The organism is Geodermatophilus sp. SYSU D00079, assembly GCF_054050635.1.
In genome coordinates, this window is record NZ_JBJGZS010000002.1 from 112,743 (window position 1) to 225,817 (window position 113,075).

Genomic DNA, 113,075 nt, shown 5'->3' on the forward strand with positions numbered 1-113,075 from the left:
CCCGGCGCCGGCACCGTCGTCCGCCCGAACGGCCAGACCACGAAGCCCGCCAGCCGGAACGCGGCGATGCCGAAGGGGATGGTGACGACCAGCAGGCACGCGATGAGCCCGGCCAGCGCATAGGCCAGGGCGAGCACCCAGCCCTGGAACACCAGCCAGACGATGTTGAGCAGGGTCCGCAACGTGTCCACGTCCCTTCCACGGACCGGGTGACCGCAGGGTTCCACGGGGGAGCTCGTGCTCTGCCCACCGTGGTGGGCAGAGCACGAGCTCCCCCGCACGGCCACCGGCCCACGGCGGCGCGAGGACGGGAGGCGGTCAGGCGCCGACGACGCGGGGCACCGGGCGGTCGGCTCCCGTGGGCGCACCCCGCCGGGCGGCCTCGTCGTCCGTCACCGGACGCACCGGCGCGCCCTCGGCGACGGGGGCACCGACGAAGACCGCGGCGTTGATCCCGCCGCGGTGCACCATCGCCTTCACGAGGCGGGCTCCGGTCAGCCGTTCCAGGTGGGTGCACGGCGGGCAGCGCTTCATGCCGAACAGCAGCGCGTCGCCGACGGCGAACCAGCGGCCGACCAGTGACGGCAGGTCGATCCCGGTGGTGACCAGGTTGCGGCGGGTGTCCCCGGGCGTCAGCGGCACGCCCACCTCCGCGGCGACGGCGGCCACGTCCCCGGCGTCGATGAGGGTGAGCTGCTTCTCCAGGTCCGGGTACCGCGCCCACGTGCCCCCGCCGAGGGCGTACCGGTCGCCCTCGAGACCCCGGCCGGCCAGGAGCCGGGCGGTCGGCACCCGCCGCATCGGCGCGGCCGCCGTCTCGGTGAGCCAGATCCCGGTCACCACCCCGCCGGTCGTCACGCGCGCCCCACGGGGACCCGCCGGGCGGGGGCGTCATCGGCCCCGCGCGCGTCGAGGGCCTCGCTGAGGGTGTGCGCCAGCTGCAGCACCGAGATGACCAGCGGCACGAGCAGGCCCAGCCGCACCCGCTCGGCGCCGCGGGCGGCCTGGGCCTCGCGGATCCGGGCCGCGCGCTCGGCCAGCAGCGGGATGAAGCGCAGCGTCATCGCGACCACCAGCCCCACCCGTGCCGGGCGCACGCCGACGACCCGGAGCGGGCCGGCCAGCCACTCCACGACCGCCACCAGCGCCGTCACCCGGGTCGTCGAGGTGACCACGGCCGCGGCCAGCACGAGGGCGAGCAGCCGCAGCACCGCGACCGCCCCGGCCAGCGGCCCGGTCACGAGCAGGTGGACGACGAACAGGGCGGCCAGCCAGATCCACACCGGGCGCACCTGCCCCCACAGCGCGCGGGCCGGCAGCCGTGCCACCAGCAGCCCGACCGCCAGCACCGCGGCGAGCGCCCCGGCCACCACCACCAGCCGCGACGACACGAACAGCCCGACCCCCAGTGCGGCGAGGACGGCCAGCTTCAGGCCGGCGGGGGCGCGGTGCACCGGACTGCTGCCCGGGACGTACAGCGACAGCATCAGCCCATCCTCGCCACGTACCAGGGCACCGTCTCGGCCGGCGCACCGTCGGCGGCGACCCGGCCGTCCTCGAAGACCAGCACCCGGTCGAAGCCGGTCAGGAGGTCCAGGTGGTGGGTCACCACCACGACGTCCTGCTCCAACTCGTCGATGACGCGGGCCACCCGCCGGGTGTTGGCGAGGTCCAGCAGGGTCGTCGGCTCGTCGAACACGATCCGCTCCGGGTGCATCACCAGGACCCCGGCGATGGCCAGCAGCTGCTTCTGGCCGCCCGACAGCAGGTGCGCGGGGTGGTCCCGGTGGTCGGCCAGTCCGTAGCGGGTCAGGACGTCGTCCACCCGCCGCGCGATCTCGGCGGGGGCCACGCCCTGGTTCGTCGGCCCGAAGGCGAGGTCCTCGGCGACGGTGGGGTGCACGATCTGCGCGTCGGGGTCCTGGAAGACGAAGCCGACCCGGCGGCGCACCTCCCGCGCCCGGGTGCGGGTGTCCAGACCGTCGACCAGCACGGTGCCCGCGGTCGGCACGACCAGCCCGTTGAGCAGCCGGGCGAAGGTGCTCTTGCCCGAGCCGTTGGCGCCGATGACGCCGACCCGCGCCTCGGTGAGGCTGAGCGAGACGTCGGCCAGCACGGTCCGCTCGCCGTAGGCGTGGGAGACCCCGCGCAGCTCGACCGCCGTCCGCGGGAGGGTCCCCGTGGGCGCCGCGGTGGCCGCGCGCCGTCCCCACCGCACGAGCGGACTCAGCCGGCGGCGGCGCGCCGGGCGGGCAGCTCGATCACCGGGTAGGCGCGCCGGACGGCGACCGCCACCACCGAGGCGGCCACCGCCTTGACCACGTCACCGGGGATGAACGCCAGCGCGCCGGTGGCGGACGCCGACAGCGGGACGTCGGCGTACAGGCTGGTGAACGGGACGCCGATGGCGTAGATGACGACCACGCCGCCGACCAGGTTGGCCACCAGCGCCCAGGCGAGGTTGAACCGCCGCCAGAACAGCTGGGTCAGCCAGCCGATGACGAACGCGGCGATCGGCCAGCTGTACAGGTAGCCGGCGGTCGGCCCGACGAACACGCCCAGGCCCCCGCGGCCCCCCGACAGCACCGGGGCACCGACGGCGACCACGGCCAGGAACACCAGCAGCGCCAGGCCGCCCCGCCGCGCGCCGAGCACCGAGCCGGCGAGCATCACCCCGAGGGTCTGCGCGGTGATCGGCACCGGGATGCCGGGCACCGGCACCGGCGGCAGCAGCCCCAGCACGGCCACGATCGCCGCGAACAGCGCGACGTAGGCGAGGTCCCTGGTCTTCACGGTGGTCTCCTCTGGCGGCGGCCGGTCCTCGCGGAAGGTACCGGAGGCCGGTGGCCGCTCGCGGTCCGGATCCCCGCCCGTCCCGGGCCCCGCGCGGCGCGCCACCCCCGCGCTCGACGGGTCCCCCGAGGTGTCGCCGAGGGTGGTGGCGCGCTCACCTGCAGATACGTCAGCCGGTTTGCCGAGCCCGCCGGAGGCGTGTTGTCTGGGGTTCCTGAGCCCCCTCGGCGAAGGCGGAACACGGCATGGCAAGCGAGTGGTGGGCGTCGCTGTGGCCGTGGGGACGCCCACCACCGCGCGAGCTCCCCGCGGAGCGACCGCGGCCCCCCGACGCCGGGCCCCGGCCGCCGGAGGCGCCTCCCGCCGTCGACGAGGAGGCCGTGCGCCGCCCTCCGGCCGCTGGGGCGCACGGCGGCGCGGCAGCAGAGCCGCCCCGGCACTCCGCGCGCCGACAGACGTCCGGTCCGTCCGGTCGACCCGGGTCGCCCCCCGACCCGGTCCGCAGCACCCCGCTGCGTCCTCCCCTCGAGACGACAGGAGCCCCATCCGTGGCACAGCTCGACAACATCATCGCCGACCTGCTCGCGATCGACGGCGCCAGCGGCGCCGCGATCGTCGACATCGACAGCGGGATGGCCCTCGCCGCCGGCGGTACCCCGGGGTTCGACCTCAACGTCGCCGCAGCCGGCAACTCGAACGTCGTGCGCGCGAAGCTGCGCACCATCCAGGACCTCGAGCTGAAGGACGAGATCGAGGACGTCCTGATCACGCTGCAGAACCAGTACCACCTGATCAACGTGCTCAAGGGGCAGGGCAACGCGGGCCTGTTCATCTACCTGGTGCTCAACCGCATGACCGCGAACCTGGCCCTGGCCCGGCACAAGCTGCGCGGCGTCGCGAGCTCCGTGAGCGTCTGACCACGTCGCGGCGCCGCCGGTCCCCGCAGGGCACGGCGGCGCCGCTGGTCCGGCGTCGGCCGGGCCCGGCTCAGGCCGCGGAGGTCGCGGCCTCCACGATCCGCTCGCGCACGGCCTCCACGGCGATCTCCCCGGTGTCGATCCAGCGGGCGACGCGGCCGTCGGCCACGATGCCGACGCGGTCGCAGAAGTCGGCCAGCTCGTCGGGGTCGACCGACACCACGACGACCGAGGTGCCGTGCGCGGTGGCCTCGTCGAGCAGCTGGCGCACCTGCTGACGGGCCCGGACGTCCAGCCCGCGGGCGGGCTCGTGCAGCACGACGACGTCCCGGGCCGAGGCCATCCACCGGGCCAGCGCGAGCTTGTGCTGGTCGCCGCCGGACAGCGCCCCGACCGAGGTGCGGATGCTCAACGTCTTGACGTCCAGCCGGTGCACGGTGTCGATCACGCCGCGCAGCGTGGCGATCTCCTTGCGGAGGTCGGTGAGCGACCCCCAGGCCTCCTGGGTGAGGGTGCGGGCGATCGTCTCGCCGGGGTCGATGCCGTAGGCGTCGTCGTCGGGACGGTAGACGGGCAGCCGCAGGGCCGCGCCGGCCGCCGAGGGGTCCAGCGAGCGCGGCTCCCCGTGGAGCACCGCCTCGTCGCTGACCGCCGGCAGCTCCCCGGACAGCGCCCCGGCGATCTCGCGGACGCCGGAGGTCCGGTGCCCCGTCAGCCCGACCACCTCGCCCCGGCGCAGCAGGAGGTCCACCCCCTCGACCCGTCCGGGCACCCGCAGGTTGCGGACCAGCAGGGCCACCTCCTCGGAGGGGGCCGGCCGGGCCGGCAGGGGGACCTCCTCCGGCCGCGCCGGCCGGGATGGAGCGGGGACCGTCGGCTCCCGGCGGACCGGTAGGGCCACCGGCCCGCCCACCGTCTCCGCGGCGAGCCGGACGGGGTCCAGGGCGGCGCTGGGGGAGTCCAGGGCGATCCGGCCCTCCCGCAGCACCAGCACCCGGTCGACCACCTCGAGCATCTCGGGCAGCCGGTGGCTGATGTAGAGCACGCCGCGCCCCTGCCGGCTCAACCGGCCGGCCACCGCGTGCAACCGGGTGACCTCCGAGGGCAGCAGCACCGCCGACACCTCGTCGAGCACCACCAGCCGGGTGTCCTCGGCCAGCACGCGGGCGGTCTCCACCAGGGGGTGCACGAAGTGCGGCAGGTCCCCGACGCGGGTGTCGGGGTCGACGTCGAGGTCGACCTCGGTGAGCAGGGCGCGGGCCTGCGCACGCAGCTCCGCCTGCGGACGCCGGGCGTGCGGCGTGCCGCGGAACACGGCCTGGGCGACGGTGAGCCCGGGGTCGATCCGGACCAGCTGTTCGACGACCCCGACCCCGACGTGGCGGGCGTCCTCCGCCGACAGCGGCGCGTAGGGGTGGCCGTCCAGCGTCATCGCCCCGGCGTCGGCGGCGGTGATCCCGGAGACGATGTCGCCGAGGGTCGACTTGCCCGCGCCGTTGGTGCCGACCAGCCCGACGATCTCGCCCTCGGCGATGCTGAAGGAGACGTCCCGCAGGACCCGCCGACCGCCGAAGGACTTGGTCAGACCCTCGACCTCGAGCAGCGCCATGGGCGGTCGGCCTCCCCCGGAATGGTCCCCGACCACGGGGTCGGTCGATCGTGGTGTCAGCGTCCCCCGCGACGCCCCGTCACGGGTCCGATGCTACCCGCGCACGGTCCTGGCGCCTCCCGAGCGACGACCCCCGGGAGGCCGCCCGCTCACGCCCGCAGCCACACCGCGGTGTCGGCAGGGACGCCGCCGGTCACGTCGTCGCTGGCCAGCAGGACCTCGCCCTCGGGCAGGGGCACCTGACCCCCGGTGAGGTTCAGCAGGCACACCAGCCCGCCGGGACGGCGGAACGCCAGGCAGCCGGCCGGCGCGGGCAGCCACTCCAGGGACTCGCCCCCGAACGCCGGCGACGTCCGCCGCAGGGCGAGCGCGGCGCGGTACAGCGACAGCACCGACCCGGGGTCGGCGGCCTGCGCCTCCGCGGTCAGTGGCCCCCAGCCCTCCGGCATGGGCAGCCAGGTGTCACGGCGGGCGGAGAACCCGTACGAGGGCTCGGTGCCCGACCACGGGACCGGGATGCGGCAGGCGTCCCGGCCGCGCTCGGCGTGGCCGGAGCGCTCCCAGATCGGGTCCTGCAACGCCTCGTCGGGCAGGTCGACGTCGGGCATGCCGAGCTCGTCGCCGTTGTAGACGTACGCCGCGCCCGGCAGGGCCAGCTGCAGCAGCGCCGCCGCCCGGGCCCGGCGGGTGCCGACCTCCCCGCCGCCGTAGCGGGTGACGTGCCGCGGTCGGTCGTGGTTGGACAGCACCCAGCAGGCCGGTGCCGGCGTCCCGGCGACCGTGGCCAGCGAGTGGACGACGGCGTCGCGCAGCTCGGCGGCGTCCCAGTCGGCGGTGAGCAGCTTGAAGTTGAACGCCAGCTGCAGCTCGTCGGGGCGCAGGTACTGCGCCAGCCGGTCGTCGTCGGACACCCACACCTCCCCGACGGCCATGGTGCCCGGGTGCTCGTCGAGCACCGCCCGGATGCGCCGGTGCACCTCGTGCACGCCGTCGTCGTCGAAGCGGTGGTCGCCGGGGCCGTGGTCGTCGAGCAGACCGGTGTCCTCCATCGGCTGCATGTCCGGCAGCCCGGCGGGCTTGGCCATGCCGTGGGCGACGTCGATCCGGAAGCCATCGACGCCGCGGGCCAGCCAGAACCGCATCGTCGCCTCGAGGTCGGCGACGACCTCGGGGTTGGTGAAGTCCAGGTCCGGCTGCTCCGGGGCGAACAGGTGCAGGTACCACTGCCCGTCGGGCACCCGCGTCCACGACGGGCCGCCGAACACCGACGGCCAGTTGTTGGGGGGCTCGGCGCCGTCCGGGCCGCGCCCGTCGCGGAACAGGTACCGCGCCCGCTCGGGCGAGCCGGGGGCCGCGGCCAGCGCCGCCTGGAACCACTCGTGCTGGTGCGAGCTGTGGTTGGGCACCAGGTCGACGGTGACGCGGATGCCGGCGGCGTGGGCCTCGGCCAGCAGGGCGTCGAACTCGGCGAGGTCGCCGAAGACCGGCTCGACGTCGCGGGGGTCGGCCACGTCGTACCCGTGGTCGGCCATGGGGGAGGGGTAGAACGGCGTGATCCACAGCGCGTCGACGCCGAGCTCCACCAGGTGCGGCAGCCGCGCGCGGATGCCGGCGAGGTCACCCACGCCGTCGCCGTTCCCGTCGGCGAAGCTGCGGATGTAGACCTGGTAGAAGACCGCGTCGCGCCACCAGTCGGCGTCGGTGCGGCGGAACGGGCGGGCAGGGGTGTCCGGGCTCACCGGGCTCCTCGTGTACGTGCGGGCAGGTGGCCCCGCCCGGGGGCCCGCCGCGGGTCCGCGAGCGGGGCAGGGCGGGGCTCTGGCTCAGTGGACGGACAGGCCGCCGGGTGCGTCGTCGGGCCAGCGGTTCTGCATGCTGCGGGCGGCCATCTCCAGGTAACCCCACAGCGTGGCGTCGTGCTCGGCGGAGAGCTCCAGGGAGTCGACGGCGTCGCGCATGTGCGCCAGCCAGGCGTCGCGCTCGGCCGGGCCGATCGCGAACGGGGCGTGCCGCATGCGCAGCCGCGGGTGCCCGCGCTGCTCGGAGTACGTCGTCGGCCCGCCCCAGTACTGCTCGAGGAACCCGCGCAGCCGGGTCTCCGCGCCCTCCCAGTCGTCCTGCGGGTAGAGCGGGGCGAGCACCGGGTCGGTCCGGACCCCGGCGTAGAAGCGGGCCACCAGCCGCCGGAAGGTCGGCTCGCCGCCGACCTCGTCGTAGAACGTCCGCGCCGAGGGCAGGGACCGGCTGGACTGGCTCATGCTCCCGATCGTCCCGCAGGCGCGGCACCGGCTGCCACGTGACCCTGCGTACGTCGGTAGGCGACCAGCGGTGGGACGACGGCGACCAGGCCGACCGCGCCGAGCAGGGCCCACACGCCACCGGCCGGCAGCCCCTCGGCCGCGAGGCCGGCGAGCAGCACCCCGAGCCCCTGGACGCCGTACAGCCCGCTGGCCGCGACCCCGAAGGCGCGGCCGCGGTAGGCCTGCGGCACGGCCTGCACGAAGGCGACGTTGAGCGGGATGACCCAGGCCGCGCCCAGGCCGGCCACGAACGCCAGCGCGACCACCACCGCGTAGACCCCGCGCCCCGGGGCCGCCCACACCGCGACCAGCCCGGCGAGCAGCACCGGGACCAGCGACACCACCACGAGGGCCGGGACGAGTCGTTCGCGGCGGTCCTGGGTGAACGCGCGGGCCACGAGGAGCCCGCCGACGGTGACGCCCAGCGGGTTGGCCGCGAGCAGCAGGCCGACCTGGGGGGCGCCCTCCCCGAGCTCGTCGACGAACGGCGTGACGATGCCCTCCGGGGCGTTGGCGAACAGGGTGCCCACCCAGGTGAGGGCGATGATGGCGCGCAGCCGGGGGGTGCGCGCGATCAGCCGCAGCCCCTCCGCGGTGCCCCGCCACACCGACCGGGGGGCGTCGCCCTGGCCGTCGTCGGGGGCCGGCCGGGGCCGCAACCGGGCCTTGAGCCAGCAGGCGGACACGACGAAGGTGGCGGCGTCGAGCAGCAGCACCGCGGAGGGGCTGAGCAGGGCGACCAGGACCCCGCCGAGCAGGAAGCCGGTCATCTGGGCGACCTGGGAGCCGATGTTGGTCAGCGAGGTGGCGACCGCGTACCGGTCGCCGTCGAGCACGTCGGCCATGAGCGCCGAGCGCGCCGACTCGAAGGGGGGCGCGCACAGCGCGACGAGCAGCAGCAGGGCCAGCAGCACCCCGAGCGGCGTGCCGGGGACCGCCATGCCGGCGACCAGCAGGGCCCGGGCGAGGTCGGCGGTGATGAGCACCCGGTGGCGGGGCAGCCGGTCGGCCAGCGTGGACAGCAGCGGCCCGCCGACCAGCCACGGCAGGTAGCTGATGCCGAAGGTGATCGCCGACAGCAGCGGGGAGGAGGTGCGCTGGTAGACCAGGACGGTCAGCGCGACACGGGCGAGCTCGTCGCCGATCGTGGACAGCAGGTAGCTGCCGGCGAGCGGCCGGAACTCCCGCACGGCGAAGACCTCACGGAAGGTCGCCGGGCGGGTGCGCGTCGCGCCGTCCGGGTGCTGGCCCGCCGGCGCCCCCCTGGTCAGCGGGCTCCTGACCCTGCGCCGGACGCCGCGCTGAGCAGCGGGAGCGGGGTGCGGATGCCCTCGGCGACGAAGCGCTCCTTGAGCCGCATGCGCAGCTCGCGCCCGACCCGCCACTGGTCGGCGTTGGTGCTGCGCACCTGCAGCCGCATGAAGACGCCCTCCGAGGTGATCTGCTCGACGCCGAGGGACTCCGGCGCCGCCAGCAGCGAGGGCACCCACTCCTCCTCGGCGTACATCGCGTCGGCCACCTCCTGCATGATCGTCCGGCACCGCTCCAGGTCGGTGTCGTGGGCGACCGGCATGTCGATGACCACCTGTGCGTAACCCTGGCTCTTGTTCCCCACCCGCAGGATCTCGCCGTTGCGGGCGTACCAGACCACACCGTTGACGTCGCGCAGCCGCGTGATGCGCAGGCCGACCGCCTCGACGGTGCCGCTGGCCTCACCCAGGTCGACGACGTCGCCGACCCCGTACTGGTCCTCCAGGATGATGCCGATCCCGGCGATGAAGTCCTTCACCAGGTTCTGCGCGCCGAACCCGAGCGCGACGCCCACCACGCCGGCGCTGGCGAGGATCGGCGCCAGGTTGATGCCGAGCTCGCCGAGCACCAGCACCACGGCGATGCCGAGCACCACGATCGAGGCCGAGGACCGCAGCGCCGAGCCGATGGCCTCGGCCCGCTGCGTGCGGCGGGCGGCGAGCTGGTCGAGGGCGTCGGCGTGCGCCGTGGCGCGGGCGCGGCGTCCCCGCAGGATCGAGGGCACGGCGCCGGTGGCGGTGCGCTCGGTCAGCCGGCGGATGGCGCGGTGGGCCAGGTACCGGACGAGCGTGGCGACCACGACGATCAGCAGGATCTTCGCCGGTTTGGCGATGAGGGCCTGCGCGTTCTCCGCCAGCCAGTCCATGCCGGACCAGTCGTAGACCTGCTGGCACAGCCAGTGGTCGGCGCAGTCGGGGACGGACGCGGGGAGGCCGTCGTCGGCAGCAGCGAGTACGGACGGTGAAGCAGTCATCACGGAAATACTCTCAGGTTCGCCGCCGCGGAGGGGATCACTCCCCGGGCCGTCACGGCGCCGCAGGCGGGCCTCCGGCCACGGTCCGGTACCAGAGCGGGCACGAACCGGTAAAGGCCCCGGTGCGCGTGTTGACGCGGTCTGGACGACGACCTAGCGTCCGCCGCCGACCATGCGCCGGAAACGCGGTTGACACGCGTCCGGCACGAAAGCAGTTCCAGGAGGACCAGTGCGTCGAAGTGTGATCAGCCTCGCCCTGGCGAGCACCGTGGTGCTCGCCGCGTGCGGAGGCGGGGACGAGGGGTCCGGTGGCGGCGGCGGTGGCGGCGGCGAGGGTGGCGGCCTGACCGCGATCCGCGTGGGCGCCATCCCGATCGTGGACGTGGCCCCGCTCTACCTCGGCATCCAGCAGGGCATCTTCGAGGACGCCGGCCTGGAGGTGGAGCCCTTCCTCGCCCAGGGCGGCGCGGCGATCGTGCCGGCCGTCGTGAACGGGGAGGCCCAGTTCGGCTTCTCCAACATCACCAGCCTCCTGCAGGCCACGGGTCGCGGGGTCCCGCTGGCCCTGGTGGCCCCCGGGCCGGGCGCCACCGGCAACGCCGAGGACGACTTCGCCGCCGTCGTCGTCCCCACCGACAGCCCGATCCAGACCTCGGCGGACCTCGCCGGCAAGCGGGTCGCGATCAACTCGATCAACAACATCAGCGACACCGTCGTCCGCGAGAGCGTGCGGCAGGCCGGTGGCGACCCGGCGAGCATCCAGTTCGTCGAGATCCCCTTCCCGGACATGCCGGCCGCCGTCAGCACCGGCCAGGTCGACGCGGCCTTCGCCGTGGAGCCCTCGGCCACCGTCGGCGAGAGCCAGGGCCTGCGCCGGGTCTCGGCCCCCTACACCGAGACCGACGACGACCTGACGGTCGCCGGCTACTTCACCTCCGACCAGTACGCGGCGGAGAACCCCGACGTGGTCGAGGCCTTCGTCGAGGCGATGGTCGAGGCCCAGGAGTACGCCCAGGCCAACCCCGACCAGGTCCGTGAGGTGCTCGGCGAGTACACCCAGATCTCGCCGGAGATCGCCCAGCAGCTGACGCTGCCCACCTTCCAGAGCGAGATCAACCGCGAGTCGGTCGAGCTGCTGCTCCAGCTGGGCAACGAGGACGGGATCATCGAGGGCGACGTCGAGCTGGACCAGCTCTTCCTCGAGAACTGAGCCAGGACCCCCTGCAGGGGGTCGACGCCGGGCCCCGTCCCCCTCCACCGCGGAGGGGGACGGGGCCCGGTGCGTTCAGCCGGTCAGGCCGGTGTGGGCGGCGAGGAACGCCAGCTGGTCGGCCGCCAGCCCGACGGTGCGGCTGACCGCGCGGGCGCCGTGGCCGACCTCGGTCTCCCGGCGCAGCAGCACCGGCGCCGACGCCGTGGTCGCGTGCTGCAGCGCCGCGGCGAGCTTGCGCGCGTGCAGGGGGTCGACCCGGGTGTCGGACTCGAACGTCGTGAACAGCACCGCGGGGTAGGCGGTGCCCTCGACCACCCGGTGGTAGGGCGAGTAGCCCAGCAGCCAGCCCAGCTCGGTCGGGTCCTCGGCGGTGCCGTACTCGTCGTTCCAGGTGCGGCCCAGGCCGAAGCGCTCGTAGCGCACCATGTCCAGCAGGGGTGCGCTGCAGACCACCGCCGCGGCGAGGTCGGGCCGCTGGGTCAGGGTGGCCCCGACCAGCAGGCCGCCGTTGGACCCGCCCATCACCGCCAGCTGCGCGTGCGTCGTCCAGCCCTGTGCCACGAGGTGCTCGCCGGCCGCGGCGAAGTCGTCGAAGACGTTCTGCTTGCGTTCGCGCATGCCGGCCCGGTGCCACTCCTCGCCGTGCTCGGAGCCGCCGCGCAGGTTGGCCACCGCCCACACGCCCCCGGCCGCGACCCACGCCAGCGCCTGCGCCGAGTACCCGGGGGTGAGGGCGACGTTGAAGCCGCCGTAGCCGTAGAGCACGGTCGGCCGCGGCGTGTCCGGCGTCCCGGTCCCGGACACCACGAACAGGTGCACGGGCGTGCCGTCGGCGGAGGTCGCGTGGGTCTCCACCACCCGCACCTGCGGCACCTCCCCGGCCACCGGCGCCTGCTCCCAGCCGGTCAGGGCCGTCGGGTCGGCGGCGTCCCAGCGCAGCACCGACGGCGGCGTGGCGTGGTCGGTGAAACCCACCCACGCGGTGCTGCCGCCCTCGGGGGGCGCGCTCACGCCCGAGACGCTGCCCGGGCGCAGCGCGGTCACCTCGGCCACCCGGCCGGAGCCGTCCCCGGCCCACACCGACAGCCGGTCGGTGGCGTCGACCGAGTGCACCGCGAGGACCTGCAGGCCGCCGTCCGGGCCGTCGACGAGCGCGACGTCGGTGAGGACGCCGTCCTCCTGCTGCGGGACGACGTCCCGCCACGCCTCCGGCGCCCAGGACGACGGGTCGGCCGGGTCGGCGACCGCCAGCCGCCAGCGCGGGGTGCCGCGGTCGCTCATCAGCCACAGCCGGCCGTCGCGGGCCACCCAGGCGGCGGTCTGGGCGTCGACCCCGACCTGCAGCTCGCGCAGGGCGGCGTCCCCGGCCAGGTCCGCCACCCACACGTCGTCGCGCGGGGCGGTGCCCACGGACGCGGAGACGACCAGCCACCGGCCGTCCCGGCTGGTGCGCACGCCGAAGTAGGTCGAGGGGTCGCTGCCCTCGCCGTGCACGAGGACGTCGCCGTCCGGGTCGGTGCCGACGCGGTGGCGCCACACCCGCCGGTGGAACTGCTCCTCCCCGGCGGGCACGAGCCCGGGCGCCAGCCTGCGGACGTAGAACAGCTCCTCGCCACCGGGCAGCCAGGCCACGGGGGAGTAGCGGCAGCGGTCGACGGGCCCGTCGAGCTGCTCGCCGGTGGCGACGTCGAGCACGTACAGCCGCGACTCCTCGTCGCCGCCGGTGGACAGCTGGTAGGCCAGCCGGTCGCCCTCCCAGGACGGTGACCACGCGTCGAGGGTGGTGGTGCCGGAGGGGTCGACGGCCATGGGGTCCACCAGCACCCGCTCGGTGCCGTCGGGTTCGCGCACGCGCAGGACCGCGTGCTCCTGCCCGGGGTCGCGCCGGGTGGAGAACCCCCGGCCCGCGCGCCACACCGGGACGCCGACGGCGCCGGCGTGCACCAGCTGCTCCAGGCGAGCGGCGAACCGGTCGCGCAGGGGCAGGGCGGCCAGGGTCTCGGCGGTCAGGGCGTCCTGCGCCCGGGTCCACTCGACCGTCCGCGGGTCGGCCGGGTCCTCCAGCCAGCGGTACGGATCGGCGACGGGGTGGCCGTGCAGGTGCTCGACGAGGTCGAGCCGGGGGGCTTCGGGATAGCGCACCCGCGCCACGGTAACGAGGCTCCCGTCGCCTCCCGAAGGCGCGCGGGCCCGGGTGCAGGTCAGAATGGGGGTGCCCACGGGTCGCACTGCACCCGGCGCGCGGCCCTGGGCGCCCGGAGGTGCCCCGTGCCGCGTCCTCACCACGGGTCGTCCGCAGGCCATCCAGGTCCGCGGCGCGACCCCCACTCCCCACCGCAGCTGCCTGCACCCGCGCGCGTCACCAGCGCCGCCACGCTGCTGCTCAACGCCACGTACGAGCCGCTGTGCGTCGTCTCCAGCCGCCGCGCCATCGTGCTCGTGCTCGCCGAGAAGGCCGTCTCCGTCGACTGCGCGGCGGAGGAGGTGCACTCGGAGTCGGTGACCCTCCCGGTGCCCGTCGTCGTCCGGCTGACCCGCTACGTGCGGGTGCCCTACCCGGCGCAGGTGCCGCTGTCCCGGCGGGCGGTGTTCACCCGCGACGGCTCCACCTGCGTGTACTGCGGGAGCTCGGCGACGAGCATCGACCACGTCGTCCCCCGCAGCCGCGGCGGCACCCACACCTGGGACAACGTGGTCGCGGCCTGCCGCCGCTGCAACCACACCAAGGCCGACCGGTCGCTGGCGGAGCTGGGGTGGAAGCTGCCCAACCCACCGCGCACGCCCAGCGGCGCGGCCTGGCGGCTGCTCGGCGCCCGCACCGTCGACCCCCGCTGGCGGGAGTGGCTGGGCGTGCCGGAGAGCGTCAGCGCATGAGCTCACCCGCGACCGCCAGACGGTTGTGGGCGCTGGGCGAGCCGTACCACGCGCTCACCTACTTCGCCGACGAGTGCCGGTCGGCCGCCGAGGCGGCCGGCCTGGACGGCTTCTGGTCGACCTACTTCGCGTTGCGCGCCGCCCCGCTGGGCCCGGTCGGCCCCGAGGTGGTGACGGCGACCTTCTACAACTTCGCGCCGTCGTTCGTGGCCCGCCGGGTGCCGGCCGTCTGGCGGTCGGTGACCCCGGAACGGGCGCTGCAGGCCCGGCTGGAGGGGGTGGACGCCGCGGTCCGGCGGGTGCTCGGCGCCGACTGGCCGGGCTCGGCGGAGGCCGCGGAGCTCGCCGGCCTGCTCACCGCCGCCGCCCGCGCGACCGACCTGCCCGGCCGCCCCCTCGCCGCGGCCAACGCCGGCCTGCCGGTGCCCGAGCAGCCGCACCTGGCGGTGTGGCAGGCCCTCACCACCCTGCGGGAGCACCGGGGCGACGGGCACAACGCCGCGCTGCTGCAGCGGGGGATCTCCGGGGTGGCCGCGCACGTCTTGGCGGCCGCGGCGGGCCGCACGGAGAAGGAGTGGCTCATGCGCGCCCGCGGCTGGGACGCCGAGGCGTGGGGCGCCGCCGTCGAGGACCTCACCGGCCGCGGCTGGCTGGCGGGCGAGGAGCTCACCGCCGAGGGCGCCGCGATCGCCGCCGTGGTCGAGGCCGACACCGACCGGCTGGCCCTGGGCCCGTGGCAGGAGCTGGGCGACGCGCGCTGCGACCGGCTGGCCGCCCTGCTCGGTCCCGTGCGGCGCGCCGTCCTGGCCGCCGGGCTGTGGCCGGAGCGCAACCCGATCGGCGTCCCCGACCCGGACTGATCCGCCTTTGTGGCCACTTCGGCCCCGCCACGGACGGCCGAAGTGGCCACGAAGGCCGGATCACGTGACCCGCGCGCGCTCCACCGGGTAGGCCTCGTGGGCGCCGGTCGCCAGCACCTCCCGGAACCGGTCCATCGCGTCCCACACGTCGACGAACCGCGTGTAGAGCGGCGCCGGGCCCAGCCGCACCCGGTCCGGCGTCCGGAAGTCGGGCACCACGCCGCGGTCGACCAGGGCCTGGGTGAGCTGCCAGGCCTGCGGGTGGGCGAGGGTGACGTGGGAGCCGCGCCGGGCCGGGTCCCGCGGTGAGGCCAGCGCCGCCCCCAGCGGGGCCAGCCAGGCGTCGGCCAGCGCCACGGTGAGCTCGCCCAGCGCGCGGCCCTTGGCCGCCAGCCGCTCGACCCCGGCCTCGGCGACCAGCCGGACCCCCACCTCGACCGCGGCCATGGCGACCACCGGCGGCGTTCCCACGCCGAACCGCTCGATGCCGGGCACCGGGTCGTAGGCCGGGCCCATCGCGAACTGGTCCCGCTGGCCGAACCAGCCCCAGATCGGCTGGCGCAGCTGCTCCTGCAGCTCGCGGCGCACGTAGAGGAACGCCGGGGCCCCGGGACCGCCGTTGAGGTACTTGTACGTGCAGCCGACGGCGAGGTCCGCGCCGTTCGCGGCCAGGTCGACCGGCACCGCGCCGGCCGCGTGCGAGAGGTCCCACAGCACCAGCGCGCCCGCCGCCCGGGCGGCCGCGGTGACCGCGGCGACGTCGGCCAGCGCCCCGGAGCGGTAGGCCACGGCGGAGAGGACGACGACGGCGACCCGCTCGTCGAGCGCGGCGGCGAGCACGGCCGGGTCCAGCCCCTCGTCGACGTCGGCCGGCACCTCCCGCACCGTCAGCCCGCGGGCGGCGGCGACCCCGGCCACGACGTAGCGGTCGGTGGGGAAGTCGTCGGCGCAGCAGACGAGCACGTCGCGGCCCGGGCGCGCGTCGGCCGCGGCGACCAGCAGCTTGTAGAGGTCGACCGACGTCGAGTCGCTGACCAGCACCTCACCCGGCCGGGCGCCCAGCACCCCGTCGGCGAGCAGGTCGCCGATGCGCGTGGCGGTGCCGATCCACGACGACCACGAGCCCACCAGGCCGCCCGCCCACTCCTCCTCCACGACGCGGGCCAGGGCGGCGGGGGTCTCCCGGGGCATCCGCCCGAGGGAGTTGCCGTCGAGGTAGAGCACGTCGTCGTGCTCGGTGCCGGCGAACCGGGCGCGGAAGCCGGCCAGCGGGTCCGCGGCGTCCAGGTGCGCGGCTGCGGTGCGGGAGAGGTCCACGCCGTCCTGTCTACCGGGCTAGCGTCCCCGGGCGTGACGCCGGGAACGCAGCTGCACGACCTCACCGCGCTCGAGCAGGCCGCCGCCGTCCGCGGCGGGGAGGTCACCCCCACCGAGCTGGTCGAGCACGCGCTGCGCCGGATCGAGGCCCTCGACCCGGGCCTGGGGGCGTTCCTCACCGTGACCCCCGAGCGGGCGCTGGCCGCGGCCCGCCGGGCCGAGCAGCGGCTCCGGCGCGGCGGGGACCTGCCGCCGCTGCTCGGCGTCCCGACCGCGATCAAGGACCTCAACAACACCGCCGGCGTCCGGACGACGTTCGGCTCGGCGCTGTTCGCCGACAACGTCGCGACCGTGGACGACGCCGTGGTGGCCAAGCTGGCCGATGCCGGCACCATCAGCGTGGGCAAGACGAACACCCCCGAGTTCGGCTTCCCCTGCTACACCGACAACGTCCTGGCCGGTCCGGCGCGCTGCCCCTGGGACCGCACCCGCCTGGCCGGCGGCTCCAGCGGGGGCGCGGCGGTGGCGGTGGCCGCGGGGATGCTGCCGTTCGCGCAGGGCAGCGACGGAGGCGGGTCGATCCGCATCCCGGCCAGCATCAACGGGCTGTACGGCATCAAGCCGAGCCGGGGCCGGGTCAGCAACGCGCCCCTCGGCGCCGACGTCACCGGCCTGGGCACCAACGGGCCGCTGGCCCGCACCGTGCGCGACGCCGCGGCGATGCTCGACGCGATGGCCGGGCCGGTGACCGGGGACGCCACCTGGGCGCCGCCGCCCCCACCGGGGGAGACGTTCCTCGGCTACGCCGAGCGGCCGGTCGGGCGGCTGCGCATCGGCCGGCACCTGACCTCGCCCATGCCCGACGCCACGCTGGAGCCGGAGGTGCAGACGGCCTTCGACGAGGCGTCCCGCCTGCTCGAGGACCTCGGGCACGACGTCGAGGACGTCCCGGGCGGCCTGCTCGGGCCGGACGTGCTGGCGGCCTTCGAGCGGGCCTGGACGCTGTCGGGGACGCTGCTGCCGGTGCCCCCCGAGCGGGCGGGGGAGCTGCGGCCGCTCACCCGGGAGCTGCGCGCCCGCGGGCTGGCGCAGTCGGCGCAGTCGGCGATGGAGGCGCTGACCGCGCTGCGGCTGTTCTCCCGCCGCTTCCTGCAGGCGACCGCGCGGTTCGACGTCCTGCTGGCCCCGGTCACCACGATGACGCCGCGCCCGCTGGGCTGGTTCGACGCCGACGGGGACGGCGCCGCCGACTTCGAGCGGCAGAAGCGCTATGCGGCGTTCACCGCCGTCTTCAACGTCACCGGGCAGCCCGCGGTGAGCGTCCCGCTGCACTGGACCGACGGCGGCCTGCCCGTGGGCACCATGCTCGTGGGCCGGCCCGCCGACGAGGCGACGCTGATCGCGCTCTCGGCCCAGCTGGAGGCGGCCCGGCCGTGGGCGGGACGCCACCCCGCGGGGTGGGACTGACCAGGAGTCGCGGGGCGGCTGACGGTAGGTTGGGGGCCGTGACCGTCGTCGAGACCCTCCTCGTCTACGTGGCCGCCCCGCTGGCCGTCGTGGCCCTCCTGGCGCTGCTGACGTACCTGCCCGGAGCGCGCAACCGGAAGGCCCGGTACAAGCCGGGCCAGCCGTGGGAGCACGAGCCCGTCTGGTTCGAGCCGCACACCGCCTCCGGCGGGCACGGGGCCGGCCACGACGGCGCGCACGCCCTGACGGCCGGGCCGTCGACGGCCGGCCGCCCCTACGGCGGCGCCCGCGGGACCTGGTGACGGCATGAGCACCCGCACCCCCACCGAGACCGCCCCGGGAGGCCGGAGATGACCCGCGCGCTGGAAGCCACGTCGCACGACACGGCGACGTCCGCCGGTACGGCGCCGACGCGCACCGACGAGGCCGAGACGCCGACCTCGATCTTCAGCGACCGGGAGCTGATGCGCCTGGACGAGGCGCTGACGATGTCGTCCCGCGAGACCGGGCTGCGGTTCACGCTCTACCTGGGCGACCTCGGGCCGCAGACCCGGCGCCGTGCCGAGGAGCTGTTCGAGCACTCCGGCGGCAACCTCACCGAGTCCGTGCTGCTGGCGATCTCGCCCGGGCAGCGGGTCGTGGAGGTCGTCGTGGGCGCGGCCGCGTCGCGCCGGCTGCCCGACCGGGCCTGCGCGCTCGCGGTGCTGTCGATGACCAACGCCTTCGCCTCCGGTGACCTGGTCGGCGGCATCGTCAACGGGCTGCGGCAGCTGTCGGACCAGGCCGGTCACCCGCGGTACCTGCGCACGCACTGACGCACCGGACGCACGAGGCCCAGGACCACCCGGTCCTGGGCCTCGTGCGTCCTGCGGTCCGGACGGGGCCGGCTCAGTCGTTCGCGGCGGCGTCCCGCTCGCGGGCCCGCAGCGCCCGGGCGATCCCGTCCCGGCCCTCGGCGACCAGCCGCCGCAGCGGGGCGGGGTGGTCCTCGCCGGCCAGCCAGGCGTCCGCGGCCTGCACCGTGCGCAGCTCGACCACCGGCGGGAACAGGTACTGCACCGCGTTCTTGGCGATCTCGCCGGGACGGCGGTCCCACAGCGGGCGGATGTCGGTGAAGTACCGCTCCACGTAGCCGGCGGTCAGCTGCCGCTGGGCCGGGTGCCAGAACCCCTGCAGCATCGCCTCGTGCACTGCGTTCGGGATGGTGTCGTCGGTGAAGGCCCGCTGCCAGGTCTCCTCCTTGGACTCCGCCGTCGGGCGCAGCGCCCTGGCCGTGGCCGCGCGGCGGGCGCCGGTGGCGGTCGCGTCGCGGATCTCCTCGGCCTCGATCTCGGCGTCCCCGGCCGCGCCGATGGCGACCAGCCCGTGCAGGAACGCCCAGCGGGCGTCGGCGTCCACCGGCAGCCCCTCGACGACGTGCGAGCCGTCCAGCAGCCGCCGCAGGAAGGCGGCGTGCGCCTCGGTGCGGGCCGCACCGGCGAAGGTCCGTGACCACTGAAGCTGGGTGTCGCTGCTCGGCTCGGCCGTCTCCAGCGCGGCCAGCGCCTTGTCGGCGAGGGCCTGCCAGCCGGTCTCGGCCCAGCGCGGGTCGGCGTAGCTGGCCAGCGCGGTCTGCACCCGGGCCAGCAGGGACTGGACGACGCTGATCTCGGTCTCGGCGTCCACCCCGGCCAGCACGAGCCCCACCCAGTCGCGGGCCGGCAGCTCGGCGTCCCGGGTCATGTCCCAGGCCGCCGACCAGCACAGCGCCCGGGCCAGGGAGTCGGGGACGGTGCCGATGCCGGCCCGCAGCGTGGCCAGTGACCGGTCGTCGAGGCGCAGCTTGGCGTAGGTCAGGTCGTCGTCGTTGACCAGCACGAGGTCCGCGGCCGGGTGCCCGACCAGCTCCGGCACCTCGGTGCGCTCCCCGTCGACGTCGAGCTCCACCCGCGTGGTGCGGGTCAGCCCGTCGGGGCCGGTGTCGTAGAGACCCACGGCCAGCCGGTGCCGGCGCAGCACCGGGTGCTCGGGCACCGCGGTCTGCTCGATGGCGAAGGAGGCGTACCGGCCGTCGTCGGTGAGCTCGAGGACCGGCCGCAGGGTGTTGACCTGGCTGGTCTGCAGCCACTGCTCGGCCCACGCGGTGAGGTCCCGGCCGGTGGCCTCCGACAGCGGGTCGAGCAGGTCGGCGAGGGTGGTGTTGCCGTACTCGTGCGTGCGGAAGTACCGCTGCACGCCGCGGAGGAACTCCTCCCGGCCGACGTAGGCGACCAGCTGCTTGAGCACCGAGGCGCCCTTGGCGTAGGTGATGCCGTCGAAGTTCACCTCGACGGCGGCGACGTCGACCATGTCGGCGGCGATCGGGTGGGTCGAGGGCAGCTGGTCCTGCGCGTAGGCCCACGCCTTCTCGGTGTTGGCGAACGTCGTCCACGCCGTCGTGTACTCGGTCGCCTCGGCCTGGCACAGGGTGGAGATGTAGGTGGCGAAGGACTCGTTGAGCCACAGGTCGTCCCACCAGCGCATGGTGACCAGGTCGCCGAACCACATGTGGGCGAGCTCGTGCAGCACCGTCTCCGCGCGCCGCTCGTAGCGGGCGCGGGTCGCCTTCGACCGGAAGACGTAGTCCTCGAGGATGGTGACCGCGCCGGCGTTCTCCATCGCCCCGGCGTTGAACTCCGGCACGAACAGCTGGTCGTACTTGTCGAACGGGTACGGGTAGTCGAAGACCCGGTGGTAGAAGTCGAAGCCCTGCTTGGTGACCCGGAACAGCTCCTCCGGGTCGAGGTGCTCGGCCAGCGAGGCGCGGCAGTACAGCCCGAGCGGGATGCCGTCGTGGGAGTCGGTGACCCGCGCGTAGGGCCCGGCGACCAGCGCCAGCAGGTAGGTCGACAGCCGCTTGGTCGGCGCGAAGTGCACCAGCTGCGAGCCCGCGGGCCCCGCCTCGACCGTGCGCCCGCCGGTGTTGGACACGACCTGCCAGTCGAACGGCGCGGTGACGTGCACCGTGTAGGTGCCCTTGAGGTCGGGCTGGTCGAAGCAGGCGAACACGCGCTTGGCCTCGGCCGGCTCGAAGTGCGTGTACAGGTAGACCTGACCGTCCTCCGGGTCGACGAAGCGGTGCAGCCCCTCCCCGGAGTTGGAGTACCGGCAGTCGGCCGCGACGACGAGGGTGTTCTCCGGGGCCAGCCCGGGCAGCGGCAGGCCGCCCTCCTCGGTGTAGGTGGCGACGTCCAGCTCCACCCCGTTGAGCGTGGCCGAGCGCACCCGCTCGGCGACCAGGTCGATGAACGTGTCGGCGCCGGGCTCGCGGCAGGTGAACCGCACCGTGGTGGTCGAGCCGAAGGTCTGCTCGCCGGGACGCCCGGCGCCGTCGGTCAGGTCGAACTGGACGTCGTAGCTGTCCACCGCGAGCAGCTGGGCGCGGCGGGCGGCGTCATCGCGGGTCAGGTTGGGTACGGCCACGCACGGCAGCTTCCCACGGAGGGCCGACGCCCCTCCCCGGACGACGGCGGACCGCCGTCCGGTTGAGGGAACAACCACCGCGCCGTCCCACTTGGGGACGGCAGGACAGCCACCCGGCGCACCGTCGCCAGCGAGGAGGACACATGACCGAGGCAGTGCAGAGCGCTCCCGTGAAGGCCCGCGTCGACTTCTGGTTCGACCCCCTGTGCCCGTGGGCCTGGCTCACCAGCCGCTGGGTGCTGGAGGCCGCCAAGGTCCGCGACATCGACCTGCACTGGCACGTCATGTCCCTGGCCGTGCTCAACCGCGGCCGCGACCTGCCGCCGGAGTACCAGGAGATGATGACCAAGGCGATCGGCCCGGTCCGGGTCGCGATCGCCGCCGCGCAGCAGCACGGTGACGAGGTCCTCGGCGACCTCTACACGGCGATGGGCACGCTGCGCCACCACGAGGGCGTCGAGCTCGACGAGCTCATCGCCCCCGCGCTGGAGCGGGTCGGGCTGCCCGCGTCGCTGGCCGAGGCCGCGTCGTCCACCGAGTACGACGAGGCCCTGGAGAAGAGCCACCACGAGGGCATGGACCCCGTCGGTGACGACGTCGGCACGCCGGTCATGCACATCGACGGCGTGGCCTTCTTCGGCCCGGTGATCAGCAGGGTCCCGACCGGGGAGGACGCCGGCAAGGCCTTCGACGGCGCGGTCCTGCTGGCCAACCTGCCCGACTTCTGGGAGCTCAAGCGCACCCGGCTGTCCGGGCCCGACATGGACTCCGTCCCGGCCGACGCCCTCGAGATCACCCGCCGCGGCTGAGGGCCCGCGCTGCAGGGCCCCTGCAGCGGGGCCGGACGGGCGCGGCATGCTGACCGTGTGTCGCGTCCCGTCCGCCAGCGCATCCTCATCACCGGCGCGAGCTCCGGGCTCGGCGAGGGCATGGCCCGCCGGTTCGCGCGGATGGGCCGCGACCTGGCCCTCGCCGCCCGCCGCACCGACCGGCTCGAGGCCCTCCGCGACGAGCTGCTCGCCGCCCACCCCGGCGTCCGCGTGGTCACCGCGGCCCTCGACGTCGACGACGCCGCCATGGTGGAGAAGGTGGTGCCGGAGCTCGCCGCGGAGCTCGGCGGCGTCGACCGGTTCATCGCCAACGCCGGCATCGGCAAGGGCGCCTCGGTCGGCACCGGCACCGCGTGGGCGAACCGGGCCACGCTGTTCACCAACGTGCTGGGCACCCACGCCCAGTGCGAGGCGGCGGTCGAGCTGTTCCGGGCGCAGGGCAGCGGGCACCTCGTGGTGGTGTCCTCGGTCGCCTCGGTCCGCGGCATGCGCGGCACCCGGACGGCGTACGGCGCCAGCAAGGCCGCGCTCAACGCGCTCGCCGAGGGCATCCGCTCCGACCTCCTGGGCAGCGGCATCCGGGTGACCACGGTCCTGCCCGGGTACATCGCCACCGACATCAACGTCGGCCGCCGCGGGCCGTTCACCGTCGACCTCGACACCGGCGTCGACGCGCTCACCGCGGCGATCGAGCGGGAGCCGGTGCGCGCCTACGTCCCGGAGTGGCCGTGGCGCCCGGTCTCGGCGCTGCTGCGGGTGCTGCCGCTGCCCGTCGTCCGCCGGGTCACCTAGGCCGGGTCGCGGCCGTGCGCATCGTGGCCGGGTCGTAGGGGCCGTCGTCCGGCCGGCCGGCCCGGACGGCGGCGAGCACCGCCAGCAGCTCCTCCCGCTGCGCGCCCACGAAGGCCGCGTCGACGACGGCGCCGTGCCCGGGGACCACCGGGCCGCGGGCCAGCGCGTGCAGCCGGCCCAGCGTGGCCGGCCACTCGGCGGGGAAGGCGTCGTCGAAGGCCGGCGGTGCGCCCTCCTCCACGAGGTCGCCGGCGAAGACGGTGTTCCCGTCGCGGCCGTCCTCGACCTCCACGACCAGGTCGTGCGCGGTGTGCCCCCGCCCGAGGAACCGCAGGACCACCTCCCGGCCACCGACGTCGAGGTGCGCCACGTCGTCGACCAGGGCGTCGGGCGGGTCCAGCGGCGCCGCCCGCACCCGCGCCGCGCCCGCCGCGTCGCCGGCGGCCAGCAGCTCGGCCACCCGCGCGGCGCGCTGGTCCTCCCCGGTGGCCCGGACCGCCTCCGCGCACCCGGGGGTCCCCCAGACCGTCGCCGGGCGGAAGGCCGCGTTGCCGAAGCAGTGGTCGTAGTGGGCGTGGGTGTTGACCACCGTCCACGGGGCCGGTGTGACCCGGCGGACCGCCGCGGCCAGGTCGGCGGCCTCGCCCAGGTCCGAGCGGGTGTCCACGACCAGGCAGGCGCCGTCGCCGACGACCAGCCCGCAGTTGAGGTCCAGCGACGCGTGCCGCCGGACGAAGACGCCGTCGGCGACCTCCGTGAACGTCACCAGCTGATCCGCATCGGCCTGCCGCGCGCGTCGACCGAGCCGTCGCCGACGCACTCGGCGGTGCCGGCGGCCAGCCGTGCGGCCGACCACGCGGCGGCGCAGGCGTCGAGGGCGTCGAGGGCCGGTACCCCCGCGGGTGCCCCGGCCAGCGCCTCCTCGATGTCCATCACCGGGCGCAGCGCCCGCAGCCGCTGGACCGTCCCGCGGGCGGTGCCCTTGGCGTCGCGCACGGCGCCGTCGAGGGCGCGGAAGGCCAGCTCGGGGTGGACCTCGGCCACCCGCGGGTCCGGCGGGTCGCCGAGCGCGTCGTCGAGGTCGCGGACGGCGGCGACCAGCTGCCACGTCTGCGCCGACGGCGCCCGCGCCCCGGCGGTGGCGGCCCGGCTCAGCTCGCGGGCGGAGGCGTAGTCGCGGGCGGCGAGGACCGCGCGCACCGGGGCGGGGAAGACCGAGCCGGCCGCACCGCGCCCGCGCAGTGCGTGCCGGGCGGCGACGTCGCACGCCCGCACGCCGTCGTCCGACAGCCCGATCGGCATGTCGATGCCGACCGCCTCGACGCCGGGGACGGCGAGGACGGCGGCGGCGTCCGGCAGCACCGCGAGGGTCACCGTGCGGCCCTCGAGCCGGGCGCCGACCCACTGCCCGCGCCAGCCGTCGACCCCCAGCACCGCCACCCCGGCAGCCTGACAGACTCGCCGCCATGCGCGTCTTCGTCGGCACCGACCACGCCGGGCTGGAGTTCAAGGAGCACCTCAAGCAGGCGCTCACCGAGGCCGGGCACGAGCCCGTCGACTGCGGGGCGTTCGAGTACGACGCCCAGGACGACTACCCACCGTTCTGCTTCGAGGTCGGCGAGCGCACGGTCACCGAGCCCGGCAGCCTCGGCGTGGTCATCGGCGGCTCGGGCAACGGCGAGCAGATCGCGGCCAACAAGGTGCCGGGGGTGCGCGCCGCCCTGGTGTGGAACCGGGCGACCGCCGAGCTCGCCCGCCAGCACAACGACGCCAACGTGGTCTCCATCGGCGCCCGGCAGCACAGCGTCGAGGAGGCCACCGAGCTGGTGCTGACCTTCCTCGCCACGCCGTTCAGCGGCGACGAGCGGCACGCCCGCCGGATCGGCCTGGTCACCGACTACGAGCAGAACCGGCACCGCCCGGCCGGCGGGCTGCCCACGCGGGAGGACCCGGTCTGAGGCGTTCGGCCGCGCCGCGGGGCCCCGCTCAGAAGTCGTCAGGACACCACGGGCTGACCGGCCACCGGAACGCCGTCGCCGCGAGCGTGACCGCCCCCGGGCTGACCTCGCTCACCCGGCCGGCGGCCTGCAGGGTGGCCAGCGAGACGCCGCCCAGGTAGGCGGCCGCCAGCGCCGCCACGTCCACGACCAGGTCGGGGTCGCTGTCGGTCGGCGCGCAGAAGCCCCCGGACGGGCCGGCGGTCAGCGCCCAGCGCCCGTCGTTCCACGGGCAGAAGGGGTCGCGGACCTCGAACACCAGGTTGATCGGCGTCGGGTAGCGGCGGGCGGACAGCGCGCGGCCCACGTCCACCAGCCGCACCCACAGGGCGTCGACCGGCCGGGCGTGCAGCGCCCGGGCGTCGGTGAGCAGCCACCGCAGCGGGTCGTCGTCCGAGGCCGAGGGGACCTTGACCGTGCGGACCAGGTCGATGCCCAGCAGGAACCGCCAGAGCGCGGCGTACGCCGGGGTGCCGGTGGCGCGGACCTCCTCGACGGTGAGCGTGGCGTCGGGTTCGCCGCCGTCGGTCCACGCCTCCTTCACCCGGTAGGCCGCGTAGCCGGTGACCGTGCCGTCGGGGTCGGTGTGCACCAGGTACCGCCGCTCGGTGGCGCCGTGCCGCTGGCCGGGCTCGTCGCGCAGGGCGCGGTCCCACCAGACGTCACCGCGCGCCAGGTTCCCCGGCACGTGGCGCCGCACGCGGTCGTACAGGCCGACGGCGGCGGCGCGGTACTCCTCGACCGTCACCAGGTCCACCCGGCCGTCGCCGGCGTCCACGTCGGGGCGCAGCCCCAGCCGGTGCACCGCGCCGGACAGGTTGCCCTTCCAGGTGGCCGGCGCATACCCGTAGCGGCCGTAGATCGGCGCCTCCGCGGCCCACAGCGCGGCGACCGGCTCGCGGCCCTGCTCGTGCAGCTCGGTCAGCTGGCGCCGCATGATCGCGCTGAGGATGCCCCGCCGGCGGTGCGTCGGGGAGACGGTGACCCAGGTGACCCCGGCACACGGGACGACGGCGCCGGGCACGGTGAGCTCCCGGCTGTAGATGCCGGCCGTGGCCACGACCCGCTCGCCGTCCCACAGCCCCAGGGACCGGTCGAGCTCGGCGGTCGGCGGCACCGACTCGACGAACGAGCCGGTGGCCTCCTCCCCGAAGACGTGCAGCATGGCGCGGCTGAACGCCGGCCACTCCTCGGGCGTGGCGGGGCGCAGGCCGTCAGCGGGATCGGTCACCGGGGTTGTCTACCCGGGGCCACCGACACCGCGCGAACGGGTTCCGGATGATGACGGCATGGCGGGTGCGCGCAGCTGGGCGGAGATGCTGACCGGGATCGAGGAGCGGCTGGTCGCCACCACGGGGGACGACGTCGCCACCTGGGCGCGGCGGGTCCGCGAGACCGGGCTGGACACCGAGCCGGAGGTGCGGGCCTGGCTGGCCGGGCAGGGGATCACCGGGTACGGGCAGATGGTGCTGGTGATGGAGCGGTTCGGGTACCCGGACTTCCTCACCGCGACCGCCGACGAGCTGGTCGACGCCCAGTACGCCGACCGGCCGCAGCTGCGCCCGGTGCTCGACGCGGTCCTCACCGCGGCGTCCGGCGTGGGGGAGGGGCACGTGCAGGCGCGCAAGGGCTACGTCAGCCTGGTGGGCCCGCGCCGCACCTACGCCGTCGTCCAGGCCTCCACGCGCACCCGGGTCGACCTCGGGCTGCGGCTGCCCGGCCGCGAGCCCGCCGGCCGGCTGCTGCCCGCGCGCAGCATCGGCAACGGTGCCTGCACCGTCCGCCTGGCGCTCACCACGGCGTCGGACGTCGACGACGATGTCGTGGCCCTGCTCGCGGAGGCGCACGCCGCCAACCGCTGACCGCGCCGCCCGGCTGCGCCAGGATCGCGCCCATGGCCGCCACCCCGGACGACGTCCGCGCCCTCGCCCTGGCGCTCCCGGAGACCACCGAGCGCCCGGCCTGGGACATGGCCTGCCTGCGCGTGCGGGACAAGGTCTTCGCCTCCATGCCGCCCGACGAGAGCTGGGTGGCGATCCGCCTGGCGGAGGGCGAGAACCGGGCGCTGGCCGGGGAGCGGCCCGGCGTCTTCTCGGTGCCGCACCACTACCGGAACTCCACGATGGTCGTCGTCGACCTGGCCGCGGTGGACGCCGGCGAGCTGGCCGAGCTCCTCACCGAGGCCTGGCGGCTGCGGGCACCGGCCCGGCTGCGCGCCGCCTTCGACGAGGCTCAGCTGCGGAGGTAGGCGAGGGTGGCCATCACCCGGCGGTGCTGGTCCTCGTCCTGGGCGAGGTCGAGCTTGGCGAAGATCCGCTGGGTGTGCTTCTCCACGGCGCCCTCGGTGACCACCAGCCGCCGCGCGATCGCGCTGTTGGAGTGGCCCTCGGCGATCAGCCCGAGCACCTCGCGCTCCCGCGGGGTCAGCCGGCGCACCGGGTCGTCGGCGCGGCGGCGGGCGAACAGCTGCGCGACCACCTGCGGATCGAGCACGGTGCCGCCGCCCACGACGTCGGTGAGCGCGGCGAGGAACGAGTCGAGGTCGGTGACGCGGTCCTTGAGCAGGTAGCCCACGCCGCCGCGGCCGTCGGCGAGCAGCTCGTCGGCGTAGGCGACCTCGACGTACTGGGAGAGCACGAGCACCGCCGTCCCGGGCACGGTGGCGCGAGCCTCGACCGCGGCCCGCAGTCCCTCGTCGGTGTGCGTGGGCGGCATCCGGACGTCGACCACCGCGACGTCCGGACGGTGCTCGGCCACCGCCCGGACCAGCGAGGGGCCGTCGCCCACGGCGGCGACCACCTCGCAGCCCTCCTCCTCCAGCAGGCGGACCAGGCCCTCCCGGAGGAGCACCGAGTCGTCGGCGATCACGACCCGCACGGCAGCTCCGCGACCAGCCGGGTGGGCCCGCCGCGCGGGCTGTCGACGGTCAGGACGCCGTCCACCGCGCGCAGCCGGTCGGCCAGCCCGGCCAGGCCGTGCCCGGGAGCGAGGACGGCGCCGCCGGAGCCGTCGTCCTCGACGGTGACCCGCAGGGCCGGACCGGCCGCCACGACCACCACCTGGACGGTCGTGGCGCCACTGTGCTTGGCCACGTTGGCCAGGGCCTCGCTGACGACGAAGTAGGCGGTGTTCTCCACGGCCGGGGCCAGCCGCTGCCCGGGCAGGTCGACGGCGAGCTCGACCGGCACCGGCGAGCGGGCCGCGACGGCGGCCAGCGCGGCGGCCAGGCCGCGGTCGGCGAGCACCGGAGGCGCGATGCCGCGGGACAGCGCCCGCAGCTCCTCCAGCGCCTCCTTGGCCAGGACGGCGGCCTCGCCGAGCGTCTCGCGGGCCGCCTCCGGGTCGCGGTCGAGCTGCCGCTGGGCGCGGGAGAGGTCCATGCCCAGGCGCACCAGGTGCTGCTGCGGCCCGTCGTGGATGTCGCGCTCCAGCCGGCGCAGCGCCACCGCCTCGGCGGCGACCGCGGCGTCGCGGCCCTCGGCCAGCCGGCCGAGCTCGGCCTGCGTGGCCGCGCGGGAGGTCAGCAGCGCCCGGCCGAGCTGCGCCTGCAGCAGCGCCGCCCCGCGCACGGCGAAGGGCAGCACGACGGCGAAGAGCAGGCCGACGGTGGTGTAGAGCAGGATCCGCCGCCCGGAGGTGCTCTCGAAGCCGAGCAGCTCCAGCAGGTCGGTGTTCCCCGGGTCGCGGGAGGCGTCGGGCAGCGACCAGTCCCACAGGCCGTAGGTGAGGCCGCCCAGCGCGCCGGCCCAGGAGGTCACGGTGACGACGAAGGACAGGATCGCGAACGGGAAGCGGAGCAGGGCGTGCAGCGCGTCCAGCCAGCACTGCGGGTCGCGCAGCGGGGTGGTCAGCCGGCGGACGGCCCGGCCCTCGGCGGTCCGGTAGCCCGGGCGCGGCAGCGGCCGGTCGAGCACCCCGGGCAGCCAGGCCCGCTCGACGGCCGCCAGCCCCCGGGCGGCGACCAGCGTGGCGGCGAGGACGGCGACGCCGACCCAGACGACCAGCAGCCCCGCGCCGGCCGCCAGACCGGTGACCACCAGGACGAACGCGGCGATCGCGACGGGGAAGGCGACCAGCGAGTAGGCGGTGTCCACGCCCAGCTGCCGCAGCACCCCGCGGGTGCGCGCCGCCGGTGAGGGGGACACGGTGGGCCGGACGGCGGTGTCGGTCATGGCGTCGAGCCTGGTCGCGGGCGGGGTCCGGCCCCATCCCGCCAGCCGGTCGATCGGGTGTCGGGCTGGCCCGACAGCGCTGCGGTCCTCATGTCGGGTCGATGCTCTGGCGCGGCGGCGCGGGTGTCCAGCACCCGCCGCTCGTTAGGGTCGGGCCAGCCGGGCCCGCCGACGACGTCGCGCCCCCCGCGCGAGCGGCTGCCCGGCGGGGGAGGGAGCCGTGCGCGCTCCAGCGGTGCCGATCGCCCTGACCGCCGTCCTGCTGGCCACCGGCTGCGGCGCGAGCCCGTCGGGAGAGGCGGAGGCGGAGTCGCCGGTGGGGGCGGCCACCTCGACGCCCGACGCCCGGCTCACCCTCGTCGCCGACGAGGACGCGGTCGCCTCGGCGGCCTCGTCCAGCCGCGCCCTGTTCGACACCGCGGAGGTCGCCGTCGTGGCCCGCGACGGTGACGAGGCCGGGACCCTGCTGGCCGCCTCGGCGGCGGTCGGTCTCGGTGTCCCGCTGCTCGTCGAGCCCGGCGACGGAGCGCCGGCCGACGCCCTCACCGCCGAGCTGGACCGGCTCGGCACCACCACCGTGCTCGCGGTCGGCGACGCCGAGGGCGCCGGCGCCGCGGAGGTGGTCGCCGTCCCCGCCTCGGCGGAGTCGGTCGCCGCGGCCACCGGGCTGGACCTCGGGGAGACCCGCGAGGTGGAGGACGACGGCGCGGCCGCCGCGGTGGCGGCGCTCGACGGCGGGCAGCCGGTCGCGCTGCTCGCCGGGGACGACGCGGCCGCGGCAGGGGACGTCGACCGGCTCCCGCCGGTGGAGCGCGCCGCGCCCCTGGAGGACACGCTGGTCCTCGCCACCGGGGCAGCGTCCACGGTGGCCGGCATCGCCACCGCCCGCGCGGCCGGGGCCACGGTGCACCTCGCCGGCGGGACCGACCCGCGGGGCGACGCCGGCCTGGTCGACCTGCTCGCCGAGCGCCGGCCCGGGGCGGTGGTGGCCCTCGGACCGGACTACGGCGGCGAGGACGGCCTGGACTGGAAGCTCGAGACCGCGGCCACCGGGCGGCAGCTGCCCGGCGGCGGGCAGCTGCTGTTCCCCGGGCACTTCCTCGTCGCGCTCTACGGCTCGCCGGGCACCGGTGCGCTCGGCGTCCTCGGCGAGCAGGACCTGACGGCGGCGATCGAGCGGGCCCGCGCGCACGCGGCGCCCTACGAGCCGCTGGTCACCGACGCCACCGTCGTCCCGGCGTTCGAGATCATCGCCACCGTGGCCTCGTCGGTCGCCGGGCCGGACGGCAACTACTCCACCGAGCTGCCGGTCGAGGAGCTGCGCCCGTGGGTGGAGGCGGCGGGGGAGGCCGGCCTCTACGTCGTCCTGGACCTCCAGCCCGGCCGCACCGACTTCGTCACCCAGGCCGAGCAGTACCGGTCGCTGCTGGAGCTGCCGCACGTGGGCCTGGCCCTGGACCCGGAGTGGCGGCTGGGCCCGGGGCAGGTGCACCTGACCCAGATCGGCACGGTGTCGGTCGACGAGGTCAACCGGGTGGTCACCTGGCTGGCCGACCTCACCCGCGCCGGGGACCTCCCGCAGAAGCTGCTGGTGCTGCACCAGTTCCAGGTGCGGATGATCCCGGAGCGGGAGCGGCTGGACACCTCCCGCGACGAGCTGGCGGTCATGGTCCACGCCGACGGCCAGGGCGGGCAGGGGGACAAGCAGGCGACGTGGGGGACGCTGCGGCAGACCAACCCCGACGCGGTGTCCTGGGGCTGGAAGAACTTCTACGACGAGGACGCGCCGATGCTCACCCCCGAGGAGACGATCGCGCAGGTCAGCCCCCGACCTCAGCTGATCAGCTACCAGTAGGCGCCGACCCCTCCCGTTTCGTCGGTGCCCTGTGGTCTCCTGGCGCGGCCGTCGCAGAGGAGGCCCACGTGACCGTCGTCGACACCGAGCTCGACCCCCGGCTGCTCGAGCACCGCCGGGAGCTGACCGGCTACTGCTACCGCATGCTCGGGTCGGCGTTCGACGCCGACGACGCGGTGCAGGAGACGATGGTCCGGGCCTGGCGGGGCCTGGCCGACTTCGAGGGCCGCTCGGCGCTGCGCTCGTGGCTGTACCGGATCGCCACCAACGTCTGCCTGGACCAGCTCTCCGGCCGGCAGCGCCGCGCGATGCCCATGGACCTCTCCGGGTCGCCGTGGCAGCCGGTGGAGGCCTCGCTGTCCGCGCGCCGGCCGGCCGAGGCGTGGGTGGAGCCGGTGCTCGACCGCCAGGTCGTCGCCGACGACGCCGACCCCGCCGAGCAGGCGGTGCAGCGGGAGTCGATCCGGCTGGCCTTCATCGCCGCGCTGCAGCACCTGCCGCCGCGCCAGCGCGCGGTGCTGCTGCTGCGCGAGGTGCTGCGCTGGAAGGCCGACGAGGTGGCGCAGCTGCTCGACACCACGGTCGCCTCGGTGAACAGCGCGCTGCAGCGGGCGCGGGCCACCCTGGCCGCCGTCGGCGGCGAGGTCGAGCCGCAGCCGCTGGAGGACGACGAGCGCGACCTGCTGGAGCGCTACGTCGACGCCTTCGAGCGCTACGACATCGACGCCTTCGTGGCGCTGCTGCACGAGGACGCCACCCAGCACATGCCGCCGTTCGAGATGTGGCTGCGCGGTGCGCAGGACATCGGCACCTGGATGCTCGGGCCCGGGTCGGGGTGCCGGGGCTCGCGGGTGCTGCCCACCCGCGCCAACGGCTCGCCCGCCTTCGCCCAGTACCGCCCCCGCGAAGGAGGTGGTCACGAGCCGTGGGCGCTGCACGTGCTCGAGCTGCGCGACGGCCGGATCGCGCACGTCTCGAGCTTCCTCGACCTGGACAACGAGCTGTTCCGGCGGCTCGGCCTGCCCGTCGAGCCGGCCTGATCCCGGAGCGCGGCGTGCCCCACACCGAGTTCACCGAGGGCGTCCACGAGGAGCGGCACCGCGACGGCTCGCTGCGGGCCCGCGGTCCCGTCGTCGACGGCCGGCCGCACGGCTACTGGGAGTGGTTCCGGCTCGACGGCACCCGGCTGCGGTCGGGCTCCTTCGACGCGGGCGAGCCCGTGGGCGAGTGGACGACCTACGACGCGAGCGGCGCCCCGTACAAGGTGACCGACCGGGGGTAGTCACGCCGGCTCCACGAGACGGTCTCCGCGGTGTCGGCGGCCCCGGTCAGGTCGCCGTCCCGAGCGCCCTCCCGTCGCCGCCCACGTCTGGTGGACGTCCCGTGGACGGCGTCGTGGTCACTGCCCCAGGGTCATGTCACGCGCCACGTACCGAACCGGTGAGCGTGGACGAGCGCGAGATCCCCTGCCGCACGGCCGGGATGACCTCGTCGCGGAACAACCGCAGGGAGGAGAGCACGGTGTCGACGTCGAGGGAGCCCCAGGCGAAGGCGCCGGCCACGTAGTTCACCTCGCCGACCGTCACCGCCTCGGCCACCTGGCCGGCGACGGTCTCCGGCGAGCCGACGAACAGCTTGCGGTCGGCCATCAGTTGGTCGAAGTCGACCGGCCGGGAGTGCTTTTCGCTGCCGTGCAGGCGCCACAGGTGCGTGAAGCTCGCGTAGTGGTCCGCGAAGGCCCGGCGCGCGATCGCGGTGGCTTCGTCATCGGTCGGCGCCACGAAGACGTGCCGGAGCATGCCGAACCGCGGGATCCGGCCGGGCAGGCTGTAGCGGACACCCCCGTGGGCCGCGGACTCCCTGTAGCGGGAGAAGAAGACCCGGCTCTGCTCGCCGACGACCTCCAGCGGCGGGGAGGCGAAGCCGAATCCGAACAGGACGTTGTAGCCCTCGTCGCCCAGCCGGGGGATCGAGGCGAGGTTGGACGTCGGGTACCACAGCGGCGGGTGCGGTCGCTGGTACACCCGCACGTGCAGCTCGATCGGGTCCTGTGTAGCCGCGCCGGCGGCCGGGCGCCGGAACCGTCCCGTCTCCATCGCCTCGACGATGGCGGGGAGCACGGCCTCGAACCGTTCAGCGGTCTCCGGCGGAGTCAGTCCGTACATGGCCGCCTCGATGGGGGAGGAGCCCTTCCCCACACCGACGTCCAGCCGGCCGTGGCTGAGCTGGTCCAGCATGCAGATCTCCTGGACCAGCCGCAGGGGGTCGTAGAGCGGCACGATGAAGGTGGTGGGCGCCAGCCGGACGCGCTCGGTCGCGCGCGCGGCGGCGGCGAGGAACACCGACGGGGACGGGGCCAGCCCCAGCGGCGTGCCGTGGTGCTCGGCGAGGTGGTAGGTGCTGAAACCGCTCTGGTCGGCCTCCGCGAGGACGCGCAGCCGGGCGTCGTAGAGCTCCGCCGTCGGCACGCCGGGGACGGCATCCAGCCAGTCGAACAGGCCGAACTGCAGGTCGTGCGGGTCGTTCCGGACGGCAGCCTCTGCGGACATCGTCGTCATCGCCCTTCTCGGTGTGGTGGCGCCCGGCGTGGAGGGACCGATCGCCAGGTGTGTCGACCCGCTCGTCCGGTCGTGGGGCGGGGCCGGTGACCGGTCCGTCAGCCGACAGCGTCGGAGACGTCGTCGGACGGCGGCTTCGGCTCACTCAGGTGGGACTCCCAGTCCGCCCCGACCGCGTCCTTCAACTGCTCCACGAGTTCGAGGCCGCGCTGGGCCCACTCGATCTCGGCCTGCGCGCGTCCGATGAGGCCGCTGTACACGTGGGTCTTGTAGGCCACGATGGCGTCGTGGGCGCTCTCGGGTGCTCGCCGCAACCGTTCCCGCATCAGGACCGTGTTCCGCCGCCGCAGGTCCTCGGCGTGGGCTGACCACTGCTGCTCCAGCCGCTGGTAGTGCCGCAGGTGCTCCTCGAACTGCGCGCGTGCCGCCTCGAAGGAGGCGTACTCCAGGTACGTCGCCTTGAGGTAGGCGGCGTTCCGCTCCAGCACCGGGGCCTGGACGTCCTCGAGCCAGCGCTGCAGATCGGCGCAACCGGCCGGCGTGATCGAGTACGTCCGCTTGGTGCCCCGGCTGCCTCGGGGAGTGGACACGGCCTCCACGAGGCCCTCGTCCTCCAAGCGCTTGAGCTCGGGGTAGATCTGCGGGTGCGAGGCGTGCCACACCGAGGAGACCGACGCGTCGAAGTGCTTCGCCAGCTCGTATCCGGTCATGGGGCGTACCTCGACCAGGGCCAGCAGCGCGTGACGGAGCGACAAGACCCGACTCCTCTCCTGCCCAGCGTGACCGATCCGCGTGGAGCCCGGCCCCAGCGACGCTAGCGCAACGCCGGTCCATCTAGAACCACTTAGTAAGAATTTATGTCAGCGTTGACATGCTTGTGTGACCGTCGTTACGTTCCTCGGCGTCGTGCTGCCGGTGCTCGGGACGTCCGCGAGCGACGGTCCTGCGACCCGGCGGAGGCCTCAGGCAGGCGGATCCGGCGGCTGCTCCAGGGCAGTGCTCCGTCTCGCACTGCCCGGGCGCCCGGCACAGGGGCGCCGTGAACGCACCGAACCCCGGCCCGACCGGCCACACATCTTGAGGAGTCGGCAATGCGCAAGGCGCTCACAGTTCTCGGGGCAGCGATGGTCGTCGTGGTGGCCGCGTGTGGCACCGGAGAGGAGTCGACCCCGACTGATGAAGGCGGGTCCGGGCTGCAGGACGTGACCGTGGGCGTCAGCACGGTCGTCGACGTGGCCCCGGTCTACCTCGGGATCAGCGAGGGGATCTTCGAGGAGCACGGGCTCGAGGTGACGCCCCAGACCACCTCCGGTGGCGGTGCCGCGCTCCTGCCGCTCGTGCTCAACGGCGAGGTGCAGTTCGCCTACGGCAACGTGGTCTCGCTGCTGGTGGCACGCGAGGAGGGCCTCGACGTGCGAGCCGTCACCCACGGCAGCTCGTCGCCGGGCCGCCAGGCCGGCACGGGCCTGATCCTGGTGGGCGGGGACAGCCCCATCCAGGACGCTGCCGATCTCGAGGGCAGGACGGTCGCGGTCAACTCGCTCGCCAGCCTGACAGAGGTCATGGTCCACGCGGCCATCGAGCGGGCCGGCGGTGACCCCGCGAAGGTCACCCTCGTCGAGCTCCCCGTGAGTGACATGATCCCTGCGCTCGAACGCGGTGAGGTCGACGCCATCACCGAGTACGAGCCCTTCGGGACGATCGCGAAGCAGGCCGGTGCGCGACCGATCGCCTACACCTTCGACCTGACGGAGACCGACACCCTCATCGCCTCCTACTTCACCAGCGGGACGCTCGCCGAGCAGGACCCCGAACTCGTGGAGACCTTCCGGGCCGCCATGAACGAGGCCCTGGACTTCGCGGAGGACCACCCCGATGCGGTCCGGGAGGCCGTGGACTCCTACATGGAGCTCGACCCCGCGGTCACGGCCGAGCTCACCCTGCCCGGCTTCGGATCGGACTTCGACCAGGACGCCCTCCGGGAGATTGCCGACATCGCGCGGGAGCGAGGGCTGCTCGAGGAGGACCCCCAGGTCGAGCAGCTGCTCGTCGAGGACCAGTGACGGTGACCACCTACCAGGACACCGCGGTCCCGGCGCAGGTCGAGGAGGGGTGGATCGAGGCCGGCGGCATCGCCACGCGCTACCTGGAAGCCGGGTCGCGTGCCGCTGAGCCGGTCGTCCTCCTCCACGACGGGACCTGGGGCGGGGCCAGTTCGGTCACCTGGTCGAACGTCGTCGCCGACCTGGCGGAGGAGTTCCACGTCCTGGCCCCCGACACGCTGGGGTTCGGGGGCACGGACAAGGTCGTCTACGTCGACCGTGCCCAGTACGGCCCCCGCATGCGTCACCTGGCGGCGTTCCTGCGCGCCAAGCAGGTGGAAGGCCCGGTCCACCTCGTGGGCAGCTCCTTCGGTGGGTCGCTCGCGCTGCGCATCTTGGGGGAGCGCTTCCTCGACCTGGCGTCCGTGGTGAGCATCTGCGGCACGGGTGGCCCGTGGCGCACGGTGCTGTCGCGAGCGGAACTGGGCCGGTGGGCCGGCACGGAGGCCGACCTGCGGCGCATCGTCGACCTGCTGATCGATCCGACCGATCGTTACGAGGCGCAGGTCGCCGAGCGGCTGGCATGGGCGTCCGACCCCGGCCACTACCGGGCGCTCGCCGCCGTGTCCGCTCCGGTCCCCGAACCCCTCGTGCGGGACCGGGAGGACGACGGGTGGCCGGGCCGGCTCGTCGGGGCCACGACTCCGGTCCTGCTGGTCCGTGGATCCCGAGACCCCCTGCTGGAGCCGGACTGGCACGAGCGACTGACCGCGGTCCTGCCGCACGCGCAGGTGCGGACGCTGGACTGCAAGCACGCGCCGCACATCGACCACCCCGACCTGCTCATGCCGGTGCTCACCGAGTTCCTGCGCTCGTGCCGCCACCCGGGAGCCGGCGCCGGGAGCTGAGTCCGGGCGGCCCTCGACGTGCACCGCCGGCCGGCTGCTCGTGCGCCACCCACGGAAGAGAGGTGTTCCTCAGATGGCGATCGCCAACAGCACGAGGGGGCTCGACGGTGCGGTCGACGCCGAGACCCTGACCGAGTACCTGAAGGACGCACACCTGCCGAGCCTCATCCCCGCACTGGCGTTCGCCACGGGGGACCTGTCCCTGCTGCGTGAGGAGTTCCGACCGGGTTCTGTCTCGGCGGCCGTGGGTCTGGGGGTCGAGGAGGACCTCTCGTGGGAGATCCAGGTCGCGGCCCGGGAGATGTGCGCGGAGGCCATCCTGCGATCCCGTCAGCAGTCCGGCACCGCGGCGGACGGGCTGAGCGACGCCGACGTCAGCCGGATCATGGAGTACATGGTCGGGCCGGTCCCCGAGGGTTACCTGCCCGTGCTGCTCCACCAACTCGGCCACCCCAAGGACGTGAGTGCGCCGACGTGGACCAAGCAGGAGCTCGCCCCCGAGCGCCCGTTCCGCGTCGCCGTCATCGGGGCGGGGATGTCGGGGCTGGCGACCGCTCACCGGCTCACGCAGGCCGGCATCCCCTTCGTGGTCTTCGAGCGGCAGTCCGAACTCGGCGGCGTGTGGACGGCGAACGACTATCCCGGGTGCCGTCTCGACACGAGCAACTTCGCCTACAGCTACTCCTTCTACCAACAGGGTGACTGGAAGGACAACTACTCCCGGCGAGAGGAGATCTGGGACTACCTCAAGCGCTGTGCCCGGGACCTCGGGCTCCTGGAGGACATCCGGTTCCGCACCGAAGTGGTGTCGGCGCGGTGGGACGACGACACGAGCACGTGGGCGGTCCGGGTCCGCACGGACGGGCAACCGGTGGAGGAGCTCCGGTTCCAGGCCGTCATCAGCGCCGTCGGCCAGCTGAGCGAACCGAACATCCCCACCATCGAGGGGCTCGACCTCTTCGAGGGCGCCACCTGGCACACGGCGGAGTGGGACAAGGACGTCGACCTGAGAGGGAAGCGGGTCGCGGTCGTGGGCACCGGCGCCAGCGCCTTCCAGGTGATCCCGAAGGTCGCCGAGGTGGCCGAGTCGGTCACCGTGTTCCAGCGGACGCCTCCGTGGGTGGTGCCCAGCCCGGGGTACAACAGTCCACTGCCCACGGGTCAGGCGTGGCTGTTCGCGCACGTGCCGCACTACCACCGGTGGTTCCGCGTCTACCAGTTCTTCACCAGCATCGACAGCCGGCGGCCGTACGCCGTCGTCGATCCGGAGTGGGACCACCCGGTGTCGGTGTCGGCGAAGAACGAGGCGCTCCGGCAGGGCCTGCTCGCCCATCTCGAGCGTTCGCTCGGGGATCGTCCGGACGTGCTGGCCAAGGTCACGCCCGCCTACCCGCCGTACGCCAAACGGATGCTGCGGGACGACGGCCTGTGGATGGAGACCCTCAAGCGGGACGACGTCCACATCGTCACCGAGGGCATCGCGCGGGCCACTCCCCACGGACTCCAGACCGTGGACGGCACTGTCCACGAGGTGGACGTCATCGTCTTCGGCACGGGCTTCCGGGCGTCGGACTTCCTCTCCTCGATCAGCGTGACCGGCCGCAACGGCATCGACCTGCACGAGCAGTGGGGCGGTGACGCGCGCGCCTACTACGGGATCAGCGTGCCTGACTTCCCGAACCTCTTCTGCTTGTACGGGCCCAACACGAACCTGATCGCCAACGGCAGTCTGGTCATGTTCTCGGAGGCGGCGATCGACTACGTCCTCGAGTGCATCCGCATGCTCTTCGACGAAGGGCGGGACGCCATCCAGGTGGACCGGCGCGCGTTCGAGGAGTTCAACGAGCGCATCGATGCCGCCTGCCGCTCGATGGCCTATGGACTGTCATCCGTGAACAGCTGGTACAAGAACGCGACCGGCCGCGTCTCGCAGAACTGGCCGCTACACAGTCTCGAGTACTGGAAGGGCACCCACCACCTCGACCGGGAGGACTTCGAGCTCCTGTAGTCGGCCTGCCCCGAGGACCGCAACGGCCGTGGCGGCCCCTACGCACGTGAGGACCCGACGTGAGCATCCTGATCATCATGGCCTGTGAGCGCTAGGGGCCGGCCGCTCGTCGGCCGGAGCTCGTGGTCCGGGAGACCCTCGCGACGACACCCGTCCGAGGAAGCTCTGCTCCGGGGGACTGCGGCGTGATCCCTAGAGACGGTCGACGGGCGGCGATCGCGGTGGGGACGTCGGGGGGAGCGGCCGTCCGGAGGACCCGGGACCTCAGTGCGGGGCTGCTCGTCCCGCTGTGCCTGGGTGCGGTGCTGAACCCGGTCAACTCCACGATGATCGCGACCGCGCTGTCGCCGATCGGGCGGGAGTTCGGCGTCGGCGCGGCGGCGACGTCGTGGCTGATCTCGGTCATGTACCTGGCCAGCGCCATCGGTCAGCCGGTCGCCGGTCGGCTCGCCGACCAGTTCGGCCCGCGGCGGGTGTTCCTCGCCGGCAGCCTGCTCGTCGCGGTCGCCGGAGTCGTCGGTGCCCTGGGGCCGACCTTCGGGTGGGTCGTGGCCGCCCGTGCCGTCGTCGGCCTCGGCACAGGGGCGCTCTACCCCGCCGCCGTCACCATGGTGCGGGAGCAGGCCGACCGGTTGGGGATCCAGGTGCCCGCCAGGGCCCTCGGTCTGCTGAACACCACCGGCCTGGTGACCCTTGCGGTCGGCCCCCCGCTGGGTGGGGTCCTGGTGGACACGGTCGGGTGGCGGGCGGTGTTCGCGATCAACGTCCCCCTGGGCCTCCTCGTGACGGCGCTCGCGCTGCGACACCTGCCGCGGTCGCGCCGACGGGAGAGGCAGGTCGCCGCCTGGCGGTTGCTGGACCTGCCCGGTGTCGCACTGTTCAGCGGGGCGGTGACACTGATGCTCCTCGTGCTCACCGAACTGCCCCGCCCCCGGTGGTACCTCGCCTCAGGGCTCGCGGTCTGTGTCGTGCTGCTCGTGGTCGTCGAACTCCGGTCCCGTGTCCCGTTCCTCGACGTCCGGATGCTGGGCCGCAACCCGGCGCTGGTCGTGACCTATCTGCGGGTGGCCCTGACCTTCGTCGTCGTCTACGGCGTGCTCTTCGGGTTCACGCCGTGGCTGCAGGAGAGCCGAGGGTTGTCAGCGAGCACGGCCGGGTCCGTCCTCCTGGGCATGTCCGCCGTCGGCGCACTCGTGTCCCTCTTCGGGGCACGCGGTCAGCGCCCACTGTGGCCATTGCTCGTCTCCGCCGTGGGACTCCTGGCCGGGAGCCTGGCCATGACGGTCCTCGGCTCGGCCACCCCGATCGCCGTCCTGGCGTGCGTGGCCGCCGTCTTCGGCTTGCCCAACGGGATGGGATTGGTCGCGAACCAGGTCGTCGTCTACCGGGTGGCCCCCGCCGAGCAGGTGGGCGCAGCGACCGGGCTCTTCCGCACCGCGCAGTACACCGGGGCGATGCTGGCCACGAGCATCACCGGCCTCGCCTACGCGCGTGAGGTGGGTGACACCGGACTGCACGCCATGGGGTGGGCCTTCATCGCCGCCGGCTTCGTGCTCCTGGTCGTCACCGTGGCCGACCCCACTCTCCGTTGCCGCAGGTGAGGGCGTCGAATCCGCATGGCCAGCTTGGAAGGCGGAGTCTTGTGACCTTGTCTGTGCTGGTCAGCGGCCTATTTCGACCTCCGGGCGAGGGCTCCTGACCCACATGTGACCCAGCGATCGGGCGTGACCCACGCATGACCCACCGCGCCGGAACCCTGCTAGTCGGTCCGGTCCGGATCGTCATCCGATGACTCGCTGGCTGCACCCAGCATGGCGTCGAGGGCACGGGCGATCTCGACGTCGCGGTCGTCGGCGGCGTGCTGGAGGTAGTCGCCCTACAGGTCGGCGAAGAATTCAGGCACTACGACAGGGCGGGACTCAACTCCGAGACCGTGCTCATAAAGCAGGTCACACAGGGTCTCTCCGTCGATGAGATCGATGGGAGCTCCTCCTCGCCGCGCCTCGTCTCTAGCGCGGGCGGTGAAGACGCTTGTAGTGATGAAGAAGCCCTTGTCGCCACGGTGAGCCATCGCACCACGGAACTCGCGAATCTTGTTGGGTTGGATGGGGTGGTCAATCTTGTAGCGCTTGGCTTGGAAGAACACCGGGAAGCTCAGGAGGGAGACTTGAAGGACCCCGGTGCCGTCAAGGCCTTCATCGTCGGAGAACCGGGTGACCTCGACGTCACGACAACCGAGCGAGCGCAGTAGTCGCGCGCACAAGCGCTCGAAGCCATCTGGCGACATTGATGTCAGTATCGTCAGGAGCTCGGCGCGCCAGGACTCGCTGGCCTGCTCGGCGAGTTCGTCGCCATCGCGATCGTCCCTCTCCGAAGCGATGGTAAGGGACTTGCGGCGGCGCCTCGCCTCATTGTGAGCGGTTCGATTGGCAGTGACGACCGCATCTCGGCCCTGTGCGAGCAACTCGCGGCCGCGTGACGTGATCGACCAGACCCCACGGCTGGAGTTTTCCAAGGCGCCCATCAGCTTCAAGGCACTCAGTCCCCAGCCGATACGGTCCAGGGCGACGCTTCGTCCCGCGCTCCGCCCCGCGGGGTAAGTGACACCCAGCTGGTTGTCGCTGAGCCCCACTCGCTGAGCGACCTTGTCCTTGACCTCGATTCGCCCCAGCGAACCGCCAGCACTCGAGATGACCTCAAGTGTTGGGGTCAATAAGTCCTCCTTCGTCGGCAGGTCATGCTCGGTCATGCGATCTTGCTGGGCTCATCCCGGAGAGAGTCGCGCCCTCCCGCGGCGCGCTCCTGCGACAACGGGTCGTGCTCTCGGTACCTACTCGTCACAATCCCGGAGTGTCGCACCTTCGCCTTGAAGACTTCACGGCCTGTGCGCTCAGACTGACCCGCTGCCGGCCCGGCTGACGATCTCGGCTCTACGCGCAGCTCGGGCAGAACTGCTCCCTGTTGAGGTGTCGAAGCCGAGGGCCTGCGGAAGGAGTCCCTGAGGCCGTGCCAGGACATGTCACGACGATCGAACAAGGAATGCCCAAACGGCCTTCCGTCCGGATGGCTTGGCAGGGTGCTCGCCAGCCCGTATCGAGCCGTGCTGCGTGACCCACTCATGACCCACGCAGCGGAGAACAGGGGTCATGAAAGGGTTCAAACGGCCACTTCGGAGGCTCCGCCAGAGCGTCTCCAGAAGGCCAGCAGGCCGGTTGAACTGCGGAAACGCGTGGAGCGGGTGACCGGGATCGAACCGGCATGGCCAGCTTGGAAGGCTGGGGCTCTACCATTGAGCTACACCCGCGGAACTGCGTGAGAGCACGTGTGGGCGAACCCGTTCTCTCGACGTGGAGAAGCCCGGCGGTGGAGATCCCCCGGGCTTCCAGTCCGGGACGAGGGTAGCGCGCGGCGGATCCGGAGTCGCAGCGGCGTGTCACCGGGCCCGGTGCGCCGTCCGGAGCCGACGTGCTGGTCAGCCCGTTCCGCGCGGTAGCCGCACGGGAGCCCCGAGCCCGGCGACGGCCTCGATCAGCGGAACGGGTAGGTCGGCGTCCGGATCGCCGTTCGGCGGGGGACCGCCCGCGGTGATCCAGTCCGCCAGGGCACCGGCCCGCGGCGCCTCGTGGAGACCGGCGAGCCACACCGTGCGGCTCGACCGGCCTGTCGCCCCGTCACGGTGGGCCACCGCGGCGACGGCGGCGAGCCCGCAGGGCCCGAGGCAGCCGGCGGTCACGAGGACGGCTCCGGGGGTGCACCGCACGGTCTGCTGCAGCTCCCCGACACTGCGCTGCGTCCCCGCGAGTGCCCGCAGTGCCGAGCACCGCTGCCCGACGCACAGGGCCAGCAGCGGGCCGCCGGGGTCGGGAGTCGCTGCGGGGGACGCCGTGCGCGGCGCGGCGGCACGGCGGGTCATCGCACGCGCCTCCGTCCGGCGGCCCCGCGGAGGAGGGTCGGTACGCGTGGGGGCCGCGAGCTGCGTGGTTGGGGGGTCGTCACCGGTCAGCCCCTCCGTCGGGCGCCGTAGCGCTGGTGGAAGCGCTCGACCCGGCTGGCGGTGTCGAGGACCCGCTGGTTGCCGGTCCGGAAGGGGTGCGATGACGCGCTGGTGTCGACCACCACGAGCGGGAGGGTCTCGCCGTCCAGCTCGATGGTCCGGTCGGTGGCCACCGTGGACCGGGTCCGGTAGGGAACGCCGCTGGCGGCGTCGCGGAAGGCGACCGTGCGGTACTGGGGGTGGATGTCCGGGCGCATCAGGAGCGCTCCTCTCGGTCGGTCACGTGCGTGCTGCTGTCGTCGGCGGGGCTGGATGCCTCGCACGGGTCCTCGTGCCAGGTGCCGAAGGGGTCGGGGTACCGGCGCCACGCCTCCGGGCCGGCCGCCCACTCCTCGTCGGTGAGGACGGCGGCGTGCAGGGCCGCGGTGATCGCCAGCGCCGGCTGCCGGTGGGTGAGGACGACGAGCTCGGTGTGCCGGTCGCCGTGGACCGGGTCCCAGCGCAGCGCGGCGGCCACCCGTCGCTGCGGCTCGACGGCGTCCCAGGCGTCGTCGTCCAGCGTGGCCAGCCACGGGCCGGCGTCCCCGACCCGCAGCCCCGGACCGGCGGACTCGAGCCACCCGGTGCGGTCGTGCTGGCTGGCCAGCCACAGCCGGCCGCGGCTGCACACCACGCCGTCGAGGAGGACGGCGAGGGCGTCGTGCAGGCGCGCCGGGTGCAGTGGTCGGTCCGGACTGAAGCGGACCAGCTGGACGCCGCAGTCCTCCCCGAGCGGTGGTCCGCCGGCCAGCAGGGGGTCGTGCGGGGAGGAGACCCGCCCGCGGCGCGCTCCGGGTCCCAGGGCCGCGAGCAGCCGGTCGGGGTGCACGTGGACGTCGGCGCGTGGGGCCACCGGGGCCAGGCGGTCGAGCACGGCGTCGAGCCGGGCACCGGCCCAGGCGTCGGTGGGCGGGCCGGCCAGGACCACGGCGTCGGCGAAGGCGACGTGCCCCAGCGCGACCTGGGCGAGGGTGCGGTCGTCGTCCGCGGTGGCGGCCAGCCCGCGGTCGTCGAGGCCGTCCCCGCTCGTGACGTCGTCCAGCCAGCTCGCGGCCTCGACCGCCGCGAGGACGCCGTCCACGCGCACCCAGTCGCCGGCGGTCTCCGGCAGGCCCTCCGGCTCGTCCAGGAGGACGTTGGCCACTGACCAGCACAGGTGCTCGGGTTCGAGGGCCGGGTCCAGGCGCAGGACGACGCGGGCCACGTCCCCCCGCCGGGCCAGTGTGCGCACCAGCGGCAACAGGTCCGAGCGCAGCGTGCAGGACAGGCAGCCGTGGGCCAGCTCGATCGCGGTGGAGCGCTCGACGAGGGCGTCCCCGCGGCGGTGCCGCTCCGACCGGACGACGACGCCCTGTGCCAGTCGGCTCACGTCGTGGTGCACGACCACGGTGCCGGGCTGGGTGAGGAGTGCCTCGCCGACCCGGGCGTTGATCCGCCGGTGCAGGCCGGTGACGAGCACGAGGGGCGTTCGGGAGTCGGTCATGCCGACACACTAGTCGGTAACGACAATCATTTTCACCATGTGGACGGACGGCGTCGCCGGAACCGGCCGACCGGTGACGACGTGCGCCGCAGACCCGCGCGGTGCGGAAACGGCTGGTGGCTGGTGGCTGCGCTCGTGCCCGACGGTGCGTGCAGACCCGTCGCCGATCTCGCCCCGACGGCCCGCCGGGCATGAGAGGGTGACCGCCGGCTGAAAACGATGTTCAACAACGGGGGAGTGCATGCCCGAGTCCGCGACGTCCGCGCAGGCCCGTGGCCGTGCGGCCTCGCCCGCCGACCGGGCCGCGAAGCTGCCGACCTCCCGGGACTTCCTGATCGGACTGCTGGCCCAGATGCTGCTCATCCGGTGGCTGTGGCCGGACCTGTTCGACATCCCGGAGCTGCAGGCCTGGGCGACCGTCTTCGTCGCGGTGTGCCTCCAGGCGCTGCCGTTCCTGGTGGTCGGGGTGCTGCTGTCCGCAGCCATCAGCGCCTTCGTCCCGCCGTCGTTCTTCGAGCGGGCCCTGCCCCGGCGGCCGGCGCTGGCCGTACCGGTGGCCGGACTGAGCGGTGCGGTCCTGCCCGGCTGCGAGTGTGCCTCCGTGCCGGTCGCCGGGAGCCTGGTGCGCCGCGGGGTCGCGCCGGCGGCGGCGCTGGCGTTCCTGCTGTCGGCTCCGGCGATCAACCCGGTGGTGCTCGTCGCGACCGCGGTGGCCTTCCCCGACGAGCCGCTCATGGCCGCCGCCCGCTTCGCCGCCTCCCTGCTGGTGGCCCTCGTCATGGGCTGGCTGTGGACCGCCTACGGCCGGGGCGAGTGGCTGCGGCTGCCTCGCCGCTCCGCCGGTCGTCCGGGTGCCGGCCGGCTCGAGGTCTTCCGCGAGGCCGCACAGCACGACCTCCTGCACGCCGGCGGTTTCCTGGTCGTCGGCGGACTCACCGCCGCGACCCTCAACGTCGCCGTCCCCCGGTCGTGGCTGGAGTCGATCGGGGACTCCCCGGTGCTGTCGGTCCTCGTGCTGGCGGTCCTCGCGGTCGTCCTGGCGATCTGCTCGGAGGCCGACGCCTTCGTGGCCGCGAGCCTGACCTCCTTCAGCCTCACCTCGCGGCTGGTCTTCCTCGTCGTGGGGCCGGTCGTGGACGTGAAGCTGATCGCGCTCCAGTCGGGGACCTTCGGGCGCCGGTTCGCGCTGCGGTTCGCGCCGGTGACCTTCGCGGTCGCCGTCCTCTCGGCGCTCGCCGTCGCCTGGGTCGTGTGGTGAGGAGCGGGCCGTGGACCGGATGACCCAGTTCGCGGTGCTCCTCCTCCTGGGAGGCGTCACCCTCAGCGTCGCGCTCGGCGACGCCCACCTCGCCTACGTCCAGCCGGGCTTCCGGCCGCTGCTCCTGCTCGCCGCCGGTGTCCTGCTCCTCCTCGGCCTCGTCGGCGTCGTCCGCGCGCGCTCGCACCGCGACGCGGCGGCCGGTGGAACGGCAGGGCACGACCACGGCCACGCCGCCCCCCGCGTGGCATGGCTGCTGCTCTTGCCCGTGGCGGTGGTGCTGCTGGTCGCCCCGCCCGCACTCGGCTCCTTCACCGCGGCGCGCCAGGCCCAGCAGATCGAGGCGCCGACCCGACCGCCCGCGGGCGGGATCGGTCAGGACGACCCCGGCGAGGACCACCGCACGATGACCCTGCTCGACTACTCGCACCACGCGCTCGCCGTCGACACCAGCGCCCTCGAGGGCCGGCTCGTCCGGCTCACCGGCTTCGTCACGCCGCGCGACGGCGGTGGCTGGTACGTCTCCCGCATCGCGATCAGCTGCTGCGCGGCCGACGCCGTCGCGTTCACCGTCGTGGTCGACGCCCCGCAGGGCGACCTGGCCGCCGACCAGTGGGTCGAGGTCATCGGCTCGTGGGCGCCGCCGCAGCCCCACCCCGGCGGCGGCTACCCCGAGGCGGCGATCTCCCCGCGCTCGGTGACCACCATCGACGCTCCGTCGAACACCTACCAGGGCTGAGTCGACGGAGGGGGCGTGATCCTCCGCGCGGTCGGCGCGCGATCATGGGGGAGTGGCCAGGGCGACCCGTCAACGAGATGCCGTGCGCACCATCTTCTCCACGCTCGACGGCTTCCACAGCATCCAGGACGTGCACGCCCGGCTCCGGGACGCCGGTGACGCCATCGGGCTGACGACGGTCTACCGGGCGGTGCAGTCCCTCGCCGGGGACGGGGAGCTGGACTCCATCCGGACCGACTCCGGGGAGGCCCTCTACCGCCGGTGCAGCACCGGTCACCACCACCACCTCGTCTGCCGGGTGTGCGGGCGCACCGTCGAGGTGGCCGGGCCGGCGGTGGAGCGGTGGGCGAGCCGGGTCGCCGGCGAGCACGGCTTCGTCGACCTCAGCCACACCCTGGAGATCTTCGGCACCTGCGCCGAGTGCCACCGGGCCTCCCGGAGGAGCGGCGAGGGGGAGGCCCAGGCCGCGGACGGCGGCTGAACCCGGGGGCCTGTGCCGTCCCGGCTCCCGCCCAGGCGCCCGCACCGGGCGTGCGGCCACCTAGACTCGGTCCGCCACGGGGTGTGGCGCAGCTTGGTAGCGCACCCGCTTTGGGAGCGGGGGGCCGTGGGTTCAAATCCCGCCACCCCGACCAGGGGTGCCGTGCGGGTCCCCCGCCCGCCGCCCCGGCCGTTCCCGCGACGTCTCTATGCTCGTGGGTCGACACCCGGCGCCGTCGAACCGGCCCGGCGACCGTCCCTGTCTTTCGATCGAGGAGCACTGCCGCTGTGAAGAGCACCATCGAGGAACTGGGCCCCACGCGGGTCCGGATGGCGATCGAGGTGCCGTGGGGGGACCTGGACCACGCCTTCGGTGAGGTCTACAAGGAGCTCGGCCGCCAGGTGCGCGTGCCCGGCTTCCGCCCCGGCAAGGTGCCCAACCGGGTGCTCGACCAGCGCATCGGCCGGCCGGTCGTCCTGGAGCAGGTCGTCCAGCACGCCATCCCGGAGGTCTACTCCGAGGTCGTCCGCGAGAACCAGGTCCGCGTGCTCGGCCAGCCCGACATCGAGGTCACCCGCCTCGACGACAACGACACCCTGGCCTTCACCGCCGAGGTCGACGTCGCCCCCAAGGTCGAGCTGCCCTCGCTCGACGAGCTGTCCGTGACCGTCGACGACGTCGAGGTCACCGACGAGGAGATCGACCAGCAGATCTCGGTCATGCGTGAGCGGTTCGCCATGCTCACCGCCGTCGACCGCGCGGTCCAGGACGGCGACTTCGTGTCCATCGACCTCGAGGCCAAGCTCAACGGCGAGGTGCTCGAGGACGGCTCGACCACCGGCATGTCCTACGAGGTCGGCACCGGCTCGCTGATGGAGGGCCTCGACGACGCCGTCCGCGGCCTGTCGGCGGACGAGTCGAAGACCTTCCAGACCGCGCTGCTCAACGGCCCCAACTCCGGCGAGCTGGCCGACGTCACCGTCACCGTCCGCTCGGTGAAGACCAAGGAGCTCCCGGAGCTCGACGACGAGTTCGCCTCGACCGCGAGCGAGTTCGACACCCTCGAGGAGCTCCGCGAGGACGTCCGCACCCGCCTGGCCCGCACCAAGGTCCTGCAGCAGGGCGCGCAGGCCCGCGACAAGCTGGTCGAGCACCTGCTCGAGGCCGTCGAGGTCCCGATCCCGGAGAACCTGGTCGAGCGCGAGATCGAGTGGCGCAACCGGACCATGGAGGGCCAGCTGCAGCAGGCCGGCATGGACTGGGACAGCTTCCTGCAGATGTCCGGTGTCGAGGACCGCGAGGCCTACGACGCCGACCAGCGCAAGAACATCGAGGAGGCGGTGCGGACCCAGTTCATCCTGGACGCGATCGCCGACGCCCGGGAGATCACCGTCGACAACGAGGACCTCTCGGCGCAGATCATGGCCCAGGCCCAGCGCAACCGGATGAGCCCCGAGCAGTACGCGCAGCAGCTGCAGCAGGGCGGCAACATCGCCGAGTTCGTGGCCGACGTGCGCCGCACCAAGGCCCTGGCCCAGCTGCTCGAGCAGACGACGATCACCGACGCCTCGGGCAACGTTGTCGACCTCGAGGGCCTGCGCCCCCGCACGGAGCAGGCCCCCGACGCCGACGCCGGGTCCGCGGAGGACGACGCCGCCGACGCCGCCACCGACGAGGCCGGCACCGCGGACGCCGGGGACGCTCCCAAGGCCTGACCCGCACCCGCACCGACGACCGACGCCGTCCCGCCCCGACCCGGGGAGGGGCGGCGTCGCTCGTTCCGGGACCGCCCGGGCGGGTCGCTGCGCCCACGGCGAACACCGCCCGCGCCGGGACTGCTCCCCGCGGCCTGCGCGTTAGGGTCGACGCAGAGCAGGCGCAGCGGGCTCCCCGGGCCCGCACCACCAGCCCCACCCACCGAGACCGACTGCCCGACAGTCCTACGGAGGTCACCACACCCGTGAGCACCAACCCGAACCTGGCGAGCGCGCCGCTGCTGCGTGCCGCCGCCGGGGGGATGAACCTCAACGACTCGGTCTACGAGCGTCTCCTGCGGGAGCGCATCATCTTCCTGGGCAGCCAGGTCGACGACGTCATCGCCAACCAGCTGGCCGCCCAGATGCTCCTGCTGTCCGCCGAGGACCCGAAGCAGGACATCCACCTGTACATCAACTCGCCCGGCGGCTCGGTCACCGCCGGCATGGCGATCTACGACACGATGCAGTTCATCGACTGCGACGTCGCCACCTACGGCATGGGCCTGGCCGCCTCGATGGGCCAGTTCCTGCTGACTGCGGGCACCAAGGGCAAGCGCTACGCCCTGCCGCACGCGCGGATCATGATGCACCAGCCGTCGGCCGGCGTCGGCGGCACCGCGTCGGACATCGCCATCCAGGCCGACCTGTTCCGCCGCACCAAGCGGGAGCTCAACGAGCTGCAGTCGCTGCACACCGGGCAGCCCATCGAGCAGATCGAGAAGGACTCCGACCGCGACCGCTGGTTCACCGCGCAGGAAGCCCTCGAGTACGGCTTCGTCGACCACGTGGTCAGCCGGGCCACCATGACCGACAGCGCCAACCCGGTCACCGACAACTGAGGGTCCGAGGAGAACGAGCATGAGCTTCCAGATGCCCTCCAGCCGGTACGTGCTGCCCTCCTTCGTGGAGCGCACGAGCTACGGCATGAAGGAGTCCAACCCCTACAACAAGCTCTTCGAGGAACGGATCATCTTCCTCGGGGTGCAGATCGACGACGCCTCGGCCAACGACGTGATGGCCCAGCTGATCACGCTCGAGTCGGCCGACCCCGACCGCGACATCACGATCTACATCAACTCGCCCGGTGGCTCGTTCACCTCGCTGATGGCGATCTACGACACGATGATGTTCGTCCGCCCCGACATCCAGACCGTCTGCATGGGCCAGGCCGCCTCCGCCGCCGCCGTCCTGCTGGCCGCCGGGACGCCGGGCAAGCGGCTGGCGCTGCCGTACTCGCGGGTGCTGATCCACCAGCCGTCGGGTGAGTCCGGCGGTCAGGTCTCCGACCTCGAGATCCACGCCGCGGAGATCCAGCGGGTGCGGTCGCAGATGGAGGAGATCCTCGCCCGCCACACCGGGCAGACCGTCGAGCAGGTCCGCACCGACATCGAGCGCGACAAGATCCTGACCGCCGACGAGGCCAAGGCCTACGGCATCGTCGACCAGGTCATCCAGAGCCGGAAGCTCAACGCACTGCCCAGCTGAGCTCGATCGGTACGGGTCGAGGGTGCGCGTGTCGCGCTCCCGACCCGTACCGTCGGGGGACGCGGGACGCATGTGGTCAGCAGCGACCCGGCCGGGCGAGTCATCGCCCGACCGGATCGGTGCAGGCAGGTACCGTCGGCGAGCGCCCGATCCCCGGCAGAGACAGCGCCGGGAGGAGAGCCTCGCGGAGTGCGGGGCCGTGTACGGGACATCAGCACCAGTTCACACGCAGGTACCTGAGACCAGGGCCTGATTCCCCGAGGTGGAGGTCAGCAGGTGGCACGAATCGGTGAGAGCGGTGACCTGCTCAAGTGCTCGTTCTGCGGCAAGAGCCAGAAGCAGGTCAAGAAGCTCATCGCTGGCCCCGGGGTCTACATCTGCGACGAGTGCATCGACCTCTGCAACGAGATCATCGAGGAAGAGCTCTCGGAGTCGTCGGACCTGAAGTTCGACGAGCTGCCGAAGCCCAAGGAGATCCACGACTTCCTCGAGCAGTACGTGATCGGCCAGGACAAGGCCAAGCGGACGCTCTCGGTGGCGGTCTACAACCACTACAAGCGGGTGCAGGCCGGCGGCGTCGGCGGGCGTGACGACTCGGTCGAGCTGGCCAAGTCCAACATCCTGCTCATGGGCCCCACCGGCTGCGGCAAGACGCACCTCGCCCAGACGCTGGCGCGGATGCTCAACGTCCCGTTCGCCATCGCCGACGCGACCGCCCTCACCGAGGCCGGGTACGTCGGTGAGGACGTCGAGAACATCCTCCTCAAGCTGATCCAGGCCGCCGACTACGACGTCAAGCGCGCCGAGACCGGGATCATCTACATCGACGAGGTCGACAAGATCGCCCGCAAGAGCGAGAACCCGTCGATCACCCGCGACGTCTCCGGTGAGGGCGTGCAGCAGGCGCTGCTGAAGATCCTCGAGGGGACGACGGCGTCGGTGCCGCCGCAGGGTGGCCGCAAGCACCCGCACCAGGAGTTCATCCAGATCGACACGACGAACGTGCTGTTCATCGTGGGCGGCGCCTTCGCCGGGCTGGAGAAGATCATCGAGCAGCGGGCCGGCAAGCAGGGCATCGGCTTCGGCTCGGAGATCCGCGGCAAGAAGGAGATCGAGGAGGCCAACGCCTTCGCCGAGGTCATGCCGGAGGACCTGCTGAAGTTCGGGATGATCCCCGAGTTCATCGGCCGGCTCCCGGTGATCACCAGCGTGCAGAAGCTGGACCGCGAGGCGCTGATCAACATCCTGACCGAGCCGAAGAACGCCCTGGTGCGCCAGTACCGCCGGCTGTTCGAGCTCGACGGGGTGGAGCTGGAGTTTACCGAGGACGCCCTCGAGGCCATCGCCGACCAGGCGATCCTGCGGGGCACCGGCGCCCGTGGCCTCCGGGCGATCATGGAGGAGGTCCTCCAGTCGGTCATGTACGACGTCCCCAGCCGGGACGACGTCGCCTCCGTGGTGATCACCAAGGAGGTCGTGCTGGAGCACGTCAACCCGACGATCGTGCCCCGCAAGCCGACCCGCGCCCCCCGCGAGAAGAGCGCCTGACCCGCCACCGCTCCGCCACGACGGCCCGTCTCCCCCGAGGGAGGCGGGCCGTCGCGCTCTCTCGACCCGGCGATGTGCAGTTGAGGCGCATCCAGGCGTCGAGAGACGCCGTGGGCGCACATCACCCGGCGCCGAGCTGGGCCCGTCGAGCTCGGCAGACCTCCACGATCTCCCGGCGACAGGCGTCGGGCTCGCGGGTGAGCCGGCGATGGCTGAACCGGAGGACGACCCAGCCCCGAGCGGCGAGAGCCGCATCGCGACGGATGTCCCGCTCACGATCGGCGGCGCTGCCGTGGAAGGCCGCACCGTCGAGTTCCACGGCCACCTTCAACTCGGGGACGGCCGCATCCAGGTGGACGGTGCCGAAGGGCAGGTCGACGGCGTGCTGCTGGACGAAGGGCGGTATGCCGGGCCCTCTCAGCACTTCGCGGACGCCCCAGATCTCCAGCTCGCTCTGGCAGCCCTGGGCGATCAGCTTGACCAACGTGTCGAGCTCCCGACGGCCTGGGAGACCCGGCCTGCGCGCAGCGTCGGACCGCAGCTCGCGGAGGCCCACCCGCCGGTCCCGGAGTGCCTCGATGACGGCTGCTCTGGCGCGGTCGACCGAGCGGCGGGTACCGGCCCGGCCGTGCGCCCATCCCCAGCTGTCCACCAGCGACCGGGCGAGGGGTGTGACGGGGAACCAGCCGATCCGGTCGGGAGCGAGGTCCCGCGCCCGGTGGACCACGAGCCCCCGACCGGACAGGGCCCGGCGTCCCGGTGGTACGGAGACGTGCACGGCGTCCTCGTCGGCGCCCGAGCGCACGCGCCACACCGTCAGGGCGGAGCCGTGGCTCAGGGTGCCGCCGGTGGCGAGCACGGCGCCGAGTGCCCGGGTCGGCCACTCGTCCCACGACCCGGGCAGCGCGACGACCCCGCGGTAGGGCCGCAGCAGGCGACCGGCCGCCACCCACCGCCCCACCGTGTGTCGGTCCACGTGGCCGGTGAGGTCCACGGCGCGGACCACGCCGTACGGGGCGAGCAGAGCCGTGAGGTCCCGGGGCACCTCGCCACGGTGCGGTGGAGAGCCCGCCGGCGGACGCCCGTCACCCGGTCTGTGGAACTGCTGCTCAGGTGTGGACGCATCAGTGATGTGCGGTTGTGGTGCGTTCCTGGCTCAGAACGCGCCGCAACCGCACATCACACGCCCAACAGGGAGCGGGGTCAGGCCTCCGGGGTGGGGGCGAGGACGACGTCCACGGTGAGCGGGCCCTCGCCGGCCACGATGTCGAGGGCGGCGATCCGGCCCGCCTCGGCCAGGTCGCGGCGGCCGGCCTCCACCAGCGGCACCTGCTCGGCCGGCGCGGTCACCGTCGCCGACTCGACGTCGGCCCGCATCGACTGCTTGGCGTCGGACTTGGCCTTGCGCACCCCGGCCAGCGCCGCGGCCACGACCGTCACCACCGACGGGTCGCCGCCGGTCGGCAGCTCGGACGCGGCCGGCCACGCGGCCCGGTGCACCGAGCCGGCCTGCCACCAGGACCAGACCTCCTCGGTGACGAACGGCAGCACGGGGGCGAACAGGCGCAGCTGCACCGACAGCGCGATCGCCAGCGTGGCCTGCGCGGAGCGGGCGGCGTCGTCCGACCCGTAGGCCCGGGACTTCACCAGCTCCACGTAGTCGTCGCAGAACGACCAGAAGAACCCCTCGGCGACCTCGAGCGCGCGGGTGTAGTTGTAGGCCTCCATCGCCGCGGTGGCCTCGTCGACCACGGCCGCGAGGCCGGCCAGCAGGCCGAGGTCCATCGGCTCGGTCACGGCCGAGGCCGACAGGTCGGCCGACGCGCCCAGCCCCAGCACGAACTTCCCGACGTTGAGGATCTTGATGGCCAGCCGGCGGCCGACCTTCATCTGCGCCTCGTCGAACGGCGAGTCCGCGCCCGGCCGCGCCCCGGCGGCCCGCCACCGGACGGCGTCGGTGCCGAAGCGCTCCAGCACGTCGATCGGGGTGACGACGTTGCCCTTGGACTTCGACATCTTCTTGCGGTCGGGGTCGACGACGAAGCCGGAGATCGTCGCGTGCGTCCACGGCACCGTGCCGAACTCGAAGTGCGAGCGGACGACGGTGGAGAACAGCCAGGTGCGGATGATGTCGTGCGCCTGCGGCCGCTGGTCCATCGGGAAGACCTTGGCGAACAGCTCCGGGTCGGTGTCCCAGCGCGAGGCCACCTGCGGGGACAGCGACGACGTCGCCCAGGTGTCCATGACGTCGGGGTCGGCCATGAACCCGCCGGGCACGCCGCGCTGCTCCTCGGTGAACCCCTCCGGCACGTCGGACGACGGGTCGACCGGCAGCGCCGACTCGGGGGCGAGGATCGGGTCGGAGTAGTCCGGCTCGCCCTCGGCGTCCAGCCGGTACCAGACCGGGAAGGGGACGCCGAAGAACCGCTGCCGGCTGATCAGCCAGTCGCCGTTGAGGCCCTCGACCCAGTTGTCGTACCGGTGCCGCATGTGCTCGGGCACCCAGGTGATCTCCCGGCCACGGGCGATGAGGGCCTCGCGCAGGTCGGCGTCCCGGCCGCCGTTGCGGATGTACCACTGTCGCGTGGTGACGATCTCCAGCGGCCGGTCGCCCTTCTCGAAGAACTTGACCGGGTGGGTGATCGGCTTCGGGTCGCCGTGCAGGTCGCCGGACTCGCGCAGCAGCTCGACCATGCGCTCGCGGGCGGCGTGCGCGGTCTTGCCGGCCAGCTCGCGGTAGGCCGACGTCGCGCCGTCGGAGGACAGGCCCGCCGGCGGGTCGGCCACCAGCCGGCCGTCCCAGCCGATGACCGCGCGGGTGGGCAGCTGCAGCTCCCGCCACCAGGTGACGTCGTTGAGGTCGCCGAAGGTGCAGATCATCGCGATGCCCGAGCCCTTGTCCGGCTCGGCGAGGCGGTGGGCGACCACCGGCACCTCGACGTCGAACACCGGCGTGCGCACGGTGGAGCCGAACAGCGACCGGTAGCGCTCGTCGTCGGGGTGGGCGACCAGGGCGACGCAGGCGGGCAGCAGCTCGGGGCGGGTGGTCTCGATGAAGACCGGGCCCTCGGGGCCGGAGAAGGAGATGCGGTGGTAGGCGCCGGGCCGCTCGCGGTCCTCAAGCTCGGCCTGGGCGACCGCCGTCCGGAAGGTGACGTCCCAGAGGGTCGGCGCCTCCTGCGCGTAGGCCTCGCCGCGGGCGAGGTTGTGCAGGAACATGCGCTGCGCCGTGGCGCGGGAGGACTCCGAGATCGTCCGGTAGACGTTCGACCAGTCCACCGACAGCCCGACCCGGCGCCACAGCTTCTCGAACTCGGCCTCGTCCTCGGCGGTCAGCCGCTCGCAGAGCTCGACGAAGTTGCGCCGGGAGATCGGCAGCTGGTCCTTGCCCGGCTTGGCCGGGGGCCGGAAGTCGGGGTCGTAGTGCAGCGACGGGTCGCAGCGCACGCCGTAGTAGTTCTGCACCCGGCGCTCGGTGGGCAGGCCGTTGTCGTCCCAGCCCATTGGGTAGAAGACGTGCTTGCCGCGCATCCGCTGGTAGCGGGCGACGATGTCGGTGTGGGTGTAGCTGAACACGTGCCCCACGTGCAGGGAGCCGCTGGCCGTGGGCGGGGGGGTGTCGATCGACCAGATCTGCTCGCGCGGGCCGGCCAGCGCGGCCGCCCGGTCGAAGGCGTAGGTGTCCTCGGTCGCCCAGCGACCGGTCCACTTCTCCTCGAGCCCGTCCAGCGACGGCTTCTCCGGTGCGCCGACGGAGCCGCCCGGGGCGGGGGTGTCCGGGGTGCGGGTGTCGGTGACCATGTACCTCATCCTAGGAAGTGGGCGGCTGGCATCCTGGGGAGGATGAGCAGCAGCAGTTCCGAGGGCCCCCCCGACCTCGCCCGTGTCGAGGAGGAACTGCTGGCCCGCTGGCCGGAGAGCCGCCTCCAGCCGTCACTCGGCCGCATCTCCGCCCTCGTCGACCTGCTGGGCAGTCCCCATCGTGCCTACCCGGTCGTCCAGGTCGCGGGCACCAACGGCAAGACGACGACCGCCCGCATGGTCGACGAGCTGCTGCGCGGCTTCGGGCTGCGGGTGGGCCGGTTCACCAGCCCGCACCTGGAGTCGATGCGCGAGCGGATCGTCCTCGACGGCGAGCCGGTGAGCGCGCAGCGGTTCGTGGAGACCTACGACGACATCGCCCCCTACGTGCAGATGGTCGACACCGCCGGCGAGCACCCGATGAGCTTCTTCGAGGTCATGGTCGGCATGGCGTACGCGACCTTCGCCGACGCCCCGGTCGACGTCGCGGTCATCGAGGTCGGCATGGGCGGCACCTGGGACGCCACCAACGTCGTCGACGCCCGCGTCGCGGTCGTCACCCCCGTCGCGCTCGACCACGCCGAGTACCTCGGGCCCGACGTGACCACGATCGCCGGTGAGAAGGCCGGGATCATCAAGCCCGACGCGATCGCCGTCCTCGCCCGGCAGCAGCCCGGCGCGCTGGACGCGTTGGTCCGCCGCGCGGTCGAGGTGGAGGCCGTCGTCGCCCGCGAGGGCACCGAGTTCGGCGTCCTCGAGCGGAAGGTCGCCGTCGGCGGGCAGCAGCTGCGGCTGCAGGGCCTGGGCGGTGAGTACGAGGACGTCTTCATCCCGCTGTTCGGCGCCCACCAGGCGCAGAACGCCGCCACCGCGCTGGCGGCCGTCGAGGCGTTCCTCGGTGCCGGCGCCACCACCGGCCCCGTGGACGTCGACACGGTGCGCGCCGCGTTCGCCGCCGTCCGCTCGCCCGGCCGGCTGGAGCGCGTGCGCACCAGCCCGACGGTGCTGGTCGACGCCGCGCACAACCCCGCCGGCATGGCCGCGACGGTGGAGGCGATCCGCGAGTCCTTCGACTTCACCCGCCTGGTCGGCGTGGTCGGGGCGGTGCGGGGCAAGGACGTCGCCGGGATGCTGGCGGCGCTCGAGGACGTCTGCGCCGAGCTCGTCGTCACCCAGAACAGCTCGGCGCGCGCGATGCCGGCCGACGAGCTGGGGGCACTGGCGGTCGACGTCTTCGGAGCCGACCGGGTCAGCGTCTCCCCGCGGCTGCCCGAGGCGCTCACGGAGGCGATCGAGCTGGCCGAGGCCGGGCCGGACGACGCCCTCGGCGGCTCCGGTGTGCTGGTCACCGGCAGCGTGATCACGGCGGGGGAGGCCCGCACGCTCATGGGCGGGACGACGCCGTGACGGCTCCCGACCCCGTGCGGGCGGCCCGGGCGCTGCGGGGCGCGGCCGCGGGCGTGCTCGTGCTCGAGGGCATCGCGGTGCTGTTCGTGCCGCGGGGGATCGCGCAGAGCGGCCCCGGCCTGACCGGCGGCCGGCTCACCGCGCTGCTGGTCCTGGCGGTGCTGCTGGTCCTCGCCGCGGGCGTGCAGCGCCGGGCCTGGGGGCTGGTCGCGGCCACCGCGCTGCAGGTGCCGCTGCTGGCGACCGGCCTGCTCAACAGCGCGATGTGGTTCGTCGCCGGTGCGTTCCTGCTCATCTGGCTGTACCTGCTGCAGATCCGCAAGGAGCTGCTGGGCTCCCCGTTCCGGGAACCCGCGCCCAGGAGCGGCGGCGATCCGCCCGCGTAGGCTCCGCGCTCGTGTCTGAAGCCACTCCCCGCACCCTGGTCCTCGTCAAGCCCGACGGCGTCGCCCGTGGCCTGGTCGGCGAGGTGATCTCGCGCCTGGAGGCCAAGGGTCTGCGCCTGGTCGCCGCCGAGCTGCGCACCCTGACCGCCGAGGTCGCCGAGACGCACTACGCCGAGCACCGGGAGCGGCCGTTCTTCCCGTCGCTGGTGGAGTTCATCACCAGCGGCCCGCTCATGGCCCTGGTCGTCGAGGGTCCGCGGGCGATCGAGGCCTTCCGGGCCCTGGCCGGCGCCACCGACCCGGTGCAGGCCGGCCCGGGCACCATCCGCGGCGACTTCGCCCTCGAGGTGCAGAACAACATCGTGCACGGCTCGGACTCGCCGGAGTCCGCCGCCCGCGAGATCGCGCTGTTCTTCCCCGACCTGGGCTGAGGCCCCGTCGAGATCACGCCATCTCGCACCTGCCCGCCCGCGCGGCGGTGCGAGATGGCGCGATCTCGACGCCCACCGGCACGCGTCTACCCTGGACGGGTCATGACTGGTGCCACGCTCTATCCCCGCCTCGAACCGCTCCTCGCGCAGGTGCAGAAGCCGATCCAGTACGTCGGCGGTGAGCTCAACGCGCAGGTGAAGGCCTGGGACGACGTCGCCGTCCACTGGGCCCTGATGTACCCCGACGCCTACGAGGTCGGGCTGCCCAACCAGGGCCTGATGATCCTCTACGAGGTGCTCAACGAGCGCCCCGACGCCCTGGCCGAGCGCACCTACGCCGTCTGGCCCGACCTCGCCGGCCTGATGCGCGAGCACGGCGTGCCGCAGTTCACCGTCGACGCCCACCGCGCCGTGCGCGACTTCGACCTGCTCGGGGTCAGCTTCGCCACCGAGCTGGGCTACACCAACCTGCTCGAGGCCCTCGACCTGGCCGGCGTCCCGCTGCACGCCCTCGACCGCGACGAGAGCCACCCGGTGGTGGTGGCCGGCGGGCACGCGGCGTTCAACCCCGAGCCGATCGCCGACTTCGTCGACTGCGCCGTCCTCGGTGACGGCGAGCAGGCCGTCGGTGACATCACCGATGTCGTCGCGGCGTGGAAGGAGCAGGGCCGGCCCGGCGGCCGGGTCGAGCTGCTGGCCCGCCTCGCCCGGGTGGACGGCGTGTACGTGCCGCGGTTCTACGCGGTGTCCTACGGCCCGGACGGCGCGATCGCGGCCGTCACCCGCACCCGGGACGACGTCCCGGCGCGGGTCGGCAAGCGCACCGTCATGGACCTCGACGAGTGGCCCTACCCGAAGACGCCGCTGGTGCCGCTGGCCGAGAGCGTGCACGAGCGGATGAGCGTGGAGATCTTCCGCGGCTGCACCCGCGGCTGCCGGTTCTGCCAGGCCGGGATGATCACCCGCCCGGTGCGTGAGCGGACCATCACCGGCATCGGCTCCATGGTCGACCAGGGGCTGCGGGCCACCGGCTACGAGGAGGTCGGGCTGCTGTCGCTGTCCAGCGCCGACCACTCCGAGATCGGCCAGCTGGCCAAGGAGCTCGCCGACCGCTACGAGGGCACCAACACCGGCCTGTCGCTGCCGTCGACCCGCGTGGACGCCTTCAACGTGACCCTGGCCAACGAGCTGTCCCGCAACGGGCGGCGCAGCGGTCTGACCTTCGCCCCCGAGGGCGGCAGCGAGCGGATCCGCCGGGTGATCAACAAGACGGTGTCCAAGGAGGACCTCGTCCGCACCGTCACCACCGCCTACGCCAACGGCTGGCGGCAGGTGAAGCTCTACTTCATGTGCGGTCTGCCCACCGAGACCGACGAGGACGTGCTGGAGATCGCCGAGCTGGCGGTCGAGGTGATCCGCGCCGGGCGCGAGGCCAGCGGCTCCAAGGACGTCCGCTGCACCGTCTCCATCGGCGGGTTCGTGCCCAAGCCGCACACGCCGTTCCAGTGGGCCGGGCAGGCCAGCGCCGAGACCATCGACCACCGGCTGCGGGTGCTCCGGCAGGCCATCAACAGCGACCGCCGGATCGGCCGCTCCATCGGCCTGCGCTACCACGACGGCAAGCCCGGCGTGGTCGAGGGCCTGCTCTCCCGCGGGGACCGCCGCGTCGGCCGGGTCATCGAGCGGGTGTGGCGCGAGGGCGGCAGGTTCGACGGCTGGAGCGAGCACTTCTCCTACGAGCGCTGGACGGCGGCCGCGGCCGAGGAGCTGCGCGCCTTCGGCGTGGACCTGGACTGGTTCACCACCCGGGAGCGCACCCAGGAGGAGATCCTGCCCTGGGATCACCTGGACTCCGGGCTGGACAAGGAGTGGCTCTGGGACGACTGGCAGGAGGCCCTGAGCGAGGAGGAGGTCGCCGACTGCCGGTGGACCCCCTGCTACGACTGCGGCGTCTGCCCGACCAACGGCACCGAGATCCAGATCGGCCCGACCGGACGCAGCCTGCTCCCGCTCACGGTCGTCGGCCGCTAGTGGCGCGCCAGCCGGAGGGCCCGCCCCCGCCGCCGACCGTCCAGAAGCTGCGGCTGCGCTACGCCAAGCGCGGCCCGCTGCGCTTCGCCTCCCACCGCGACCTCGCGCGGGCGCTGGAACGCGCGCTGCGCCGGGCCGGGGTGCCGATGGCGTTCTCCGCCGGGTTCAGCCCGCACCCGAAGATCTCCTACGTCGGGGCGGCGCCGACCGGTGCGGCCAGCGAGGCCGAGTACGTCGAGATCGGCCTGGCCGAGGCCCGCGACCCCGAGGCGGTGCGGGCCGCGCTCGACGCGTCCCTGCCCCCGGGGGTCGACGTCCTCGAGTGCGTCGAGGCCGCCGAGGGCGGCGGCTCGCTGGCCGACCGGATCGACGCCGCCCGCTGGCGCGTGGAGCTGCCGGGCGTGGAGCCGGAGGAGCTGGCCGCCGCCGTCGCCGCCTTCCTGGCCAGCGACGTGGTGACCGTCGCCAAGCGCACCAAGAACGGCCTGCGGGACGTCGACGCGCGGGGGCCGGTGGCCTCCGCTGCGGCGGCCGGCACAGCAGGTTGTGCCATACTGACCATGGTCGTCCGGCAGGTGACGCCCGCCGTTCGACCCGACGACGTGTTGGCCGCTCTTGCTGCCGTCGCCGACCTGTGCCCGCCGTCGCCCCCTCGGGCCGTGCGTGAGGCGCAGGGCCGGCTCGACGACAGCGGGATCGTGGCCGACCCGCTCGGTCCGGACCGCGCGGCGCGCACCCGCTGCCAGGGGGAGCACGCGGCGGTCTGACCGGTGGGGCCGGAGCCTCGCGACGTCGAGCGGCACGGCTGCCAGACGTGACGCACCCCGAGATCTCGCAGGACCGAACACCAGCTCCACCCGGCACCGGCCGCGGTACCACCGCGCGGGTGCCGGCCACAGACTTCGCGAGTCGAGCTCGCCGCCGTACCCGCGCGGCGGCCCGACCCGCCCAACCCGTGCTCCTGCGCGGCCGCCAGTCCCCGTGATCGGCGCCCGGGAGCACCACACAGGAGGCGAGCCCTCGTGGCCGACCAGAACGACGACACCACCCCCGTCCCCGCAGAGCCCACGCCGGCCGCCGTCTCGGCGGAGCCGGCCGACGAGGGCCTGGACCCCGCGGTCCTGCCCACCGACGCCGGGGCCACCGACGCGGAGTCCACCGACGCGGGGGCCACCGACACCGGGGCCACCGACACCGAGGCCACCGACGCCGCCGAGACGACGCCGGAGCTCGCGCCCGAGGCGCTGCCCGTCCAGGCCGAGACGACTCCCGTCGTCGAGCCGGGACCGGCCGCCGAGCCGGAGCCGGCCGCCGCCGGGGACGACGCGGCACCCGGCGCCGCGGCGACACCCGGCACCGCGGCGGCGCCCGAGGCCGAGCACGAACCGGAGCCCGAGGAGCACCCGGCCTCCCGGTTCGGTGCCCAGTTCAGCTCCCCGGAGCCCACGGCGGTCATCGCCCGGCCCCGCCGCCGCGCCACCCGCCCGGCCGGTGCCGCCGACCCCGGGGCCTACGCCGCCGTCCCGCCCGCCGCGCCGCCGATGCCGGCCTTCGTCAGCTTCGTCGCCCCGGCCGAGCCCGAGGCGCCGCCCGCACCGCGCCGGCGCAGCCGCCGCCCCGCGGAGTCCCCGGTGGTCGAGGAGGCCGACACCGAGCCGGCGGAGGACCGCGACGAGGAGGCGCCGGCCCCCCGGTCCCGTCGCGGGCGCTCCCGCCGCCGCGGCGCCGGTGACGAGCCGGCCGCTCCCGTCGAGGCGGTCGAGACCGACGAGGACGAGCCCGCCGACACCGAGGCCGACACCGACGCCGAGGTCGACGCCGAGGCGGAGGACCGCGACGACAGCGGCCCGGCCGGCAGCCGTCGTCGCCGCCGCGGTCGCCGTGGTCGCGGCCGGGGCCGCAGCGGGGACGACGCCGGCGACGCCGAGGACTCCGACGCGGACCAGGACGAGGACTCCGGCGACGAGCAGGGCGCCGAGGACTCCGACGAGGACGACACCGAGGGTGACGCCGAGGGCGGCGAGGACACCGCCGAGGGCGACGAGGCCGAGGGCGGCTCCAGCACCCGCCGCCGTCGCCGGCGCCGCCGCCGGGGCAGCAGTGGCGACGGCGAGGCCGCCGCGGAGGCCGAGGACGACCGCCCGGAGCGGGCCGGCCGCAACGGCCGCACCACCAGTGACGACGACGTCAAGGGCGTCACCGGGTCCACTCGGCTGGAGGCCAAGCGCCAGCGTCGCCGCGACGGCCGGGACAGTGGCCGCCGCCGCGCGCCGATCCTCACCGAGGCCGAGTTCCTGGCCCGCCGTGAGGCCGTCGACCGCACGATGGTCATCCGCCAGCGGGGCGAGCGCACCCAGATCGCCGTCCTCGAGGACGACGTGCTGGTCGAGCACTACGTGACCCAGGCGCAGGCGACGTCCTTCGCCGGCAACGTCTACCTCGGCCGGGTGCAGAACGTGCTGCCCAGCATGGAGGCGGCGTTCATCGACATCGGCAAGGGCCGCAACGCCGTCCTCTACGCCGGTGAGGTCAACTGGGACGCCGCGGGCCTGTCGGGCAAGCAGCGCTCCATCGAGCAGGCCATGAAGTCCGGCGACAAGGTGCTGGTGCAGGTCACCAAGGACCCGATCGGCCACAAGGGCGCCCGCCTGACCCAGCAGATCAACCTGCCCGGCCGGTTCCTGGTCTACGTGCCCGGCGGGTCGATGACCGGCATCAGCCGCAAGCTGCCCGACACCGAGCGCCAGCGGCTCAAGGACATCCTCAAGAAGATCGTCCCCGAGGACGCCGGCGTCATCATCCGCACCGCCGCCGAGGGGGCGTCGGAGGAGGAGCTCACCCGCGACGTCGCCCGGCTGCAGGCGCAGTGGGAGGTCATCTCCAAGAAGGCGGAGTCCACCTCCAGCGCGCCGACGCTGCTCTACGGCGAGCCCGACCTCGCCATCCGCGTCATCCGCGACGTGTTCAACGAGGACTTCAAGGAGCTCGTCGTCCAGGGCGACGACGCCTGGGACACCGTCGAGGCCTACGTCGCGCACGTCTCCCCGGAGCTGACCGGCCGGCTGTCCCGGTTCACCGGCGAGGGTGACGTCTTCCGCGACCTGCGCATCGACGAGCAGCTGGCCAAGGCGCTGGACCGCAAGGTGTGGCTGCCCTCCGGCGGTTCGCTGGTCATCGACCGCACCGAGGCGATGACCGTCGTCGACGTCAACACCGGCAAGTTCACCGGCTCCGGCGGCAACCTCGAGCAGACCGTCACGCGCAACAACATGGAGGCGGCCGAGGAGATCGTCCGTCAGCTCCGGCTGCGCGACATCGGCGGCATCATCGTCATCGACTTCATCGACATGGTGCTCGAGAGCAACCGCGACCTCGTGCTGCGCCGGCTGACCGAGTGCCTGGGCCGCGACCGCACCAAGCACCAGGTCGCCGAGGTCACCTCGCTGGGTCTGGTGCAGATGACCCGCAAGCGCGTCGGCCAGGGGCTGCTCGAGGTCTTCTCCGAGCCGTGCGAGCACTGCCGCGGCCGCGGGGTCGTGGTGAACACCGACCCGGTCGACGAGCGCCGCCGCAGCGGCGGCAACGGCTCGGGCGGACCCGGCGGCGGCAACGGCCGCCGTGACCAGGGCCGTCCCGACCGCGGCAAGGACAACGGCCAGCAGGCCAGGGAGGCCACTCCGGCCGAGGCGCCCGAGCCGGCGGCCCGCGAGACCGTCGCCGTCGAGGTGGCGTCGCCGGCGTCCGGCACGCCGGACGGCGAGGGCGACGGTCCGCGTGCCGGTGGCCGCCGCAGCCGGGGCCGCCGCGGTCGCAGCCAGGCCGGCGAGGAGCGGGCCGCCGAGGACGCCGCGGTGCTGACCCCGTCCACGGGCGACGCCGACGCCGACGCCGACGACCAGACCACCCCGGACGACGCCCCCGTCCCGGCCGAGGTGACGGTCGCGGACACCGCCGGTGCGCCGGCCGAGCCGGTCGCGGACGACGCGCCCGTCCCGGCCGAGGTGACGGTCACGGACGCCGCCAGCGGGCCGGCCGAGGTCCCGGTGGCGGTCGAGGCCCCGGCAGCCGAGGCCGGCGCGCCGGCCGACACGGGCACGCCGTTCGAGGCTCCGCTGCCGGTCGCGACCGACGAGGAGGCGGTGCCCGCCGGCGCCGGCCCCGACGACGCCGGCCCGGTGGACGAGCCCGCCGACGAGGCCCCCGTGGCCGACGCCCCGGTCGCCGACGACGGGAGCGCCACCGCGGTGGTCACCCGCCCGCGCCGCCGTCGTGCGGCCAGCCGGCCGGCCGGACCGCCGGCCTCGTAGGCCCACCCGGGGTTCGGGCACCGGTTCGACCCGGTCCCGATCCCTCGGGTACGCTGGTCGGGTTGCACCGCCACGGGCCGGGCACCTCAGGGTGTCGCCTGGCAGGCGTGCGGCCCGTCCAGCACCCGGCGCCCGTCGCCGGGGTGCACGCAGGACACGTAGAAGCGATCGAGGAGTCAGTGGTGTACGCAGTCGTGAAGGCCGGTGGCCGGCAGCACAAGGTGGCCGTGGGCGACCGGTTCACGGTCAACCGTCTCGCGGGTGAGGCGGGCGACACCGTCACCCTCCCGGCCCTCCTGCTGGTCGACGGTGACACCGTCACCAGCGACGCGCAGGCGCTGGCCGGCGTGACCGTGACCGGCGAGATCGTCGGCCACGGCAAGGGTCCGAAGATCCGCATCCACAAGTTCAAGAACAAGACCGGCTACCACAAGCGTCAGGGGCACCGTCAGCCCCTCACCGACGTCGTGGTCCGCGACATCACGAAGGGCTGACGACGACATGGCACACAAGAAGGGCGCCTCGTCCTCCCGCAACGGCCGCGACTCCAACGCGCAGCGCCTCGGCGTCAAGCGCTTCGGTGGTCAGGTCGTGAAGGCCGGCGAGATCATCGTGCGCCAGCGCGGCACCCACTTCCACCCGGGCCTGGGTGTCGGCCGCGGCAGCGACGACACGCTGTTCGCCCTGGAGGCGGGCTCGGTCACCTTCGGCACGCGGCGCGGTCGCCGGACCGTCTCCATCGCCGCCGTCGAGGCCTGAACACCACCGTTCCACTCGCCGGCTCGCAGTGAGCCCGCGGACGGGGCGGACCGACAGCACGCGCACGAGCGCACGGGCCACCGGCCCGTGCGCTCGTGGCGCTTGACACCCGAGAACTGAGAGGCGGCGCGGACATGGCCGCTTTCGTCGACCGCGTGGTCGTGCACGTGGCGGCCGGCAACGGTGGCCACGGGGTGGCGTCCATCCACCGCGAGAAGTTCAAGCCGCTGGGCGGGCCCGACGGGGGCAACGGCGGGGACGGCGGCAACGTCGTCCTCGAGGTCGACCCCAGCGTGCACACGCTGCTGGACTTCCACCACCGCCCGCACCAGAAGGCCGGCAACGGCCGCCCGGGCGAGGGCAGCAACCGCCACGGCGCCCGCGGCGAGGACCGCGTCCTGCGCGTGCCCGCCGGCACCGTGGTGAGCACCCCCGACGGCCGGGTCATCGCCGACCTCGTCGGCGCCGGCACCCGCGTCGTCCTCGCGCACGGCGGCAAGGGCGGCCTCGGCAACGCCGCGCTGGCCAACGCCCGGCGCAAGGCCCCCGGCTTCGCGCTGCTCGGCGAGCCCGGCGAGGCGTTCGACGCCGTCATCGAGCTCAAGAGCATCGCCGACGTCGGTCTGGTGGGCTTCCCCTCGGCCGGCAAGTCCTCGCTGATCGCGGCGATGTCCGCAGCGCGGCCGAAGATCGCCGACTACCCCTTCACCACGCTGGTGCCCAACCTCGGCGTGGTCCGCGCGGGCGACGTCGCCTTCACCATGGCCGACGTGCCCGGGCTGATCCCCGGCGCGTCCACCGGCAAGGGCCTGGGCCTGGAGTTCCTCCGCCACATCGAGCGCTGCGCCGTGCTGGTGCACGTGGTCGACATGGCCACGATGGAGCCCGGCCGCGACCCCGAGAGCGACATCGAGGCCCTGGAGCACGAGCTCGCCGAGTACAGCGGCGAGGAGATCGACCTGGTGGGCCGGCTGCGGATCGCCGTCCTCAACAAGATCGACGTCCCGGACGCCCGCGAGCTGGTCGACCTGGTCCGCGGCACCCTGGAGGAGCGCGGGCTGCAGGTCTTCCCGGTCAGCGCGGCGACGGGGGAGGGGCTGCGCGAGCTCGGCTTCGCCCTCGCGACCGCGGTCGACGAGCACCGGGCCGCGCTGCCCGAGCCCGAGGCGGCCCGGATCACCCTCACCCCGCGCGCGGTCGACGACAGCGGCTTCACCGTCGAGCGCGACCCCGAGGACGACGAGGCGTTCGTGGTCCGCGGGGTCAAGCCGGAGCGCTGGGTGCGCCAGACCGACTTCACCAACGACGAGGCCGTGGGCTTCCTCGCCGACCGGCTCAACCGGCTCGGTGTGGAGGAGGAGCTGGCCAAGGCCGGCGCCCGCGAGGGGGACGCGGTCACCATCGGCGGGGTCACCTTCGACTGGGCGCCCACCCTGCCGGCCGGCACCCTCACCGTGGAGGAGAGCGCCGGTCTGGGCGGGCGCGGCACCGACGCGCGCATCGACGCCCCCCACCGGGTGCGGGCCGAGGAGCGGCTGGCGGCCAAGCGGGCCCGCCGTGTGCCGTTCGAGCTCAGCGACACCTGGAACGAGGAGGACCTCCCGGCCGGAGACGACCAGTGAGCGCCCGGCCGGAGATCGCCGGCGCCCGGCGGGTCGTGGTCAAGGTGGGCTCCTCGTCGCTCACCACCCTGCCCGGCGGGCTCGACGAGGGCCGGCTGTCGGCGCTGGTCGACGTCCTCGGGGCCGTGCGTGCCGCCGGCCGGGAGGTCGTGCTGGTCTCCTCGGGGGCGATCGCCGCCGGCCTGGCGCCCCTGGGCATCGAGGGCCGGCCGCGGGACCTCGCCACCGCGCAGGCCGCGGCCAGCGTCGGGCAGCTGCGGCTGGTGCAGACCTACGCCGACGCGTTCGCCCGCCACGACGTCACCGTCGGCCAGGTGCTGCTCACCGCCGACGACCTCACCCGGCGCAGCCACTACCGCAACGCGCAGCGCACCGTGGAGCGGCTGCTCACCCTCGGGGTGCTGCCGATCGTCAACGAGAACGACACCGTCGCCACCGAGGAGATCCGCTTCGGCGACAACGACCGGCTCGCCGCCCTCGTCGCCCACGTCGCCCACGCCGACGCGCTGTTCCTGTTCTCCGACGTCGACGGCGTCTACGACGGCGACCCGCGCCAGGGGCCGGCCCAGCTGCTGGACACCGTGCGCGACCCCGCCGACCTCGACGTGGTCACCCTGGGCACGGCGCGCCGCAACGGCGTGGGCACCGGTGGCATGGCGACCAAGGTGGAGGCCGCGCTGATCGCCGCGCACGCCGGCGTGCCCGTCGTGGTCACCTCCACCGTGCAGGCCGCCGCGGCGCTGGCCGGGGAGTCGGTGGGCACCCGGTTCGCCGTCATGGGTCCCCGTCCGCGCGCCCGGCAGTTCTGGCTGCGGTTCGCCACCCGTCCCCGGGGGCGGCTGGTGCTCGACGAGGGCGCGGTGCGCGCGGTGCGCGAGCGCAACGCCTCGCTGCTGGCGGCCGGCGTCACCGGCGTGGTCGGCGACTTCCTCGCCGACGACCCCGTGGAGCTGGTCGGCCCGGACGGCGTCGTGGTCGCGCGCGGCCTGGTCGCGTTCGACGCCCGCGAGCTGCCGCCGCTGCTGGGCCGCAAGACCGGCGAGCTGGACCCGGAGTACCAGCGGGAGCTGGTGCACCGCGACGAGATGGTGCTGGTCCGGCGCCCGTCCCTGGGCTGAGAGACTGCCGGCCGTGACGATCCGCCCCATCCGAGAGCTCGGTGACCCGGTCCTGCGCACCCCCGCCGACGAGGTGCGCACGTTCGACAAGGAGCTGGCCGCCCTGGTCCGCGACCTCGAGGACACCGTGGCCGACCCCGGCCGGGCCGGCGTGGCCGCGCCGCAGATCGGGGTCGGGCTGCGGGCGTTCTCCTACAACGTCGACGGCGTGATCGGGCACATGGTCAACCCGCGGATCGTCGAGCTGTCGGAGGAGACGCAGGACGGCGACGAGGGGTGCCTGTCCATCCCCGGCATCTGGGCGCCCACGGTGCGGGCCATGCACGCGGTCGTCGAGGGCTTCGACGTCACCGGGAAGCCGCTGCGGCTCGAGGGCACCGGGCTCATGGCGCGGGCCCTCCAGCACGAGGTCGACCACCTCGACGGCAAGGTCTTCCTCGACCGGCTCACCGGCGAGGCCCGCAAGACCGCGCTGCGCACGCTGCGCGAGCGGGGCTGACCCGGGCGTTCAGACGGCGATGCCGGCCCGCGGCAGGACCAGGCCGCGCACGGCGAACTCCGTGACCGCCTGCCCCTCCGGCGGCGGGTGCCCGCCGAGCGCGGACACCACCGCACCGACGACCTCCCGCTCGTAGCGCTCGGCGTCCTCCCGCGACTCCCAGACCTCCACCACCTGGAACCCCGTGTCGGTGGCCCGGGCCAGGTGCACCAGCAGGCCCTCGGCGGTCCCCCCGGTGCGCTGCAGCAGCTCGGCGTGCACGGCGTCGTAGACCTCGGCCGGTGCGGGCACGTCGACGATCACACCCCACGTCATGTCGGTCTCCTCGTCCGCTCGCGGCGCCGCAGGGTGTCGACGCCGTCCCCGGTGAGCTGGTCGAGCCCGGCGTCGCGGCCGGTGACCAGCAGCAGGAGTGCCGCGACCGGGCCCTCCACGGGAGCGCCGTCGCCGACGGTCCAGGCGGTGTCGGTCGCCGAGAGCCGGAGGCCGGCCAGCCGGGCCCGTGCCCGGAACGGGAACCTCGTGTCCCACACCCGCTGTGCGGCCACCGCCGCGGCCTCAGGCGGCACGGGGCGGGAGCGGCCGAGGGGGAGGGTGATGTCCTGGCCGTGAACCAGGACGTCGATGAGGGGCTCCAGCGGGGTGATGAAGGGGGCGGTTCGTCGGGAACCGGCCATCGCGCGCAGCCGGCGGGCGCACTCCGCGGGGGGCAGGGGCGCCGCGCGCAGGGCGCAGTCGCGGATCATCCGGTCGAAGCTGCCGCGCGCCCGGACGGCCCCGACCAGTGCCGCGCCCAGCCCCATGTGCGCCTGGGTGAGGTGCACCGCCACGTCGCCCACGCGCCACCCCGCACACAGCGACGGGGTCGCCCACTCGGCGGGGGAGAGCTCCTCCAGCAGGTCGGCCAGGCCCAGCCGCTCGGCGTCGATGGTCCGCCACACGTTGTCGAGGTCCATGACGCCTCCGGCCGATTGGTACGATCCTCGAACCAGTTTCGTTCGATGATCTGACCGTCGTCAAGGGGTGACGTGGCCGAGCCAGCGGAGGAGCGGCAGAACCTGGGCCTGCTCTGCTTCTACCCGTACCGGGCCATGGAGGCGCGGGTCCTTGCGGCGCTGGCCGCCGCCGGGTTCGACGACCTCACCGCCGCCCAGGGCCGGATCGCCGCGCGCATCGGCCCCGCCGGGACGCGGCTGACCGACCTCGCGGAGCAGGCGCTGGTCACCAAGCAGACCGCCGGGCACCTCGTGGACCAGCTGGAGGCCGCCGGCTACGTCCGCCGCGTGCCCGACCCGACCGACGGGCGGGCACGGCTGGTGCGCATGGCCGAGCGCGGGGAGCGCGTCGTGGCCCTGGCGCGACAGGTCGAGGCCGAGGTCGAGGCCGAGTGGACCGCCCACCTGGGCGAGGAGGCCACCGCGGCCCTGCGGACGGCGCTCACCCGGCTCCGGGAGGTCACCGACCCGTACCGCTGATCCTCAGCCGGCCGCGGTGCAGGACGAGCACGTGCCGAAGACCTCCAGCTGGTGCTGGACGTCGGCGAACCCGTGCTCGGCGGCCACGCGGGCGGCCCAGCGCTCGACCGGCGGGTCGGCCACCTCCACCGTGCGCCCGCACGAGCGGCACACCAGGTGGTGGTGGTGCACCGGCGAGCACCGGCGGTAGGCGGCCTCGCCGTCGCTCCCGCGCAGCACGTCGACCAGGCCGTCGTCCACCAGGGCCTGCAGCGCCCGGTAGACCGTCGCCAGCCCGACCGCGTCGCCGCGCTGGCGCAGCAGGGCGTGCAGGTCCTGCGCGGTGCGGAAGCCGTCGAGCTCCTCGAGCAGGGTGAGCACGGCGCTGCGCTGCCGGGTCTGCCGGCGGCCGGGCACCTCGGCCGGGTCCGGGGCGGTCACGGGCGGCCTCCCCGGCCGGGGGTCGGCGTCGCGGACCGGCCGTGCTCGTCGTAGTGGGTGCCGGCGCCGGTGCGGTGCGGCGCGTGCAGGTGGCCGTCGTGGTCGTAGTCGACGTGGTCGCCGTGCGGCACCGGCTGGTGTCCGCAGCCCTCGCCGTGCTCGTGCGGGTGCGCCGCGTGCACCTCCGCCCGCCGCTGGTGCCGGCGTCGCGCGGTGGCCTCGCGGAGGGACACCGTGGTGGTGACGACGAGGAACAGCGCGATGGCCAGCAGCACGATCGTGCCGCCCGACGGCGTCCCGGCGTAGTAGGACGCCGTCGTGCCCGAGACGCTGACCACCAGGCCGATGGCGCAGGCCAGGTAGAGCGCCTGCCGGAAGCTGCGGGCCACCAGCTGGGCGACCGCGCTGGGCACGATCATCAGGGCGCTGATGAGCAGCAGCCCGACCACGCGCATCGACAGGACCACCGTGGAGGCGACCAGTGCGGCCAGCACGACGTTGAGCGCGAGCACCGGCAGGCCGACCGCGCGGGCGTACTCCTCGTCGTCGCTGACCGCGTACAGCCGCTGGCCGAGCAGCCACACCGCGCCCAGGACCACGACCGTGATGACGGCGAACACGGCGACGTCCGCCGTGCTCGTCGTGGTGATCGCCCCGAACAGGTAGGACTCCAGGTTGGTCGCCTGACCGCGTGGGGCCAGGCTGAGCAGCACCACGCCGCCGGCGATGCCGCCGTAGAACAGGACGGCGAGGGCGACGTCACCGCTGGTGCGCCCGCGGGCCCGCACCAGCTCGATGACGACCGCACCCAGGACCGCCGCCACCAGCGCCGTCCCGACGGGGGCGGTCGAGGTCAGGACGCCGATCGCGACGCCGGTGAGCGCGACGTGGCCCAGGCCGTCGCCGAGCAGGGACAGCCGGCGCTGCACCAGGAAGACGCCGACGGCCGGGGCGACCAGGCCGACCATCAGCGAGGCCAGCAGCGCCCGTTGCATGAAGCCGTACTCGAGGATCTCCACGTCAGCGGCCTCCGTCGCTGGTCACCCGGGGCTGGTCGAGGCGGTAGCCCTTGGCCGGGGGCTGGCCGGCGTCCTCGGGGTGGTGGTGGCCGCCGCCGGCGTGCGGCTCGGCGCCGGCCAGCGGGCCGTCGTAGCCGATCCGGCCGTGGTCGACGACGACCGCGCGGGTCAGGACGCCGGCCAGCGGCCCGGTCTCGTGCGTGACGACCAGCAGGGTGGTGCCGGTCGCCGACACGTCGGCCAGGACCGCGGCGAGCGCGTCCTGGCTGGCGGCGTCCACGCCGGCGGTCGGCTCGTCCATGATCAGCAGCTCCGGCTGGGCGGCGAGGGCGCGGGCGACCAGCACCCGGCGCTGCTGCCCGCCGGAGAGCGAGGCCACGGGGTCGCCCAGCCGGTCGCCGAGCCCGACGGCGGCCACCGCGTCGGCGACCGCGGCCCGGTCGGCGGGGCGCAGCCGGCGGAACAGCCCGAGCCGGGCCAGCCGGCCGACGCCGACCACCTCGCGCACCGTGGCCGGGACCGCGCCGCTCACGGTGTGCCGCTGCGGCACGTACCCGATGCGCCCGCGCTCGCGCAGCCGCCCGACCGGCGCGCCGAGCACCTCCACCTCACCCCCGAGGACGGCGGCCAGGCCGAGCAGCCCCCGGGACAGCGTCGTCTTCCCCGACCCGTTGGAGCCCAGGACGGCGACCGCCTCGCCGGGCTGCACGGTGAGGTCGACGCCGCAGACCACCGGGACGTCGCCGTAGCCGATGCTGGCGTCCCGGAGCCGGATGGCGGCGGTCACGAGCAGCCTTGCCCCTCCTGCAGCGTGGCCAGGTTGTCCCGCATGACCGACAGGTAGTCCGCCCCGGCGGAGTCGTCGGTCAGGCCCTCGAGCGGGTCCAGGACGGCGGTGCGCACCCCCGCCTCCTCGGCGACGGTCTCGGCGACGGCGGGGTCGACGAGGGTCTCGGTGTAGACGGTGGTCACCCCGCGCTCGCGCACGAGCGTCGCGATCTCGGCGAGCTGGGCGGGGCCGGGTTCCTGCGAGGGGCTCAGGCCGCTGATGCCCACCACCTCGAGGCCGTAGCGGGCGGCGAGGTAGCCGAAGGCGTCGTGGCTGGTGACCAGCGTGTCGACGGCGCAGTCGGCCAGGCCGGCCTGGACCTCCGCGTCGAGCGCCTCCAGGTCGGTCCGCAGCGCGGCGGCGTTCTCCTCGTAGGTGGCCGCGCCGTCGGGGTCCTGCTCGCCCAGCTCCGCGGCCAGGGCGTCGCCGACGGCGGCCAGCCGGGTCGGGTCCAGCCAGAAGTGCGGGTCGACGGGCTCGTCGCCGTGCCCGTGCTCGTCGTCGGCGTGCTCCTCGTCCGCGTGCTCCTCGTCCCCGTCCTCCTCGACGGTCAGCGAGAGGTCGGCGGCCGTGCCGGCGTCCCAGGCGGCGTCGCCGGCCTCGGACGCGGCGGCCTCGTCCAGGGCCGGCTGGAAGCCGGACAGGTAGACCAGCAGGTCGGCCTCGCCGACCGCGGCGACGTCCTGCGGCGTCAGCTCCAGGTCGTGGGCCTCGGCGCCGGGCGGGGTCAGCGAGGAGACGTCGACGCGGTCGCCGCCGACGCGCTCGGCGGCCCACTGCAGCGGGTAGAAGCCGGCGACGACGGTGAGCCCGTCGCCGGTCCCCGCCGCGTCTCCGCCGCCCCCGCAGCCGGTGAGCAGGAGGGCGGCGGCCGTGGCGGCCGCGGCCGTGCGCGACGTCGGGATGTGCATGAGAATCATTCTCGCATGGGTCGGCCGTGGTCGGGACGGCCGGCTCCGGCGTCCGCCCGCGTACCCTCGCGGGCGTGTCCGACGTCTCCGGCCTGCCGCTGATCGGCGCCGCGGCCCAGCGGGCCCGCGCCGCCGCCCGGGTGCTGCGCACCCTGCCCACCGACACCAAGGACGCCGCGCTGCGGGCGATGGCCGACGCGCTGGTCGAGCGCACCGAGGAGGTGCTCGCCGCCAACGCCGCCGACGTCGAGGCCGCCGCGGCCGCCGGCACCCCCGCCGCCATCCTCGACCGGCTCCGGCTGGACGCCGGGCGGGTGGCCGGGGTCGCCGACGCGCTGCGCCACCTGGTGGCCCTGCCCGACCCGGTGGGCGACGTCGTCCGCGGGTCGACGCTGCCCAACGGGCTGCAGCTGCGGCAGGTCCGGGTGCCGCTCGGCGTGGTCGGCATCGTCTACGAGGCCCGCCCGAACGTGACCGTCGACGCGGCCGGCCTGTGCCTCAAGAGCGGCAACGCGGCGCTGCTGCGCGGGTCGGCGTCGGCGTTCGGCACCAACACCGCGCTGGTCGCCGTCCTCACCGAGGCCGCGGAGAAGGCCGGGCTGCCGGCCGGGTCGATCGAGCTGCTGCCGGCCGACCGGGCCTCGGTGGGCGAGCTGCTCAACGCGCGCGGGGTCGTCGACGTCGTCATCCCGCGGGGCGGCGCCTCGCTCATCCAGCGCGTGGTGCGCGAGTCGACCGTGCCGGTCATCGAGACCGGCGAGGGCAACTGCCACGTCTACGTCGACGCCTCCGCCGACCCGGCCATGGCCGAGGCGATCGTGCTCAACGCGAAGACCCACCGGGTGAGCGTCTGCAACTCCGCCGAGACGCTGCTGGTGCACCGCGACGTCCCGTTCCTGCCGCGGCTGCTGTCCGCGCTGACCGACGCCGGCGTCACCCTGCACGGGGACGCCGCCGCGCAGGCCGCCTCCGCCGCGGTGGTCCCCGCGACCGACGAGGACTGGGCGACCGAGTACCTGTCGATGGACATGGCGGTGCGGGTCGTCGACGACCTCCCGCAGGCGCTGGACCACATCGAGCGGTGGGGCAGCGGGCACAGCGAGGCGATCGTGGCCGACTCCGCGTCGGCGATCGCCGCCTTCACCGCCGGGGTGGACGCCGCCGCCGTGCTGGTCAACGCCTCCACCCGGTTCACCGACGGCGGGGAGTTCGGCTTCGGCGCCGAGATCGGCATCTCCACGCAGAAGCTGCACGCCCGCGGCCCGCTCGGCCTGCCGGAGCTGACCTCGACCACCTACGTCGTCACCGGGAACGGCCACACCCGCTGACCCGCCTCCCCCGATCGAGGAGCCGCATGCCCCGCCCGCCGTCCCAGCCCGCGCAGTTCTCCTCGGTCGCGGACGTCAGCAAGCGGCTGGCGACCGCCGGCTACCTGCCCGACGCGCAGATCGCCACGACGGTCTTCCTCGCCGACCGGCTGGGCAAGCCGCTGCTGGTCGAGGGGCCGGCCGGCACCGGCAAGACCGAACTGGCCAAGGCGCTGGCGGTGGCCACCGGCTCGGAGCTGATCCGGCTGCAGTGCTACGAGGGCCTGGACGAGGCCCGGGCGCTGTACGAGTGGAACTACAAGAAGCAGCTGCTGCGCATCCAGGCGGCGCAGGGCACCGGCGGCGCGGACTGGGACACCGTCCACGACGACATCTTCGGCGAGGAGTTCCTGCTCTCGCGGCCCCTGCTCACCGCCATCCGGCGCACCGACCCCACCGTGCTGCTCATCGACGAGACCGACAAGGCCGACGTCGAGGTGGAGGGGCTGCTGCTGGAGGTGCTCAGCGACTTCCAGGTGACGATCCCCGAGCTGGGCACGGTGACCGCGACCCGGCGGCCGATGGTCGTGCTCACCTCCAACGCCACCCGCGAGCTGTCCGAGGCGCTCAAGCGGCGCTGCCTGTACCTGGCGCTGGACTACCCGTCGGCCGAGCGGGAGCGGGAGATCGTGCTCTCCCGCGTGCCCGACCTCGCGCCGGGGCTGGCCGAGCAGCTGGTGCGCACCATCCGGGCCCTGCGGGCGCTGGAGCTGAAGAAGTCGCCGTCGATCTCGGAGACCCTGGACTGGGCGCAGACCCTGCTGGAGCTCGGCCTGGACACCCTCGACGAGACCGCGGTGCGCTCGACGCTGGGCGTGGTGCTCAAGCACGCCAGTGACCAGGAGCGCGCCGCGGCCGAGCTGCGGCTGAACTGATGGCGGCGCCGGTGGTGCCGTCCCCGGCCGGGCCCGGCGGGCTCGCCGGGCACCTCGACGGGTTCGTCCGGGCCGTGCGGGAGGCCGGCATCCCGGTCGGCATCAGCCAGGCCGTGGACGCCGCGGAGATCCTCACCGTGGTCGACCTGCTCGACCGGGAGCAGCTGCGGCACGGGCTGGCCGCGGTGCTGCTGCAGCGGGCCGCGCAGCGCCCGGCCTACGACGTGCTGTTCGACCTGTGGTGGCCGCTGTCGGACCGGCCGGTCCTGGCGCCCGGTGACGCCGACCCCGACGCCGACGGGGAGGCGGGGGAGCCGGGGGAGTCGACCCTGGACGTGCCCGACGGTGTGGACCTGGCCGGCCTGCTGCGCGAGCGGCTGGCCCAGCTGCTGCTGGACGGCGACCCCGAGGCGCTGCGCCGGTTCGCCCGCGAGGCCGTCGACCGGCTGGGCCGCGCGACCCCGTCGCCGTCCGGCCAGTCCTTCTTCAGCTACCGGGTGCTGCGGGCGCTGTCCCCGGACACCCTCGTCGCGCAGCTGCTGGCCGGGTTGCTCGGCGACGGCGAGCGCGGCGGGCTGGCCGAGCAGGTGGCCCGGCAGACGGTGCGCGAGCGCCTGGCGGCGTTCAAGGCGGCGGTGGAGGCCGAGGTCCGGCGACGGGCGGCGGCCGAGCGGGGCCGGGACAAGGTCGCCAAGAACGCGGTCCGGCCGCTGGCCGACCAGGTGGACTTCCTCCGGGCCAACCAGGCCGACCTGGCCGAGCTGCGCCGGACGGTGGCCCCGCTGGCCCGGCGGCTCGCGGTCCGGCTGTCGGCGCGCCGGCGGTTGGGCCGGGAGGGGCGGCTGGACTTCCGCAGGACCGTCCGGGCGTCGCTGGGCACCGGCGGGGTGCCGGTGGTGACCCACCACCGGCCGCGCCGGGTGCACAAGCCGGAGCTGGTCGTGCTGTGTGACGTCAGCGGCTCGGTGGCCGGGTTCAGCCACTTCACCCTGATGCTGACCCAGGCGCTGCGGGAGCACTTCTCCGGCGTGCGGGCGTTCGCGTTCGTCGACTCCACCGACGAGGTGACCCGGTTCTTCCGGCCGGGCGCCGACGTCACCGACGCGGTGGCGCGGATCGGCCGGGAGGCGCACGTCGTCGGTTTCGACGGGCACAGCGACTACGGCACCGCCTTCGAGGTGTTCGCCGAGCGCTGGCCGGCGGCGGTCGGGCCGAAGACCTCGCTGCTCGTGCTCGGCGACGGGCGCACCAACCACCGCCAGCCGGGGCTGCCGGTGCTCGCCGACCTGGTCCGCCGGTCCCGCTCGGCGCACTGGCTCAACCCCGAGCCGCGGCGGCTGTGGGGCAGCGGCGACTCAGCGGCGCTGCGGTACGCCGAGGTCGTCGACATGGTCGAGTGCCGCACCGCCGCCCAGCTCGCCGACTTCGTGACCACGCTCTGAGATCCCGCGCGCCGGGTCCGCGACCGGTCCTCGCGGGCCGGTGTCGGACCGCCCGGATAGGCTCGATCGGTGGCAGGACGGCGAGTCGGGGTGATGGGTGGGACGTTCGACCCCATCCACCACGGGCACCTCGTGGCAGCCAGCGAGGTGGCGGTGCTGTTCGGGCTCGACGAGGTCGTCTTCGTGCCGACCGGGGAGCCGTGGCAGAAGAGCCACCGCGAGGTCAGTCCGGCCGAGGACAGGTACCTCATGACGGTCATCGCCACCGCGTCGAACCCGCGCTTCTCGGTGAGCCGGGTGGACATCGACCGGGGCGGCCAGACCTACACCATCGACACGCTCAACGACCTGCAGCGCCAGCGCCCCGACGACGAGCTGTTCTTCATCACCGGCGCCGACGCGCTCTCCCAGATCCTCAGCTGGCGCGACAGCGACCGGTGCTTCGAGCTGGCGCACTTCATCGGCGTGACCCGCCCCGGCTTCGACCTGGGGGCGTCCCACCTGCCGGAGGGCTCGGTGAGCCTGGTGGAGGTGCCGGCCCTGGCCATCAGCTCCAGCGACTGCCGGGAACGGGTGGGGCGGGGCATGCCGGTCTGGTACCTCGTCCCGGACGGCGTCGTGCAGTACATCGAGAAGCGCGGTCTCTACCGCGTGCCCGGCGGGGGCCGCCCCGCGGCGCGGGAGGGCATCGCGCGCGGCGGCGGTGCCGCCCCGCCGGCGGGCGACCGCCCCACCTACGACCGGCCGCCGGCCACCGGAGACCCCGGTGGACCCGCGACCGAGCCACCGTCCCCCCATCTCCAGGAGGTACCCCGATGACCGCCTCGACCGAGGCGCGGGAGACCGCACTGCTGGCCGCCCAGGCCGCCGCCGACAAGCTCGCCACCAACGTGTCGATCGTCGACGTCAGCGAGCGGCTGGCCATCACCGACGCCTTCGTGCTGGCCTCGGCCCCCAACGAGCGCCAGGTGCAGGCGATCGTCGACGAGGTGGAGGAGCGGCTGCGGCAGCACGGGGTCAAGCCGGTGCGCCGGGAGGGCGTCGCGGAGGCCCGCTGGGTGCTGCTGGACTTCATCGACGTCGTGGTGCACGTGCAGCACGCCGAGGAGCGCGCCTACTACGCCCTCGAGCGGCTGTGGAAGGACTGCCCGACCATCCCCTTCGTCGACCCCGCCGCCCCGCCCGGTGCCGCGGCGTCCGGGGACGACGCGGCCGGCGGTGACGGGGCCGGCGGTGACGGATCCGGCCGGTCGACCCCGGGGACGCTGTCGGCCGACGACGTCGACCCGATGAGCGCCGACCCCACCCCGCTGGCCCCCGAGCCGGCCGAGGACGACGACGTGACGCCCGGCGGGCGCCCCCGGGACGACGGCTCCACCCCGGAGGCGGCCGGCCGGTGAGTGCCGCCGTGCCGCCGCTGCCGGTGTCCCGCCTGCTGGTCTGGCGGCACGGACGGACCGAGTGGAACGCGGCCGGGCGCTTCCAGGGCCAGCTCGACCCCCCGCTGGACGCGGAGGGCCGCTCCCAGGCCGCCCGCGCCGCACCGCAGCTGGCCGCGACCGGCCCCCTGCCGCCGAGCACCGTGGTGGTGTCCAGTGACCTCACCCGGGCCGCGGAGACCGCGGCCACCCTGACCGCGCTGCTGGGGGTGCCCCTGCGGCTGGACCCCCGCCTGCGCGAGGTGGGTCTGGGGTCCTGGGAGGGCCTGACCCGTGACGAGGTGGCAGAGCGGCACCCCGAGCAGTACGCCGACTGGTTGGCCGGCCGCCCGGTCCAGGACCGCGGCGGGGAGGACCCCGCCACCGTTCCCCAGCGGGCCCTTGCCGCGCTGCAGGACCTGCCCGAGGCGCCGGCCGCCGTCGTGGTGACCCACGGTGGCACCGGTGGGCGGCTGATCGAGGCGCTGCTGGGCCTCGGCCCGGAGCACCGGCGGGTCGTCGGCCCCCTCGGCAACTGCGCCTGGAGCGAGCTGGCGGTGCAGGGCGAGCGGTGGCGGCTGTTGCGGCACAACAGCTCCGCGCCGCAGCCGCCGGCCGAGTCCGCGGGGCCGGTCCGGGCGTCCGCGCCGCTGGAGGCCGGGGCGACGCCCGAGGAGGCACCCGCACCGGTCCAGGACGCCGACGCCGTCCTCTGAGGTCACCCGTCCGCGGTGCAGCGCGGTGCACCGCGGCGTGCGGCTCGCCGCCGGGAGCTAGCCTCGCCGGGTGTCCGTCGCCGTGGTCACCGACTCCACGGCATACCTGCCTCCTGAGCTGGTCGACCAGTACGCGGTCGAGGTGGTCCCGCTCTACGTGGTGATGGCCGGGCACTCCGGTCGCGAGGGCGAGGAGATCGGCCCCTCCGACGTCGCCCGCGCCCTGGCCGGCCGTGGGCAGCGGGTCTCCACCTCCCGCCCCACACCGGGGGACTTCGTCGCCGCCTACCGGCGGCGGCTGGCCGCGGGTGCCGACCGGATCGTCTCGGTGCACCTGTCCGCCGAGCTCTCGGGCACCGTCGATGCCGCCCGCCTGGCCGCCGCGCAGGTCGGGGAGCACGTGGTGACCGTCGTGGACTCCCGCTCCGCGGCGATGGGCAGCGGGTTCGCGGTGCTCGCCGCCGCCCGGGCGGCCGCCACCGGAGCCGATGCCGAGGCCGTCGCCGCCGCGGCGCGCGAGACCGCCGCGGCCACGCGGACGCTGTTCGTGGTCGACACCCTGGAGCACCTGCGGCGGGGTGGCCGGATCGGCTCGGCCGCCTCCCTCATCGGCACGGCCCTGGCGGTCAAGCCGGTGCTGCACGTCTCCGAGGGGCGGGTCGTGCCCCTGGAGAAGGTGCGCACCTCGGCGCGCGCGCTGGCCCGCCTGGTGCAGCGCGGCGTCGAGGCCGCCGACGGGGTGCCGGTGTCGGTGGCCGTGCACCACCTGGCCGCTCCCGAGCGCGCCGAGCGGCTGGCAGCCGAGCTCCGGGCGCAGGTGCCCCTCCTGCGGGAGCTGCTGGTGAGCGAGCTCGGCGCCGCGATCGGCGCGCACGTGGGGCCGGGTGCGGTGGGGCTGGTGGTCGCACCGGCGTCCGCGCTGCCACCGCTGGACCCGGCGGAGCACCGGGACGAGGGCGGACAGCCGGACTGAGCAGCGGCGGGGCACGGGCACCGGCGCAGCGTCGCGCACCGAGCCCGGCCCCCGCCCTCCGTCGTCCACAGCCGGGTGCTGCGTCCACAACCGCACCGCAGCCGCCGCGGCGGGGGCCGGGGCTGCCTAGCGTCCGCCCGGTGCGCCTCACACCCCGTCGCAGCGACGACGCCGACCTGATCCGCGCACGGCTGCGTGCGCTGCTCGACGACCGCACGCGCCCGGAGGGCTGGGTCCCCGACGTCGACCCCGCCGGCACCGACCCGGGCCCCGGGTCCGACGACCCCCGCGAGCCCGAGGTGCCCGGCGAGGAGGGGGAGTGGGGGAGGGAGGCCGAGCTCCCGGGCGGCATCGGTCGGCACCGGGCGCCGGGCAGCGCGGTCCGGCTGGACCCGGGGCGGCGCGGGGTGTGGGCGTTGTGGGTGGCCGGGCTGCTCGCCGCGGCGCTGGTCGCGGTGGGCACGTGGGTCGACCGTCCCCGGGTGCAGCCGGCCCCTGCCCGGCCGGCCGGCACCGAGGAGCCGGCCGGGGCGACCCCCGACACACCCTCCCCCGCCGCGGGGCTGACGGCAGCGCCGTCGGCCGACCCCGCGACGTCCTCTGTCGGTGTCGCCGCGGACAGCTCCGCCACCGCCACCGCCGTCGTCGCCGTGGTCGGGCTCGTGGCCCGGCCCGGCCTGGTCGTCCTCCCCGTGGGCGCCCGCGTCGCCGACGCCGTGGCGGCCGCCGGCGGCCTGCTGCCGGAGGCCGACCCCGCCTCGGTCAACCTCGCGGCGGTGGTCGCCGACGGCCAGCAGATCGCGGTCGGGGTGCCCGGCGTGACCTCGACCGGTGCTGCCCTCCCGGAGCCTGCCGCTGGCGGACGGGTCGACCTCAACACGGCGACCGCCGCTGATCTCGACGCGCTGCCCGGCATCGGCCCGGTGCTCGCCCAGCGGATCGTCGACCACCGCGCGCAGCAGGGGCGGTTCACCAGCGTGGAGCAGCTCGACGACGTCCCCGGCATCGGGCCGGCCACGTACGCGGAGCTCGCCGAGCTGGTGACCGTGTGACCGTGCCCGGCGATCGCTGGAGGTGGGTGGACCTGCGCCTGGCGCCCGCCGCCGCGGCCGTGTGGGCCACCACGCTCGTGTCCCCGTTGCTCGCGCCGGCCGCCCTGGCGGCCACCGCACTGGTCGCGGCGGCCGCAGCGGTGCCGGCCGCCCGGCGCCGCCGGTCGGCCGCTCCCGTGGTGCTGCTCGGGGTCCTGGCCGCGGTGGCGGTCACGGCGGGCACCGCGGCGGTGCGGGCCGCGGCCCGGGAGTCCTCGCCACTGGCCGCGGTCGCCGAGGCGCGGCGGACGGTGCAGCTGGAGCTCGAGGTCGACGGTGACCCGCGGCCCGTGGGGGGTGCGGGCCCCGCCCGGGTCGTCGTGGACGCCACGGTCACCGCCCTGGACGACGGCACCACCCGCACCCGGCTGGCCGACGACGTGGTCGTCTTCGCACCCGCCGAGGAGTGGACCGGCCTGCTGCCGGGACAGCCGCTGCGGGTACGGGCCGCCGTCACGCCCGCCGACCCGGGTGACGGACTGGTGGCCCGGGTGTCCGCGCGCGCCCCGCCGATCCTCCTGGGCGGTCCGCCGTGGGGTCAGCGACTGGCCGGCGCGATCCGGGACGGGTTCTCCGCGGCGGCCGTGCGCGTGCTCGGCTCGAAGGCGGGTGGGCTGCTGCCCGGTCTGGTGGTGGGCGACACCCGGGCCATGGACCCCGTGCTCGAGGAGGACTTCCGACGGGCCGGGCTCTCGCACCTCACCGCGGTGAGCGGGGCCAACGCCGCCATCGTGCTCACCGGCGTGCTGGTCCCGCTGCGGCGGCGGGCGGTCGACCGGCGGGTGCAGGCGCTGGTCGCCGCCGTGGCCCTGGTCGGGTTCGTGCTGCTCGCCCGGCCCAGCGCCAGCGTGGTGCGGGCGGCGGCGATGGGCGCGGTCACCCTGCTGGCGCTGGCCACCGGCCGGTCACGGGTCGCCGTGCCCGCGCTCGGTGCCGCCGTGGTGGTGCTGCTCCTGGTGGACCCGCACCTGGCTCGGGACGCCGGCTTCGCGCTGTCCGTGGCGGCCACCGCCGCCATCGTGCTGCTGGCACCGGGGTGGTCGCGGCGCCTGCGGGAGCGGGGCTGGCCGCAGGTCCTCGCCGACGCGGTCGCGGTGGCCGCGGCCGCCGGCGTCGCCACCGCACCGCTGGTGGCCGGGCTGTCAGGCCTGGTCAGTCCCGTGTCGCTGCCGGCGAACCTGCTAGCAGCCCCGGCCGTGCCGGCCGCCACCGTGCTCGGACTGGTCGCGGCGCTGGCCGGGACGGTCCTGCCGGCGCTCGGCGACGCCCTCCTGTGGGTGGCCGGCTGGCCGGTCCGCTGGCTCGTCGTCGTCGCCGAGCGGGCCGCGGCCCTCCCGGACGGCGCCGCTGCCTGGCCGGCCGGCACGCGCGGCGCGCTGCTGCTGACCGTCCTGCTCCTCGCCCTGGGCTGGGTGCTGTGGCGGTTCCCCCGGTCGCGGGCCCTGGCGCTGGCCGCCCTCGTCGGCGTGGTCGTCCTGGGCTGGCCGATCCGCCAGGTGACCCGCGGCTGGCCGCCGGCCGACACGGTGGTGGTCGCCTGCGACGTCGGGCAGGGCGACGCACTCGTCGTGCCGACCGCTCCGGGGGAGGGGGTCCTGGTGGACGCCGGCCCGGACGTCGGCGCGGTCGACCGCTGCCTGGACCGCCTGGGCATCGACCGCCTGCCGCTGGTCCTCCTCACCCACCTCGACGCCGACCACGCCGGAGGGCTCGCGGGAGCGCTGGCCGGGCGGGACGTCGGGACCGTCGCCACCGGCACCCTCTCACCCGCCGAGGACCGGGCCGGTCGGCTGGACCGGCTGACGCGGGGTGCCGGCGCCGGGCGGGCGGTCCTGGTCCCCGGCGACCGCCGGAGGGTCGGGGACGCCGCCGTGGAGGTGCTCGCACCGCCTCCGGACCTGGCCACCCCGGCCACCGAGGCCAACGACCTCTCCCTCGTCGTCCGGGTCACCCGCCACGGTGTCCGGGTGCTGCTGACCGGGGACCTCGGGGGCGAGGCGCAGGCGCGGATCCTCGCCCGCGGCGTGGACCTGCGCGCCGACGCGCTCAAGGTGCCGCACCACGGCAGCGCGGACGCCGACCGCGGCTTCCTCGCCGCCACCGGCGCGCGGGTGGCGCTGGTCTCGGTGGGCGCGGACAACTCGTACGGCCACCCGACGGCGCGGGTGCTCACCTGGCTGGCCCAGGACGGGGTGCGGGTGCACCGCACCGACCGCGAGGGTGACCTCGCCGTGGCCGGGGACGCGAGCCGGTGGGGCGTCGCCGGGCGGGGCGCCGACCCCACCGGCACCGCCGCCGACCGGTCGGGGGCGGACGCGGACCGCGCCCTGCTCGCTGGGCTGTCCCGCGGCGTCGCACGCACCGGCGCGGGCCGGTGGTCCCGTCACCGGCGCGTGGCACCATGCCGGTGTGGCAGCAGCACCCCCCGCCCCGACCTCACGCCTGCGCGCCGTGGTCGGGGAGGAGGAGCTCCTGCGGGCCCGCGCCGTCTCCGCCGTCCGCCGCGCCGTCCTCGAGCGCCACCCCGACGCCGAGCTGCACGAGATGGCCGCCCTCGGCCTGCCGGTCGGCCAGCTCGCCGACGTCCTGGCGCCCTCGCTGTTCGGCGGGCACCGGCTGGTCGTGGTCACCGGCGTCCACGAGGCGGCGAGCGCGCTGGTGGACGCCCTCACCAGCTACGCGAAGGACCCCGACCCCGACCTCACGTTGGTGGTGGTGCACCACGGGGGCAAGCGCAACGAGGCGCTGGTCAAGGCGTTCACCGCGGCGGGTGCGGCGGTCGACGACTGCCCGAAGGTCAGCTCGGTGGGGGACCGCATCGCCTTCGTGCGCAACGAGGTCCGGTCGGCGGGCGGGCGGATCACCCCCGATGCCGCCAGCGCGCTGGTGGAGGCCATCGGAGCGGACCTGCGTCAGCTGTCCTCGGCGGCCGGGCAGCTGGTGTCGGACTTCGGCGGCACCATCGACGCCGACGCCGTCGCCCGGTTCCACCGGGGGCAGGCCGAGGTCACCGGCTTCACCGTCGCCGAGCGGGTGCTGGTCGGGGACCGGCAGGGCTCCCTGGAGATGCTCCGCTGGGCCCTGCAGCGCGGCGTCGCCCACGTCCTCATCGCCGACGCCATCGCCGACGGGGTGCGCACCGCGGCGCGGGTCTCCTCACTGCGCAGCACCAACCCCGGCGAGCTGGCCCGCACGCTGAAGCTGCCGCCGTGGAAGGTGAAGAAGGCGCAGAGCCAGGCACGCGGCTGGAGCATCGAGGGCCTGCAGCAGGCGGTCGGCGTGGCCGCGGAGCTCAACGCCGACGTCAAGGGCGCCGCGGCCAGCGCCGACTACGCGCTGGAGCGGGCGGTGCGCCGCATCGTCGCCATCCGCGCCGCCACCGGTCGCGGCGTCCGCGGCTGACCAGGCCCTCCGCACCCCCGGCGGGCGGGGACAGGGGCCGGGGACGCGAAGAGCCCCCGTCCCGGACGGGAGGGGGGCTCTCTGCGGGGGACGAGCGTCAGGCGCCGATCTTGGCGACCTGCTTGGCCATGCCCGACTTGCGGTTGGCGGCCTGGTTCTTGTGGATGATGCCCTTGCTGGCGGCCTTGTCCAGCGCCTTGCTGGCCACCTGGAGAGCGGCGGTCGCCGCCGCGGCGTCCCCGGCGTCAGCGGCGGTACGGAAACGCCGGACGGCCGTCTTCAGGGCGGACTTGACGGCAACGTTGCGCTGACGCGCCTTCTCGTTGGTCTTGATCCGCTTCATCTGGGACTTGATGTTCGCCACGCGTGAGCCTCGGGTGTCTCTCGGGAGGGAGTACTTCTGACAGTGCGTCCGGACGGCAGGCGTCAGCGGACCGGTCTGCCAAGATACCAGCGTCGCCCGCGGGACCCCAACTCGCGGGTACACCGGCCCAGGTCTGGGCAATGGCTGGACGAGCCGCCGACCCGTGGGACGATGGGAGCACTGTGACGACTCCCGCCTACACCGACCCGGCCCGCATCCGGAACTTCTGCATCATCGCCCACATCGACCACGGCAAGTCGACGTTGGCCGACCGGATGCTCGAGGTCACCGGGATCATCGAGGCGCGGCAGATGCGTGCGCAGTACCTCGACCGCATGGACATCGAGCGCGAGCGCGGCATCACCATCAAGGCCCAGAACGTCCGGCTGCCCTGGACGCCGCGCTCCGGCGAGCACGCCGGCACCGACTTCGTGCTCGACATGATCGACACCCCCGGCCACGTCGACTTCACCTACGAGGTGTCCCGGTCGCTGGCCGCCTGCGAGGGTGCGGTCCTGCTCGTCGACGCCGCGCAGGGCATCGAGGCCCAGACCCTGGCCAACCTCTACCTGGCCATGGAGAACGACCTCACGATCATCCCGGTCCTCAACAAGATCGACCTGCCGGCCGCCCAGCCGGAGCGGTACGCCGCGGAGCTGGCCCACATCATCGGCTGCGACCCGGACGACGTCCTGCGCGTCAGCGGCAAGACCGGTGAGGGCGTGCCCGAGCTGCTCGACGCGATCGTGGCGCAGATCCCCGCCCCTGAGGGCGAGGCCGACGCCCCCGCCCGCGCGATGATCTTCGACTCGGTCTACGACATCTACCGCGGGGTCATCACCTACGTCCGGGTCGTCGACGGCCGGATCGCCGCCCGCGACCGGATCAAGATGATGTCGACCGGCGCGACCCACGAGCTGCTGGAGATCGGCGTCATCTCCCCGGAGCCCAAGCCGGTCGACAGCCTCGGCGTCGGCGAGGTCGGCTACTTCATCACCGGGGTGAAGGACGTCCGCCAGTCCCGGGTCGGCGACACCGTCACCCTGCAGCACAAGCCGGCCACCGAGTCGATCGGCGGCTACCGCGACCCCAAGCCGATGGTCTACTCCGGGCTCTACCCGATCGACGGCAGCGAGTACCCGCTGCTGCGCGAGGCCCTGGACAAACTGCTGCTCAACGACGCCGCGCTGACCTACGAGCCGGAGACCTCCGCGGCCCTGGGCTTCGGCTTCCGCGTCGGCTTCCTCGGCCTGCTGCACCTGGAGATCGTCCGCGAGCGGCTGGAGCGCGAGGCCGGCATCAGCCTCATCTCCACCGCCCCGAACGTCGTCTACCGGGTGGTCATGGAGGACGGCTCGGAGATCACCGTGACCAACCCCAGCGACTGGCCCGAGGGCAAGATCGACAAGGTCTTCGAGCCGGTCGTCAGCGCCACGATCATCGCGCCCAGCGACTACACCGGCGCGATCATGGAGCTGTGCCAGAGCCGGCGCGGGCAGCTCGGTGGCATGGACTACCTGTCGGAGTCCCGGGTCGAGCTGCGCTACACGCTGCCGCTCGGCGAGATCATCTTCGACTTCTTCGACGCGCTGAAGTCGCGCACCCGCGGCTACGCCTCTCTCGACTACGCCGAGGCCGGTGAGCAGGAGTCCTCACTGGTCAAGGTGGACATCCTGCTGCAGGGCGAGGCGGTCGACGCGTTCAGCGCGATCGTGCACAAGGACAAGGCCTACAGCTACGGCGTGATGATGGCCGGCAAGCTGCGCGAGCTCATCCCGCGCCAGCAGTTCGAGGTGCCCATCCAGGCCGCCGTCGGCTCCCGGGTCATCGCCCGCGAGACGGTGCGCGCCATCCGCAAGGACGTCCTCGCCAAGTGCTACGGCGGTGACATCACCCGCAAGCGGAAGCTGCTGGAGAAGCAGAAGGAGGGCAAGAAGCGGATGAAGATGGTGGGCCGCGTCGAGGTCCCCCAGGAGGCGTTCGTCGCCGCGCTGTCCACCAACGAGTCCACCGCCTCCAAGAAGTGAGCGGGCGGGTCGAGGCCGTCTGCGTCTCCGGGACCGAGCTGCTCGCGCTGCCCGACCGGCGGCCGAACCGCAGCGGCATCGACAAGCGCCCGGTCGCCGGCCGGGTCGCCGTCCACGAGCTCGGCCTGGACGGCGACGTCCAGGTCAACCGCCGCTACCACGGCGGCGAGGGGCAGGCGGTCTACGCCTACGCGCAGGAGGACGCCGACTGGTGGTCCGCCGAGCTGGACCGGGAGCTGCCGGCCGGACGGTTCGGGGAGAACCTCCGGACGACGGGCCTGGACCTCACCGGCGCGCTGCTCGGCGAACGCTGGCGGGTCGGGACGGCGCTGCTGGAGGTGACCGACTGCCGCATCCCGTGCGCCAACTTCGAGCGCTTCTGGGGCGTGCCACGGCTGGTCAAGCGGTTCACGGCGCACGGGGCGAGCGGGGCCTACCTGCGGGTCCTCGAGACCGGCGAGATCGGCGCCGGCGACCGCGTCGACGTCGTCCACCGGCCCGACCACGGCGTCACCGTCGGGACGGTGTTCCGCGCCTACACCACCCAGAAGCACCGGCTGCCCGAGATCGCCCCCGCCGTGCAGTACCTGCCGCAGCGCACCCGGGCGAGGGTCGCCGCGCGGATCGCCACCCGGACCGGCGCTCCCGCCTGACCCGCGCTGCGGGCGATGACGCCGCGGCGGGCGGTCGTCTACCTTGCCCGCGGAGGGAGACGCCGGTGGACGACACCCCGCAGCTGCGCATCGGGTTGCTGGGCGCGTTCACGGCCTCCGCAGGCGGGGTCCCGCTGGACCTCGGCGGCCGCCGCCAGCGCGCGGTCCTGGCGGTGCTCGTGCTCGCCCGCGGCGAGGTGGTCCCCGTCGAGACCCTGGTCGAGGCGGTGTGGGGTGACGACGCACCCGAGGACGCCGTCGGTGCGCTGCAGGCCTACGTCTCCCACCTGCGCCGGCGGCTGCAGCCGGGCAGCGCCGCGCGGACCCGTTCGGCGGTGATCGTCCGCGAGGGCCGCGGCTACGCCGTGCGGCTGCCGCCGGACGCCGTGGACGCCTGGCGCTTCGAGGGCCTCGTGCGGCAGGCCGGCGCCACCGACGACCCCGCCGTCACCGTGTCGCTGCTCGACCGGGCCCTCGAGCTGTGGCGCGGGCCGCCGCTGGCCGAGTACGCGGACGAACCGTGGGCGGAGGCCGAGACCGGCCGGCTGACCGAGCTGCGCGCGGTGGCCCGCGAGCGCCGGCTCGACGCCCGGCTGCGGCGTGGTGAGGCCGCGCTGCTCGTCCCCGACCTCGAGGCACTGGTCGCCGAGGAACCGCTGCGCGAGGAGCGCTGGCGGCTGCTCGTGCTCGCCCTCTACCGGGCCAACCGGCAGGCCGACGCGCTGGCCGCGCTGCGCCGCGCACGGACGACGCTCGCCGACGAGCTGGGCGTCGACCCCGGCCCGGCGTTGCGCGAGCTGGAGCAGCAGGTGCTCGCCCACGCGCCGGCGCTGCACGCGCCGCACCCCGCCCCGGTGGCCGCAGGCGCCCCCACCGTCCCGCCCCCGGCCGCCCCGCCGGCCGAGGAGCTGCTGGACCGCGACCGCGAGCTGGCGGCCGTCCGCGCCGCGCTCGACGACGTCACCGCGGGCGAGCCGCGGCTGCTGCTCATCGAGGGCCCGCCCGGCATCGGCAAGTCGCGGCTGCTGGCCGAGGCGCGCCGGCGGGCCGCCCAGCGCGGCCTGCGGGTCCTCAGCGCCCGCGGCAGCCCGCTGGAGGAGAGCTTCGGCTTCGGCGTCGTCCGGCAGCTGTTCGAGCCCGCGATGGCCACGCCGGACCGGCGCGCGGAGTTGCTCGCCGGCCCGGCCGCCGCCGCGCGGGCCGTGTTCGACCTGGCCCCCGGCGAGTGCCCCGACGGCTCGTTCGCGATGTTGCACGGGCTCTACTGGCTGGCGGTCGAGCTGAGCTCCGCCGGGCCGCTCGTGCTCGCGCTGGACGACCTGCAGTGGTGCGACGGCGCCTCACTGCGCTTCCTCGCCTACCTCGTCCGCCGGCTGGACGCCGTCCCGGTGCTCGTCGTCGGCACGGTCCGCAGCGGCGAGGGGCACGACGGCGACGAGCTGCTCGCCGAGCTGGCGCTCGACCCGGCCGCGGTCGTGCTCCGGCCGACGCCCCTGTCGCTGGAGGCGACCCGGCACATGGTCGCCAGCCGGCTGGGGGAGCCGGTCTCCCCGCTGTTCGCACGCGCCTGCCACCGGACGACGTCGGGCACCCCGCTGCTGCTCCGCCAGCTGCTGCGCGGGCTGGAGGCCGACCGCGTCAAGCCCGACGCGGCGCACGCCGACACCGTGATCGCCGTGGGGTCCCGGGCGGTGTCGAGCATGGTGCTGCTGCGGCTGCGCCGGGTGCCCGAAGAGGTCACCGCGGTGGCCCGCGCGGCCGCGGTCCTCGGCGACGGCGCGCCGCTGCCGGTCGTCGCCGCGCTCGCCGGCCTGGACGAGGAGCCGACCGCGGCGGCGCTGGCGGCGCTCAGCCGCGTCGAGGTCGTCAAGGACGAGCAACCCCTGGCGTTCGTCCACCCGCTGGTCCGTGACGCGGTGTACTGCGACCTGCCGGCGGCGCAGCGCGGCCTGTGGCACGAGCAGGCGGCACGACTGCTGCGAGCCGCCGGCGCGAGCGACGAGCAGGTGGCCGCGCACCTGCTGCTCGCCCCGCCCCGCGGGGACGACGGCGTGCCGGAGGTGCTGCGGCGGGCCGCGCGCACCGCCGCCGACCGCGGCGCCTCCGACAGCGCGGTGACCTACCTGCGCCGGGCGCTGGCCGAGCCCCCGGCCCCGGGTGCCCTCCGGGAGGTCCTGGTCGAGCTGGGGGCCGTCGAGTCCCTGGTCGACGGCGCGGCCAGCGCCGAGCACCTGCTGCGGGCCCACGCCCTGCTCGACGACCCGCGGGCGCGCGCCGAGCTGGCCGTCCTCATCGCGCGCGTCCAGGTCTTCGCCGGCCCACCCGGCGCCGCGACCGCCTTCGCCTCCGCAGCGTCCCAGGCGGCTCCGCCCGAGCTGACCGACTGCCGGCAGGCGCTGGCCGCGCTCGAGCGGATCAGCGGTTTCATGCACGGTCTGGACCCGGCGGTGTGGCGCAGCGCCGAGCCCCCGGCGCCGGACGGGGACGGCGACGGCGCCCGGATGCTCGCCGCCACCCTCGCGTTCGAGGCGGCGCTGGAGGGCCGGGACCGGGTCCGGGCCGTCGAGCTGGCGCGCGCCGCCCTCGACCGCGACCGCCTCTGGGAGGTCGACAGCGGGCTGTTCTGGGTGCTCGCGGCCATCGTCCGCATGATCGCCGACGACGAGCTCGGGGACTTCTGGGAGCGGGCGCGGAGGTACGCGCACGCCCACGGCTCGGTCTTCGCCGTCCACGCGGCCAACCTGTGGCAGGGGTTCTGGCACTGGCGGCGCGGCGAGCTGGACGAGGCGCTGGCCTGCCTGCGCGTCGCCTTCGACCAGGGCCGGATCTGGGGCCACGGCGAGGTGGGCGACTCCTACACGCGCGCCTTCCAGATCGGCTGCCAGCTCGACCGTGGCGAGGTCGTCGCCGCGCGCCGGATCGCCGACGAGGGACTGGCCGCTCCCCACCCCGGTGAGGGCGGCCGCTTGCTGCAGCACGCGGTCGCCCGGCTGCTCGTCGCCGAGCGGCGTTGGGAGCAGGCGCTGGCCACGGTCGTGGGGATCCGCGCGCCGGTGCCGGTCCCGAACCCGGTGTGGCACCCCTGGCGCAGCACCGGCGCGCTCGCGCTGGCCGGGCTGGGGCGGCCCGACGAGGCCGTCCGGCTGGCGGAGGAGGAGGTCCGGCTGCTGCGCGCGTGGGGCGCGCCGAGCCCCCTGGGTGCCGCGTTGCGGCTGCTCGGCGAGCTGCGCGGCCCGGCCGGGCTGGCCGACCTGCGGGAGGCCGTCGAGCTGCTGACGCCGACCCCGGCCGCGCTCGATCTCGCCCGCGCCCGCTGCAGCCTCGGCCGCCGTCCCGAGCTGCCGGACGACGAGGCCGAGACGCTGCTGCGGGCCGCGAGCGCGACCGCGCACGCGGTGGGCGCGCCCCGGCTCGCCCGGAGAGCGTGCGCGGCCCTGGAGGCCCGCGGGCTCGCCGACGAGCCGCGGGCCGACGCCGAGCGACTGTCCTCGACCGAGCGGCGGATCCTCGAGCTGGCCGCTGCGGGTCTGGGCGCCCGCGAGGTCGCCGAGCGGCTGTACCTGGATCCGGGCACGGTGCGCGCCGTCCTGCTGGCCGCCGACGGGGACCGCCTCAAGTCCCTCTCAAGTCCGCCGGCGGATGCTGCCGGGCGACGATGACGGCCAGAGGAGTCCCATGACCCGGCAACCGGTCCCGGCCAGCGCCCGGTCGCGGGCAGCGGGCCTCCGGGGCCTGTGCGGGGGCGCCGTGCACCTGCCCGGCGACGCCTCCTACGACATGGCCCGCTCGCCGTGGAACCTGCAGGCCAGCGACCACCCCGCGGCCGTCGTCTACCCCGCCTTCCCCGACGAGGTCGCCGAGGTGCTGCGCGCCGCGGCGGCCGCCGGGCTGACCGTCGCCCCGCAGGGCACCGGGCACGGCGCGCCGCCGCTGGAGGGCCGGCTCGCCGACGCCGTCCTGCTGCGCACCTCGGCGATGCGCGAGCTCTCCGTCGACGCCGAGCGCCGCACTGCCCGGGCGGGGGCCGGCGTCCTGTGGGGGGATCTCGCGGACCTGGCCGGCGGGTCGGGGCTGGCGGCCCTCCACCCGTCGTCCCCCGACGTCGGCGTCGTCGGCTACTCCCTCGGCGGCGGGATCGGCTGGTACGCCCGCCGGCTGGGCCTGCAGTGCAACGCGGTGACGGCGGTCGAACTGGTGCTCGCCGACGGCACGTTCGTCCGCGCGACCGCCGACCACGAACCCGATCTGTTCTGGGCGCTGCGCGGGGGCGCGGTCCCGCTGGGCGTGGTGACCGCGCTGGAGTTCGACCTGTTCCCCCTCGACACGGTCGTCGCCGGCTTCCTGGCCTGGGACTGGACCGCCGTCGAGCAGGTGCTGCCCGCCTGGGTGACCTGGTGCGCCGACGCCCCGGAGGAGGCGACGACGTCGTTCCGGCTGCTCGAGGCGCCGATGACCGAGGACGTGCCCGCCGAGCTGCGCGGCCGCCGGTTCGCCATGGTCGACGGCGCGGTGCTCGGGGACGACGCGACCGCCGCGGAGGTGCTCGCGCCGCTGCGCGCCCTGCACCCGGAGATCGACACCGTCGGCCGCGTCCCGGCGGCCACCCTGGTGCGGCTGCACCTGGACCCCGAGGGACCCACCCCCACGTACGCGAGCAGCACCCTGGTGTCGGACCTGCCCGACGCCGCCATCGCCGCCGTCGTCGAGGCCGCGGGGCCACGGTCGGGGACCCGGCTGGCCGCCGCCGAGCTGCGCCAGCTCGGCGGCGCGCTGGGCCGCCCCGACCCCGACGGCGGCGCGCTGTCGCTGCTCGACGGGCGGTTCCTCGCCCTCGGCCTCGGCCTGGGCCTGCCGGACGGCGGCGACGCGGCGCACTGGGAGCGCCAGCGAGCCGACGCGGCCCGCTTCCTCACCGCGTTGGAGCCCTGGGCGACCGGTCGGCACTACCTGCCGATGCTCGACGAGCGCGTGGACACCCGCAAGGCGTTCCCGCCCGGGGTGCACGCGCGGCTGTCGGCGATCCGCCGCGCGGTCGACCCGGGCGACCTGTTCGTCGCCGCCCACCCGGACGTCGCGCGGACCTGAGCCCGCTCCTCAAGCACGCCGCAACCCGGCTCTCAAGGCCGCCGCAGTCGCCCGCCAAGCACCGGGCGCCACGGTTCCTCCCGTCAGATCGACCCGACCTGGAGGACACCGTGACCCTCACCCTCGACGCCCCCGTCGTCATCGACCCGGACGTCAGCTACGACTCGCTCCGTGACCGGCTGACCGGCGCGGTGTACACCCCCGGCGAGCCCGGCTACGACGCGCTGGTCACCCCGTGGAACCTGGCGGTCCCGATGCGGCCGGCCGCCGTCGTCGACGCCCGCTCCGCCGAGGACGTCGTCGCCGCGGTGCGCTTCGCCGGCGAGCACCGCCTCACCGCGGGCGTGCAGGCCACCGGACACGGTGCCGAGAGCTCCCTGGCCGGACACCTGCTGATCGCCACCAAGGGCCTCGACGAGTGCACCGTCCACCCCGAGGGCTGGGCCCGGGTCGGCGCCGGCGTGAAGTGGGCGCGCCTGGTGCAGGCCGCCGCGCCGTACGGCCTGGCCGGTGTCAACGGCTCCACCACCGACGTCAGCATCGTCGGCTACACCACCGGCGGGGGCGTCGGCCCGATGGCCCGCACCTTCGGCATCAACGCCGACCGGGTGCGCGCCTTCGAGGTGGTCACCGGCGACGGCGTGTTCCGGCGGGTGACCCCGACCGAGCACCCGGACCTGTTCTTCGCGCTGCGCGGCGGCAAGGGCGCGGCCGGCATCGTCACGGCGCTGGAGTTCGATCTCGTCCACCTGCCGACCTTCTACGGCGGGGCGGTCTACTTCGACGGGGCCGACGCCCCGGCCGTCGTCGACCGCTGGCGGGACTGGGCCGACGCGCTGCCCGAGCAGGGGACGACGTCCTTCGCGCTGTTCCAGCTGCCGCCGCTGCCCGACGTCCCGCCGCCGCTGGCCGGCCGGTTGACCCTGGGCGTGCGGTTCCTCTGGACGGGCGACCCGGCCGAGGGGGAGCGGCTGCTGGACCAGATCCGCGCCGTGGCGCCGGTGATCCTGGACGACGCGCTGCTGCGGCCCTACACCGAGATCGACCACGTGCACGCCGACCCGGTCGACCCGATGCCGGTCACCGACCCGGCGATCCTGCTCGACGGCTTCCCGGCCGAGGCGGCCGAGCGGCTGTTCGCCGTCGCCGGGGCGGGCTCGGGATCGCCGCAGCTGATGGTCGAGGTGCGGCACCTGGGCGGGGCGTACGCCCGGGAGGGCGCGCACCCGACGGCGTTCGACCACCGCGCGGCGCGGTACAGCGTGCTCACGGTCGGGATGGCCGCGGACCCGCGCTCCCTGCCGCACGCGGCCGAGGTGTTCGCCGCGCTGGCCGACTGGGACACCGGCGGGGTGTGGCCCAACTTCGGCGTCCCGCACGACGGCCGCTCGGCGCGGCGCTCCTACTCCGCGGCGACGCTGGCCCGGCTGGCCCGAATCGTGGCGACCTACGACCCGATGGGCGTGCTGCAGGCGGGGCACTACACGCGGGCGCTCGACTGAGCCCACGGCGAGCGGCCCGGGAGCTCCGGCTCCCGGGCCGCTCGGCGGTCAGGCGGCCGGTTCGGCGGTGAGGTCGCGGCGCAGGCCGTCGAGGTCGACCCCGCGGTCGTGCAGCACCTTCATCGCCAGGCCCTCGCCCTCGCGGAGCAGACCCAGGGCGATGTGCGCCTCCCCGATGGTCTTCGACCCGGCCGCGAGCGCCTCGCGCAGCGACAGCTCGAGCACCTTCTTGGCCCGCGGGGTGAACGGGATGTGGCCGGGCGACTGCCGGCGGCCGCGCCGGGGGCTCAGCGCCCCCGGGCCGAAGGTGGCCTCGACCGTGCTGCGGACGGCGTCGAGGTCGATGCCCAGCGCGGTGAGCGCCTCGGCGTCGAGGTCGTCGACCCCGATCAGCGTGGTCACCGCGTCGGCGACGGCGTCGTGGGTGACCCCGTGGCGTCCCATCACCCGGGCGGTCGGCGTGCCGGGCTCGGCGACCAGGGCGAGCAGCAGGTGCTCGGTGCCGATCCACGCGTGCCGCAGCTCCCGGGCCTCCACCTGGGCGCGCACGACGACGTCCCGGGCGCTGGAGGTGAACCGTTCGAACATCGTCAGTCCTTCCGCCGCCGGAGCGGCCCGCGGCCGCCTGCGTACTTCTTGTGCACCGCCTGCCGGCTGACGCCGAGGAGCACGGCGATCTGCTCCCACGTCCACCCCTGCTCGCGGGCGTTGTCCACCTGGAGGGCCTCCAGCCGCTCCACCAGCACCCGGAGCGCCCGCACCGCCTTGAGCCCGACGGCGGGGTCGCGGCTGCTGGCGGCCGAGGCCACCTGCGTCGTGTCCGTCATGCCGTCAACTGTGGTTGACACTCTGGGCGTTTGTCAACCTGCTTTGACAGACGGGTGTGCGTCAGGCGCCGTCGTGCACGTCGAAGTGGGTGACGGTGACCTCGCGGTCGACCAGGTAGCGGTCGTCCTCGGGGTAGAAGACGGCGGCGGAGACGTCCTCCCCGGCGAACGCGCGGATGGCGTCGTAGGAGGTCCAGAAGCTGAGCGTGACGACCTCGGTCCGCCCGTCGTCCAGGTCGCGCAGCAGCATGTGCGCCCCCTGGTTGCCGGGCGTCCGGCGGTAGTGCGCGATGCCGGTCGCCTCGATGTAGTCGGCGTAGGCGGCGCGGTCCTCGGTGCGGACCCAGCCGCGCCAGATGCGGGCGATCACGGCGCTCCCTCCCTCAGGCGACCCTTGCCTCCTGGCCGCCGGTCAGCCGCAGCAGGTCGGCGTAGGTCACGGAGAACATCGTGTGGTGGTCGCCGCCGCCGGCCCAGAGCAGCGGGTACGCCGCGAGGTCGACGTCCACCACGGTGGGCAGCGGCGCCGGGTGGCCGGTCGGGGCCACCCCGCCGACCTCCTGACCGGTGGCCGCCGTGACGAACGTGCTGCTCGCCCGGCGCACCCGGCCCGAGCCCACCAGCGCCGCCACCTTGCCGGTGTCGACGCGGTGCGCACCGCTGGCCAGGACCAGCAGCGGGGCGCCGTCGGCGTCGAAGACCAGGCTGTTGGCGATCGCCCCCACCGCGCAGCCGAGCGCCTCCGCCGCCGCGGCCGCCGTCGGCACGGGGACGTCGAGGCGGCGCACGTCGGCCTCGACGCCCGCGGCCTCCAGGGCGGCGACCACCCGGTCCACGGGGCTCACGGCAGCGTGAAGACGATCTTCCCGGCGGTCCGGCCCTGCTCCATCCGCTCGAAGCCCTCGCGCGCGTCGCGCAGCGGCAGCTCGACGTCGATCACCGGGCGGACGCCGGTCACCGCGCACATGCGCACCAGCGACTCCAGCTCGTCGCGGGTGCCCATCGTCGAGCCGATCACCGACAGCTGGGTGAAGAAGACCCGGTTCAGCTCCGCACCCGGGTTGAAGCCGGTGGTCGCGCCGCACGTGACGATGACGCCACCCGGACGCAGCGACTTGACGCTGTGGCTCCAGGTCGCCTCGCCGACGCTCTCCATGACGCCGTCCACCCGCTCGGGCAGCCGCGCGCCGGTCTCGAAGGCCTGCTCCGCACCCAGGGCGAGCGCGGCCTGCCGCTTCTCCTCGCTGCGGGCGGTGACCCACATCCGGTACCCGGCGGCGCGACCCAGCGCGACCAGGGCCGTGGCGACGCCGCCGCTGGCGCCCTGCACCAGCACCGTCGCCCCCGGCCGCAGCCCAGACTTCACGAACAGCATCCGGTAGGCCGTCAGCCAGGCGGTGGGCAGGCACGCGGCCTCGGCGAAGGAGAGCTCGGCCGGCTTGGGCACCAGGTTGCGCCGCGGGACGGCGACCCGCTCGGCCATCGTGCCCTGGTGCAGCTCCGAGAACAGCGAGCGCTTGGGGTCCAGCGTCTCGTCGCCGGTCCAGCCCGGGCTGGCGACGACGCCGTGCACGATCACCTCGTTGCCGTCCTCGTCGAGCCCCGCGGCGTCGGTGCCGAGGACCATCGGCATCCGCTCCTCGGGCAGGCCGACCCCGCGCAGGCTGAACAGGTCGTGGTGGTTCAGCGACGCGGCCCTCACCTGCACCGTCGTCCAGCCGTCGGGCGCCTCCGGCTCGGGGCGCTCACCGATCTCCAGCACGGAGAGCGGGTCCTTCGGGGCGGGCTTCGAGACGAAGGCAGCGAGCATGCCCGGACCGTAACGGAGGTCACCGACCTGCTGCGACGTGGTCCCCGGACGGCCCGGCTCAGCGGACGACCACGACGGCTTCCTGCCGCGGCACGAACTCGCCGATCACCGGCGCGCCCGGGACCTCCCCGCCCAGCAGCAGCCCGCCGGAGGTCTGCGCGTCGGCCAGCAGCAGCGCCTCGTCCTCGGAGACCGCCGACAGGTCGGCGTGCGGGCGCACCCAGTCCAGGTTGCGGCGGGTGCCGCCGGAGACGTGACCGTCGGCCAGCGCCTGGCGGGCACCGGTCAGGTAGGGGACGGCGGCGGCGTCGACCACCGCGGTCACCCCGCTCGCCCGCGCCATCTTGTAGAGGTGCCCGAGCAGGCCGAAACCGGTGACGTCGGTGCCGGCGCGGATGCCGGCGGCGACCGCGGCGCGCCCGGCGTCCCGGTTCAGCGTGGTCATCGCGGCCACCGCCTCCTCCGACACCTCACCGGTCGCCTTCATCCGGCTGTTGAGCACCCCCACGCCCAGCGGCTTGGTCAGGGACAGCGGGGTGCCGGCGACGGCCGCGGAGTTGGTGATGAGCCGGTCGACGTCGACCACCCCGGTCACCGCCATGCCGTACTTGGGCTCGGGGTCGTCGATGGAGTGCCCGCCGCCGACGTGGCAGCCGGCCTCCTGGGCGACCTCCAGCCCGCCGCGCAGCACCTCGGCGGCGAGCTCGGCGGGCAGCACGTCCCGCGGCCAGCCCAGCAGGTTCACCGCGACGACGGGGGTGCCGCCCATCGCGTAGACGTCGGAGAGCGCGTTCGCCGCGGCGATCCGGCCGAAGGTGTACGCGTCGTCGACGACCGGGGTGAAGAAGTCCGTGGTGAGCACCAGCCCCTGCCCGCCCGCGATGCGCACCACGGCGGCGTCGTCGCCGTCGTCCAGCCCGACGACGAGCTCGGCGGCCGGGTCCCGCGGGCCGGCGGCGGTCAGCCCGGCGACGACCTGCTCGAGCTCGCCGGGCGGGATCTTGCAGGCGCAGCCACCGCCGTGCGCGTACTGGGTGAGCCGGATCCGGGTGGGAGTCGTGGTCACGCCCCGAATCTAGGCGCGGCCGCCGGGCAGCACCCGCAGCCGGGGCGGCGGCGCCGGCCGGCCGAGGCGCCGGCCGGCCGGGTGGGTCTCGGCCGGCGGGGCGCCCAGCTCCGGCAGGTCCCGCCGCGGGGCGGTCTCCCCGGTGGGCTCGACGGCCTCGATGCGGTCCTCCCGGAACCAGCGCAGCGCCTGCCGCTCCCGGCACCAGGCCACGAGGAACCAGTGCCGGCCGCTCCGGGCGAGCAGCTGCGGCTCCACCGCACGGCGCGAGACGGCGCCGTCCCCGTCGCGGTAGCGGAGGGCGAGCACCCGGCGCCGGGCCAGTGCCTGCTCGACGGCGGACCGGACGCCGGCGGCGCGGCGGCTGTCCGCGCTCACCCACCGCGCCGAGGCGGCCAGCCCGGCACGGCGCCGCGGATCGGGTTCGAGGACGTCGAGGACCTTCTCCAGCGCCGTCCGGCCCGCGGCGGCGTAGGGGCCGTCGGGCCGGGCGGCGAGCGCGGTCACGACCGCCGCCGCCTCCTCCGGGGTGAGGGACAGCGGCGGCAGCGTGGTGGAGCGGGGCTCGGTGCTCGTCACGGTGCGGATGCTGGCAGGCACCTCCGACAGTCCCGGCCGTCCCGGGACGTAGGCTGCTCCGCGGAGGCGTCAGGGCGCCTGGTGGCCCCCGCGGCCTCTAAAGCCGACGTGGCCGAGCAGCTCGGTCAGGCGGGTTCGATTCCCGTCCGCCTCCGCCATCAACCCGTGCGCGGGTCGGCGCCTACGCTCCGCAGCGATGAGCGCCGACCCGCGGCGGCAGGTGCCCCGCACCGACACGCTGCTCGCCGACCCCGAGCTCGCCCCCGCCCTCGACCGGCTCGGCCGGGACCTGGTGAAGGCCGTCGTCCAGCAGGTGCAGCAGCGGATCCGCGACGGCGCGGTCGCACCCGCGGACGCCGTGGCCGCCGTCCTGGCCGGCCTCCCCGCGACGGCGAGCAGCCTGCAGCCGGTGCTCAACGCCACCGGCGTGCTGGTGCACACCAACCTCGGCCGGTCCCCACTGTCACCGGCGGCGGTCGCGGCCATCGCCGCGGCCGCGGGCACCACCGACGTCGAGCTCGACCTCGGCACCGGGCGCCGCGGTCCCCGGGGCGAGGCGGCGGTCGCCGCGCTGCTGGCCGCGGTGCCCGCGGCGGAGGCGGCGATCGTGGTCAACAACTGCGCCGCGGCCCTCGCCCTCGTCGCCACCGCGCTCGGCGGCGAGCTGGTCATCGCCCGCGGCGAGCTGGTCGAGATCGGCGACGGGTTCCGCATCCCCGAGCTGCTGGTGGCCACCGGGGCCCGGCTGCGCGAGGTCGGGACGACCAACCGGGTGACCCTCGACGACTACCGCGACGCCCTGCACGAGGAGACCGGCGCGGTGCTGAAGGTGCACCCCTCCAACTTCGTCGTCCGCGGGTTCACCCGGGCCGTGCCCGTCGCCGAGCTCGCCGCCGCGCTGTCGGGCAGCGGCATCCCCCTGGTCGCCGACGTCGGCTCCGGGCTGCTGCGCCCGCACCCGGCGCTGCCCGACGAGCCGGACCTGCAGACCACCCTCGCCGACGGCGCCGACCTCGTCCTGGCCAGCGGCGACAAGCTGCTGGGCGGACCGCAGGCCGGGCTGGTGCTGGGCCGGGCGGCCCTGGTGGAGCGCCTGCGGCGGCACCCGCTCTACCGCGCGCTGCGGGTCGACAAGACGACCCTGGCCGCGCTGGAGGCGACGCTGCGCGGCCCGCTCCCGCCCGTGCAGGAGATGCTCGCCGCGGACGTCGCCGCGCTGCGCCGGCGGGCCGAGGCCCTGGCCGCGAGGCTGGCCGCGGCCGGACTCGACGCGCGGGCGGTCGACTCCGAGGCGCGCGTCGGCGGGGGAGGGGCCCCGGAGCACCCGCTGCCGAGCGCCGCGGTCTCCCTGCCCGCCGGCCTCGCCGAGCCGCTGCGTGCCGGGACGCCGCCGGTGGTGGGCCACGTCGCCGGCGAGCGCACCCTGCTCGACCTGCGCAGCCTGCCCCCCGCGGCGGACGACACCCTCGTCGGTGCGGTGCTGGCTGCCGCGGGGTGCCGGCGGTGACCGGCATGGACGTCATCGCCACCGCCGGCCACGTCGACCACGGCAAGTCCACGCTGGTCCGCGCGCTCACCGGCATGGAGCCCGACCGGTGGGAGGAGGAGCGCCGCCGCGGGCTCACCATCGACCTCGGCTTCGCCTGGACGACGCTGTCCTCGGGCCGGCGCCTCGCGGTCGTCGACGTCCCCGGTCACGAGCGGTTCATCGGCAACATGCTGGCCGGCGTCGGCTCGGTGCCCGCGGCCCTCGTCGTGGTCGCCGCCGACGACGGCTGGTCGGCGCAGACCGCCGAGCACGTCGCCGTCCTGGACGCGCTGGGTGTCCGGCACGGGCTGCTCGCCGTCACCAAGGCCGACCTCGCCGACCCCGCGCCGGTGCTGGCCGACGTCCGCGAGCGCCTGGCCGGGACGTCGCTCGGCCGGGTGCCCGGGGTCGCGGTGAGCGCCGCCACCGGTGCCGGCGTGCCGGAGGTCGCCGCCGCGCTGGAGGCCCTGCTGGCGGGCCTGCCCGCACCGGACCGGGGGGCCCCCGTGCGCCTGTGGATCGACCGCGCCTTCCCCATCAGGGGCGCCGGCACCGTGGTCACCGGCACCCTGGCCGCGGGCACCGTCGCGCCGGGCGACCGCCTGCAGCTGGGCGACCGGGAGGTCGGCATCCGCGGCGTGCAGTCCCTGGGGCAGCCGGTGGAGCGGGCCGAGGCCACCGCGCGGGTGGCGCTGAACCTGCGCGGCGTCGCGGTCGAGGACATCGCGCGGGGCGAGGCGCTGCTCACCCCGGGCGCGTTCCGCTCCACGGTCGACGTCGACGTCACCCTCGACGCGGGCGGCTGGGCTGCCGGGGACGAGGCCCGGCTGCCGGCCGAGGTGGTCGTCCACGTGGGTTCCGCGGCCGTCGGCGCCCGGGTGCGCCCGCTGGAGGGGACGGCGGTGCGGCTGCGGCTGGCCACCCCGCTGCCCCTGCGGATCGGCGACCGGCTGCTGCTGCGCGACCCCGGGGCCCGCCGGGTGATGGGCGCCGACGTCCGCGACGTCGACCCGCCGGAGCTGCGCCGCCGCGGTGCGGCCCGGCAGCGCGCCGCGGAGCTGGCCGCCCAGCCCTCGGGCGCGGCCGGCGCCGCGGCCGACCTCGCCCGCCGCCGCATCGTGCGCGCCGCCGACTTCACCGCGATGGGCTGGCCGGTGCCGGAGGGGGCCACCGCGGTCGGGCCCTGGCTGCTCGCGCCCGGTCTGGTCGACGAGCTCGCCGCCGCGCTGCCCGGGGTGGTCGGCCGGTACCGGCAGCTGCGCCCGCTGGAGGCGGGGCCCCCGGTGGCCGTCGTCCGGCGGGCCCTGGAGCTCCCGGACGACGAGCTCGTGCCCGCCCTCGTGCGCCCGCCGCTGGCCCTGCGCGAGGGCCGGGTCGCCGTGGCCACCGCCGGGCTGCCGCCGCGGGTGCAGCAGGCCGTCGACGCCGTCCGGGCGCGGCTGGCCGCCGACCCGTTCGCCGCACCGGAGGCCCCCGACCTCGCCGCCGCGGGGCTGGGACCGCGGGAGCTGGCCGCCGCCGTCCGCGACGGTCAGCTGGTGCGGATCGCCGACGGGGTCTACCTCGCACCCGGCGTGGAGCAGGTGGCCCGGGAGCGGCTGGCCGGGCTGCCGGCGCCGTTCACCCTCAGCCAGGCCCGCTCGGCGTGGGGCACCACCCGGCGGGTCGCCGTCCCGCTGATGGAGTGGCTCGATGCCCGCGGCGTCACCGAGCGGCTACCGGACACCACCCGCCGCCTCCGGTAGGTCAGCCGCCGGCCTCGCGGAGGAACACCTCGCGCTCGTCGCTGGCGTCGGGGGCCGGGACGGGGGAGGTGTCCACGGTCTCCACGGTGTCCGCCGGCTGCACCGACTCCGGCAGCCGCCGGTAGCGCTCCCGGTCGTCGGGCTGGGTCATGGGCGCAGCGTGCCCGCGACCGCGGCCGCCGGGCAAGAGGACGCCCGGTGCGCTCCGCGTGGCAACTCACCGCCGCCTGTCGCCGACCTACCGTGACCGGGTGATCGACTTCGCCAACGGCTCCGTCTTCAAGCTCAACCCAGCGAACCCGCAGGACATCGGCCCGGAGGTGGCTCCGCTGCTGATCCAGGGCGAGCAGATCGTCGCCTGCTTCAAGGCAGTGCGGGATTCCGTCGTCTTCACGAACAAGCGGTTGATCGCCGTCAACGTGCAGGGCATGACCGGTCGCAAGCGCGACTTCACCTCCTTGCCCTACAGCAAGGTCCAGGCCTTCTCGATCGAGACAGCTGGCACCTTCGACCTCGACGCCGAACTCGACCTGTGGTTCAGCGGGCTGGGCAAGGTCCGGCTGGAGTTCAAGGGCAACGCGGACATCCGTGCGCTCGGGCAGATGATCGCCTCCTACGTGCTCTGACGCTCTCCGGAGGCGACACGTCGTGTCCGGGGAGCTCGTGCTCTGCCCACCGCGGTGGGCAGAGCACGAGCTTCCCGGGAACGAGGTGCCGCCCCCCCGCCCGGTCGCCGGCGGGCGCCCACGGCGGCCCGCACCGTGCGGCCGGGGCCGACGTCACGTGCCGCACCCGGCCGGGTGGTGGCGGTCGCGCGGCACACTGGGACCAGATGAACACCGTCCTGCCGCTGCTGGAGTCGCCCCCGCGTTCCTGGCACCTGCCCGACAGCGCCCGCGAGCACCTGGCCACCACGCCGTTCGGGCTCTACGTGCACGTGCCGTTCTGTGCCACCCGGTGCGGCTACTGCGACTTCAACACCTACACCGCCGAGGAGCTGGGCCCGGGCGCGAGCCGCGCGGAGTACGCCGGCACCGCGATCGCCGAGCTGCGCCTGGCCGCCGCGACCCTCGGCCCCGACCTGCCGATGGTCTCCACCGTCTTCGTCGGTGGCGGCACGCCCACGCTGCTGGCCGCCGACGACCTCGCCGCCGTCCTCGCCGCGGTCCGCGAGCTGTTCCCGGTCGCCGACGACGTCGAGGTGACCACCGAGGCCAACCCGGAGACCGTGACCCCGGGGAGCCTGGCCCGGCTGCGCGAGGCCGGTTTCACCCGGGTCAGCCTCGGCATGCAGTCCGCGGCCGAGCACGTGCTCGCCGTCCTCGACCGCCGGCACACCCCGGGCCGGGCCGCCGAGGCGGCGCGCGAGGCGCGGGCCGCGGGCTTCGAGCACGTCAACCTCGACCTCATCTACGGCACGCCCGGCGAGTCCGACGCCGACTGGGCCACCTCGCTCGACGCCGTCCTCGCCGCCCCGGTCGACCACGTCAGCGCCTACGCGCTCATCGTCGAGGAGGGCACCCGGCTGGCCCGCCGGATCAGCCGCGGCGAGCTGCCCATGCCCGACGACGACGTCCTCGCCGACCGCTACGAGCAGGCCGACGCCACCCTGCGCGGTGCCGGGTTCGACTGGTACGAGGTGTCCAACTGGGCGACCGGCGACGCCGCCCGCTGCCGGCACAACGAGCTGTACTGGGCCAACGCCAACTGGTGGGGTGTGGGCCCCGGCGCGCACAGCCACGTCGGCGGGCTGCGCTGGTGGAACGTCAAGCACCCGGCCGCGTACGCCGGGCGGCTGCTGCAGGGCGACAGCCCGGCGCAGGACTCCGAGCTCCTGGACGACGACGACCGAGCGCTCGAGACGATCATGCTCGGCCTGCGGCTGCGGGAGGGGCTGGCGCTGACCGCGCTGTCCGACGCCGGCCGGGCCCGCGCCGCCGACGCCGTCGTCCGGGGCCTGCTCGACCCCGGTGCGCACGCCGGTGGCCGTGCCGTCCTCACCGACCGCGGGCGGCTGCTCGCCGACGCGGTCGTCCGGGAGCTGACGGACTAGTTCCGTTCGACCCCCTCGCGGGCTATGGTGCCCGTTCCGGCAACGGCGCCGGATCGGTCCAGGGGGTGGTCAGCAGTGGTCACACGCACGTCCCCGCACGCCCTCGGACGCCTCCGATCCGCCGTTCCGCCGATGCAGCTCTCCGGCGGCATGCTGCTCGCCCTGGCGATGAACCGCCGCGCCCGCGGGCTCCGCGGCCTCGACGTCCTCCGCCGCAGCCAGGACAGGGCCCCGCCGCACTCCTCCTGACTCCGTCCCGGAGTCACACCGGCCCCGCCCTGACGCGCACCGCTCCGGTGACCGCGTCTCCCCGTGTTGCCCGAGGAGTCCACGCCATGACCAGCACCATCCCCGCCCCCGTCCCCGCCACCGGCGACTCGCAGTGGGAGCACTTCCGGGTGCGTCTGGAGAAGCAGCGCGCCGAGTGCGTCAAGGAGCGCGAGCTCGCGCTCCTCGACACCGTGCAGTCGCTGCCCGACGACGTCGCGGTGACCCGCGCGGCGAGCCTGCAGCGCACCATCGAGGACATCGACGCCGCGCTGGCCCGCATCGCGGCGGGCACCTACGGCACGTGCGTGGGCTGCGGCACCGCCATCCCCGAGGAGCGGCTGGAGCTGCGGCCCTTCGCCACCGGGTGCGTGGCCTGCTCCCAGCGCCGCTGACCCCCGCCGCACCTCCGCACGGGCACCGCCCGGCCGGGCGCCACCGCGCCGGCCGGCCCGGAGGCGTGCCCGGACGGACCGATCTCGTGGCCGGACCCCACGGGAGAGGAGATCCGCATGTCGTCCCACCCCGAGCCGGCGCCCGCCGTCTCCCGCGGCGCGCCGCGGTCGGTGGCCGTCGTGGGCGCCGGGATGGTGGGCCTGGCCACCGCGTGGTTCCTGCAGGAGAGCGGCGCGGAGGTCACCGTCTACGAGCGCGACCGGGTCGCGGCCGGTGCCTCCTGGGGCAACGCCGGGTGGCTGACGCCCAGCCTGGTCGCCCCGCTGCCGGAGCCGGCGGTCCTCCGCTACGGCCTGCGCGCGGTCCTCAGCCCGCGCTCGCCGGTCGCCCTGCCGCTGCGCGCCGACCGGTCGCTGCTGCGCTTCCTCACCGCCTTCGTGCGCCACAGCACCGCCCGGCAGTGGCGGCGCGGGCTCGGCGCCTACGTCCCGCTCAACGAGCGGGCGCTGGACGCGTTCGACGTCCTGGCCGCCGGCGGCGTCCCCGCGCCCACCCACCGGGCCGCGCCCTTCCTCGCCTGCTTCCGCCGGGAGCGCGACGCCGAGGCCCTGGTGGCCGAGCTGCAGGCGATCCGGGACGCCGGCCAGGCCGACGTCGTCTTCGGCCCGCTCCCCGGGCTGCGGGCCCGCGCGGTCGAGCCGGTGCTCAGCGACGCCGTGGGTGCCGCGGTGCAGGTCCACGGGCAGCGGTACCTGCACCCGCCGGAGTTCCTCCGGTCACTGGCGCAGTCGGTGCGGGCCCGCGGCGGCGCGGTGGACGAGGGCGTCCCGGTGACCGCGCTGCGCGAGGAGCCGGGCGGGGTCACCGTGGCCACCCCGGACGGCGGCCGGCGGCACGACGCGGTGGTCGTGGCGACCGGCGCCTGGCTGCCCGAGCTGACCGCGCGGTTCGGCGTCCGGCACCCGGTGCAGGCCGGCCGGGGGTACAGCTTCAGCGTCCCGGTGGAGCGCATGCCGGCCGGCCCGCTGTACTTCCCGAGGCAGCGGGTGGCCTGCACGCCGCTGGGCAGCCGGCTGCGGGTCGCCGGGACGATGGAGTTCCGCCGTCCGGGCGCGCCGCTGGACCCGCGGCGCATCGCCGCCATCGCCGACGCCGTCCGGCCCTTCCTGCAGGGCGTCCACCTCGAGCAGCGGCGCAGCGAGTGGGTCGGCTCCCGGCCGGTCACCGCCGACGGCCTGCCGCTGCTCGGGCGCACCGCCTCGGCGCGGGTGTTCGTCGCCGGCGGCCACGGCATGTGGGGCATCACGCTCGGCCCGCTGACCGGGATGCTCATGGCGCAGACGGTGCTCAAGGGCGAGGCGCCGGTGGAGCTGGCGCCGTTCGACCCGCTGCGCTGAGTCCGCACCGGTCGGGCGCGGTCTGACATCTGTCAGGCCGGGGTCCCGACGTCCCGCACTACTGCGCGGACGCCGGCCGCAGCAGCCTGGTCGGGTGCCTGGAGAGACCGCCCTCGACATCCGCGACCTCACCGTCCGCTACGGCGACACGACCGCCGTCCCGGGCCTGGACCTGCAGCTGCGCGCCGGGGAGACCGTCGCGCTGCTCGGGCCCAACGGCGCCGGGAAGTCCACCGTCGTCAACGCCGTCCTGGGGCTGGTGCCCTCGACCGGCACCGTCCGGGTGCTCGGCCGGCCGCCGGCGGCGGCGATCCGGGCCGGCTGCGTCGGGGCGATGCTGCAGCACGGGGGGCTGCCCGCGGAGAGCCGCGTCGGGGAGGTGCTCGACCTGGTCCGTCGCAGCTTCGAGCGGGCGGGCCGCTCGGAGACGTGGCCGCTGGCCGACCTCACGGTCACCGCGGGCATCGACGGCCTGCTGGACCGGCCCGTCGACGCGCTCTCCGGGGGGCAGCGCCAGCGGGTGCTGCTCGCCCTGGCACTGGCCGGCCGGCCACCCCTGCTGCTGCTGGACGAGCCCACCTCCGCCATGGACGTCGAGGGCCGCCGCGCCTTCTGGACGACGATGCGCGGACTGGCCGACCGCGGCACCACCGTCGTCTTCGCCACCCACCACCTCGAGGAGGCTGACGCCGTCGCCGACCGCGTGGTCGTGGTCGCCGGCGGGCGCGTGGTCGCCGACGGCACCGCCGCCGAGATCAAGGCCGGCACCTCCGGGCGCACGGTCACCTTCACCCCGCCCCCGGGCACCGACCTCGACCGGCTGCCCGGCGTCACCGCCGTGACCCGTCAGGGCGACCGGGTCGGCCTCACCACCGACGACGCCGAGGCCACCCTGCTGGCCCTGCTCGCCGGCGGACGCCGGCTGCCGGACCTGGAGGTCCGCGGCGCGAGCCTCGAGGAGGCCGTCCTCTCCCTCACCGGCGCCCGGCCCGCCGCGACCCCGATCGGAGCAGACCGATGAGCACCCTGTTCGCCTTCCAGTTGCGCCGCGTCGGCCGCAACCGGCAGTTCCTGTTCTTCACCGTGCTGCTGCCGGCGCTGTTCACCGTCTTCTTCACCGAGGTCCTCGGCGGGCAGGCCGGCAGCACGCAGGAGTACCAGGCCCACGCGACCACCTACATGGTCTCGATGATGGCCTACGGGGCGCTGGGCGCCGCCCTGGGCGCGACCATCCGGGTCTCCTTCGACCGGGCGTCGGGGTGGCTGCGCCAGCTGCGTGTCACGCCCGTGCCGACGTCGTCGGTCGTCACCGTCGACGTGGCCGTCGGGATGCTGCTGACCCTGCCCAGCCTGCTCGTCGTCGCGCTGGTCGGCGGGCTGGTCAACGGCGTGCAGCTCGCGCCGCTGACCTGGGTCGGGCTGGTGGCGGTGCTCTGGCTGGGGTCGGGGGCGTTCGTCGCGCTGGGCCTGCTGGTGGGCTACACCCTCGACGAGAAGGCCGCGGGCGGGGCGATCGGCATCCTCGGGGTGGTCCTGGCCGCGCTCGGCGGGCTGTGGGTGCCGGTGCAGGTCTTCCCGGAGTTCCTCCGCGCGCTGGCCACCACGCTGCCCTCGTACTGGTACGCGCAGCTGGGGCGCGACGTCGTCGCCCTCGGCGCCCCGGCCCCGGCGACGGTGCTGGCGGTGGCCGGGTTCACCGTCGGGTTCGCGGCGCTGGCGGGCGCGGTCGCGCGGCGGCGTCCGCTGCACGCCGTGGCCGGCTGAGCGGGTTAGCGTCCCGGTCGTGGACCCCCGCACCCCGTGGCAGCGGATCGGCTGGGCGGTGCCCTGGCTGCTGTTCCAGGTCTTCCCGATCGCCGACCTGGTCTCCACCCCGCGTCCGGTCGCCGTCCGGGTGGTGGCGGTGGCCGGGCTGCTGGCCTTCACCGCCGCCTACCTCGTGGTCTTCAGCCGGCTGTTCGGCCGCCGCGGCAGCCCGTGGCCGTGGCGGGAACTGCTCGTCGTCGCCGTCCTCGGGGTGGCCCTCGCCGTCTGGCTGGGGCCCTCCTGGTCCGGGTTGCTGATCTACGTGTCGGCGGCCTCGGCCGCGGCGCTGCCCGAGCGGTTCGTGTGGCCGGCGATCGGCGGGGCGGCGGCGGTGTGCGCGTCGGTGAACGCCGCCCACGACATGCTGGGCGAGCTGTTCATCCTGCCGGTCATCTGCGTGCTCACCGCCTTCGCGCTGCGGGGCACCCGCTACCTGGTCTCGGTCAACGCCGAGCTGGTCGAGGCCCGCGAGGAGCTGGCCCGCTCCGCCGTCGCCGAGGAGCGACTGCGCTTCGCCCGCGACCTGCACGACCTGCTGGGCCACAGCCTGTCGCTGATCGCGCTCAAGAGCGAGCTGGCCGGCCGGCTGGCCGAGCGGGACCCGGCGCGGGCGCGCGCGGAGATGGCCGACGTCGAGAGCGCGGCCCGGCGGGCCCTGGCCGAGGTGCGGGAGGCGGTCAGCGGCTACCGGCAGGTGGGCCTGTCCCTCGCCCTCGCCGAGGCCCGGGCCGCGCTGTCGGCTGCGGGGGTGACGCTGAGGGCGCCGTCGCCGACGCCGCCGCTGCCCGGGCCCGTGGACGCCGTCCTCGGGTGGGTGGTCCGCGAGGCGACCACCAACGTGCTGCGGCACAGCGGCGCGCGCACGGTCACCGTCGAGGTGGGCATCACCGACGGGGACGTCGCGCTGACGGTGACCGACGACGGTCGCGGACCGGCCGGGGAGGCCGCCGGGGGCGGTGCCGGCCTGGCCGGGCTGGAGGAGCGGCTGGCGCAGCTCGGTGGCCGCCTGGAGGCCGGCCCCGGCCCGGCGGGCGGCTTCCGGCTGTGCGCGCGGGTGTCGGTCGCGGCGCGGGTGGGCGCGGCGTGATCCGGGTGCTCATCGCCGAGGACCAGACGATGGTCCGCGGGGCGCTGCGGGCGCTGCTGGACCTCGAGGACGACATCGAGGTCGTGGCCGAGGTCGGCCGCGGCGACCTGGTGGTCGACGCCGCCCGCGAGCACCGGCCGGACGTCGCGCTGCTCGACATCGAGATGCCGGGGTGCGACGGCATCGAGGCGGCCCGGGCGCTGGCGGACGCGGTGCCTGCGTGCCGGGCCGTCGTGCTGACCACCTTCGGCCGGCCGGGGTTCCTGCGGCGCGCCATGGAGGTCGGCGCCGCGGGGTTCCTCGTCAAGGACGCCCCCGTCGCCGAGCTGGCCCGGGCGATCCGTGCGGTGGTGGCGGGGGAGCGGGTCATCGACCGCGACCTCGCCGCGGCCGCCCTGGCGCTGGGGGCGACCCCGCTGTCGGGTCGGGAGGCCGACGTCCTGCGGGCCGCGGCCGACGGCGCGACCGTCGCCGACATCGCCCGCCGGCTGTTCCTCTCCGAGGGGACGGTGCGCAACTACCTGTCCTCGGCGATCGGCAAGACCGGCGCCCGCACCCGGGTGGAGGCGGCGCGGGTGGCGGAGGAGAAGGGCTGGCTCTAGTCGCGGGGGCGGTCGGGGACCGGCGGCTGGATCTGGATGGCCGCGGTGTCCGGGCCGGTGACCGGCGTCGGCATCAGCGCGTCGAGGTCGAGCACCCGCACGTGGATGACGTTGCGCTGCTGCAGCGCCGCCCGCAGCGCCCGGTGCAGGCCGTCCTCGAGGTAGAGCTCGCCCTGCCACTGGACGGCGTGCGGGAACAGGTCGCCGTAGAACGTGGAGTCGTCGGCCAGCAGCGTGTCCAGCGCCAGCTCGCTCTTGGTGGTCACGAGGGTGTCGAGCCGGATCTGCCGCGGCGGGATCATCGCCCAGTCCCGCGTCGACAGGCCGTGGTCGGGATAGGGCCGGCCGTTCCGGACCGCTTTGAAGATCAGGGCACCGACCTCCGCTCTGCGCGTGCCGGCGCGGGCGCCGGACCGCTGTCCAGCCTATCGGTCCCGGGCCGGCCGCCGCGGGCCGTGCCCCGGAGCCGGCGTCGCCCGTCAGGGCGAGCCACGCGACGGCGCAGGCCGTCCGACGTATGCTGGTCTGGCACTCTGTCCGCGCGAGTGCCAGCCGTCCGAGTGTCAGGTGCCGGCAGCGCCCGAGGTGCCTCCGCGAGGGTGTCGCACGACGCGTCGACCGGTACGGGGAGGTGTCACCGTGGCGCACGACGAACGCCGCCTGCAGGTGCTGCGGGCCATCGTCCAGGACTACGTCTCGACCAACGACCCGGTGGGCAGCAAGGCGCTCGCCGAGCGGCACGACCTCGGCGTCTCACCGGCCACCATCCGCAACGACATGGCCGTGCTCGAGGAGCAGGGCTACATCACCCAGCCGCACACCAGCGCCGGCCGGGTGCCCACCGACAAGGGCTACCGGCTGTTCGTGGACCGGCTCTCGGCGGTCAAGCCGCTGTCGGTCGCCGAGCGCCGGGCGATCGAGCGCTTCCTCGACGGGGCCCTCGACCTGCACGACGTCCTCAGCCGGACGGTGCGGCTGCTCGCGCAGCTGACCCACCAGGTGGCCGTCGTCCAGTACCCCACGCTGTCCCGCAGCGCGGTGCGCCACCTGGAGGTGGTGCAGGTGGCCAGCTCCCGGCTGCTGCTGGTGCTGATCACCGACACCGGCCGGGTCGAGCAGCGGCTCATCGAGTGCCCGGTCGACGTCGACCACGAGGACGTCGCCGAGCTGCGGGCGCTGCTGAACTCCGCCTTCAGCGGGGCGAAGCTCGCCGACGCCGGCGGCAAGGTGCCCGACCTGCTGGACACCGCGCCGCCGCACCTGCGTCCGCTGGTCGCCTCGGTCAGCGCGGCGCTGGTGGAGACGCTGGTCGAGCCGGGGGAGGACCGCCTGGTGATCGGCGGGACGGCGAACCTGGCCCGGGCCGCGGTCGACTTCCCGGGCAGTCTGCGCCCGCTGCTGGAGGCCCTGGAAGAACAGGTGGTCGTCCTGCGGTTGATCAGTGAGGTGGACACCGGCGGCGCGGTGCTGGTGCGCATCGGCGAGGAGAACGCGCACGAGGCCCTCACCGGGGCGTCGGTGGTCTCCGTGGGCTACGGCTCGGCCGACCGCGCGCTCGGCGGCCTGGGCATCGTCGGCCCCACCCGGATGGACTACCCAACGAACATGGCCGCGGTCCGTGCCGTGGCCCGCTACGTCGGCCAGATCCTGGCCGAGAGCTGAGGCTGAGACTTCTCGATGGCAACCGACTACTACGGCGTCCTGGGGCTGTCCCGCGGGGCCTCCGACAGCGAGATCAAGAAGGCGTACCGGCGGCTGGCCCGGGACCTCCACCCCGACGTCAACCCCGACCCGGGCGCCAAGGAGCGCTTCCAGGAGGTCAGCCGCGCCTACCAGGCGCTGACCGACCCGGAGAAGCGCCGGATCGTCGACCTCGGCGGTGACCCCTTCGACAACGGCGCCGGCGCGGGGGCCGGCAACCCCTTCGGCGGAGCCGGCTTCGGTGGCCTCGGCGACATCATGGACGCCTTCTTCGGCGGCGGGGGCGCCGCGCGGGGCCCGCGCAGCCGCGTCCGTGCCGGGGGTGACGCGCTCATCCGCGTCGAGCTGGACCTCGACGAGACGGTGTTCGGCACCACCCGGGACATCACCGTCGACACCGCCGTGCTCTGTGACTCCTGCACCGGGGCCGGCACCGCGCCGGGCACCCACCCGACCACCTGCACCACGTGTTCGGGCCGCGGCGAGGTGCAGAGCGTGCAGCGCTCCTTCCTCGGCCAGGTCGTCTCCACCCGCACCTGCCCGACCTGCGCCGGCACCGGCCAGGTCATCCCCGAGCCGTGCCCCAAGTGCGGCGGGGACGGGCGGGTCCGCGCGCGGCGCACGATCCCGGTCAAGGTGCCGGCCGGCGTCGAGGACGGCATGCGGATCCGGCTCACCGGTCACGGCGAGGTCGGCCCCGGCGGCGGTCCGGCCGGCGACCTGTACGTGGAGATCGTCGAGCGGCCGCACCCGGTGTTCACCCGCGACGGTGAGGACCTGCACTGCCGGGTCACCCTGCCGATGACCGCCGCGGCCCTGGGCACCACGCTCACGCTGGAGACCCTCGACGGCGCGGAGGAGGTCGACATCCGGCCCGGCACGCAGTCCGGCAGCGTCCTCACCATGCGGGCCAAGGGCGCGCCGCGGCTGCGGGCCACCGGGCGCGGCAACCTCCTGGTGCACGTCGAGGTGGAGACCCCGACGCGCCTGGACGCCGAGCAGGAGAAGCTGCTGCGCGAGCTCGCGGCGCTGCGCGGCGAGGACCGGCCGGCGTCGTCCTCCGAGGGGCAGGGCGGGCTGTTCTCCAAGCTCCGGGACGCGCTGAAGTGACCGTCGCGACCGACGACCGCGTGCCCGAGCTGGACGGCAGCCCGCTGTTCCTGCTCGACGAGCTGCCCGACGCCGAGGAGCTGCTGGTCGACGGCGCCGAGGGCCGGCACGCCGTCGACGTCCTGCGGCTGACGCCGGGCGAGTCGGTGCGGGTCGGGGACGGTCGCGGCACCGTGGTCGACGGCGAGGTCGCCGCCGCCGGGCCCCAGGGGCTGCGGGTGCGGGTGTCGGCGCGGCACGAGGTGCCGCCGCCGGCGCTGCAGCTGGTGCTCGTCCAGGCCCTGCCCAAGGGCGAGCGCGGGCCGCTGGCCGTGGAGCTGGCCACCGAGCTCGGCGTCGACCGGATCGTCCCGTGGGCCGCCGCGCGCTGCGTGACCCGCTGGCGGGAGGACCGCGCGGCCAAGGGCGTGGCGAAGTGGCGGGCCGCGGCGCGGGCGGCGAGCAAGCAGTCGCGGCGTCCCCGGGTGCCTGAGGTCACCGACGTCATGACCACCCGGCAGGTGTGCGGCGCCCTGGCCGACGTCGACCTGGCGCTGGTCCTGCACGAGCAGGCCCGCCACCCGCTGTCGCGGGTCGACCTCCCCGCGACCGGCACGATCGCGGTGGTCGTCGGCCCGGAGGGCGGGCTCTCCGACGGCGAGGTGGTCGCGCTCAGCGCCGCCGGTGCCCGGCCCGTGCGGCTGGGCCCCGAGGTGCTGCGCACCTCCACCGCGGGCGCGGCGACCCTCGCGGCGCTGTCGGTCCGCACCCGCTGGGCCTGAGGGGGCCGTGGCACCGCCGTCCTCCCGGACGGCCCCGCGGCGGCCGCCGTCCTCGTCTCACCGCAGGGCGTGCCGGGCGCGGTCGCTGACCAGGTCGACCAGGAAGGTCAGGACGACGACCGCGGCGAGCACCGTGGTCACCGCGCCCCAGTCGAAGGCGGCCACCTCCGAGGCCAGCAGCGCCCCCAGCCCGCCGGCGCCCAGCAGGCCGACCAGCACGGTGTCGCGGATGACGACCTCCCAGCGGTACAGCGCGTAGGCCAGCACCGGCCCCGCCGCGCCGGGCAGCACCCCGTACAGCCACGCACCGACCGGCCGGGCGCCGAGCGCGGCCAGCGCCGCCCGCGGCCGCGGGTCGAGCTCCTCGGTGGCCTCCGCGGCGAGCCGGCCCAGGACGCCGAGGGTGTACACGCCCAGCGCCAGCGCACCCGGCAGCACCCCCGGGAGCAGCACGAACAGCAGCACCAGCGCCCAGACCGGCGGCGGGACGGCGCGCAGGAGCAGCAGCGCGACGCGGACGGCGGCCCCGGCGCCCCACCGCACCGGGGACGTCCGCCCGCGCGGCCGGGCCGCCACCCCGGCCAGCAGCACCGCCCCCAGCGTCGCGACGGCGATGGCGATGACCGACATCTGCACGGTGTCCACGGCGAGCGCCGCGACCGAGTGCAGCAGGGCGCCGTCGGTCGCCGGCGGCCACGCCGCGCCCAGGACGTAGGCCAGCTGCTCGCCGGTGCGCGCGGACACCAGCGTCGCCGGGGACACCGCCAGGTACCCCCACGACCAGGCGACCAGCGCGAGCGCGCCGGCGACCGCCCCGGTGAGCAGCGGGTCCCGCCGCGGGCCGGACGGCGGCGCGGCCAGCCGGCGGCGCACCGCCCGCCCGGCGACGTCGGCGCCCAGGCACAGCAGCGCCAGGGCGTAGACGCACGACCACACCTGCTCCCACCGCAGGGACGCGAACGACAGCGTCAGCTGGTACCCGAGCCCGCCGGCGCCCACCATGCCCAGGACGACGGCGGAGCGGACCGCGCACTCCAGCCGGTAGAACGCGTAGGAGAGCAACCCGCCCGCCGCCGGCGGCAGCAGCCCGTACAGCGCGGCCGGCGCCCGCCCGGCGCCGGCGGCCAGGAGGGCCGAGTACGCCCCGCGCGGCACCTCGTCGACCAGGTCGGCGAAGACCTTGGCGGTGACCGCGCCGTAGGGGATGCCGATCGCCAGCACGCCGACCCACGGGTCCAGACCCAGCACGTTGACCAGCAGCAGCCCCCACACCGCCTCGTGCAGTCCCCGGGGCACCGCGAGGACGCCGCGGGACAGCGCCCACCCCAGCCGCCGTCGTCCCCAGGTGGTGCGGGAGACCAGCACCGCACCGACCGCGCCGAGGACCAG

At 75.1% G+C, this 113,075-nt stretch carries 106 protein-coding genes, 3 tRNA genes and 2 pseudogenes (2 of these 111 cut by a window edge); 68 read left to right on the plus strand and 43 right to left on the minus strand.

Features of this window, described 5'->3' with window-relative positions; translation table 11 throughout:
* From ACI79E_RS02695 to ACI79E_RS02715, 5 genes are all read right to left on the minus strand, one after another.
* Positions 1 to 191: the start of a YccF domain-containing protein gene (locus ACI79E_RS02695; RefSeq protein WP_456931005.1), read on the minus strand. Its footprint begins 250 nt before the window's first position; the window shows 191 of its 441 coding nt (coding positions 1–191); its start codon is at positions 189 to 191; its stop codon lies off the left edge, out of view.
* Between the two features lie 127 nt (positions 192 to 318).
* Complete coding sequence (locus ACI79E_RS02700; protein WP_456931006.1) at positions 319 to 858, minus strand: MOSC domain-containing protein; 540 nt, start codon at positions 856 to 858, stop codon at positions 319 to 321.
* The gene (locus tag ACI79E_RS02705; protein WP_456931007.1) at positions 855 to 1,487 is read right to left on the minus strand and encodes an energy-coupling factor transporter transmembrane component T family protein; all 633 of its coding nucleotides are present in this window, start codon (positions 1,485 to 1,487) and stop codon (positions 855 to 857) included. Before ACI79E_RS02705 ends, ACI79E_RS02700 begins: the two co-directional genes overlap by 4 nt.
* Positions 1,487 to 2,218 (minus strand): energy-coupling factor ABC transporter ATP-binding protein, encoded by a 732-nt coding sequence (locus ACI79E_RS02710; RefSeq protein ID WP_456931008.1) that lies wholly within the window; start codon positions 2,216 to 2,218, stop codon positions 1,487 to 1,489. The genes ACI79E_RS02705 and ACI79E_RS02710 overlap by 1 nt, the downstream gene beginning before the upstream one ends.
* Before the next feature lie 8 nt (positions 2,219 to 2,226).
* The gene (locus ACI79E_RS02715) at positions 2,227 to 2,793 is read right to left on the minus strand and encodes a biotin transporter BioY (RefSeq protein WP_456931009.1); all 567 of its coding nucleotides are present in this window, start codon (positions 2,791 to 2,793) and stop codon (positions 2,227 to 2,229) included.
* Positions 2,794 to 3,341: 548 nt separating this feature from the next.
* Between ACI79E_RS02715 and ACI79E_RS02720 the strand changes: the two genes are divergently transcribed.
* Positions 3,342 to 3,710, plus strand: a complete 369-nt coding sequence (locus tag ACI79E_RS02720; RefSeq protein WP_456931010.1) for a hypothetical protein — start codon at positions 3,342 to 3,344, stop codon at positions 3,708 to 3,710.
* A gap of 70 nt (positions 3,711 to 3,780) precedes the next feature.
* Here the strand turns inward: ACI79E_RS02720 and ACI79E_RS02725 are convergent, their stop codons facing one another.
* The 5 genes from ACI79E_RS02725 to ACI79E_RS02745 all read right to left on the minus strand — a co-directional run bounded on the left by ACI79E_RS02725 (position 3,781) and on the right by ACI79E_RS02745 (position 9,903).
* Positions 3,781 to 5,319 carry an ATP-binding cassette domain-containing protein gene (locus ACI79E_RS02725; RefSeq protein ID WP_456931011.1) on the minus strand — a complete coding sequence of 513 codons (1,539 nt, stop codon included), beginning with the start codon at positions 5,317 to 5,319 and terminating at the stop codon, positions 3,781 to 3,783.
* Positions 5,320 to 5,468: 149 nt separating this feature from the next.
* A complete protein-coding gene (locus tag ACI79E_RS02730) occupies positions 5,469 to 7,058 on the minus strand; it encodes a glycoside hydrolase family 13 protein (protein ID WP_456931012.1) in 1,590 nt (529 codons plus the stop codon).
* 84 nt (positions 7,059 to 7,142) lie between these two features.
* Entirely contained in the window at positions 7,143 to 7,577 is a 435-nt protein-coding gene (locus ACI79E_RS02735; RefSeq protein WP_456931013.1) for a globin, read from the minus strand.
* Positions 7,574 to 8,809, minus strand: coding sequence for an MFS transporter (locus ACI79E_RS02740; protein WP_456931014.1), 1,236 nt, complete (start codon positions 8,807 to 8,809; stop codon positions 7,574 to 7,576). Before ACI79E_RS02740 ends, ACI79E_RS02735 begins: the two co-directional genes overlap by 4 nt.
* Before the next feature lie 77 nt (positions 8,810 to 8,886).
* A complete protein-coding gene (locus tag ACI79E_RS02745; protein ID WP_456931015.1) occupies positions 8,887 to 9,903 on the minus strand; it encodes a mechanosensitive ion channel family protein in 1,017 nt (338 codons plus the stop codon).
* 229 nt (positions 9,904 to 10,132) lie between these two features.
* Between ACI79E_RS02745 and ACI79E_RS02750 the strand changes: the two genes are divergently transcribed.
* Entirely contained in the window at positions 10,133 to 11,113 is a 981-nt protein-coding gene (locus tag ACI79E_RS02750; protein WP_456931016.1) for an ABC transporter substrate-binding protein, read from the plus strand.
* Between the two features lie 75 nt (positions 11,114 to 11,188).
* Here ACI79E_RS02750 and ACI79E_RS02755 read toward each other — a convergent pair whose 3' ends face one another.
* Positions 11,189 to 13,258, minus strand: a complete 2,070-nt coding sequence (locus ACI79E_RS02755; RefSeq protein ID WP_456931017.1) for a prolyl oligopeptidase family serine peptidase — start codon at positions 13,256 to 13,258, stop codon at positions 11,189 to 11,191.
* A gap of 126 nt (positions 13,259 to 13,384) precedes the next feature.
* Between ACI79E_RS02755 and ACI79E_RS02760 the strand changes: the two genes are divergently transcribed.
* Both ACI79E_RS02760 and ACI79E_RS02765 read left to right on the plus strand, forming a co-directional pair.
* Positions 13,385 to 13,990 carry an HNH endonuclease gene (locus ACI79E_RS02760; RefSeq protein ID WP_456931018.1) on the plus strand — a complete coding sequence of 202 codons (606 nt, stop codon included), beginning with the start codon at positions 13,385 to 13,387 and terminating at the stop codon, positions 13,988 to 13,990.
* Positions 13,987 to 14,850 (plus strand): SCO6745 family protein, encoded by an 864-nt coding sequence (locus ACI79E_RS02765; protein ID WP_456931019.1) that lies wholly within the window; start codon positions 13,987 to 13,989, stop codon positions 14,848 to 14,850. The genes ACI79E_RS02760 and ACI79E_RS02765 overlap by 4 nt, the downstream gene beginning before the upstream one ends.
* 60 nt (positions 14,851 to 14,910) lie before the next feature.
* On the opposite strand, the gene kynU is transcribed toward ACI79E_RS02765, so the two are convergent.
* Positions 14,911 to 16,167, minus strand: a complete 1,257-nt coding sequence (gene kynU, locus ACI79E_RS02770) for a kynureninase (RefSeq protein WP_456931020.1) — start codon at positions 16,165 to 16,167, stop codon at positions 14,911 to 14,913.
* Between the two features lie 33 nt (positions 16,168 to 16,200).
* On the opposite strand from kynU, the gene ACI79E_RS02775 reads away from it, so the two are divergent.
* From ACI79E_RS02775 to ACI79E_RS02785, 3 genes are read left to right on the plus strand one after another with little or no spacing between them, the layout of a single operon-like run.
* On the plus strand, positions 16,201 to 17,634 hold the full coding sequence (locus ACI79E_RS02775; protein ID WP_456931021.1) for an amidase: 1,434 nt from the start codon (positions 16,201 to 16,203) through the stop codon (positions 17,632 to 17,634).
* Positions 17,635 to 17,672: 38 nt separating this feature from the next.
* Complete coding sequence (ctaJ, locus tag ACI79E_RS02780; RefSeq protein WP_456931022.1) at positions 17,673 to 17,936, plus strand: aa3-type cytochrome oxidase subunit CtaJ; 264 nt, start codon at positions 17,673 to 17,675, stop codon at positions 17,934 to 17,936.
* A 48-nt stretch (positions 17,937 to 17,984) separates the two neighbouring features.
* Positions 17,985 to 18,449, plus strand: a complete 465-nt coding sequence (locus ACI79E_RS02785) for a DUF5130 family protein (RefSeq protein ID WP_456931023.1) — start codon at positions 17,985 to 17,987, stop codon at positions 18,447 to 18,449.
* A 73-nt stretch (positions 18,450 to 18,522) separates the two neighbouring features.
* Here the strand turns inward: ACI79E_RS02785 and pepN are convergent, their stop codons facing one another.
* Entirely contained in the window at positions 18,523 to 21,075 is a 2,553-nt protein-coding gene (gene pepN / locus ACI79E_RS02790) for an aminopeptidase N (RefSeq protein ID WP_456931024.1), read from the minus strand.
* A gap of 143 nt (positions 21,076 to 21,218) precedes the next feature.
* On the opposite strand from pepN, the gene ACI79E_RS02795 reads away from it, so the two are divergent.
* Entirely contained in the window at positions 21,219 to 21,884 is a 666-nt protein-coding gene (locus ACI79E_RS02795; protein WP_456931025.1) for a mycothiol-dependent nitroreductase Rv2466c family protein, read from the plus strand.
* Positions 21,885 to 21,941: 57 nt separating this feature from the next.
* Positions 21,942 to 22,697 (plus strand): SDR family oxidoreductase, encoded by a 756-nt coding sequence (locus tag ACI79E_RS02800; RefSeq protein WP_456931026.1) that lies wholly within the window; start codon positions 21,942 to 21,944, stop codon positions 22,695 to 22,697.
* Here ACI79E_RS02800 and ACI79E_RS02805 read toward each other — a convergent pair.
* Positions 22,690 to 23,463 carry an MBL fold metallo-hydrolase gene (locus ACI79E_RS02805; RefSeq protein ID WP_456931027.1) on the minus strand — a complete coding sequence of 258 codons (774 nt, stop codon included), beginning with the start codon at positions 23,461 to 23,463 and terminating at the stop codon, positions 22,690 to 22,692. The genes ACI79E_RS02800 and ACI79E_RS02805 overlap by 8 nt on opposite strands.
* Positions 23,460 to 24,137: a DUF429 domain-containing protein gene (locus tag ACI79E_RS02810; RefSeq protein ID WP_456931028.1), complete on the minus strand. Its 678-nt coding sequence runs from the start codon at positions 24,135 to 24,137 to the stop codon at positions 23,460 to 23,462. The genes ACI79E_RS02805 and ACI79E_RS02810 overlap by 4 nt, the downstream gene beginning before the upstream one ends.
* A gap of 26 nt (positions 24,138 to 24,163) precedes the next feature.
* Here ACI79E_RS02810 and ACI79E_RS02815 point away from each other — a divergent pair, with 26 nt between their 5' ends.
* The gene (locus ACI79E_RS02815; RefSeq protein WP_456931029.1) at positions 24,164 to 24,655 is read left to right on the plus strand and encodes a ribose-5-phosphate isomerase; all 492 of its coding nucleotides are present in this window, start codon (positions 24,164 to 24,166) and stop codon (positions 24,653 to 24,655) included.
* 28 nt (positions 24,656 to 24,683) lie between these two features.
* On the opposite strand, the gene ACI79E_RS02820 is transcribed toward ACI79E_RS02815, so the two are convergent.
* Entirely contained in the window at positions 24,684 to 25,925 is a 1,242-nt protein-coding gene (locus tag ACI79E_RS02820) for a GNAT family N-acetyltransferase (protein WP_456931030.1), read from the minus strand.
* Positions 25,926 to 25,983: 58 nt separating this feature from the next.
* On the opposite strand from ACI79E_RS02820, the gene ACI79E_RS02825 reads away from it, so the two are divergent.
* Together ACI79E_RS02825 and ACI79E_RS02830 are read left to right on the plus strand one after the other, a co-directional pair.
* The gene (locus ACI79E_RS02825; protein WP_456931031.1) at positions 25,984 to 26,556 is read left to right on the plus strand and encodes a DUF5655 domain-containing protein; all 573 of its coding nucleotides are present in this window, start codon (positions 25,984 to 25,986) and stop codon (positions 26,554 to 26,556) included.
* 32 nt (positions 26,557 to 26,588) lie between these two features.
* Positions 26,589 to 26,942: an MmcQ/YjbR family DNA-binding protein gene (locus ACI79E_RS02830; protein ID WP_456931032.1), complete on the plus strand. Its 354-nt coding sequence runs from the start codon at positions 26,589 to 26,591 to the stop codon at positions 26,940 to 26,942.
* On the opposite strand, the gene ACI79E_RS02835 is transcribed toward ACI79E_RS02830, so the two are convergent.
* Entirely contained in the window at positions 26,927 to 27,571 is a 645-nt protein-coding gene (locus ACI79E_RS02835) for a response regulator (RefSeq protein WP_456931033.1), read from the minus strand. The genes ACI79E_RS02830 and ACI79E_RS02835 overlap by 16 nt on opposite strands.
* The gene (locus ACI79E_RS02840) at positions 27,559 to 28,866 is read right to left on the minus strand and encodes a sensor histidine kinase (protein ID WP_456931034.1); all 1,308 of its coding nucleotides are present in this window, start codon (positions 28,864 to 28,866) and stop codon (positions 27,559 to 27,561) included. The genes ACI79E_RS02835 and ACI79E_RS02840 overlap by 13 nt, the downstream gene beginning before the upstream one ends.
* Positions 28,867 to 29,086: 220 nt before the next feature.
* Between ACI79E_RS02840 and ACI79E_RS02845 the strand changes: the two genes are divergently transcribed.
* The 3 genes from ACI79E_RS02845 to ACI79E_RS02855 all read left to right on the plus strand — a co-directional run bounded on the left by ACI79E_RS02845 (position 29,087) and on the right by ACI79E_RS02855 (position 32,003).
* Entirely contained in the window at positions 29,087 to 30,721 is a 1,635-nt protein-coding gene (locus ACI79E_RS02845; protein WP_456931035.1) for a hypothetical protein, read from the plus strand.
* Between the two features lie 68 nt (positions 30,722 to 30,789).
* Positions 30,790 to 31,761, plus strand: coding sequence for a sigma-70 family RNA polymerase sigma factor (locus ACI79E_RS02850; protein WP_456931036.1), 972 nt, complete (start codon positions 30,790 to 30,792; stop codon positions 31,759 to 31,761).
* Positions 31,762 to 31,775: 14 nt separating this feature from the next.
* Positions 31,776 to 32,003, plus strand: a complete 228-nt coding sequence (locus ACI79E_RS02855; RefSeq protein WP_456931037.1) for a toxin-antitoxin system YwqK family antitoxin — start codon at positions 31,776 to 31,778, stop codon at positions 32,001 to 32,003.
* Positions 32,004 to 32,139: 136 nt separating this feature from the next.
* Here ACI79E_RS02855 and ACI79E_RS02860 read toward each other — a convergent pair whose 3' ends face one another.
* On the minus strand, positions 32,140 to 33,270 hold the full coding sequence (locus tag ACI79E_RS02860) for an LLM class flavin-dependent oxidoreductase (RefSeq protein ID WP_456931038.1): 1,131 nt from the start codon (positions 33,268 to 33,270) through the stop codon (positions 32,140 to 32,142).
* A gap of 107 nt (positions 33,271 to 33,377) precedes the next feature.
* On the minus strand, positions 33,378 to 34,034 hold the full coding sequence (locus ACI79E_RS02865; protein ID WP_456931039.1) for a PadR family transcriptional regulator: 657 nt from the start codon (positions 34,032 to 34,034) through the stop codon (positions 33,378 to 33,380).
* Between the two features lie 336 nt (positions 34,035 to 34,370).
* Between ACI79E_RS02865 and ACI79E_RS02870 the strand changes: the two genes are divergently transcribed.
* The 4 genes from ACI79E_RS02870 (at position 34,371) to ACI79E_RS02885 (ending at position 39,838) form a co-directional block, all read left to right on the plus strand.
* Entirely contained in the window at positions 34,371 to 35,342 is a 972-nt protein-coding gene (locus ACI79E_RS02870; protein ID WP_456931040.1) for an ABC transporter substrate-binding protein, read from the plus strand.
* A 2-nt stretch (positions 35,343 to 35,344) separates the two neighbouring features.
* Entirely contained in the window at positions 35,345 to 36,229 is an 885-nt protein-coding gene (locus tag ACI79E_RS02875) for an alpha/beta fold hydrolase (protein ID WP_456931041.1), read from the plus strand.
* 73 nt (positions 36,230 to 36,302) lie between these two features.
* Positions 36,303 to 38,237, plus strand: coding sequence for a flavin-containing monooxygenase (locus tag ACI79E_RS02880; protein ID WP_456931042.1), 1,935 nt, complete (start codon positions 36,303 to 36,305; stop codon positions 38,235 to 38,237).
* Positions 38,238 to 38,422: 185 nt separating this feature from the next.
* Entirely contained in the window at positions 38,423 to 39,838 is a 1,416-nt protein-coding gene (locus ACI79E_RS02885; RefSeq protein WP_456931043.1) for an MFS transporter, read from the plus strand.
* 275 nt (positions 39,839 to 40,113) lie between these two features.
* Here the strand turns inward: ACI79E_RS02885 and ACI79E_RS02890 are convergent, their stop codons facing one another.
* The 4 genes from ACI79E_RS02890 to mrf all read right to left on the minus strand — a co-directional run bounded on the left by ACI79E_RS02890 (position 40,114) and on the right by mrf (position 43,753).
* Positions 40,114 to 40,986 carry a restriction endonuclease gene (locus tag ACI79E_RS02890; RefSeq protein ID WP_456931044.1) on the minus strand — a complete coding sequence of 291 codons (873 nt, stop codon included), beginning with the start codon at positions 40,984 to 40,986 and terminating at the stop codon, positions 40,114 to 40,116.
* A gap of 481 nt (positions 40,987 to 41,467) precedes the next feature.
* Positions 41,468 to 41,541 (minus strand) — tRNA-Gly (locus tag ACI79E_RS02895).
* Between the two features lie 695 nt (positions 41,542 to 42,236).
* A complete protein-coding gene (locus tag ACI79E_RS02900; protein ID WP_456931045.1) occupies positions 42,237 to 42,488 on the minus strand; it encodes a type B 50S ribosomal protein L31 in 252 nt (83 codons plus the stop codon).
* Positions 42,488 to 43,753, minus strand: a complete 1,266-nt coding sequence (mrf, locus tag ACI79E_RS02905; RefSeq protein WP_456931046.1) for a ribosome hibernation factor-recruiting GTPase MRF — start codon at positions 43,751 to 43,753, stop codon at positions 42,488 to 42,490. The genes ACI79E_RS02900 and mrf overlap by 1 nt, the downstream gene beginning before the upstream one ends.
* A gap of 241 nt (positions 43,754 to 43,994) precedes the next feature.
* Between mrf and ACI79E_RS02910 the strand changes: the two genes are divergently transcribed.
* The 8 genes from ACI79E_RS02910 to clpX all read left to right on the plus strand — a co-directional run bounded on the left by ACI79E_RS02910 (position 43,995) and on the right by clpX (position 51,021).
* Positions 43,995 to 45,011, plus strand: coding sequence for a permease (locus ACI79E_RS02910; protein ID WP_456931047.1), 1,017 nt, complete (start codon positions 43,995 to 43,997; stop codon positions 45,009 to 45,011).
* 19 nt (positions 45,012 to 45,030) lie between these two features.
* Positions 45,031 to 45,750 carry a TIGR03943 family putative permease subunit gene (locus ACI79E_RS02915; RefSeq protein WP_456931185.1) on the plus strand — a complete coding sequence of 240 codons (720 nt, stop codon included), beginning with the start codon at positions 45,031 to 45,033 and terminating at the stop codon, positions 45,748 to 45,750.
* A gap of 52 nt (positions 45,751 to 45,802) precedes the next feature.
* Positions 45,803 to 46,231 carry a Fur family transcriptional regulator gene (locus tag ACI79E_RS02920; protein ID WP_456931048.1) on the plus strand — a complete coding sequence of 143 codons (429 nt, stop codon included), beginning with the start codon at positions 45,803 to 45,805 and terminating at the stop codon, positions 46,229 to 46,231.
* A 77-nt stretch (positions 46,232 to 46,308) separates the two neighbouring features.
* Positions 46,309 to 46,385: transfer RNA gene (locus tag ACI79E_RS02925), tRNA-Pro, on the plus strand.
* A gap of 133 nt (positions 46,386 to 46,518) precedes the next feature.
* Positions 46,519 to 47,946, plus strand: a complete 1,428-nt coding sequence (gene tig, locus ACI79E_RS02930; protein WP_456931049.1) for a trigger factor — start codon at positions 46,519 to 46,521, stop codon at positions 47,944 to 47,946.
* A 245-nt stretch (positions 47,947 to 48,191) separates the two neighbouring features.
* Positions 48,192 to 48,827 carry an ATP-dependent Clp protease proteolytic subunit gene (locus ACI79E_RS02935; protein ID WP_456922653.1) on the plus strand — a complete coding sequence of 212 codons (636 nt, stop codon included), beginning with the start codon at positions 48,192 to 48,194 and terminating at the stop codon, positions 48,825 to 48,827.
* 19 nt (positions 48,828 to 48,846) lie between these two features.
* Complete coding sequence (locus tag ACI79E_RS02940; RefSeq protein ID WP_456931050.1) at positions 48,847 to 49,473, plus strand: ATP-dependent Clp protease proteolytic subunit; 627 nt, start codon at positions 48,847 to 48,849, stop codon at positions 49,471 to 49,473.
* A 276-nt stretch (positions 49,474 to 49,749) separates the two neighbouring features.
* Positions 49,750 to 51,021 carry an ATP-dependent Clp protease ATP-binding subunit ClpX gene (clpX, locus tag ACI79E_RS02945; protein WP_456922651.1) on the plus strand — a complete coding sequence of 424 codons (1,272 nt, stop codon included), beginning with the start codon at positions 49,750 to 49,752 and terminating at the stop codon, positions 51,019 to 51,021.
* Between the two features lie 121 nt (positions 51,022 to 51,142).
* Here the strand turns inward: clpX and ACI79E_RS02950 are convergent, their stop codons facing one another.
* Positions 51,143 to 52,066, minus strand: coding sequence for a DUF559 domain-containing protein (locus tag ACI79E_RS02950; protein WP_456931051.1), 924 nt, complete (start codon positions 52,064 to 52,066; stop codon positions 51,143 to 51,145).
* A 158-nt stretch (positions 52,067 to 52,224) separates the two neighbouring features.
* Positions 52,225 to 54,822 (minus strand): valine--tRNA ligase, encoded by a 2,598-nt coding sequence (valS, locus tag ACI79E_RS02955; protein WP_456931052.1) that lies wholly within the window; start codon positions 54,820 to 54,822, stop codon positions 52,225 to 52,227.
* Between the two features lie 42 nt (positions 54,823 to 54,864).
* Between valS and folC the strand changes: the two genes are divergently transcribed.
* From folC to def, 11 genes are all read left to right on the plus strand, one after another.
* The gene (gene folC / locus ACI79E_RS02960; protein WP_456931053.1) at positions 54,865 to 56,229 is read left to right on the plus strand and encodes a bifunctional tetrahydrofolate synthase/dihydrofolate synthase; all 1,365 of its coding nucleotides are present in this window, start codon (positions 54,865 to 54,867) and stop codon (positions 56,227 to 56,229) included.
* Complete coding sequence (locus ACI79E_RS02965; protein ID WP_456931054.1) at positions 56,226 to 56,615, plus strand: DUF4233 domain-containing protein; 390 nt, start codon at positions 56,226 to 56,228, stop codon at positions 56,613 to 56,615. Before folC ends, ACI79E_RS02965 begins: the two co-directional genes overlap by 4 nt.
* A gap of 11 nt (positions 56,616 to 56,626) precedes the next feature.
* Positions 56,627 to 57,046 (plus strand): nucleoside-diphosphate kinase, encoded by a 420-nt coding sequence (gene ndk, locus ACI79E_RS02970; protein WP_456931055.1) that lies wholly within the window; start codon positions 56,627 to 56,629, stop codon positions 57,044 to 57,046.
* Positions 57,047 to 57,148: 102 nt separating this feature from the next.
* The gene (locus ACI79E_RS02975; protein ID WP_456931056.1) at positions 57,149 to 59,077 is read left to right on the plus strand and encodes a TIGR03960 family B12-binding radical SAM protein; all 1,929 of its coding nucleotides are present in this window, start codon (positions 57,149 to 57,151) and stop codon (positions 59,075 to 59,077) included.
* Entirely contained in the window at positions 59,077 to 59,844 is a 768-nt protein-coding gene (locus tag ACI79E_RS02980; protein WP_456931057.1) for a TIGR03936 family radical SAM-associated protein, read from the plus strand. The genes ACI79E_RS02975 and ACI79E_RS02980 overlap by 1 nt, the downstream gene beginning before the upstream one ends.
* 255 nt (positions 59,845 to 60,099) lie before the next feature.
* Positions 60,100 to 63,384, plus strand: coding sequence for an Rne/Rng family ribonuclease (locus ACI79E_RS02985; RefSeq protein WP_456931058.1), 3,285 nt, complete (start codon positions 60,100 to 60,102; stop codon positions 63,382 to 63,384).
* A 182-nt stretch (positions 63,385 to 63,566) separates the two neighbouring features.
* A complete protein-coding gene (rplU, locus tag ACI79E_RS02990) occupies positions 63,567 to 63,878 on the plus strand; it encodes a 50S ribosomal protein L21 (protein WP_089405053.1) in 312 nt (103 codons plus the stop codon).
* Positions 63,879 to 63,885: 7 nt separating this feature from the next.
* The gene (gene rpmA, locus ACI79E_RS02995; protein ID WP_456922643.1) at positions 63,886 to 64,143 is read left to right on the plus strand and encodes a 50S ribosomal protein L27; all 258 of its coding nucleotides are present in this window, start codon (positions 63,886 to 63,888) and stop codon (positions 64,141 to 64,143) included.
* A 134-nt stretch (positions 64,144 to 64,277) separates the two neighbouring features.
* The gene (obgE, locus tag ACI79E_RS03000; RefSeq protein WP_456931059.1) at positions 64,278 to 65,765 is read left to right on the plus strand and encodes a GTPase ObgE; all 1,488 of its coding nucleotides are present in this window, start codon (positions 64,278 to 64,280) and stop codon (positions 65,763 to 65,765) included.
* Entirely contained in the window at positions 65,762 to 66,883 is a 1,122-nt protein-coding gene (gene proB, locus ACI79E_RS03005; RefSeq protein WP_456931060.1) for a glutamate 5-kinase, read from the plus strand. Before obgE ends, proB begins: the two co-directional genes overlap by 4 nt.
* A 13-nt stretch (positions 66,884 to 66,896) precedes the next feature.
* Positions 66,897 to 67,382, plus strand: a complete 486-nt coding sequence (gene def, locus ACI79E_RS03010) for a peptide deformylase (protein WP_456931061.1) — start codon at positions 66,897 to 66,899, stop codon at positions 67,380 to 67,382.
* A 9-nt stretch (positions 67,383 to 67,391) separates the two neighbouring features.
* On the opposite strand, the gene ACI79E_RS03015 is transcribed toward def, so the two are convergent.
* Together ACI79E_RS03015 and ACI79E_RS03020 are read right to left on the minus strand one after the other, a co-directional pair.
* A complete protein-coding gene (locus ACI79E_RS03015; protein WP_456931062.1) occupies positions 67,392 to 67,697 on the minus strand; it encodes a hypothetical protein in 306 nt (101 codons plus the stop codon).
* Complete coding sequence (locus tag ACI79E_RS03020) at positions 67,694 to 68,338, minus strand: maleylpyruvate isomerase family mycothiol-dependent enzyme (protein ID WP_456931063.1); 645 nt, start codon at positions 68,336 to 68,338, stop codon at positions 67,694 to 67,696. The genes ACI79E_RS03015 and ACI79E_RS03020 overlap by 4 nt, the downstream gene beginning before the upstream one ends.
* Positions 68,339 to 68,410: 72 nt before the next feature.
* Here ACI79E_RS03020 and ACI79E_RS03025 point away from each other — a divergent pair, with 72 nt between their 5' ends.
* Positions 68,411 to 68,857 carry a MarR family winged helix-turn-helix transcriptional regulator gene (locus tag ACI79E_RS03025; RefSeq protein ID WP_456931064.1) on the plus strand — a complete coding sequence of 149 codons (447 nt, stop codon included), beginning with the start codon at positions 68,411 to 68,413 and terminating at the stop codon, positions 68,855 to 68,857.
* A gap of 3 nt (positions 68,858 to 68,860) precedes the next feature.
* Here the strand turns inward: ACI79E_RS03025 and ACI79E_RS03030 are convergent, their stop codons facing one another.
* Genes ACI79E_RS03030 through ACI79E_RS03045 form a run of 4 tightly spaced genes read right to left on the minus strand, consistent with a single transcriptional unit; the run spans position 68,861 to position 72,036 of the window.
* On the minus strand, positions 68,861 to 69,277 hold the full coding sequence (locus ACI79E_RS03030) for a Fur family transcriptional regulator (RefSeq protein ID WP_456931065.1): 417 nt from the start codon (positions 69,275 to 69,277) through the stop codon (positions 68,861 to 68,863).
* Positions 69,274 to 70,296 carry a metal ABC transporter permease gene (locus tag ACI79E_RS03035; RefSeq protein WP_456931066.1) on the minus strand — a complete coding sequence of 341 codons (1,023 nt, stop codon included), beginning with the start codon at positions 70,294 to 70,296 and terminating at the stop codon, positions 69,274 to 69,276. The genes ACI79E_RS03030 and ACI79E_RS03035 overlap by 4 nt, the downstream gene beginning before the upstream one ends.
* 1 nt (position 70,297) lies before the next feature.
* Entirely contained in the window at positions 70,298 to 71,083 is a 786-nt protein-coding gene (locus ACI79E_RS03040) for a metal ABC transporter ATP-binding protein (RefSeq protein ID WP_456931067.1), read from the minus strand.
* Positions 71,080 to 72,036: a metal ABC transporter substrate-binding protein gene (locus ACI79E_RS03045; RefSeq protein WP_456931068.1), complete on the minus strand. Its 957-nt coding sequence runs from the start codon at positions 72,034 to 72,036 to the stop codon at positions 71,080 to 71,082. The genes ACI79E_RS03040 and ACI79E_RS03045 overlap by 4 nt, the downstream gene beginning before the upstream one ends.
* Before the next feature lie 74 nt (positions 72,037 to 72,110).
* On the opposite strand from ACI79E_RS03045, the gene ACI79E_RS03050 reads away from it, so the two are divergent.
* The 10 genes and pseudogenes from ACI79E_RS03050 to holA all read left to right on the plus strand — a co-directional run bounded on the left by ACI79E_RS03050 (position 72,111) and on the right by holA (position 83,320).
* The gene (locus ACI79E_RS03050) at positions 72,111 to 73,364 is read left to right on the plus strand and encodes a glutamate-5-semialdehyde dehydrogenase (protein WP_456931069.1); all 1,254 of its coding nucleotides are present in this window, start codon (positions 72,111 to 72,113) and stop codon (positions 73,362 to 73,364) included.
* A 26-nt stretch (positions 73,365 to 73,390) separates the two neighbouring features.
* Complete coding sequence (locus ACI79E_RS03055) at positions 73,391 to 74,278, plus strand: AAA family ATPase (RefSeq protein ID WP_456931070.1); 888 nt, start codon at positions 73,391 to 73,393, stop codon at positions 74,276 to 74,278.
* Positions 74,278 to 75,720 (plus strand): vWA domain-containing protein, encoded by a 1,443-nt coding sequence (locus tag ACI79E_RS03060; RefSeq protein WP_456931071.1) that lies wholly within the window; start codon positions 74,278 to 74,280, stop codon positions 75,718 to 75,720. The genes ACI79E_RS03055 and ACI79E_RS03060 overlap by 1 nt, the downstream gene beginning before the upstream one ends.
* Before the next feature lie 69 nt (positions 75,721 to 75,789).
* Positions 75,790 to 76,539 (plus strand): nicotinate-nucleotide adenylyltransferase, encoded by a 750-nt coding sequence (gene nadD, locus ACI79E_RS03065; protein ID WP_456931072.1) that lies wholly within the window; start codon positions 75,790 to 75,792, stop codon positions 76,537 to 76,539.
* Positions 76,536 to 77,120 carry a ribosome silencing factor gene (rsfS, locus tag ACI79E_RS03070; protein WP_456931073.1) on the plus strand — a complete coding sequence of 195 codons (585 nt, stop codon included), beginning with the start codon at positions 76,536 to 76,538 and terminating at the stop codon, positions 77,118 to 77,120. The genes nadD and rsfS overlap by 4 nt, the downstream gene beginning before the upstream one ends.
* A complete protein-coding gene (locus tag ACI79E_RS03075; protein ID WP_456931074.1) occupies positions 77,117 to 77,854 on the plus strand; it encodes a histidine phosphatase family protein in 738 nt (245 codons plus the stop codon). Before rsfS ends, ACI79E_RS03075 begins: the two co-directional genes overlap by 4 nt.
* A 70-nt stretch (positions 77,855 to 77,924) precedes the next feature.
* Entirely contained in the window at positions 77,925 to 78,827 is a 903-nt protein-coding gene (locus tag ACI79E_RS03080) for a DegV family protein (RefSeq protein WP_456931075.1), read from the plus strand.
* A gap of 140 nt (positions 78,828 to 78,967) precedes the next feature.
* Positions 78,968 to 79,879 (plus strand): ComEA family DNA-binding protein, encoded by a 912-nt coding sequence (locus ACI79E_RS03085; protein ID WP_456931076.1) that lies wholly within the window; start codon positions 78,968 to 78,970, stop codon positions 79,877 to 79,879.
* A gap of 689 nt (positions 79,880 to 80,568) precedes the next feature.
* A pseudogene (locus ACI79E_RS03090) lies at positions 80,569 to 81,990 on the plus strand (ComEC/Rec2 family competence protein); the annotation flags it as partial.
* Positions 81,991 to 82,327: 337 nt separating this feature from the next.
* Positions 82,328 to 83,320: a DNA polymerase III subunit delta gene (gene holA, locus ACI79E_RS03095; RefSeq protein ID WP_456931077.1), complete on the plus strand. Its 993-nt coding sequence runs from the start codon at positions 82,328 to 82,330 to the stop codon at positions 83,318 to 83,320.
* A gap of 97 nt (positions 83,321 to 83,417) precedes the next feature.
* Here the strand turns inward: holA and rpsT are convergent, their stop codons facing one another.
* The gene (rpsT, locus tag ACI79E_RS03100) at positions 83,418 to 83,684 is read right to left on the minus strand and encodes a 30S ribosomal protein S20 (protein ID WP_456931078.1); all 267 of its coding nucleotides are present in this window, start codon (positions 83,682 to 83,684) and stop codon (positions 83,418 to 83,420) included.
* Between the two features lie 182 nt (positions 83,685 to 83,866).
* On the opposite strand from rpsT, the gene lepA reads away from it, so the two are divergent.
* The 5 genes from lepA to ACI79E_RS03125 all read left to right on the plus strand — a co-directional run bounded on the left by lepA (position 83,867) and on the right by ACI79E_RS03125 (position 92,951).
* The gene (gene lepA, locus ACI79E_RS03105) at positions 83,867 to 85,711 is read left to right on the plus strand and encodes a translation elongation factor 4 (protein ID WP_456931079.1); all 1,845 of its coding nucleotides are present in this window, start codon (positions 83,867 to 83,869) and stop codon (positions 85,709 to 85,711) included.
* A complete protein-coding gene (locus ACI79E_RS03110; RefSeq protein WP_456931080.1) occupies positions 85,708 to 86,364 on the plus strand; it encodes an MOSC domain-containing protein in 657 nt (218 codons plus the stop codon). Before lepA ends, ACI79E_RS03110 begins: the two co-directional genes overlap by 4 nt.
* 65 nt (positions 86,365 to 86,429) lie before the next feature.
* Positions 86,430 to 90,023, plus strand: a complete 3,594-nt coding sequence (locus ACI79E_RS03115) for a BTAD domain-containing putative transcriptional regulator (RefSeq protein ID WP_456931081.1) — start codon at positions 86,430 to 86,432, stop codon at positions 90,021 to 90,023.
* Between the two features lie 16 nt (positions 90,024 to 90,039).
* On the plus strand, positions 90,040 to 91,449 hold the full coding sequence (locus tag ACI79E_RS03120) for an FAD-binding oxidoreductase (protein WP_456931082.1): 1,410 nt from the start codon (positions 90,040 to 90,042) through the stop codon (positions 91,447 to 91,449).
* A 110-nt stretch (positions 91,450 to 91,559) separates the two neighbouring features.
* The gene (locus ACI79E_RS03125) at positions 91,560 to 92,951 is read left to right on the plus strand and encodes an FAD-binding oxidoreductase (RefSeq protein ID WP_456931083.1); all 1,392 of its coding nucleotides are present in this window, start codon (positions 91,560 to 91,562) and stop codon (positions 92,949 to 92,951) included.
* A 48-nt stretch (positions 92,952 to 92,999) separates the two neighbouring features.
* Here ACI79E_RS03125 and ACI79E_RS03130 read toward each other — a convergent pair whose 3' ends face one another.
* The 7 genes and pseudogenes from ACI79E_RS03130 to ACI79E_RS03160 form a co-directional block, all read right to left on the minus strand.
* Positions 93,000 to 93,539, minus strand: coding sequence for a Clp protease N-terminal domain-containing protein (locus ACI79E_RS03130; RefSeq protein WP_456931084.1), 540 nt, complete (start codon positions 93,537 to 93,539; stop codon positions 93,000 to 93,002).
* 2 nt (positions 93,540 to 93,541) lie between these two features.
* On the minus strand, positions 93,542 to 93,778 hold the full coding sequence (locus ACI79E_RS03135; RefSeq protein WP_456931085.1) for a helix-turn-helix domain-containing protein: 237 nt from the start codon (positions 93,776 to 93,778) through the stop codon (positions 93,542 to 93,544).
* A 61-nt stretch (positions 93,779 to 93,839) separates the two neighbouring features.
* A complete protein-coding gene (locus ACI79E_RS03140) occupies positions 93,840 to 94,148 on the minus strand; it encodes a hypothetical protein (protein WP_456931086.1) in 309 nt (102 codons plus the stop codon).
* 13 nt (positions 94,149 to 94,161) lie between these two features.
* A complete protein-coding gene (locus tag ACI79E_RS03145; protein ID WP_456931087.1) occupies positions 94,162 to 94,623 on the minus strand; it encodes a YbaK/EbsC family protein in 462 nt (153 codons plus the stop codon).
* Positions 94,620 to 95,588, minus strand: coding sequence for a zinc-binding dehydrogenase (locus ACI79E_RS03150; RefSeq protein WP_456931088.1), 969 nt, complete (start codon positions 95,586 to 95,588; stop codon positions 94,620 to 94,622). Before ACI79E_RS03150 ends, ACI79E_RS03145 begins: the two co-directional genes overlap by 4 nt.
* A gap of 47 nt (positions 95,589 to 95,635) precedes the next feature.
* A pseudogene (gene selD / locus ACI79E_RS03155) lies at positions 95,636 to 96,633 on the minus strand (selenide, water dikinase SelD); the annotation flags it as partial.
* A gap of 30 nt (positions 96,634 to 96,663) precedes the next feature.
* Positions 96,664 to 97,233 carry a helix-turn-helix transcriptional regulator gene (locus ACI79E_RS03160; protein ID WP_456931089.1) on the minus strand — a complete coding sequence of 190 codons (570 nt, stop codon included), beginning with the start codon at positions 97,231 to 97,233 and terminating at the stop codon, positions 96,664 to 96,666.
* A 62-nt stretch (positions 97,234 to 97,295) separates the two neighbouring features.
* Here ACI79E_RS03160 and ACI79E_RS03165 point away from each other — a divergent pair.
* The 3 genes from ACI79E_RS03165 to selB all read left to right on the plus strand — a co-directional run bounded on the left by ACI79E_RS03165 (position 97,296) and on the right by selB (position 100,506).
* Positions 97,296 to 97,391 (plus strand) — tRNA-OTHER (locus tag ACI79E_RS03165).
* 38 nt (positions 97,392 to 97,429) lie between these two features.
* Complete coding sequence (selA, locus tag ACI79E_RS03170; RefSeq protein ID WP_456931090.1) at positions 97,430 to 98,740, plus strand: L-seryl-tRNA(Sec) selenium transferase; 1,311 nt, start codon at positions 97,430 to 97,432, stop codon at positions 98,738 to 98,740.
* A gap of 5 nt (positions 98,741 to 98,745) precedes the next feature.
* Positions 98,746 to 100,506, plus strand: coding sequence for a selenocysteine-specific translation elongation factor (selB, locus tag ACI79E_RS03175; RefSeq protein ID WP_456931186.1), 1,761 nt, complete (start codon positions 98,746 to 98,748; stop codon positions 100,504 to 100,506).
* A 1-nt stretch (position 100,507) separates the two neighbouring features.
* Here selB and ACI79E_RS03180 read toward each other — a convergent pair whose 3' ends face one another.
* Positions 100,508 to 100,657 (minus strand): hypothetical protein, encoded by a 150-nt coding sequence (locus tag ACI79E_RS03180; RefSeq protein WP_456931091.1) that lies wholly within the window; start codon positions 100,655 to 100,657, stop codon positions 100,508 to 100,510.
* A 100-nt stretch (positions 100,658 to 100,757) separates the two neighbouring features.
* On the opposite strand from ACI79E_RS03180, the gene ACI79E_RS03185 reads away from it, so the two are divergent.
* The 8 genes from ACI79E_RS03185 (at position 100,758) to ACI79E_RS03220 (ending at position 108,114) form a co-directional block, all read left to right on the plus strand.
* Positions 100,758 to 101,132, plus strand: coding sequence for a PH domain-containing protein (locus ACI79E_RS03185; RefSeq protein ID WP_456931092.1), 375 nt, complete (start codon positions 100,758 to 100,760; stop codon positions 101,130 to 101,132).
* Positions 101,133 to 101,338: 206 nt separating this feature from the next.
* Positions 101,339 to 102,559 carry a radical SAM family heme chaperone HemW gene (gene hemW, locus ACI79E_RS03190; protein WP_456931093.1) on the plus strand — a complete coding sequence of 407 codons (1,221 nt, stop codon included), beginning with the start codon at positions 101,339 to 101,341 and terminating at the stop codon, positions 102,557 to 102,559.
* Positions 102,560 to 102,894: 335 nt separating this feature from the next.
* The gene (locus ACI79E_RS03195; RefSeq protein ID WP_456931094.1) at positions 102,895 to 103,221 is read left to right on the plus strand and encodes a TraR/DksA family transcriptional regulator; all 327 of its coding nucleotides are present in this window, start codon (positions 102,895 to 102,897) and stop codon (positions 103,219 to 103,221) included.
* Positions 103,222 to 103,338: 117 nt separating this feature from the next.
* A complete protein-coding gene (locus ACI79E_RS03200) occupies positions 103,339 to 104,619 on the plus strand; it encodes an FAD-dependent oxidoreductase (RefSeq protein ID WP_456931095.1) in 1,281 nt (426 codons plus the stop codon).
* A gap of 94 nt (positions 104,620 to 104,713) precedes the next feature.
* Positions 104,714 to 105,640: an ABC transporter ATP-binding protein gene (locus ACI79E_RS03205; protein WP_456931096.1), complete on the plus strand. Its 927-nt coding sequence runs from the start codon at positions 104,714 to 104,716 to the stop codon at positions 105,638 to 105,640.
* Complete coding sequence (locus ACI79E_RS03210; protein WP_456931097.1) at positions 105,637 to 106,383, plus strand: ABC transporter permease; 747 nt, start codon at positions 105,637 to 105,639, stop codon at positions 106,381 to 106,383. Before ACI79E_RS03205 ends, ACI79E_RS03210 begins: the two co-directional genes overlap by 4 nt.
* Positions 106,384 to 106,402: 19 nt before the next feature.
* Entirely contained in the window at positions 106,403 to 107,512 is a 1,110-nt protein-coding gene (locus tag ACI79E_RS03215) for a sensor histidine kinase (RefSeq protein ID WP_456931098.1), read from the plus strand.
* On the plus strand, positions 107,509 to 108,114 hold the full coding sequence (locus tag ACI79E_RS03220) for a response regulator (RefSeq protein ID WP_456931099.1): 606 nt from the start codon (positions 107,509 to 107,511) through the stop codon (positions 108,112 to 108,114). Before ACI79E_RS03215 ends, ACI79E_RS03220 begins: the two co-directional genes overlap by 4 nt.
* Here ACI79E_RS03220 and ACI79E_RS03225 read toward each other — a convergent pair.
* Positions 108,111 to 108,485 carry a type II toxin-antitoxin system VapB family antitoxin gene (locus ACI79E_RS03225; protein ID WP_456931187.1) on the minus strand — a complete coding sequence of 125 codons (375 nt, stop codon included), beginning with the start codon at positions 108,483 to 108,485 and terminating at the stop codon, positions 108,111 to 108,113. The two genes, ACI79E_RS03220 and ACI79E_RS03225, sit on opposite strands and share 4 nt — an antisense overlap.
* Before the next feature lie 268 nt (positions 108,486 to 108,753).
* Here ACI79E_RS03225 and hrcA point away from each other — a divergent pair, with 268 nt between their 5' ends.
* The 3 genes from hrcA to ACI79E_RS03240 are packed head-to-tail and all read left to right on the plus strand — an operon-like array spanning position 108,754 to position 111,686.
* On the plus strand, positions 108,754 to 109,776 hold the full coding sequence (gene hrcA, locus ACI79E_RS03230; protein ID WP_456931100.1) for a heat-inducible transcriptional repressor HrcA: 1,023 nt from the start codon (positions 108,754 to 108,756) through the stop codon (positions 109,774 to 109,776).
* Between the two features lie 15 nt (positions 109,777 to 109,791).
* Positions 109,792 to 110,925, plus strand: a complete 1,134-nt coding sequence (dnaJ, locus tag ACI79E_RS03235) for a molecular chaperone DnaJ (protein ID WP_456931101.1) — start codon at positions 109,792 to 109,794, stop codon at positions 110,923 to 110,925.
* Complete coding sequence (locus ACI79E_RS03240; protein ID WP_456931102.1) at positions 110,922 to 111,686, plus strand: 16S rRNA (uracil(1498)-N(3))-methyltransferase; 765 nt, start codon at positions 110,922 to 110,924, stop codon at positions 111,684 to 111,686. The genes dnaJ and ACI79E_RS03240 overlap by 4 nt, the downstream gene beginning before the upstream one ends.
* A 57-nt stretch (positions 111,687 to 111,743) precedes the next feature.
* Here the strand turns inward: ACI79E_RS03240 and ACI79E_RS03245 are convergent, their stop codons facing one another.
* A protein-coding gene (locus ACI79E_RS03245) for a PhnE/PtxC family ABC transporter permease (RefSeq protein ID WP_456931103.1) crosses the window boundary here: on the minus strand, positions 111,744 to 113,075 show its 3' portion. It continues 282 nt past the right edge of the window; only the last 1,332 of its 1,614 coding nucleotides appear in the window; its start codon lies off the right edge, out of view; its stop codon occupies positions 111,744 to 111,746.

Bases quoted from the DNA above. Each gene is read 5' to 3' on its own strand.
- ACI79E_RS02705 (WP_456931007.1), bottom strand. From the start codon at position 1,487: ATGCTGTCGCTGTACGTCCCGGGCAGCAGTCCGGTGCACCGCGCCCCC.
- ACI79E_RS02725 (WP_456931011.1), bottom strand. From the start codon at position 5,319: ATGGCGCTGCTCGAGGTCGAGGGTCTGACCAAGTCCTTCGGCGGTCGG.
- ACI79E_RS02735 (WP_456931013.1), bottom strand. From the start codon at position 7,577: ATGAGCCAGTCCAGCCGGTCCCTGCCCTCGGCGCGGACGTTCTACGAC.
- ACI79E_RS02745 (WP_456931015.1), bottom strand. From the start codon at position 9,903: ATGACTGCTTCACCGTCCGTACTCGCTGCTGCCGACGACGGCCTCCCC.
- ACI79E_RS02765 (WP_456931019.1), top strand. From the start codon at position 13,987: ATGAGCTCACCCGCGACCGCCAGACGGTTGTGGGCGCTGGGCGAGCCG.
- ACI79E_RS02785 (WP_456931023.1), top strand. From the start codon at position 17,985: ATGACCCGCGCGCTGGAAGCCACGTCGCACGACACGGCGACGTCCGCC.
- ACI79E_RS02795 (WP_456931025.1), top strand. From the start codon at position 21,219: ATGACCGAGGCAGTGCAGAGCGCTCCCGTGAAGGCCCGCGTCGACTTC.
- ACI79E_RS02815 (WP_456931029.1), top strand. From the start codon at position 24,164: ATGCGCGTCTTCGTCGGCACCGACCACGCCGGGCTGGAGTTCAAGGAG.
- ACI79E_RS02825 (WP_456931031.1), top strand. From the start codon at position 25,984: ATGGCGGGTGCGCGCAGCTGGGCGGAGATGCTGACCGGGATCGAGGAG.
- ACI79E_RS02830 (WP_456931032.1), top strand. From the start codon at position 26,589: ATGGCCGCCACCCCGGACGACGTCCGCGCCCTCGCCCTGGCGCTCCCG.
- ACI79E_RS02840 (WP_456931034.1), bottom strand. From the start codon at position 28,866: ATGACCGACACCGCCGTCCGGCCCACCGTGTCCCCCTCACCGGCGGCG.
- ACI79E_RS02860 (WP_456931038.1), bottom strand. From the start codon at position 33,270: ATGTCCGCAGAGGCTGCCGTCCGGAACGACCCGCACGACCTGCAGTTC.
- ACI79E_RS02870 (WP_456931040.1), top strand. From the start codon at position 34,371: ATGCGCAAGGCGCTCACAGTTCTCGGGGCAGCGATGGTCGTCGTGGTG.
- ACI79E_RS02880 (WP_456931042.1), top strand. From the start codon at position 36,303: ATGGCGATCGCCAACAGCACGAGGGGGCTCGACGGTGCGGTCGACGCC.
- ACI79E_RS02890 (WP_456931044.1), bottom strand. From the start codon at position 40,986: ATGACCGAGCATGACCTGCCGACGAAGGAGGACTTATTGACCCCAACA.
- ACI79E_RS02900 (WP_456931045.1), bottom strand. From the start codon at position 42,488: ATGCGCCCGGACATCCACCCCCAGTACCGCACGGTCGCCTTCCGCGAC.
- mrf (WP_456931046.1), bottom strand. From the start codon at position 43,753: ATGACCGACTCCCGAACGCCCCTCGTGCTCGTCACCGGCCTGCACCGG.
- ACI79E_RS02910 (WP_456931047.1), top strand. From the start codon at position 43,995: ATGCCCGAGTCCGCGACGTCCGCGCAGGCCCGTGGCCGTGCGGCCTCG.
- ACI79E_RS02915 (WP_456931185.1), top strand. From the start codon at position 45,031: ATGACCCAGTTCGCGGTGCTCCTCCTCCTGGGAGGCGTCACCCTCAGC.
- ACI79E_RS02940 (WP_456931050.1), top strand. From the start codon at position 48,847: ATGAGCTTCCAGATGCCCTCCAGCCGGTACGTGCTGCCCTCCTTCGTG.
- valS (WP_456931052.1), bottom strand. From the start codon at position 54,822: ATGGTCACCGACACCCGCACCCCGGACACCCCCGCCCCGGGCGGCTCC.
- folC (WP_456931053.1), top strand. From the start codon at position 54,865: ATGAGCAGCAGCAGTTCCGAGGGCCCCCCCGACCTCGCCCGTGTCGAG.
- ACI79E_RS02975 (WP_456931056.1), top strand. From the start codon at position 57,149: ATGACTGGTGCCACGCTCTATCCCCGCCTCGAACCGCTCCTCGCGCAG.
- rpmA (WP_456922643.1), top strand. From the start codon at position 63,886: ATGGCACACAAGAAGGGCGCCTCGTCCTCCCGCAACGGCCGCGACTCC.
- obgE (WP_456931059.1), top strand. From the start codon at position 64,278: ATGGCCGCTTTCGTCGACCGCGTGGTCGTGCACGTGGCGGCCGGCAAC.
- ACI79E_RS03015 (WP_456931062.1), bottom strand. From the start codon at position 67,697: ATGACGTGGGGTGTGATCGTCGACGTGCCCGCACCGGCCGAGGTCTAC.
- ACI79E_RS03020 (WP_456931063.1), bottom strand. From the start codon at position 68,338: ATGGACCTCGACAACGTGTGGCGGACCATCGACGCCGAGCGGCTGGGC.
- ACI79E_RS03045 (WP_456931068.1), bottom strand. From the start codon at position 72,036: ATGCACATCCCGACGTCGCGCACGGCCGCGGCCGCCACGGCCGCCGCC.
- ACI79E_RS03055 (WP_456931070.1), top strand. From the start codon at position 73,391: ATGCCCCGCCCGCCGTCCCAGCCCGCGCAGTTCTCCTCGGTCGCGGAC.
- ACI79E_RS03060 (WP_456931071.1), top strand. From the start codon at position 74,278: ATGGCGGCGCCGGTGGTGCCGTCCCCGGCCGGGCCCGGCGGGCTCGCC.
- rsfS (WP_456931073.1), top strand. From the start codon at position 76,536: ATGACCGCCTCGACCGAGGCGCGGGAGACCGCACTGCTGGCCGCCCAG.
- ACI79E_RS03120 (WP_456931082.1), top strand. From the start codon at position 90,040: ATGACCCGGCAACCGGTCCCGGCCAGCGCCCGGTCGCGGGCAGCGGGC.
- ACI79E_RS03130 (WP_456931084.1), bottom strand. From the start codon at position 93,539: ATGTTCGAACGGTTCACCTCCAGCGCCCGGGACGTCGTCGTGCGCGCC.
- ACI79E_RS03135 (WP_456931085.1), bottom strand. From the start codon at position 93,778: ATGACGGACACGACGCAGGTGGCCTCGGCCGCCAGCAGCCGCGACCCC.
- ACI79E_RS03150 (WP_456931088.1), bottom strand. From the start codon at position 95,588: ATGCTCGCTGCCTTCGTCTCGAAGCCCGCCCCGAAGGACCCGCTCTCC.
- selA (WP_456931090.1), top strand. From the start codon at position 97,430: ATGAGCGCCGACCCGCGGCGGCAGGTGCCCCGCACCGACACGCTGCTC.
- selB (WP_456931186.1), top strand. From the start codon at position 98,746: ATGGACGTCATCGCCACCGCCGGCCACGTCGACCACGGCAAGTCCACG.
- ACI79E_RS03180 (WP_456931091.1), bottom strand. From the start codon at position 100,657: ATGACCCAGCCCGACGACCGGGAGCGCTACCGGCGGCTGCCGGAGTCG.
- hemW (WP_456931093.1), top strand. From the start codon at position 101,339: ATGAACACCGTCCTGCCGCTGCTGGAGTCGCCCCCGCGTTCCTGGCAC.
- ACI79E_RS03195 (WP_456931094.1), top strand. From the start codon at position 102,895: ATGACCAGCACCATCCCCGCCCCCGTCCCCGCCACCGGCGACTCGCAG.
- ACI79E_RS03200 (WP_456931095.1), top strand. From the start codon at position 103,339: ATGTCGTCCCACCCCGAGCCGGCGCCCGCCGTCTCCCGCGGCGCGCCG.
- ACI79E_RS03210 (WP_456931097.1), top strand. From the start codon at position 105,637: ATGAGCACCCTGTTCGCCTTCCAGTTGCGCCGCGTCGGCCGCAACCGG.
- dnaJ (WP_456931101.1), top strand. From the start codon at position 109,792: ATGGCAACCGACTACTACGGCGTCCTGGGGCTGTCCCGCGGGGCCTCC.